Genomic DNA, 115,343 nt, shown 5'->3' on the forward strand with positions numbered 1-115,343 from the left:
GAATGCGCGCAGATCCGGGTCCATTGATTCGACGTTCTGCCAGGCTGGCGGCACCAACAAACGCATGGCGCGGAAAATATCCATCCCGCCCGCGAGCAGCGCTTCCAGCATGTTGTCGAGACTGTTCGAATCAGAACCCGTCATCGACACCAGCGGCCGCACATCGGCCATCGGCAACAACGGCGTTTCAAACTTGTGGCCGCGCGCCACCGACCAATAGCGATTGCCCTGCACGGTGTTGATCTCGCCGTTGTGCGCCAGATAACGGAACGGCTGTGCCAGACGCCACTGCGGCCAGGTGTTGGTGGAAAAACGTTGATGAAACACGCACAGAGAAGATTCCAGCGTTGCCTGCTGCAAGTCTTTATAGAACACCGGCAGATTGGCCGGCATCACCAAGCCTTTGTAAGAAATGACGCGACTCGACAGCGATGGCAGATAAAACACGTCGTCCTGCAATTGAATCGCTTTCTCAGCGCGACGACGCGCTATGTATAAGTGACGTTCAAATGCCGTTTCATCCATGCCAGCGGCGGCATTGACGTAAATCTGCTCAATATGGGGCAGGGTCTTGAGCGACTCTTCACCACAAGCGCTATTATCGGTCGGCACTACGCGCCAACCGGCAACCTGCAAACCTTCTTGCTGCAACTCACTTTCGAGGCGGCTACGCGCCTGATCGGCCATCACCGGATGGGTATTCAGGAACACCATGCCGACGGCGTAAGTATTTTGCAACGCAAAACCAAGCCGCTGGGCTTCAGTGCGCATAAAGCCATCAGGCTTGCGCAGCAGCAAACCGCAACCATCGCCCGTTTTGCCATCGGCAGCGACGGCGCCACGGTGGGTTAAACAGGCCAACGCACCAATGGCAGTGCTCACTACCCAATGGCTGGCGACGCCATCCATATGCGCAATCAGGCCGAAGCCACAGCTGTCTTTCTCAAACGCCGACCGGTATAAACCTTGTTCCATAGCGGATCACACTAACTGGTTGATTGATATGAGCTCATCGTTGCGCCAAACCCCGCCTGCCGACGCCTGCATAGTTGCGGCACAAAAGGGGTCAGGAGTATACCTCCCCTCAGCCCCGGGACGCAAACCACCGACCTCAAACCTGTCTAGCGCATGGGTTTACATTTATATAGACAACGATGAAGGTTACTTTGCTGCTTGCCTAACACTATCGAAATTACGGATCCAGGGTTTGTTTAACCCCCAGTCCTGCATGACTGTCGTCGCGGCTTTTTGGGCCTGTTCCTGGCTCGGGTAACTGCCATACACCAATACCGTCAGCAGCTTACCGTTACGCTTCACTTGGAACGTAGCGCTGTCTTTCTCGATCCTGCGCTCCTTGATGAAATTCTGAACCTTGGCGGCATCTTCCATTGCCATTAACTGCAAGGTGTAATGATTGCCGCCTTGAGCCTGGAGCCAGGCTTGATCCGGTTTACCATTGGCGGCGACCTCGAGCTTAGGCTTGGTCGGCGCTTCTGCCGCTGGGGCGGGTGCTACTGGAGCTGCCTTGGTCGCTGCAACGGCAGCAGCAGGCGCAAACTCTGTTTTTGGCTTGGTTTCAACCATTGGCGCGGGCTTGGTCGTTGCCGTCGAAGCCACAGGGGCATCAATCACTGGTTTTGCTGCTGGCGCAGTTACTTCGGCCACAGGCTCGGCCGGCGTCGACTCGGCCTCCTCCCGCCGGATATCACCCTTCAATTGCGGCACAGGCAAGGGCTGCACGGCGGCCACTTCTTGGCTCACTGTCGCTGTAGGCTGCGCCGATGGCGTAAACAGCTGGTTAATCTTGTTCTGCCAAATCAGAACTGCTCCAGCACCCGTAATCAACACACTGATCCCCAGCCACCGCCATGGCAGATTCGTGGCAAATCGGCGGCTACCGCCGCGCGACTTGGCCAACACCTCGCGCGCTTGCTGATTGATTTGTGCCGGAATCCCTTGCGAACGTTTGTAAATCCGCCGCAGCACTGAGTCACTGAACGCACCCAGCTCATAATCGGCATCGGCGATCGTCAGCCGATGCCGCACATAATCGGCGGTGGCCCGTTCATCCAGAGGATCAATGCGCACGGTGTATTCAGCCGGTTGCGGCAAAACAGCCAGGAGTTTGGCCAATGACTCGGTCACCCCGGAGAGAATCAGATCCAAGCCTATCTGGCTGCGTTCATCCCGCAACAACGCTTGTAACAGCGCGATCACTTCCTCGCCTAGCAAATCCGCATTTTCCAGTACAATAATGGCACGCCGGCCGCTACGACCCAGCTGCTGCATGTAAAAGCCCAGCTCTTCCAGCGTCTCCTGACGCGACCATTTGGAATTGACCCGCACGCCGATTTGTGTGGCCAGATCGCGTAAAAATTCATCGGCGCCGGTCAAAGAATGGCAACGAATCACACCCACGCGCCAATTCTCGCTGGTACGTGCCACAAGTTGTGCCAACAGACATGACTTACCAACACCAGCCGGACCTTCAACGGCGATCAGGCGATAATGCGGCGCTAAGTGGATGAGCTTATTGAGGCTGAGCTTACGGTTTTCATCGAGAAAATAACGGTCTTCCACGACCTGATCGGAAAACGGATCGCGCGCTTCTACCAAAAAGGAATCAGCGGCGGTTAGCGGCACACTGTCAAAATCGATATCCATGGCATTGGCACCCGCAAACTAAGAACGGCAGTGCCACAAATCTAGCATGAAAAACCCTGTAGAGGGGAAGTAGGGGCGATTCACGAATCGCCCAATGCGACTAATTTTCGCGCAGCCCTTCGACAAATACCACCCGGTAACCCTTCTTGACCTGGGCATCACGGGTCGCGAGCAGGGCCGATTCAGCCTGCTCGCGACTGGGATAATGCTCGCGTTTGAGCCGCCCACCCGAACCCTGATAGCCCCATTCTTTCACCAACGACCAGCCTTCCAGCAAATCCGGCTGTAAAAACAAGTGGTAAAAGCGCGGCGCCTCTTCGGCAGCGGGCGGGGTTTGTAAATAAATTCTCATGCCATTCTTTCTTAGGTGAGCGCCGCCGGACTAAACATCCGATCATGTTCAAGAATGGCATAGCGATCCGTCATCCCGGCGATGTAATCGGCCACCGCCCTCGCTCGCCCGGGCTCTCCCTGCTCGACTTCAAAATAACGAGCATGTTCGGCCTGTTCTGGCGGCAACAATTTCGGTTCGGCCATGAACGCGGCAAACAAATCGCGGATGACACGACTGGCCTTGCTGGTCATGCGCTGTACGCGGTAATGCTGATAGAGATTGTGGCGCAGGAAGCGTTTCAATTCGGAATTCAGCTGCCGCATCGGTTCACTGAAGCTGACTAATGGCTGCTGCTGTTGACGCACATCATCAATGCTTGCCGGTTGAATCTGAGCCAGCGTGGCGCGCGTGTTGTTGACCAAATCACTGACCTGGGCATTGATCATGCGGCGAATGATTTCATGTGTCTGACGCCGGCCACCCAGTTCGGGATATCGCTGCGCCACTTCATCGTGCTGACGGCGAAATAACTCGATTTCACACAACTGCTCGACGCTAATCAACCCGGCGCGCAGGCCATCGTCAACATCATGATTGTTATAGGCAATTTCATCGGCCAGATTGGCGAGTTGCGCCTCCAGACCGGGCTGGCGCTTTTCCAGAAACCGTTGCCCCAGATCGCCAAGCGTTGCCACCTTACCAAGACTGCAATGTTTAAGTATTCCCTCGCGCGTTTCAAAGGTGAGATTCAAGCCGGGAAAATCGGCATATTTTTCTTCCAGCTCATCCACCACACGCAACGATTGCAGATTGTGTTCGAAACCACCGTAATCACGCATGCATTCATTCAACACATCCTGCCCCGCATGGCCAAACGGCGTATGACCAAGATCGTGCGCCAGCGCAATCGCTTCCGTCAGATCTTCATTCAAGCCCAGCACGCGCGCAATCGAGCGCCCGATCTGCGCCACTTCAATCGAATGCGTGAGCCGGGTGCGGAACATGTCGCCTTCATGATTGACGAAGACCTGGGTTTTATACTCCAGACGCCGGAAGGCAGATGAATGGACGATGCGATCGCGATCGCGCTGATATTCACTGCGATACGTGGGCGCGGGCTCGGCATGACAACGTCCCCGCGAACGCTCTGGATGCGCCGCATAGACAGCAAGTGGCAATGTTCGCTCTTCCATTGACTACTCCCGACATTGCTCCAACGTTTGGCGCAAGGCATCTGCTTTAAAATCCGCCGTCACTACTGCTTCACCGATAGCGCGCAACAACACCAGACGCAACTGGCCTTCTTCAACCTTCTTGTCCACCGCCATCAAATCCAGCATCCGCTCCACACTCAGCGCCTTTGGCGCGCGCAAGGGTAACTTTGACCGCTGCAACAAGGCTTCGATTCGCTGCACAGCGGCGCGATCAATCCAGCCCAGGCGCGCCGACAAATCAGCAGCCATCGCCATCCCCGCCGCCACCGCCTCACCATGCAACCAGGCGCCATAACCCATGCCGGTCTCAATGGCGTGGCCAAAGGTATGCCCCAGATTGAGCAACGCACGCTGGCCTTGCTCGGTTTCATCTGCCGCCACCACTTCCGCCTTGTTACGACAAGAACGCTCGACGGCGCAAGCCAATGCCGCCGGATCACGCGCCAGCAACTGATCGATATTATGTTCCAGCCAGACAAAAAATTCCGGATCACGGATCACGCCATATTTAATCACTTCGGCCATGCCTGCCGCCAACTCACGATCAGCGAGCGTATTCAAGGTCTCGGTATCGGCAATCACACACCGCGGCTGATAAAAGGCGCCGATCATGTTTTTACCCAGCGGATGATTCACCGCCGTTTTGCCACCCACGGAAGAATCCACCTGCGACAGCAAGGTGGTGGGGATTTGCACAAACGGCACGCCGCGCTGATAACAGGCGGCGGCAAACCCCGCCATGTCGCCGATCACGCCACCGCCGAGTGCGACGATGGTCGCCTTGCGTGAAAAGCGATGCTGCAACAAAGCCGTGAAAATGTCGTTGAGCACGGTCAGCGATTTGTATTCCTCGCCATCGGGCAGGATCACTGCTTCCACGCGGCGCCCCGCAAGCGCTGTTTTCACCACATCCAGATACAGGGGGGCAACCGTAGTATTAGTCACAATCAACACCTCTTTGCCGCCAAGATAGGGCGCGATCAATTCTGCGCGGCGCAATAAATCACGGCCGATAAAAATCGGATAACTGCGCTCACCAAGCTCCACCGTGAGTGTTTTCATACTGCCTTCATTCCCATGCTTCATTCGTAATCATGATCGGGGCTGATTCGCCGCACCAGATCACGCACCACCTCGCGCGCGCCGTGTTTATCGGTATCGATAATGACATCCGCCATTTCGCGATACAACGGATCGCGCTGTTCCAATATTGCCGCCAACCGACTCCGCGGATCATCGGTCTGCAACAACGGCCGGTTCTTGTCGCGCGCTGTGCGCTCAAAGAGGGTATCCAACGAGGCGCGCAGATAAACTACCATCCCCCGCGCCGCCAGGTGGCGGCGGTTGTCCGGATCCAACACCGCCCCACCCCCGGTCGCCAAGACGATACCGCGCCGCTGAGTCAGCTCATCAATCACCGCCTGTTCCCGCTTGCGAAAACCCGCCTCACCCTCAATTTCAAAAATCAGGGGGATAGAGACGCCGGTACGGTGCTCAATTTCATGATCGCTATCGACAAATTCCCACGCCAGCCGCTTGGCCAGCTGCCGGCCAATCGTGGTCTTGCCGGCGCCCATCGGCCCGACGAGAAAGACATTCTCGTGTTTGGCGGCGGGGAATGGGTAGGTATCGAAATTCATAGAGGAGAAAATGTATCAGAAACACGGCCCTAACGCTAAATTCTGCAACCCCACAAAAGAACAGGGCCGCTGTTGCGGCCCTGGGTATCCTGCGAATGCCCACATGCTACTGAATCGATGAGCCCTCTTTAACGATCTTGGGCGTGATGAAGATCAGCAATTCTTCCTTGTTATCCGACTTGGTCGTCGAACGGAACATCCAGCCAATCAGCGGCAGATCACCGAAGAATGGCACCTTGGTCACGCCGTCGTTCTTCGATTGCTCATAAACCCCACCCAGGACCACGGTCTCGCCGTTCTGCACCAGCACCTGGGTATTGATCTCGCGGGTGTTGATACTGGGCACACCGTTATAAACAGTGCCCACACTGTCCTTATTGACCTTAAGATCCATGATCACCCGGTCATCTGGCGTGATCTGGGGCGTAACCCGCAGGCTCAGCACTGCCTTCTTGAACGATACGGATGTTGAACCTGATGAAGAAGCTTCCAGATAAGGGATTTCCACACCTTGCTCAATCAGCGCTTCTTTCTGGTTAGCCGTGATCACACGCGGCGTCGAGATCACCTCGCCCTTGCCCTCACTCTGCATCGCCGACAGCTCGAGATCGACCATGGTGCCAAATGGCAGCTTGGCCAAACCCATGGCGATCGAACCCGCCGGGCTCGTCACCGGCAGATTGACATTGAGCCGGCCCGGCGCAACCAAAGTTTCATTGTTAATGAGCTGATCGACAGCCGTGATGCTGCCGGACGTGACACTCTCGTGACCGCTGGACGTCATACCGGTATCCCGTGAAATACCAAAACGGGCACCCAGATCTCTACCAAAATCGCTATTGGCGATTACGATACGTGACTCGATCAACACCTGCTTCACCGGAATGTCCAGAGATGCGATCAGTTTGCGCGCCTGCGCCAGTTTGTCCGCAGTATCCTGCACTAATAAGGTATTGGTACGGGTATCGATGGACACACTGCCGCGCGACGACAAGACGCTGTTCTTCTCCGCCTTGAGCAGGGTGGCAATATCGGCCGCACGGGCATAATTAATTTGAATCATCTCGGAATACAGTGGCTCCAGCTCCTGGATCTGGCGCCGCGACTCAAGATCCTGTTTCTCGCGGGCAGCGATTTCATCCGCCGGACCGATGTAAACCACATTATCCGTCTTGCGCATGTCCAGACCCTTCGTCTTGAGGATGATGTCCAGCGCCTGATCCCACGGTACATTTTGCAAACGCAGCGTTAAGCTGCCTTTGACCGTATCGCTGGTTACCAGATTCATGTTGGTAAAATCAGCGATCAACTGCAATACTGCACGCACCTCAATATTCTGGAAATTCAGCGACAACCGGTCGCCGGTATAGCTCTTCTTTGGGCCGGCCGCCAGCATCTCCTTGTCTTTTTCATCGGTCTTTTTGACTTCGATAGTCAGCAGGTTGTCCGATTGAAAAGCCAAATGCTCATAGGCGCCCTTGGCGCTGATCAGCATCCGCACACCACTGCCCTGACGCACCGTTTCAATATCCGTCACCGGCGTTGCAAAATCCGTGACATCCAAACGTTGCGACAGCTGTTCCGGCAAGGTGGCATCCATGAAATCGACAGCGACCTTACCCGCTTCCTGATGAATATTGACGTTGGTGCCTGGATCGGAGAGCGTAACAATAATTCGGCCTTCGCCTTTCTCGCCACGACGGAAATCAACGTTCTTGATCGAGCGGCCAACAGCAGGGGCATGCCCACTGACGACGGCAGACGGCCTGGTTTCGGCCATTGGCAGCATCGAGGTTGCCACTTGCTCACTGGAATTGAGCACCACATAAATGTCATTACCCTCAACGCGCGTCTCATAAGGCACCAGACGCACGAGATTGAGCACCACACGAGTCCGGCCATTAGCCTCCACTGCGCTTAGACTGCGGGCCACGCCGACGCCAATATTGGTATTGCGTTGTGGCAAGGCATTTTTGGTGCGCGCAAAATCAAAGGCGATGCGTGCTGGATTATCGATGGTAAAACTCAGCGGTTCGGACGCACCCTGCTTCATGGTAAATTTAATCTGCACCCGATTGCCGGCCAGATTCACAACATCTACCGCCTGCAGCGCATTCTGATCCTGATTCGCAGTGGCCGTCTCGACAGGCGCCACAGCCTCCACCACCGGCGCTGTTTCAGCCGTTGCTTCTTCCTGCGCCAGCGCTACGCTCGGCAACAGCGATGCCAACAGCATCCACGCCAGTCGCGACTGATGCCGCCGCTCTTTAAAATTTGTCAGATCCGCTCGTATCATTGCCTTGCCCTCTATGGGATCACTCAACTATCGACATGGTTGCCGGGCGCTCCAACCAGCCGCCAAGTCCGTCCGGCACAATTTCAACCAACTCAATCTTTTCTTCATTCACGTTTAGAATGCGCCCATGGTTCTGGCCGAGATAATTGCCAGGCACCACTCGACTGACCAGTCCATCCGGGGTTTGCACCAGCGCAAACAATTGCTTGCCGCGCCGCATGGTGCCCACCATATGCAAGGTGTCCAGCGGGAAGCTTTCCATAGGCTCGCGGCGGCGCTCAAAATCAGGGTGCGGTCCAGTACCGGTATACTTTTTATTAGCACCGTTATTTTCCTGCGATAATTTTGTATCCCAAGTGACAAACGGATCATCCAAATTCATCGCTGCGTAGGCAAAATTCGCTGGCGGACTAAATTCCGGCATGGGTTCGATGCGACCCTTGTTCTTCGCCTTGACGTCGGCGATATAGCCCTGCAAATCGGCAAACTCACCGCTCGAACATGCTGCCAACAGCAACGTAGCCAATGACAACACCAATGACGTCCGCCACGACCGGGATCGATTATGATGATGAGCGCTCACTTGGCCTTCTCCTCACCCTTGGCGGATTTATCTTCTTCCATATAACGGAAAGTCTTGGCGGTGGCCGTCATCACCAAACGATTACTCTTCTTTTCCTTACCTTCTTTTGGAGTTATTGCAATATCATTCAACGTCACAATCCGCGGCAAGGCTGCCACGTCACTGACGAATTTGCCAAAGTCATGATAGGTGCCTGTGACCTTGATATTGATCGGCAGCTCGGCATAAAACTCGGCAGGCACCTCGGGCACCGGCTTGAACAATTCAAAATTAAGCCCATTGGCAACGCCGGCCTGGGACACATCTACCAACAAGGCAGCCACCTCCGTTTTACTCGGCAGCTGGCGCAGCATCGTGCCAAATGACTGTTCCATTTCCGTCATTTGCTGCTTGTATTCTTCAACATTCACCGCGCGGTAATGTTTTTGCTCGAATGTTTGTTTCAGCTCTGCTTCTTTATTCCTGAGCGCCTCCAAGTTCGCCAATTGATTCTGGGTATCAAACCAATAGCCGGCAAACAAGACGGCGGCGCAGACAACAGCGATTGCCACCACCTTGACCGGCAACGGCCAGGCACCCGCATCGTTGAAATCGAGATTCTTGAATTGTTCGAGGTCAATCGACTTGAGGTCTTTTAGATTGAGGTTCATTATTTTTTACCCCCCGCCTTACCTTTGCCACCTTTCTTCCCCTCAGTCTTATTAGGATCTCTATCGCCGTTAGGATCGGCCGGGTTGCGCTGGCTCACCTTAAGCAAAAAGCGATTGCCGCGCGCCGCCTCTTTTCCTTCCTGCGCCTGAATCACATCCAGCCTTGGGTCTTTGAACCATTCGGATTTTTCCAGATTATTCATTAGTGATGAGACGCGCGCATTGGATTGTGCTACACCTTCAAGCTCGATCTCGGCTTCTTTTTGAGTGATTTTGGTCAGGTACAAGCCTTCGGGCATCACGCGCACCAGCTCATCTATCATATGGACTGCCAGAGGACGACGGCTTTGCAAATCCTGTATCACTGTCATGCGCTGTAGCAATTTCTTCTTCTTGACATCCAGCTCGGCAATTTCCTTGATCGAGGCATCGACCTTGTCGATTTCACCTTGAAGAAAAGTGTTGCGCGCCTCTTGAGTCCCAATCATGCCGCTGATATGGATATGCAAATATAAAATGATCGCCGCCATCAAAATAGCGGCGCCAGCGCCGATCGACACGAATTGACGTTGCCTTTCCTTACGTAATGCTTCGCGCCATGGGAGAAGGTTAATGCGCGTCATCGATCAAAACTCCGCATCGCCAAACCGCACGCAATCATCAATGCCGGGGCATCTGCACTCAGCTGCTGTGGTTTAATCTTTGAAGACAAGGACATATTGGCAAAGGGATTGGCCACCACCGTGGTTACGCCCAATCTTTCTTCGATCAACTCATCTATCCCGGGAATGGAGGCACAACCGCCGGCCAGGACGACATGATCAATACTGTTGTATTGACTGGAAGAGAAGAAAAACTGGAGTGAACGACTCACCTGCTGCACCATGGCGTCTTTAAAGGGCTTGAGCACTTCCGGTACATAGTTATCCGGCAACCCTCCCTGCTTCTTCGCCAAACCCGCTTCTTCGTACGAAAGCCCGTAACGGCGCTGAATTTCTTCGGTCAGCTGCTTTCCGCCAAACACCTGTTCACGGGTATAGATAATCCTGGAGTCATGCAACACATTCAGGGTGGTCATCGTCGCGCCGACATCGAGCACGGCAACGGTCGCGCCCTCACCGTTATTCGGCAATTGTGCGGCGATCAAGGCAAATGCCGTCTCCATGGCATAGGCCTCGACATCCACCACCCTGGCGATCAGTCCGCCTAATTCACAAGAAGCGACACGCACATCGACATTCTCGCTACGCGATGCCGCCAATAACACGTCCACGCTATCGGCGGTTTTTTCCGAAGGCCCGATGATCTGAAAATCCATGTTCACTTCATCCAGCGGATAGGGAATGTATTGATCGGCTTCCAGGCCGATCTGCGATTCCAAATCTTCTTCGCTGAGATTGCCGGGCATGGTGATGACTTTGGTAATCACCGCCGAACCGGCGACGGCAACAGCTGCAAATTTGGTGCGGGGACCGGCGCGTTTGACCGCCTTGTTAATGGCTGCGCCTACGGACTCGACATCGGCGATGTTTTTTTCCACCACGGCATGCGGCGGCAAGGGCACCACGGAATAGCTTTCGACCCGGTAACGGCTCCCCGCTTCGCTTAGTTCAAGCAATTTGACAGCGGTGGCGCTGATGTCCAATCCCAGCAGGGTAGGTGCTTTGCGTTTGAAGAGTTCCAAAACCTCATTCCTTTGCAGAAATCCGTACGGTATCCAAGCTACCTACGGGTTATCGGGCATTCATGCCCATACTTAAGTCTCTTCACAAGAGCAATCATGCGATAATTCCAATAGTTAGTGCTATCCGTCAATCATTATGTGAACTAGTTATCGGTAACTGCCTGTCAAACATTAGCTGTACTACGGTAAGATACACGGCCATGTTCACTTTACCTTCGACCTGATCCGAGTCTATACATGAAACTGTTTAACAATTTTCTGCGTCGCATCCTCTTCGGGATCCTGGCCTTAGGCCTCCTCGGCCTGGTCGGACTGGGTGCCTCATTCGCCATTCTGATCCCGCAGCTGCCATCGGTGGAAATGCTGCGCGACATCCAATTCCAGGTCCCGCTTCAGGTTTTTGCCGAGGACGGCCAGCTGATCGCTGAATATGGCACCAAAAAACGCATCCCGCTCAGCTACGATCAAGTCCCGGAGCCGATGATCAAGGCCGTACTCGCTGCCGAAGATGATCGCTTTTTTCATCATCCTGGGGTTGACTACCAAGGCCTGGTTCGTGCCGCCGTGGTATTGGCCACCACCGGTGAAAAGGCTCAGGGCGGCAGCACCATTACCATGCAGGTTGCGCGTAACTTCTTTCTCAGCAACGAAAAGACCTATTTGCGCAAACTCAACGAAATCCTGCTGTCCTTCAAGATCGAACATGAGCTGACCAAGGAACAAATCCTGGAGCTTTATCTGAACAAGATCTATCTCGGCAATCGTGCCTATGGTGTAGGCGCGGCTGCGCAAATTTATTATGGCAAGCCATTGGCCGAACTAAGCATCGATCAATTTGCCATGATCGCAGGCCTGCCCAAGGCCCCTTCGCGCTACAACCCCATCGCCGACCCACAGCGCGCCCTGTTAAGACGCGACTACGTCCTCAAACGGATGCGGCAACTGCGATTTATTTCCGACAAGGAATACGAAACGGCAAAGGCGCAACCCTCGGGGGCTACCTTGCACGCCTCCGCCATCGGCGCCGATGCACCCTACATCGGCGAAATGGTCCGTGCCGATCTTTACGCTCAATACGGTGAAGATGCCTATACCAAAGGCCTCAACGTTTACACCACCCTCAACTCATCGCTGCAATCCGCATCCGATACCGCACTGCGCAAGGGATTACTCGATTTCGAACGTCGCCACGGCTACCGTGGCCCGGTGCGCAAAGTACAAATTGACTCCCGCGCCGATGCCGCCCAGCTGCCCGATCTGCTCGCCTCGGATCCGGACATCGGTGGACTCAAGCCCGCATTGATTTTGTCGACTCAAGCCAGCACCGCCACTGCGCTGCTGGCCGATGGCAGCAAGATCAAACTCGAAGCAGATGGCTTATCCTGGGCCCTTCGTTCTGGCAAAACCAATCCCGTCGCCAGCGGCGATGTGGTCTATGTTGAAAACGTTACCCCCGGCAAGTGGTCTTTGGCACAAATCCCCGCAGTTTCGGGCGCGACCGTGTCTATCGATCCCGATAACGGCGCAATTCGCGCCTTAAGCGGCGGCTTCGATTTTTACCAGAGCAAATTCAATCGCGTGATCCAGGCCAAACGCCAGCCGGGCTCCAGCTTCAAGCCGTTTATCTATTCAGCGGCGCTGGAACATGGCTTCACTGCGGCCTCGATTATCAATGACGCGCCTGTCGTTTTCGACGACCCCAGCCTCGAATCCGCATGGCGGCCGGAAAACTTCAGCGGTAAATTCTATGGCCCGACCCGCATGCGCGAAGCCCTCACTCACTCGCGTAACCTGGTATCCATCCGTTTATTACAAGCCGTGGGCCCTGATGTCGCCCTCGACCACGCCACCCGCTTCGGGTTCGACCGCAGCCATCTGCCGCGCAACTTGTCGTTAGCCCTGGGCAGCGGTGAAGTCACCCCGCTCGAATTGGCGCGTGGCTATACCGTGTTCGCTAATGGCGGATTTCTGGTGCAGCCTTATTACATCTCACGCATCGAAGACATGAATGGCAAACTCCTGTTCCAGGCCAAACCCGTCGTCGCTTGTCGTGAATGCGAACCCGTGATCACCCCCAGCGCTGACGGCACAACGCCCACCGAGACGGCGCCCGCACCCACCACCACTGCCAGCGGCCAACCGCTGGCGAAGCGTACCGTCTCCCCGCAAAATATCTACATCATGACCAGCATGATGCGTGACGTCATCCGCGCAGGCACCGCCACCCGCGCGATGCAGCTTGGCCGCAACGACCTCGCCGGTAAAACAGGCACCACCAATGATCAGCGTGACGCCTGGTTCGCTGGCTTTAATAAAGACTTGGTTACCGTCAGCTGGGTTGGTTTCGATGATTCGCACCCGCTGGGCAACGATGAAACCGGTGGCCGTTCGGCCCTGCCGATCTGGATGGACGTCATGCGCGTCGCTTTAGAGGGCAAACCGCAAATCGATCCCCCGCAACCGCCGGGTATCATTAGCGTTCGCATCGATCCGGAGACAGGCATGTTAGCGCGCGGCAATCAGGCCAATGCCATTTTTGAAATTTTCAAGGTTGAAGATGCACCGCAACGACAAAGCGACCTGCCTGACGATTCCGTCTCCTCAGGCAGCCGCGGGCGCGATGGCGGCACGGCATCGCAGCCGCTGTTCTGAAAAAACGAGCGAAACCCTAACGCGAAGGCGCAAAGATAACGCTCAATGAGTGCGTTCGTATTTTTAGCTTTTCTCCGCACCTTTGCGCCTTCGCGTTGGATTTTCTAACTTCGCTTGTTAATATCCACATAATCCCGCTCGGCCGCACCAACATACAACTGTCGTGGCCGTGCGATCCGCTGGTTGGGATCGGAGATCATTTCCATCCACTGTGCCACCCAGCCTACGGTGCGCGCAATCGCAAACATCACCGTAAACATATTCACCGGGATACCCAACGCCTTATAAATGATGCCGGAGTAAAAATCGACATTCGGATACAAGGAACGCTCGCGGAAATAATCGTCCTTGAGCGCAACCTCTTCCAGCCGCATCGCCAGCTCGAATAACGGGTCATTGGCATCGCCCAATTTCTCCAGCACCTCATGGCACATCTGGCGAATGATCTTGGCGCGCGGATCATAGTTCTTGTAGACGCGATGGCCAAAGCCCATCAATCGAAAACTGTCATTCTTGTCTTTGGCGCGATCAAGAAATTTCTGAATGTGTTTCACATCGCCGATTTCTTCCAGCATCCCCAACACTGCCTCATTGGCACCGCCATGGGCGGGCCCCCACAATGCAGCGATACCGGATGCCACGCAGGCAAATGGATTGGCCGCCGAACTACCGGCCAGACGAATCGTGGAAGTACTGGCATTTTGTTCATGATCCGCATGCAGAATAAAAATCAAATCCAGTGCCCGCTCGGCGATGGGATTGACATAATATTCCTCGCACGGCACTGAAAACATCATATGCAGCAAATTGCCGGTGTAGCTCAGGCTGTTGCGCGGATAGACAAACGGCTCACCGATGGAATGTTTATAACTCGCCGCCGCAATTGTCGGCATCTTGGCCATTAACCGATGCGCGGCGATTTCACGGTGCCTGGCATTTCGAATATCGGTGGAATCATGATAGAACGCCGACAGCGAACCGACGACACCGACCATAATCGCCATTGGATGTGCGTTGTATTGAAAACCTTGATAAAAACTCCTCAGGCTTTCACGAATCATCGTATGATGAATAATTCCGGTACTGAATGTTGTTAACTGCTCACGGCTCGGCAACTCGCCATACACCAGCAAATAGGCCACTTCGAGAAAGGTACTCTTTTCCGCCAGCTGCTCGATGGGATAGCCGCGATACAGCAACTCCCCCTTGTCGCCATCGATATACGTGATCGCGCTGCGGCAACTGGCGGTCGACATGAATCCGGGGTCGTATGTGACATAACCGAGTTCTTTGTAGAAAGACATGATATCCACCGCGCCTGGACCATGTGTGCCGCGATGCACAGGCAACTCGATCTGCTTACCTGTGGCGTTATCAATAACAGTTACTGTGTCTTTTTTCGATTCGCTATCTTTGGCCTTTGCCATACACGCGTCCTCAACCAGTAAGTTGTTTCTTCACACTCTAGCGGCCAAACGCCATGCCCGCTTTAATCCAACTGCTTGTTTCCATGTCGCTTTACCTGAAAACAAACCCCGAAATAGTCTTGTTTTTCCTGGCACTGAGTTATACTGCAAAAAATATTAGCCAATCGCCACCTTAACGTGAAGAAGCTTAATAAGAAACATCAAGCCAGAATTAATACCCTGTTTCAGCAAGCACAGGGTTATTTTAATTCTGGTTACCTTCAACAAGCACGCTCCGGTTGCACGGACATCTTACAGCTCAACCCGCAACACGCAGAAGCACTACATCTGCTGGGGCTTATCTGCCATCGTGCCGGCGACACTCAATCCGCCGTCCAGTTCATCGAGCAGGCCGTAGCCGCCAATCCAAAATCAGAAGCTTATTTGGGCAATCTCGGCACTATGTACAGCATGCTGGGCAATATCCAGGCCGCCGCCCGGGCCTATGAACGGGCACTGGCCATCGCCCCCCACTCTGCCGCCATTCACATGAATCTGGGCGTCGTCTATACCCGCGAAGGGCGCTATGACGATGCGATTGAAGCCTACCGTAAAGCTATCGCACTCAAACCCGGTTTCGCCGAGGCTCATAACAATCTGGGCATGGATCTGGAACGCAAAGCCTTGTTGAATGAAGCGGCAGCACAATTCCAACTCGCGCTCAAACACAATCCACAACTGCAGAATGCGCGTCAAAATCTACTCTTCTTGTTGAGTTATTACTGCCTCTCCACCCCCGAGCAAGTGCTTGAAGAACATCGCCAATGGGATCGCATCTACGGCGCACATGGCAGGCAACATCAATTCGCACACTCGCGCCACGGCGACCCCCATAAACGGTTACGCATTGGTTACGTGTCGCCGGATTTTCGCCGCCACCCGGTCAGCACCTTCATCGAACCCTTACTGGCGAAACATCATCGCGATCAGGTTGAAATCTTTTGTTACGCCGAGGTGTTTGAGCCGGATGCAGTCACCAAACACCTGCAATCGCTCGCCGATCACTGGCGCTCAACCATCAATACGCCGGATGAACAAGTCGCGCACATGATTCATGACGACCAAATCGACATCCTGATCGATCTTGCCGGCCACACTGCATTCAGTCGGCTCCCGATTTTTACCTACAAACCCGCGCCGATCCAGGCGACGTATTTAGGCTATTGCGCGACCACTGGTTTGCAGGCGATGGACTATTGGATCACAGATAACGTTCTGCATCCTGACAATACTCATGACTGCGCCAGCGAAACCATCTATCGTCTGCCGCGCTGCTGGGTGGTTTATCAACCGCCCGCCGGCGCACCTGACATACAACCACGCGCCGCCCACGCACCCCTCACCTTCGGCAGTTTTAACAACACACGCAAACTGGGTGACGCTGTTATTAGCGCCTGGTGCACGATTCTGAATCGTGTTCCGGGTTCACGCCTATTATTGAAGTCCCGTTATCTCGACCAGCCACATGAACGACAATTGATTGCCGAAAAATTCCGGCAGCATGGCATCGCGCCAGATCGACTGCAATTGCAAGGTGCCTCACCGTTTCCCGATTACTTAAATGTCTACAACGAGATTGATATTGCGTTGGACACTTTCCCCCGCTCCGGCGGCACCACCGCCGCCGACGCGTTGTGGATGGGATTACCGGTAATTACTTTGGCCGGACAGCGTTATGTCGAACGGCTGGCGGCGAGCAAGCTCAGCGCCATAAACCGCAGCGAATGGATCGCCAATACCACGGAAGAATATATCGAGATTGCCGTTTCACTGGCGAACAATCCGCAACTGCGTGCTGAACTGCGGCAAACACAACGCGCCGCGATGGCGGCCTCGCCGCTGTGCGATGGTGAAGGTTTGGCGACTGCGATGGAAGAGGCTTATCGCACGATGTGGCGGGATTATCTTGAACAACCTTAAAACATACTAAACCGCGAAGGCCGCAAAGTATACAAAGGAAAAAGCGTCAATTGACTGAAGGATGCTACGTAAGTTGTCGTGTAAATGTTTTCTCTTTACTGGCTTTCTTTGCGCTCCTTTGCGCCCTTCGCGGTTAAAGTTTTTATATTTTCTAACTCAAACTCTCACGCACCTGCGCTGCCGAACGCACCAAGGCGTTTTGTTCCTCTGTCGTTAACGGCAACTCAATCACCCGTTCCACCCCACCCGCACCCAACACCACCGGCACCCCCATCGCCAGATCGCGACAACCATATTCACCCTCAAGCACGGCAACACAAGGCAGAATACGGCGCCGGTCATGGGCAATGGCATCGACCATTTCGGCAATCGCCGCAGCGGGGGCATCATAGGCGCTGGCATTTTGTTTGAGCGCGAGGATTTCGGCGCCGCCCTTGCGTGTGCGCTCGCAAACGCGCTCCACCGTTGCGGCATCAAGAAAGTGAGTGATGGGAATACCGCTGATCGTACTGTAACGCGGCAACGGTACCATGCCATCGCCGTGACCGCCGATCACCAGCGCGCGCACGTCTTCGATCGAAAGCTTTGCTTCGGCGGCGATGAAACTCGCCATGCGGGCACTGTCCAGCACACCGGACAAACCCAACACCCGCTGCCGCGGCCAGCCCGTGCGCTGCCAGGCAAAGTAGGTCAATGCATCCACCGGATTGGTCACCAGCAGCAGCATGGCCTCCGGTGCATGGTGCAACACGTTGTCCATGATCGAGCCGATGACGGTCTTGTTGACCTGCATCAACTCAGCACGCGACATGCCCGGTTTACGCGGCAAACCGGCAGTAACAATCACCAGATCGGAACCCGCCATCAGCGCCGGATCGGCACCACCAGTTACACGCGTATCAAATTCGAATTGCGGCGCGCTCTCCTGGATATCGAGTGCGATGCCTTGCGCCACCTGCGCGTCCGTGCCCAACAATACCAGCTCGCGACACAGCTCTTCTTTGGCAAGATTCTGCGCCGTGGACTCACCGACGCGACCGGGACCCACCACTGTGATTTTGCGCATAGCACACCTCCTTGTATGGCTTTTTAGTAAACCCTCCGAACCACAGAGGCGCAGAGTACACAGAGAATAAACATTCTGTATAGCGCTGATGTGCGCAGGCAGCGGGTGAGCGCAGCGCTAAAATGACATTATGACTTCCTCTGTGCTCTCTGCGCCTCTGTGGTAAGGTTTTTAGGATTTCAGATTTTTGTCTTATAGTGCGCCGGATACGGCAGACTCGCCACCCCCGTCTCCACCGCTGCACGCGCCACTGCCGCCGGTACGTGATCGATCAGGCGCGCGTCAAAGGGCTTGGGAATGATGTAATCGGGCCCGAACGCCAGATGATCGAGCTTGTAAGCGGCCAGCACTTCGCGCGGCACGGGTTCTTTGGCCAACGCGCTCAACGCATGCACGGCACCGATTTGCATCTCGATGTTGATGCGCGTGGCGCGCACGTCCAGCGCACCGCGGAAAATATAAGGAAAACCCAGCACGTTATTCACCTGATTGGGATAATCGCTGCGGCCCGTGGCCATGATCATATCCTTACGCACCTGGCACGCCAGCTCCGGACTAATCTCGGGATCGGGATTGGAGAGCGCGAACACCACCGGCTTCGGCGCCATCACCTGCAACATCTCCGGCGCCACCAGATTCGGGCCTGAAACGCCGACAAATACATCCGCGTCCTGCATCGCATCCGCCAGCGTGCGCTTGGTCGTATCCAGCGCGAACTGACTCTTCCAGATATTAAGATCGTCGCGGCCGCTGTGTATCACGCCACGCCGGTCGACCAGATAGATGTGTTCTTTTTTCGCGCCCAGCGCCACCAATAACCGCATCGAGGCGATGCCCGCGGCACCTGCGCCCAGACAAACGATGCGCGCCGAGGCCAGCGTCTTGCCCTGCAACTCCAGCGCGTTGAGCAAGCCAGCGGCGACGATAATCGCCGTGCCGTGCTGATCGTCGTGAAAGACGGGAATATCGAGACGCTCGATCAATGCATCTTCAATCGTGAAACAATGCGGCGCGGCGATGTCTTCGAGATTAATGCCGCCGAAGGTCGGCGCAATGTTGGCGACGGTTTCGATAAAAGTGGCGGGATCCTGCGTGCCGACTTCGATATCGAACACATCGATATCAGCAAACTTCTTGAACAGCACGCCCTTGCCTTCCATCACCGGCTTGCCGGCCAGCGCGCCGACATTGCCCAGACCCAGCACCGCACTGCCATCAGTAATCACCGCCACCAGGTTGCCCTTGCCGGTATAGCGATAGGCGGCCTCCGGATCGGCATCAATCTCACGCACCGGCGCAGCGACGCCCGGGGTGTATGCGAGCGAGAGATCGACTTGCGTGGCACAGGGCTTGGTAATCGCCGTCCCGATTTTCCCGGGCTTGGGATGCTCGTGATACTTGAGGGCGCGTTGCTTGAGGTCATCGCTCATATCATTAATCCAGTTATGTAGTTGCAGGGATCGATAACATACATTTTACCCGACGATCGTAGTCTTGGCGCTACTACTTGATTTGCAGGCAGATAATGCCTGTCACCTGTAGGGGCGATTCATGAATCGCCCCTACGTTTAATGCGATACCGCCTCCGCCGCCGGAATCCGCCACCACAAGACCAGTGACGTCACCAACAACGCCAGCTGCCCCAACGCCATATGGCTCGGCGCGAGGCTCAACAATGGCACCGCCAAGCTCGCAATCAGCGCATTGACCATCATTTGCACAAAACCCTGCAACGCCGACGCTGTACCACGATGATGGGGAAAACAGTCCAGCGACAACACCGTCATCGCCGGCATCGCCAATCCGATGCCACAGGCAAACAACACCAGCGGCGCCACCGAGGTGACGACCATCGGCAACAGCCACAGCGATTGCGCCACATTCAATACCGTACCCACCGTCATCAACGTCAACGCCAGTTTCACCGTCCGCTCCGGCGGCCAGCGATGAGCCAGCCGCGCGCTCAACCCAGAACCGGAGATCATGCCCATCACCATCGGCACGAACATCAGACCAAAATCGCCGCTTTGCAGATGCAAAAAATCAAAGATCAGCGTCGGCGCCCCAGCAATATAAAGAAACATACCGCCGAAATAGCCGCTCACAATAAACACCAGTGACAAAAAACGGCGATGCACCAACGCGCGGCCGTAAACACGGGCCACATTCACTGGATGAAAGGATTGGCGCAAGGCTGGGGCCAGCGTCTCCGGAATTCGCAACAACACTAGCAAAAACACCAGGCCGCTATAAATCGCTAGGAAATAAAACACACTGTGCCAGCCAAAGGCATCGTGCAACCAACCGCCAATCACCGGCGCTATCGCTGGCGCCAGCGCAAACAGCATCATCACCTGCGACATCGCCCGCTGCGCATCCTGCGGATTGTAAACATCGCGGATCATCGCCCGCCCCGCCACCAAGCCACCCCCGGCCGCCACCCCCTGCAACAGGCGATAGAACAAAAAGCTGCCATAGTCCGCCGCCATGGCGCAGCCGACCGACGCTGCAATATAAAACAACAACGACCCCAGAATCACTCGCCGCCGTCCCAATCGGTCCGCCAACGGCCCCAACACCAGCGTCGAAATCGCAAACGCCGCCAGATAAAACGCCAGACTCTGCGACAACAACGCCCGGCTCACCCCAAACTCCGCCTCAATCTCGGGGAAGGAAGGCAAATAGGTATCGATGGTAAACGGTCCGATCATCGACGTCACCGCGACGATCAGCGTCAGTCCTTTGGGTGGGGGGATTTTATGGGGCACTTAGTTTCGCTTATTAAAAAACGCCCTCCCTCTGAGGGAGAAAGGACTCATTTTTTCAACAAGTGGCTAATGATGAGGCGCATGGGCCGCATCGGGTTTCACTTCGATTTTCAACCCAAGACCGTGCATCAGCTTAACGAAACTGGAGAGCTTGGGATTGCCTTTGCTTGAGAGCATTTTATACATGCTCTCACGGCCAAGAGAGGTTCGCTCTGCCAAGCCGCTAATCCCATCTTCTTGCGCCTCCGCAATATTACGCAGCGCCATCAGAACGACGGCGGGATCGTCACTTTCCAGCGCCTCGTTTAGATATTCACAGGCAACATCCAGGTCTTTCAACATCTCATTATGTGTTTGCCGAACGTTTCGGGTCGCCATCGTTTTCACCTCACTTGTTACTTTTGTGCGCTGACCAATACGTAAGCGCACGTTTAATATCCTTCTTTTGGCTGGACTTATCGCCACCACACAACAGCAAATAGATATTCACACCATCTTTCGCATAGTAGACGCGATAACCGGGGCCGTAATGAATGCGCAATTCGCTCACACCTTCCCCCACTGGCTTGGAGTCGCCAAACAGTCCCAGCTCCATCCGGTCCACTTGCATGATGACCTTCGCCTTGGCGCGTGGATCATTCAGCGCTGCCAACCAACCGCCGTAGGGCGAATGGCCCTCATCGTCCAAATATTCGTGGATGATATTTATTATCGGCATATCACATTGTATCCTTTAGGATACATGAAGTGCAAACCCGCGCTTGACTGCAATAATGCTTACAAAGCATATACATGTAACGATTACCCGCCTCGGCGAAGGGATAGGGATGATATGTAGAGTAATGAAGTTTGTGTGGAATGTCAGTCGCCATATTTTTCAGAGACTTACCCTGCCACGCAATATTAGCGCGGGCTAATTTGTCAAAAAGAAGAAATGCAAACATAATCGATTTGCAAAACAAAACAGTGGAGATGGTGCGTGAAATACGCCGTCGGGTGTTCGTTATCGTTGCTACAAGATAAGGTGCGAGCAGAACCGCCTAGGTTACGAAATTTAAAGGGTTTTGACCCTGAGGTCTGGTGAGCGACCGACCATAACGGCGGAAGACGCTGCGCTTTCCGCCCTACGCGCTTCGACATCCAGACGCCAAACGAACCCGGCATCTATCCCTTCCAGTGGCGCATGCAGCAAAAACAGATGGGATTATTCGGTGCAACGAGTCCGTTGTTGAAGATTGAGGTGAAGAGGGGCGGGAAGTAACTGTACGGGTGATGATGGAGTAGGGTGCAATAAGGCGGTAGCCGCGTTGCATCGGAGGGTGGTTCATGCGGCGCAAACGCGTAAGGCGTAACGGTAGGGCGGAAAAGCGTAGCGCCTTCCGCCGCATGAAGTTGCATAAATGAATCCCATCATGCCAAATGATTATTGGAACTGTCGAGCCCAAGAAAAACCTCGCACCTTCGCCTCAAATGGGCCTGAAGAGAACATACGGCGGAAGGCGCTACGCTTTTCCGCCCTACCTAAAGAGACTACATCTGCCTTACAAGCAGGGATCCGTCGCCGGTTCTGACGCTGAGCCAAATGTTTGTGTGATCGAATTACCTTGAATGATTTGAACAATCTGTGACAAACCAAAGGTAATACTGAAAAACTGGCAAAACGAGTTGGGATCGGTCGTCGGCGCACCCTACATAGTAAGCGTAGCCTGGGTTGAGCGTTTTTTGCGAAACCCGGGTTATTGATGGCTACAACTGTACACCCTGAGTTTCACTTCGTGAAGCCCAGGGTGCACAAGCCAAACATCCTGCATCTTGATGTCCTAAGTAGGTATTTACTCAGCTTATGAGTGGTGTCGAAATCGTGATGCTGCGTGTTTGGCGCGGCGTTGGCCATTATGAAAACATGGGCATCGTTGGTGGCAGTATTTGCTAGTTGAGAGCGATGACTTGAATGTAACCCTAAGTTGTCCATTTTCATTGCCAGTGAAATATTGCTGATAGCAATTTTGGTGATCGCGTCTAATATGATGTCATGTTCCTTGGTATGTAGAAGCGAAAGGTCAGCGTTTGCATTTGTTTGTCTTGTTGATAATTGCCAAGGTAATGGGGGGTCATGCCGTGGCATCAGCGGGCTATTAACGGGGAGTAGTCACTTTATTTGGTTTGTCCGGCATGAGTAAGAAACGAAGGGAATTTGGACGGACGGTTAGAATAATCAAGGAGAAATAACATGTTCGGTTTTCAAGAAAATTATCGCATGTTCTTTAGATTAATCGGAGTTTTGCTGGCGCTTTCTGCCTATGCGGGGGTTGGTGAGGCGAGCCCGGTGTGGGAACTGGTGCCGGCGAAAGGCAAAGTTGTGTTCTGGTGGACTGAGGAAAGTGCTGCAATTACGCTTCCAGAAGAAAGGCAAAATAATACTAATGAGGCGAAGTGGGAAAAATTTGAAAATCCTCCAGCCAACGCAACGGATTGGCGACAGTGGACGGAAGATAAAGACGGCAAGCGCTCCGACGTGATCGGAGGGAATATCAAGAAAACCAATCCATGGAATTGGGAGCCACTTGACACTCTGCCTGCTGTGGACTGGCGGATTCCAGACCTCTTTGCGGTAGAACCGAACTTGCAGACGCTCTATACGGCAGTAAATCTTGATTTGTATTTGGCTAACAATCCATGGCCATTATTGTCGATTGGCGACCTATTATCGATCGCTGACGGCAAAATATCCGGTCTGCAAGGTATTTATTTGAGTTCGACTGAATTTACGTTTGATCCAAACTCTGAAAACGGGTTTGTGGGAACCGCGTTTAATGGCTTGGCGCGAGCTGGTGCTTTTCACAGCAGCGTGCCGGAACCGACGGCAATCTCGTTGCTTGGATTAGGGCTGGCATGCTTGCCTGTGTTCAAGAGAGTTCGCAGCGCCAAGACGGGCTGACATACTGCTCTGACAATTAACCCTAATTTGAAGAACACAAGTTTTTCAACGCGCCTAAGACGTAATGGCAGAGCGCCAATAGGCGAAGCCGTATTGCGCCGGATGGAAGCGCAACGCGTTTGTGAAAACTTAAACTACCGTAGCTAAGACGCTACTGGCCCAAAAGTTATTTTGATTCATTCTTGTTTTTCTTCGCCGCTTTTTTCTCTTTTGGAGTCATGGCGGGCTTCTTTTTACTCTCTTTATTACTTTTTTGTTCCTTGCCCATGGCGCTCACTCCTAATAATGAATGGGAAATCTTCGGGTTAGTTATTACAACTCAGTTTAACGGAACCGACAATGATTTTCTGACAACACTGCACAAGATACTGAGATAGAAAGGGAAGTGATCCCTCCGTCGGTAACTACGGAGTATTTCGCCGTCTGGCATGAGATGAGCCAGCGCTGGCGAAAATAGCAGACGCCAATCCACAATACCATGAATATAGACACTGGGTTCCACTCTTTTCGGCAACCCAGACAAGTAGGGTGCGCATAGCGCACCCTACATCTTGGACTTTATGACATATGCTTTCCGGTGGTGAGTTAAAAATAAATGGGGGCGCAACACCACAACGGGATCAGTTCCAACATTCCAACATTAATCTCCCATTGCACTAACGCGTAAGACGTAATGGCAGGGCTCAAAAGCTCAATCCATTTTGATCGCTCGGCAATCACTCAGTTGCGTTTAATCTTCACTATCACTCGTGGCCGTCACATCAGTCGCGTGGGCGTGGCGGGCGAGCACCTTGTCGATGCGCTTGCCATCGAGGTCGACCACCTCCAGCCGCCAATCCTCCCAGGTGACGATGTCGCCGGTGCGCGGCAGGTGGCCGAGCAGCCACATCACCATGCCGCTGAGGGTGTGATAGCGGCCGCGCTCCTCTTCGGGGACGCTCTTCAGCGCCAGCCGATCCTTCAGTTCGGGGATCGGGATCAGTCCGTCGAGCAGCCAGGAGCCATCCTCGCGCTGTACGGCCCAAGCGTCTTCGAGATGGTGCGATTTGAATTCGCCGGTGACTGCTTCCAGCACATCGTGGAGCGTGACCATGCCCTGCACTTCGCCGTACTCGTCGATGACAAAGACCAGATGGGTGCTGGAGGCGCGGAACTGTTCGAGCAGTTCCATGCCGGTGAGTGACTCGGGCACATAGACGACCGACTGCAACTGGTAAGTGAGATCGGCCCTGGCCCCCTTGAGGGTCTGGTTGAAAAGCTGCTTGGCGGTGATGATACCGACGATGTCACCCAGGCCGCCGCGGCAGACAGGGAAACGGGAGTGATCCGATTCCGCCATGCGGGCAAGGTTCTCCTCCAGCGGACGGTTGAGGTCGAGCCAGACGATGTCGGCACGCGGCACCATCAGGGTGCCGAGCTGGCGGTCATCGAGGCGGAACACATTACGCACCATCTCATGCTCACTCTTATCGATGATGCCCGACTCCGACCCCTCTTCCAGCATGGCGTGGATTTCCTCCTCGGTCACCCCCTGCGCCCCCAGGTCGCGGGTGCCGAGCAGCCGCAGTAGCAGAGCGGTCGAGCGCATCAGCAGCCACACAAACGGGCGCGAAGCAACGGCCAGGGCATTCATGGGGCGCGCCACCAAGCAGGCGATGCGTTCGGGATCCATCTGGCCGATGCGCTTGGGCACCAGCTCGCCGACAACAATCGAGATATAGGTGATGACCACCACTACCAGCACTGTGGCGCCGATCTCGCTGGGCCGCTGTTCGAAGCCAAGCTCCTGAAGCCAGAGCGCAAACGGCTCCGCCAGGGCGGCCTCGCCGACGATGCCGTTGAGGATGCCGATGGAGGTGATGCCGATCTGGATGGTGGAGAGGAAGCGGGTCGGCTCCTCGCCCAGTTTGATGGCCATCGCGGCGGAGCAGTCACCCGCCTCCGCCAGACGGGCCAAGCGCAGGCGGCGGGCGGCGATGAGCGCGATCTCGGACATGGCAAATGCGCCATTCAACAGGATCAGGGCAGCGAGGATCAGAATTTCCATGGGGCAGTTTCCGGAATAGACAATGAAAAGAAGCGGCTCACGAACGGTAGTCCGAGGCACGGGGCTATATATTACACGAGGCGCTACAGCGACTGTTTTAAGTGCCATTCGGGTCGGAGCCCTTAATCCTCTCAATAAACCATCAGCACGCGGCCCGGGGCACTTCTAACATTCCAACATTGATCTCTCATTGCACCAGCGTGAAAGAACATTCCTAAACCTGTTCGTCACGTGCCTATTGCTTGGCCTCTTGACTTACCTTCATCTATCGAGCGACATATATATTTAACTGACTATAATTATTCTTGCATTGGCGGATATCAGACTGGCTCAATAAAACCGTGCTAACCGCTTAATTCGAGCGGTTATCTGAATTTAATCGCAACACGCCAGTCAAATCAGAGTGTCATTTTCTTGCGGGTATCAATAATCATCAGAAACCCGCATAGGAGGTAGGTATGTTTAAAAATGTAACAACTATCATCCACCATATTTCAATATTAGCCTTGAGCGCTGCTATTGCCCTATCGCTGCCTTACACAGGTAAATTTGTTGCAGACAATTACCTAACCTATTGGTCACTTATCGAAAGCGAAAAGGTGTTCCCTATTTCCGTGGAAATTGTGTTTGCAATACTGCTGATCATTTTTCTAAACTTTTTAGGGATGAGCTGGAAAGATAGGAAATTCTCTAGAATGGCTACTGTTGATATGGGCCTTGTGCTTGTAGCACATGCAGAAAGTCTTCGCTCGAAAAAGCGAGCGAAAAAACTTAAAGAAGAACATGGCATTGCAAAAGATGTGTTGTTAATTGGCTCAACGGGCTTCGATACATTCGTAACCCAGGAAGGGGATCTACATCAGATAATACAGAATTGCCGTGAAGCGAAGATAATGCTCCTGAATCCCTCTAGCGAAGGGGCAAACTTCCGCGCAAAGAGCATCCCCAATCCTGACGTAACACCTGAACGTTTCAGGAATCAGATCGCCAAGAGCATTGATTTTTTGAAAAACCTCAAATCTCTCCAGAAAAATATAAGACTGAAGTTGTACGAGGAGACGCCATTTCTTAAGCTTGTTATCCTCGGAGATTATATGTTTATGAAGTATTATCACGCTGGCCTGAGTGGACAGGACATGCCGGAATATATATTTAAACATTCTCCAAACCAAAGCAGTCTGTTCCATCCTTTCTATCAGTTTTTTCTTTCAAAATGGCGTGATCCGAATATCCCAGAATATGATTTTGATTCTGATGAGTTGATATATAGGGATACTTCCGGAAATGAGACTAAAAGAGAGAAATTTCTGCAATACATTACAGATTAAAGAGATTATCCGGCCGAAAGTTTGCGCCCCATATCCATATCCCGCAAACGCTGGGTATCACCGAATCTTTGCCATCGACGTAACTCCATAACGGGAACACCTGCTTCCACATTGGCACAGAGATGGAGCATAGCAAGCGCGGCTTGATGTGATGGGTTGAGAAGAATTAAAGGTGGCAAGGCCCTTAACACTTTATCGAGAAATATTCCTTACTGTGGTAAGTTGAAGATAAGCGGGGACGTAACCGCCCCCGCTTTTTTTATGCCGCTTTAACTGACTCCGCCTGCCCCTCAATAGGCGTGGCGCCCCCCGCGTTGATCTCGATGCGTTTTGGTTTCATTGCTTCGGGGATCACGCGTTTCAGATCCACGGTCAGCAATCCGTTTTGCAGTTTGGCGCCGGTGACTTCAACATGATCCGCGAGATTGAATTTGCGCTCAAAGGCACGGGTGGCGATGCCATGATGCAGATAATTGCGTTTTTGATTGTCGTCGGCCTTTCTGCCTTTAATGCTTAACATGCCGCGCTCGACCTGAATATCAATCTCGGTGTCGGCAAACCCGGCGACGGCGAGGGTGATGGCGTAACGGTTTTCATCAAGCACTTCGATGTTGTATGGCGGGTAACCGGGGGCAGTTTGTTCGGCGTGGAAGGCGCCTTCCAATAATGAGGCCAGGCGATCAAAGCCAACGCTGTTGCGATACAGGGGTGTTAAATCGATTGTGGTCATGGCATATCCTCCTTTGAAGCGATATGAAAATAATCAACTAGTTAGGTGAGCATGCGCCGATTAGCCCCATGCCCACATCAATAAAAATGTGGGCGGGGAAAAGAATTTCAAGCGTTGATCTTGCAGGAGAGAGGGAGCAGAACCCTTAATGCGTTACGTTACGCCCGATCAATGGGGCGCAACACCAGCAGCAAGACTATGCTACCGACAAGAAACCACACCGGACCCAGCAACCATAGCGTCAGCGGAATGGCCAGATAAAAACCTCGCATCCCCAACGTATAGTGACGGGCACCACGCTCCAGCAAGCGTCTGGCGCTCTCCGCACCGACATCCGGCACATCTTCTCGTGGCGGTACTGTGAGTGCAAAACAGGCGTGGTTGTAGTAACGAATTGCCAATGTGAAATTAAAAAAGGCAAAGAAAAAATCGATCGCGAGAAGCATCAGCTTTTCCAGCCACAACGCAGGAGCCACTGCCTCCACCCGATGCAACAGACCGGCCAATTCTCCTTGCCTGTCGGCAGTGAGGGCAAGATTGAAAACACCGAGCGCAATCAGAATGGCAGCTGAAGCAAGAAAGGTCGAGGCCATCGTCCAATTGCGCAAGGTTTGCACTGCCAGGATGTCGCGCTTGCGCGCGATGACGTCCTCAACCCAACGAGCACGGACCTCGTCGGCAGCACCGATGGCAGTCGCCAGTGGTGTTAAACGCACTTTGCGGTAGAGATGAACATGATAAAAAACCAAGAGCAACAAGGCCAATGGACTTAATCCGAATTCAATCGCGCGCATAAAATCCATTATGTGTTGTTCCTTACGATAAAGGGATGGGATCCTTTAATACTTTACTTTAATTCGTTAATCATGCCCACGATAGAGCGTCTTTACAGCCTACCATTAACGATTACTGAATCTTTTGCGCCTTGAAATACCGCCCCTTGATTTTTCCCGTTGTGAGTTGCTGCAGCGCCTGATTCGCCACGGAACGCTCGATAGCAACATAGGCTTGGTGATCAAAGATGTCGATCTTACCCACCTGACTTCCGGCGATGCCGGATTCGCCGGTCAACGCGCCGAGGATATCGCCCGCACGCACTTTGCCTTTGCGTCCGCCTTCGATGCACAGCGTGACCATCGGTGGCTTGAGATCATGCTTGTTATTGACTTGCAAGGTGTCGATGGCAGCGATGGTGACCGGGCTTTTTTGATAATCTTCGATGGCATTGACACGATACGATTCGGCGGCGGTATACAGACTTAAAGCCAGCCCTGCTTTTCCGGCGCGACCGGTGCGCCCGATGCGATGGATGTGTACTTCCGGATCTTGACTCAATTCAAAATTGATCACGGCTTCCAGGTCTTTGATATCAAGTCCACGCGCGGCGACGTCGGTTGCAACCAGAATTGAACAGCTCTTGTTGGAAAAACGTACCAACACTTGATCGCGATCTTTTTGTTCCAGGTCACCATGCAGCGCCAGCGCGCTAAAGCCTTTGGCTTGCAGCGTATCGGCGATCTCCTGGCATTGCAGTTTGGTGTTGCAAAAGATGGCGCATGACGCCGGATGATAATGGCCTAATAGCGTGACCAGCGCCGCGAGGCGATGGCTGTTGCTGCTCACTTCATAAAACACTTGCTCGATCTTGGTCGAGGTGTGCGTGGCCTCAACACTGACCCGGCTCGGGTTATTCTGCATCGATGCGCTGACTTGTTTAATTGCATCCGGATAAGTGGCAGAAAACAGCAAGGTTTGGCGCTGGCCGGGCGTGGCAGCGACAACTTCGGCGATGTCATCGTAAAAGCCCATGTCGAGCATGCGATCCGCCTCATCCAACACCAACACTTTCAATCGATCCAACTTGAGCGCACCCTTGCGCAAATGTTTAAGCACCCGCCCCGGTGTGCCGACGATGATATGCGCGCCGTGCTCCAACGAGCCCAACTGCGGGCCGGAGGGCACGCCACCGCACAGCGTGAGCAGTTTTACGTTCGGGATGTACGTCGCCAGACGCCGGATCTCCTTGCTCACCTGGTCGGCAAGTTCACGCGTCGGGCATAACACCAAGGCTTGAACGTTGAAGTCGCGCGCATTCAACCGCGTGAGCAGGCCAATACCAAACGCCGCCGTCTTGCCGCTGCCGGTCTCTGCCTGGGCAATGAGGTCTGTGCCCTGCAACATAATCGGTACGCTTTGCGCTTGAATCGGCGTCATTGCCTGATAACCCATGGATTCAATATTGGCCAGCAAGGCGGAGTCTAAGCCCAGTGTAGAGAAAGATGTTGTAGTCATAGCGGTTACCTGAGGAGCCTCGAATGAATGCACAGGGCGTACGCCCTCAAGCACGTGTTATTTAATAATCTCGACCGTCGCCGGATGCTGCAATCGCATCTGCAACTTTCCTTCCTTGCGTGACATCCAGCCACGCACGCGCAAGGTTTTGCCCCGCAACTGCTCCGGCTGCCATTTGTCTTTAAAGAAGCGCAGGTCCCTTGACTCGATGCGTGCCACCACGGAACCCGGGAACTCTAAATACATGTCCCGCTTCCGATTGCTGACACGCTCTACCTTGCCTTCTATCACTTGAAAGCCAGGGCCGAGCTTGGGGTCGGTGGTGGCCAGACCCCGATACCGCGGCAGCGACCAAATACCTTTTTTCTCGGCGCGCGCCGTCTGTTCTGCCGCATGGTAACAATCAAGATTCAAGTCATTGGGTGGCACTACGATCGCCGCGCCCAACCCATCCGCCAACAACCGTTCTTCGACCGTGCGCCGGTCTGGCAAATAGACATGGGCGAGGGTGCGGCCGTAACGATCACGCCGTTCCTGGTCATAGCGCAACCCAACCTGCGGATTTTCAGCCAGCATTTTGGTCAGGCTGACCCTGGCCTCGTCGCCAAAACGTTCGGCGGGCTTGCCCTGCCGCTCCAGCTCCGGCGTATTGACCCCGATCAGCCGCACGCTGCGGCCATCGACCAATTTGAAAGTATCGCCATCATGCACATGGTCGACCTCGACCCACTCGTCGACTAGATACGGGGCACATACTGTCGCGGCGGCGGCCGCGATCCCGCTGGCACCGCACCATAAAACAAAAAGGGCGCCCCACTGGGACGCCCTTTTCGGACTGATTACTGACAGCATTACGGGATTTACTTCTTCCCGTACTTCTGACGGAATTTGTCGACGCGGCCAGCGGTATCCACCATCTTTTGCTTGCCGGTGAAGAACGGATGGCAGCTGGAGCATACATCCAGGTGCAAATCTTTACGACCCAAGGTGGAACGGGTTTCAAAGGCGGCGCCGCAGCTGCAATTCACCTTAACCGTTTCATAATTGGGATGAATACCTTCTTTCATAACTCGACCTCTCGTACCTAGGATGTTGGTTCCCGCACCGGGAATCCGCGAAATAGCCGCGCATCATACAAAAATCCACCCCTTACAGCAAGCCCTGCGCCGGGGCCGGGACTGGCATTCCCGCCATTTACAAAATAACCGATTGATTATTATGTGAAAAATATCCACCCATCAGCCTTGAAGTGATGACAATCTTTTACATTCGTCGACAAGACTGTGATTCGCAACCCGCCACAACTCCACTAAAGTCTAGTTCGTCGGGGATTTCCCGATTTGTATCGAATCAACATCATCACCTGGAGAATAGTTTATGAAGAAGATTGTTGCATTTGCCTCTGCCGCCGCCCTGCTGTCTATGTTCGCTATGCCTGGCATGGCCGCCGACAAGGCCGCTGAGAAGAAGACCCCTGAAGAAATGTGTAAAGCCATGGCTGAGAAAGACAAGGTTTCTGCTGACAAGATGGACGCTTACATCAAAACCTGCGTCGAGAAGCATACCAAGGCTAGCGCTCCTGCGAAGCCGGCTGGCAAGTAAATTAAGCGTTTTACGCATAGTTGTTGTTCCTCGTGTGTCTTGACCCCGCTATCACTGGCGGGGTTTTTTCCTGGCCAGATCGGCGGATCGATTGCCACGGGGCATCCACGCAACTTAGCGTTTTGTCGCAGCAATGACTTTCACTTAGTCTTCGCAATCGATGCCGTGATGCCCGTTCTCATACACGGTTTCTGCCGCGAACTAATATCGTACCCAACCCAGTAAAGGAGTAATTCATGAAAAAAATCATCGCCCTGGTATCTGCCGCTGCTCTATTATCCGCGTTCGCTATGCCGACCATGGCTGCCCCGAAAAAATCAGCGGAAGAAGTCTGCAAGACTCGCGCAGAGAAAAAGCAAATCGCTGCCGACAAAATGGACGAATTTGTTAAGTCCTGTGTCGAAAAACACAATAAGAGTCATCACAAAGCCAAGCATAACGCTCCGGCCAACTGATCTGCTGATCTAACGTAAGAATAAGCTCAAATCCCCGCCTCTGGCTGGGATTTTTTTATGCGCTACACTACACACAACGCCTCACCCCTAGGATGCTTTCGTTTGCGTCACTCAGATTCCGCCATGCATGCCATTACTGCGCCTTCCACCAGCCGCAGCCGGTTGCGCATGCGCACCTCCATCACCTTGCTCAGTGCAATGCTGCTGGCGATGTTGGCGCTGGCGGGATTCACCTTCCAGCTGCTGAAAAATCAGCGTCATCTACTCGAACAGACCTTGCGCGAATCACAATCGCAAACAGTCGCCTTGCTTGCCAGCCGCATCGAACAGGCGCTGATCGGCGCCATGCGCCCTCCTTTTTTAGGGCTGAAAAACATTCCGATCGACCGCGTTGAGGCTAATCGTTTACAGCAAATCGCCAAGACTTATCCCGAAGTCAGGGAAATCATTCTGCTGGGCAATGATATGCGGATTCGTCATAGCTTTCCTCTGGCCACAACACCTGAACAAATCGCTTTGACGCACTGGATGGCCGACAGGGCTGCGCTTGAACACACCAAAACCAAGGATTCAAACGCGCTGTGGCGTGTTTTCGCTGAGCAAATCGATGGACAACTGGCGATTTTCGCCATTCAGCGGGTTAACGAACTGGATCATGACGAAGGCTGGATTCTGATGCATTTTGACGCCAGCGTGATGTTCGCTCGCTATATCGATCCGATGTTGCAGGAGTTCAATCATAAACAACCGGGCACGATTACACTGGCGGGGCCGGACTCGCCGTGGGACGACGATGCCCTCAACTGGCCGGTGAATCGCGCCTTGCCAGGCTGGACACTGGTTTTTAAGGCCAATCCCGCACTACAAGCTGAAAATCTGCGTCGCGATCAAACCCTGGTGCTGATGATTACCACCGCGGTAATCATCACCTTGATGATTACTACGTTTGCCGTTTGGCGTGAGTTAATGCGCGAACATGCCTTGGTCAATTTGCGGAATCGTTTTATTGCCAATGTTTCGCACGAACTCAAAACGCCATTGGCATTGATCCGCATGTTTGCCGAGACGCTTTATCTGCGCCGTCTGGCCGACCCTGACAAGCAACACGAATATCATCGCACCATTCTGCGCGAATCCGAACGGCTCAGCGATATGATCGACAACGTACTCAATTTCTCCCGCCAAACTCGCCAGACGCCCTTGTATCAACTCAATGATATTGACCTTGCAACGACTGTCGGGGGCGTGATTGCCGACTATCGTTACCGGCTCGATGACATGGGACTGGCGTTACACATCAACTGCGACAACTCGCTACCCGCTGTCGCGCATGATCGTGGCGGCATCCGACAGATTCTGCTCAATCTGCTTGATAACGCCATCAAGTTTGGCCAACAAGGCGGGCGTATCGAAATCGGCCTCCATACCAAGGATGATACTGTAGAGTTGAGCGTGTCTGATTACGGCCCAGGCATCCCGGTTTCCGAACGCGATCGTCTGCGGCAACCCTTCGAGCGCGGCCATAGCCTCCCCCCTGACAGCGGCAGCGGCCTTGGGTTGGCGGTGGTCGATCAGATTGCACAGGCTCATAATGCGAATTTCCTGCTTGAGCATGCCGCCGGGAACCAGGGACTACGGGCTACGGTCATATTTCCAGTGAAACAACCTACTTCGCCATGAAAACACCTGCCATCCTGATTGTTGAAGATGACCGTGGCCTGCTCACTGGATTGAAGGACAATCTCGAAATCGAAGGCTATCGGGTACTCACCGCAGGCACAGCCAAAGAGGGACGTGACCAGGCGCTGGCCCACCGGCCGGATTTGATCCTGCTGGATGTGATGCTGCCCGATGGCGACGGCATCAGCCTCTGCCGCCAATTGCGGCGTCATGGCCTTCGCCAACCCATCATCATGCTCACTGCTCGCGGTGAGGAGCACGACAAGCTGCTGGGCTTCGAGGTTGGCGCTGACGATTACGTCGTTAAACCCTTTAGTTTGCGCGAGTTGTTGGCCCGCATCCACGCCCGTCTGCGCGTGCTCGAATCACCGCCGACGGGGGGCATCATGGTCGGCGTGGCGATGGTCGACTTCGAGCGCCACACCTTGATGCGCAACCACCAGCCCCTTGAGATCAGCGCCAAGGAATTGGAATTATTGCGCTACCTGACCGAGCATCGCGGCCAGGTGGTTTCACGCGACGATCTGCTAAACCATGTCTGGGGCCACCAGGGAGAAATCACTACCCGCACCATTGATAATTTCATCGTCCGCCTGCGCAAGAAGATCGAACCGGACCCCGCCAATCCCCTTTATTTAATTACTGTTTATGGCAGCGGTTATAAACTTGTTGAGCAATCCGCCGCCACAATCTCTCACACCCTTTAAGCAACAATCGTTTACATTAAAGCCTGCTATTAATCAGCCGCTTATCTAAACATCATCTCTGTCCTATAGTGAGTAGTGAAAGGACGAACAAAGATCCGCATTGGGGACCCTATGAACGACTATCAACATCGGCAACAGCTCAAGTACGATTACCTGGGCCTGGACCAGGAATCGCTCAAACATTCACTGGCCAACCGCCTCGAATATTCCGCGGGCAAGGATCTCTACACCGCCACGCCGCGCGACTGGTTTCATGTCGCCGCCTGGACGGTGCGCGACCGGCTGATGGAACGGTGGATGGAAACCATGCGCAGCTATTATCGCGCTGACGCCAAACGTGTTTATTACCTGTCGCTTGAATTCTTGATCGGCCGCACCCTGACCAATGGCCTGATCAATCTTGGTATCCACGATCCTTTTGTGAATGCCTTGCACGAGGTCGGCGTGCGTCTGGAAGAGATTCAGGAAATGGAAAACGACGCCGCGCTGGGTAATGGTGGCCTCGGACGATTGGCGGCGTGTTTTCTGGATTCAATGGCCTCGCTCGGCATTCCCGGCTATGGCTACGGCATCCGTTATGAATACGGGATCTTCACTCAGACCATCGATCAAGGTCATCAGATCGAACATCCGGAAAATTGGTTGCGTTACGGCAACCCCTGGGAGTTTCCGCGCGCTGAAGTGCTGTACCCCGTCAAATTTAACGGCCGGGTCATTTCGTACAATGACGAAAAAGGCCAGCAGCGCTTCAGCTGGGTCGATACCGATGAAGTCATGGCCATGGCCTATGACACGCCGGTACCCGGATATGGCAACAGCACCGTCAACAACATGCGGCTCTGGTCGGCAAAATCGACGCGCGACTTCAATCTGAAATATTTCAATGAAGGCAATTACATCAAGGCCGTCGAAGACAAAAACGAATCCGAGAATTTATCCAAGGTGTTATATCCGGACGACACCACTGTCGTCGGGCGCGAACTGCGATTGAAACAACAATATTTCTTTGTCAGCGCCTCGCTGCAAGACATTCTCTACCGGCATCGCAAATATCACGACACCTTCGATAATCTGGCGGACAAAGTCGCTATCCAGCTCAATGATACGCATCCCGTATTGTCGATCCCAGAATTGATGCGGCTGCTGATCGATGTGCACCACATGACCTGGGAGCATGCCTGGGGCATCACCACGCGCACTTTTGGCTACACCAATCACACCCTCCTGCCCGAGGCGCTGGAGACATGGCCGGTAGCGACTCTGGAAAAACTGCTGCCCCGTCACTTGCAAATCATTTATGAAATCAACCATCGCTTCCTCCATGCCGTGATGCATCGCCATCCCGGTGATGTCGATCTACTGCGTCGGATGTCCATCGTCAGCGAGAACGGCAGCAAGCGGATACGCATGGGCCATCTGGCCGTCGTCGGCAGCCACAAAGTCAACGGCGTTGCGGCGTTGCATACCAAATTAATGAAGGAATCCATTTTTGCCGACTTCGACCATTACTTCCCCGGCAAACTGATTAACAAGACCAATGGCATCACGCCGCGGCGCTGGTTGTGTCTGGCCAACCCCGAACTGGCCAAACTGATTACGCGTCATATCGGATCGCAATGGGTCACCGATCTCGATCAATTAAAAAAACTGGCTCCCTTGGCCCATAATCCCGAGTTTCACAGAGTATTTGCTGGCATAAAGCGCGCCAACAAAGAACGTCTTGCCGCGTTAATCAAGGAACGCACCGGCATCGAGGTCAATACCGGCTCGATGTTCGATATCCAGGTCAAACGTATCCACGAGTACAAACGGCAACTGCTCAATGTGTTGCATGTCATCACCATTTACAATCGCATTCGTCACAATCGGCAGGCCGACATTGTGCCGCGCACGGTTATTTTCGCCGGCAAAGCAGCACCTGGTTACTTCTTGGCCAAACGCATTATCAAACTGATCAATGATGTCGCGGACGTGGTTAACAATGACCCGGCAGTTGGCAACAAACTAAAAGTAGTATTTTTGCCGAATTACAACGTCTCGCTGGCGGAAAAAATCGTCCCCGCCTGCGACCTCTCAGAGCAGATCTCAACCGCAGGCACAGAAGCTTCCGGCACCGGCAATATGAAATTCGCGCTCAACGGCGCGCTCACCATCGGCACGCTCGATGGCGCCAATGTCGAAATCAGAGAAGAAGTCGGCGAGGACAATATCTTTATCTTCGGCATGACGACCACTGAAGTCGCCGCCCTGCACAACAGCGGTTACAACCCGTGGGATTATTACCACGGCAATAGCGAACTCAAAGAAGCGCTGGACATGATCGGCAATGGTTTCTTTTCACAATTCGATAACGGATTGCATAAGCCTATCGTCGAGGCATTGACGACCGAAGGGGATCGTTTCCTGGTGCTTGCTGACTATGCTAGCTATGTCGCCTGCCAGCAACAGGCGGCACAACTCTACCGCGATGCCGACGCCTGGACCACCAAGGCGATACTCAACACCGCCAATATGGGTAAGTTCTCCAGCGACCGCACGATACGCGAGTATGCCTCTGAAGTCTGGCAAACCCATCCGGTTGAAGTCACCCTCACGCAGGGCAGCCAACCAGTTATCGCCGCCAAATAAAAAAGCGGCGCTGTCTCCAGCGCCGCTTTTTTTGATTTTCCGAATTATCCGCGTTTCATCGCATCAAAGAATTCAGCATTGGTCTTGGTATCCTTCAGCTTGTCGAGCAGGAACTCCATCGCCGCCAGCTCATCCATCGAGTGCAGCAGCTTGCGCAGGATCCACATCTTTTGCAAATCTTCCGTACTGGTGAGCAATTCCTCGCGGCGAGTGCCGGAGCGATTGATATTGATGGCTGGATAAATGCGTTTCTCGGCGATCCGGCGCTCCAGGTGCAACTCCATGTTACCGGTACCTTTGAACTCTTCGTAAATCACATCGTCCATACGCGAACCGGTTTCGATCAGCGCCGTGGCGATGATCGTCAGCGAACCACCTTCTTCGATGTTACGTGCAGCGCCGAAAAAGCGCTTCGGCCGATGCAATGCATTGGCATCGACACCGCCGGTCAGTACCTTGCCCGATGATGGAATCACGGTGTTATACGCACGCGCCAGACGGGTAATCGAATCCAGCAGAATCACCACGTCGCGCTTGTGCTCGACCAGACGTTTGGCCTTTTCAATGACCATTTCCGCCACTTGAACGTGACGGCTGGCCGGTTCGTCGAACGTCGACGACACCACTTCGCCACGCACCGAGCGCTGCATTTCGGTCACTTCTTCCGGACGCTCGTCGATCAGCAACACGATGAGATAACACTCCGGATGCTTGGCCGCGATGGACTGGGCAATGTTCTGCAACATCATCGTCTTACCCGCCTTGGGCGGCGACACAATCATGCCGCGCTGACCTTTACCGATCGGCGACACCAATTCGATGACGCGAGCAGTCAAGTCTTCGGTTGAACCATTCCCCTGCTCCATGGAAAAACGCTTGGTCGCAAACAAGGGCGTCAGATTTTCAAACAACACCTTGTTCTTGGCATTTTCTGGCGGCTCAAAATTGATTTCATCGACCTTCAGCAGCGCGAAATAACGCTCGCCTTCTTTCGGCGGGCGAATCTTGCCGGCAACGGTGTCACCCGTCCGCAGGTTAAAGCGGCGGATCTGACTGGGCGAGACATAGATGTCGTCAGGGCCGGCCAGGTACGAACTATCGGCGGAACGCAGGAACCCAAATCCATCCTGGAGGATTTCCAGGACACCATCACCAAAAATGGATTCACCCTTCTTGGCATGGCCCTTGAGGATGGCAAAAATGACATCCTGTTTGCGCATGCGGGCCATGCCTTCAAGGCCCATGGATTCTGCGAGTTCGATTAGTTCAACGACGGGTTTTTGTTTCAGTTCAGTCAGATTCATATTTTTTGAGTTGGCTACCAGAAAAAGAATATTGAGGAGGTTTACAGATGCGGGCCGCCAGGCCCGACAGGAATTTGTTGGATTGAGTGGTCCGATGCCCGAGGGACAAGAAATTCTTTGTAACTAATTTCCTGCACCCTACCACATCTAATTCGACCGCGTCCAGCGTAACTTTAGGGGAAGCTCCAAAAATCTACTGATTTTTCAGAAGCCCCCTCGCCGGACACAGCCCCCTTCGAGTTTTATCTCAGATATTGCTATCGAGAAAAGCAGTCAATTGCGATTTGGACACCGCGCCCACCTTGGTCGCTTCGACATTGCCATCCTTGAACAGCATTAACGTTGGGATACCGCGAATTCCGAATTTAGGTGGCGTGCCTGGATTTTCATCGATATTGAGTTTGGCAATTTTTACCTTGCCCTCATATTCGGTCGCAATTTCATCCAGAATCGGCGCAATCATTTTGCACGGGCCACACCAGTCGGCCCAGAAATCCACCAACACTGGCCCGCCCGCCTTAAGTACATCGCCATCGAAACTGGCATCGGTCACATATACAATATTACCACTCACTTACATTACCTCCACGTCAGGCGTGGGCGTAAAACGCCCCTAAACCCGGGTTAAATTACAGAATTCTACAGACAGCCTGAGAAAGCCAGTGTTTTTATTACCGATAGTCTGTAGAATTCAAGCTCAAACCGAGACATATTGCAAGCCCCCCTGGTCAACGCCAGGCATTAAAGACACCGATGGCCGTAGAACATTTATCCACAACCCGATTCCAGGAACTCGCCTTACCTGAAGCCCTGCAAGCGGATTTACGCAATGCCGGCTTTGAGTTTTGCACCCCGATCCAGGCCAAATCCTTGCCGCTTTTATTGCAGGGTCACGACGTTGCGGGCCAGGCCCAGACTGGGACGGGCAAGACCATTGCCTTTCTGGTCGCCACCATTACCCGCTTGGTCACACAGCCTGCCACGCCTCGGCGCCGCACCAACCAGCCGCGCGCCCTGATTCTGGCCCCGACCCGCGAGCTGGCGGTGCAGATCCACAAGGATGCTGAACCCCTGGTCCGACAGGCCGGGCTGAGCGTCGGCGTCGTGTATGGTGGCGCCAATTATGACAAACAGCGCCAAATGCTGGAACAGGGCGTGGATATCGTAATCGGCACCCCGGGGCGCCTGATCGACTACTTTAACCAAAAAATATTCGATCTCCAGGCCATCCAGGTGATGGTGCTCGACGAAGCCGATCGCATGTTTGATCTGGGTTTTATCAAGGACGTGCGCTTTATGTTCCGCCGCATGCCTAAACCAGAACATCGATTGAGCATGTTGTTCTCGGCCACGCTCTCGCACCGCGTGATCGAACTTGCCTACGAGCACATGAACAATCCGGAACTCGTCAAAATCGAAAGTGATTCCATTACCTCTGCCAACGTCACCGAATGCGTTTATTACGTCGCCAATGACGAAAAGATTCCGCTATTGCTCGGCCTGATGAAACAGCTGCAACCACCACGGACCATGATTTTCGCCAACACCAAACGTTCTGTCGAATTAGTTTGGGGATTTCTGGAAGGCAACGGTTTTCGCGCCGGATTGTTATCAGGCGATATTCCGCAAAATAAACGCCTGCGGCTGCTGGAACAATTTACCCAGGGCGAGCTTCCCACTCTGGTCGCCACCGATGTTGCTGCGCGTGGCCTGCACGTGGCCGACGTCACGCATGTGTTTAATTTTGATCTGCCGCAAAATGCCGAGGACTACGTGCATCGCATCGGCCGTACAGCACGCGCGGGCTGCAGCGGTGAAGCCATCAGCTTCGCCTGTGAGGAATATGCCTTCCATTTACCCGAGATCGAAGAATTCATCGGTCACAAAATCGCCTCGCAGCAGGTAAAAGCCGAATTACTAGTGACGCCCGCACCGCGGGTGCGGATTGATAAATCCGAGCGCGTACAAAAGCGTCCTGACAGCGGCCGACGCGGACCGCCGCGCAGCGATAGCCAAAAACGTGGCTCAGGTGGTAGCAGTGGCCGCGCTCGGCGCAGTCCAAAACCAAAATAGGTAAATTGACGTGGCACTTGGCTTCAATGATCTGCCGCAACGAGAAGCCCTCGCCGCCATTGCGCGCGATTTTCACGGGCGCGGCTGGATGGCGGGTACTGCGGGTAACCTCAGCACTCGGTGCGGCGACGATGAAAACAATTTCTGGATCACTGCCAGCGGTCTGCCCAAGGGAAATCTCGACGAACGCGACTTGATCCTGATTCAGGTTAAAAGCGGCGAGGTGATAGAGCGTCTGCGCCCCGAAGCCAAACCTTCGGCCGAAACCAGCATTCATCAAGTCATTTACCGTCTGTTTCCCGAGGCTCGCGCCTGTCTCCATGTCCACACCGTCGATGCCTGCCTGGCCACTGCACGTGCACCGCGCAATGCGCTCGACATGCGCCTGCCGCCATTGGAAATGATCAAAGGCCTGAATATCTGGGAAGAAGATCCCGTCGTCGAGTTGCCGCTCTTCGATAACTGGCTGGACGTGCCGAGCATCGCTCGCGAAATCGAACGCCGCTTCCGCAGTCAGTCACCACAAGTGCCGGCACTGATGGTCCGCAACCATGGCATCACCGTTTGGGGCAACAGCCCGCAGCAGGCCTACAACCGGGTCGAGATCGTCGAATTCATCATGAGTTATCTGGCACGCCCAACTTGGCCAGGATCTTGTCCATCAAACACCAATTGGTAATCCCGCTCTGAAACAGATTAGCGCCCACAAAGACAGTGAGCCATAACCAGTTGCTGGACTGGAACAACGGACTCGCTTCCACCCCCAAGACCAGAGACAGCAGAATAAAAGTACCCGCAATAGTGCGCACAACACGATTAATCGTCATGACCAGACTCCTTCCTGTAATTTAGGTCAAAATATTAGAGAATTCTAATATACCATACAAGCCCCCCACCACCGTACCAAATTCGCTCGAAATATCCCTCATTCTTGACACTCTCATTGGGGCATGGCATAAACTCCTTTCGGTACCGTTGCGTGAGGGGGTAGGGGTTTCAACTCAGCAACCAACGGTTTCGATAGCTCGGCAATCGCATACCGCTTTGGGGGATTCTCAGCGGACGAAATGCCGACGGAACAGCGTCTGCTGTTTTACCCTAATAACGAATCAAGGAGACTTACATGAAAGCACGTTGGTTGAGCGTTTCTGCTGCAGCTCTGCTGCTGATGGCTGCTGGCCAAGCCAGCGCTGAAGAAGGTCTGGAACTGGCTAAAAAAAGCGGTTGCCTGGCTTGCCATAGCGTTGAAAAGAAAGTTGTCGGTCCAGCTTGGAAAGACGTTTCTGCCAAGTACAAGGGTAATGCCGGTGCCAAAGCTGCCCTGGTAGCCAAGGTTAAGGCTGGCGGTAAAGGCAACTGGACTGAAGTCACTGGTGGCGTTCCAATGCCTCCCTACTCGCCGCGCGTTGCTGACGCCGACATCGAGAAGCTGGTTGACTTCGTTCTGGCTCTGTAATTTTGAGACTACGATCGCCACACAAAAGCCAGCCTCCGGGCTGGCTTTTGTTTTTATACGAGCCTCTTTCACCACAGAGGCACGGAGGGCGCAGGCATTCTGAACGAGGGCAGTCAATCCATGTGCCCGGTGGTGAATAATTATTTCTCGCAATTATAAGTTTTTTTCCAAAATCTCCACCTTAAGACCCGCGATCTTTTGCCTGCCCATCACAGCGGGCAATATGAATTCTTGCGCGATTCCTACGCGCTGATAACCACGACGTTCATAAAATGCGATCAACTCGTGGCGCACATTGATCACTTTCATCTGCATTTTGCTTACCTTCCATGCGCTCCGAACCTGACGCTCGGCTGCCATCAACATTTGTTTGCCAATGCCGGTAGATTGTGAACGCGGATTTACGGCAAACATTCCTAGAAAGGCAGAATCTGCATTTTTTTGTAAATGTACGGAAGCAACAATCTCTGCATCCCTGATGCCCACCAAAATCGTTGAATCCTGATCGTCAAGGATCGCCATGATTTCGGCGCTATCGGTCCTGATCCCCTCGAGCAAATCGGCCTCTGTCGTCCACCCCAAGCGGCTGCTGTCGCCGCGATAGGCCGCATTGACCAGCGCCACTATCTGCGGCGTGTCGTCGTTAACGGCTTTGCGGATCATTAATTCTGTCACGTCGGATCTGCGCTTAAATTTCGATCATCTCGAATTCATCTTTCATGGCGCCGCAGTCGGGGCAGCTCCAGGTGATGGGCAGATCTTCCCAGCGCGTCCCCGGCGCAATGCCCTCTTCGGGGCGGCCTTGGGCCTCATCATAGATGAAGCCACAGATGACACACATGTATTTACGCATCGGTCGTGTCACTTACCATTCTCCTTTCGCTTGATTCCAACGGATGCAATCCGCCCTAAGAATGCTAAAATCCAAATGCATCCCTGCACATGAATTATATAGGCGGCGCGGCCGATTTCGGGCGCAAATTCAAAAATGACTAAACCCTACAGTGTTCCTGTTGTGATGACGTTTTCGGGCAGCGATCCCACGGGCGGCGCCGGCATTCAGGCCGATATCGAAACCCTGGCCAGCATGGGCTGCCACTGTGCGCCGGTGATTACCGCGATTACCGTACAGGACACACGTGGTGTGATACGTTTTCAGGCCACTGAGCCCAGCCTGCTGATCGAACAGGCGCGGGCGGTACTGGAAGACATGCCGGTCAAGGCCTTCAAAATTGGAATGATCGGTTCGGTGCAAAATGTCGAGTGCATCCATACGCTGTTACTGGATTACCCCGATCTGCCGGTGGTGCTGGATCCGGTACTCGCCGGCGGCGGGGGCGGCCATCTGACCACCGAGGAAATCATCGCCGCCATTTCAACCCTGCTGTTGCCGCAAACTACGGTGTTAACTCCTAACAGCCAGGAGGCACGGATTCTGGCGCCGGAGGCCGACACCCTCGACGCCTGTGGCCACGAATTACTGGAGCTGGGCTGCGAATTTGTGCTGATCACCGGCACCCACGAGAACACGCCCCAGGTGGAAAACCGCCTCTATGCGGAACATCGCCGCCTTGAAACCTTCACCTGGCAACGATTACCACACAACTATCACGGCTCCGGCTGCACGCTTGCCTCTGCGATCGCGGGCCTGTTGGCGCAAGGAATCGAACCCTTCGCCGCCATCCATGAGGCCCAGGAGTATGCCTGGCAGACGCTGAATCATGGTTATCGAAGCGGCATGGGGCAGCTCTTACCCAACCGTTTGTTTTGGGCACGGAGCGACGAGACCACGGAAGATTAGTGATGCGTGGTCTGTATGCCATCACCGACGACCGGCTAACGGCTGGCGAACAATTGCTGCCCAAAGTCGAACAAGCGCTGCTCGGTGGCGCGCGGCTGATCCAGTATCGCAACAAGACGTTGTCGCCGGTTGTAGGGGCACGGCGCGCCGTGCCCCTACTAGCACTATGTCGCCGTTATGGCGTGCCGCTAATCATCAATGACGACCTGGAACTGGCACTGACCATCGGCGCCGATGGCGTGCATCTGGGCCGCGACGATGGTGATTTGCACGCTGCGCGCGCCCGGCTCCAGCCCGGCGGCATCCTCGGCGTATCCTGCTACAATGACTGGGCGAATGCTGTCGCCGCCGTCCGCGCCGGTGCCGATTACGTCGCCTTTGGTGCCTTTTTTCCGTCAGCGACCAAACCGCAGGCCGCGCGCGCCACGCCGGATCTGATTCGACGCGCAAAACAAGAACTGACGATCCCGGTGGTGGCGATTGGTGGTATCACACCCGACAATGGCGCGGCGCTGATTGATGCAGGCGCCGACATGCTGGCGGTGATCACAGCGGTTTTCGATCAAGACGATGTCACTGGTGCGGCGCGACAGTTTGGGAAATTATTTGAAGATTTAAAATCCAACGCGGAGGCGCAGAGGCGCAAAGAAAGACAAAAGCGGTAAACTTGCGAGCGCTATGTAGCCCGGATGGAATCCGAAGCGGCCTGTGTGTGAAATCATTCTCGCAATTCTCCGCGTCTCTGCGCCTCCGCGTTGGATTTTTTAAAACACATTTAGCCAAGACAGCATGAGAAGGACAACAGCTTATGACGCGCTCACACGAACTTTTTAAAGCCGCTCAACATCATATTCCCGGCGGGGTAAACTCGCCGGTACGCGCCTTTCGCGGCGTGGGCGGCGAACCCATTTTTTTCAAGCGTGGCCAGGGCGCCTATCTCTGGGATGAAGACAACAATAAGTACATCGATTATGTCGCCTCCTGGGGTCCGATGATCCTGGGGCATGCGCATCCAAAAGTCATCGCTGCCGTTGAAGAAGCCATCAAGAATGGATTAAGTTTCGGCGCGCCGACCGCGCTGGAAACGATGATGGCCGACAAGGTCTGCGAGATCATGCCCTCGATTGAAATGATCCGCATGGTCAATTCCGGCACCGAAGCGACGATGAGCGCCATTCGCTTGGCACGCGGTTTCACGGGTCGCGACAAGATTGTTAAGTTTGAAGGCTGTTATCACGGCCACGCCGATTCGTTGCTGGTCAAGGCAGGTTCCGGTGCATTGACGCTGGGCGTACCCACTTCACCGGGCGTGCCCGTAGCGCTGGCGGAACATACGATTACGCTCGCCTACAACGATCTGGAACAGGTGCGGCAGACGTTTGCCCATGTTGGCGGCCAAATCGCGTGCATCATTGTCGAGCCTGTTGCCGGAAACATGAATTGTATTCCACCGGCTCCGGGTTTTCTCGAAGGTCTGCGCAAGATTTGCGATGAATATGAATCGGTATTGATTTTCGATGAAGTGATGACCGGTTTTCGTGTTGCCCTGGGCGGCGCGCAGGCTTATTACAAGGTTAACCCCGATCTGACAACACTGGGCAAGGTCATCGGCGGCGGCATGCCGGTCGGCGCCTTCGGCGGCAGCCGCGAGATCATGGAACAAATCGCACCGTTGGGCCCGATTTATCAAGCGGGCACCCTCTCCGGTAATCCGGTGGCGATGGCGGCGGGCCTCGCCAATCTCGAAGAAATCTCCAAGCCCGGTTTCTACGAAGCACTCAGCGAAAAGACCGCGCGGCTGGTGCAAGGTTTAGTGACCCGCGCCCGCGCCTTCGACATACCATTCACCGAGAATCACGTCGGCGGCATGTTCGGTATTTTCTTTTCCGATGAGGCCAAGGTTGAAAACTTCAATCAAGTGACCCAGTGCAACATCGACCGCTTTAAACTCTTCTTCCATGGCATGCTGGCGGAAGGTATATATCTTGCACCTTCGGCCTATGAAGCAGGCTTTGTCTCGGCAGCACACAGTGATGGCGATATCAAAAATACATTGATCGCCGCTGAAAAGGTGTTCTCAACTCTATAAGGAGATTGCGCGTGGAATATCGTCGCCTCGGCTGGACGGAACTCAAGGTCAGTTGCCTGTGTTTGGGTACCATGACCTTTGGCGAACAAAATAGCGAGGCCGATGCCCACGCCCAACTCGATCGCGCCATGGCGGCGGGCATTAATTTCATCGACACGGCGGAACTATATCCCGTGCCGCCGCACGCCGAGACGTATGGCCGCACCGAAGAATACATCGGCACCTGGCTCAAGGCGCGCGGCAATCGCGATCAAGTCATTCTTGCGAGTAAAATCGCCGGCCCCGACGAACATCTGGCTTATATCCGGGGCGGGAAAACACGCTTTGACCGCAAACATATTGAAGCGGCATTGAATGCCAGCTTGAAGCGTTTGCAAACCGACACCATCGATCTTTATCAGCTGCACTGGCCGGAACGCAGCACCAATTATTTTGGCCAATTGGGTTATGTGCACAATCCCAACGAACAATGTATGCCGATTGAAGAAACGTTGCGCGTACTCGGCGATCAAATCAAAGCGGGCAAGATCCGCTACATCGGCCTGTCAAATGAAACGCCGTGGGGCGTGATGCATGCCCTTAGCGTCGCTGCTAATTTGAAATTGCCGCGCGTGGTGAGCATCCAAAATCCCTACAGCCTGCTTAACCGCAGCTTTGAGGTGGGACTGGCCGAGATTGCACATCGCGAACTGACCGGGTTACTGGCCTATTCGCCGCTGGGCTTTGGTGTGTTGAGCGGTAAATATCTCAACGGTGCCCACCCTGAAGGTGCGCGTTTGACGCTATTCGAACGCTTCAGCCGCTATAACAATTCGCAAGCCCAAGCTGCCACTCAAGCCTATGTCGAACTGGCGCGCCACCATGGTATATCGCCCACGCAAATGGCACTGGCCTTTGTCACTAGCCGTCCGTTTCTGACCAGCAACATCATCGGCGCTACTACGCTAGCACAACTGGATGAGAACATCGCCAGCGCGGATATCACACTGTCACGTGAAGTACTGGATGGTATTGAAGACATCCATCGGCGATTTACCATTCCTTGCCCCTAAATGTTAAAAATGTCATTTCCAAGTTACCGGATTCTGTCGTTAGGCTGCTGCAGCCTGGGATTATTGTTGTCCTTCACAACACAGGCTGCCATCCCGCTTGAGCCTGGTGTTGTCGGTTATGGCAAAGATACCTCCATCACACTGCATCTGAACCCGGGGCAAACGCTGCGCGAGGTAACGTTAAGCCCTGGCGGCCCGCAGTCTTTGCAAAGAATCCCGCTTCCTTCTGCTGCTCAGTCTATTACTCAAAGCGGACAATTCCTGTTGATTGGCACCGAGGATGGACTCCATGTTTTGGACACCGCCAGCAATACTCTGATTAGCCAGATCGCTCACGCAGGCGGATTCAAACAAATTTTAGCTCGCGACACCGCGGCGCTGGCGCTCGACAGCAACAACACATTACTACTGATCGATCTTTCAACACCGGCGCAGCCCCGCATTGGGGAGGAAATTAAAGCTGATCGAATCATCACCAGCTTGGGTATAAGCAATGGTGTTTTTTTTGCGACACTCAAGGATTCAAAAATTGCCCGGGTAGTGGTGGGCAACCGCGATTCATTGACACTTGAGATTTTGCCTGTGCCATCGGCCACTATTCACGCCATCACTGGCGATGGCGACAACCTGTATTTTGCCGATGACCAAGGTTTTCTGGTCGGCACGATTGAAAACAATGCGCTCCGCATTCTAGGACGCTATTATTGCAATTCACCTGCCACCTCGGTCGCCATCAATAATGGCTTGGCGCTAATCAATTGCAATGGCATCACTGTCGTCGATGTCTCAGACCCCAGCCTGCCACTTTGGCTCGGCAGCCACCAGCAACTTGGCAATGTGATTCAGATTGTCAGCGATGGCGCGCAACCTCTGGCACTGACCGACAACGGTTTATTATTTCGCCTGACCATCGACAATCCCGCCGAACCCTCCATCACGAATAGCTGGCGTAGCGCTGAACCTCTGCGCGGCGCTATTGACCATGGCGACAAGATTTATGCATTAACTGCCAATGCCATTGAATTGATCGACGCCGCTCCCGCCGTTCCGCAACTGAGTAACGAGGCGCTCAATTTCGGTCAGGGAGTGAATCTTGGCGGAGAGCGCCGCGTTTTTGTTAGCGATCATCTGGCCTATGTTGCCGATTGGTTTTCGGGCATTCATATCTATGACATTCAACACCCAGAGCGCCCCAGCCTGCTTTCCAGCATGCATACACCTGGTTCTCCCAAAGGCATAATTGTCCGCAATAACATCGCCTATGTCGCAGATGATGATCACGGACTACAAGTGATTGATGTTCGCGATCCAGGCAAGCCGAAGCAAATCACATCATTGGCCACTTCCGGGCTGGCATACACTCCCAAGCTTTCCGGCAACCATCTGTATCTCGCCAGTCATCGCGGTGGTTTTCAGATCATCGACATCAGCGATCCACAAACACCGCGTTTGATTACCGATTACGATACGCCGGGCAAGGCTTGGTCACTCGAGGTGCGAGGGCATCTGCTTTATGTCGCCGATGATGACAGTGGATTGCTGATTTTCGATGTCGAGGATTCAACCCATCCGCGGCTGATCGGCCAATTTACCCCCGGTGGCGCTGCCGAAGAAGTGGTGGTTCGCGACAATATCGCCTTCGTGGCTTTTTTTAATGACGGCCTTTACATACTCGACGTCAGCGATCCCGCTCAGCCCAATGTCATTTCACATCTTGCCCTCCCCGGCAATGCGCGCGGTCTGGATATCATTGGCGATCGCGCCTACGTTGCGGATTGGCTGGCGGGAATTCAGATTGTCGACATCTCTAAACTCGAACAGCCGCAACTGATCGGCACCCTTGACACACCTGGCGCCAGCTGGGGCGTAAAGGTTAACGGCGATAACGCCCTCGTCATGGATTGGTGGGGCGGCTTTACCGTGGTTGATATTCGTGATCCCCGGCAACTGCGCACACTCGGCAGCTATCACCGTCGTGGCCAGGTACATAACAGCAAAGTTCGCGGCAATTATTTATTTGTCGCCGACGGCACCCACGGCTTGCAGGTATTCGACATCAAAAATCCGTTGAATCCCACCTGGATCACGGGTGCCGATTTCGCGGGCCATGCCTACGATCTCGCACTTAGTCACAACGAAGTGCTGGTCGCCGCAGGTAGTGAAGGCATTATCCGGATTGAAGCCTCCGATCCCTTTAATGTCCGCGTTCAAGAATCATTGCGTGGACTGGTCGATGTCCGCCAACTTACCTCCTTTAACAACATTGTCTTTGCTCTGGACCAGGGACATGCCTTGTTGGCGTTGGATCGATCCCAACCCGGCACACTTCAAATTCTTGATCGCCTTGAAATCGCTGCCCAACAATTTTTGCTCCTTGGCCACCAGTTGTTGCTTGCCACCGATAATGGATTGGCGCTGATTGCATTTGAGCAAGCGCGTGGTTTTGGCACTGTCACCATGCTGAGTGGTAACTATGTGCCCGAGCATTTACTGAGCCTCGACCAAGGCAAGATGTTTATTTCCGCCGTCGGCCAACAGCTGAGACTGCATTCAATCGAGGGCACGCAATTAACTACACTGAGCCAACTTGATGTTGGCGCCAGAATTCGTGCCTTGAGTGTTGACGAAAACACGCTTTACGTTGCCACAGATACCGAATTTACCTTCTATCGCCTTGAGAATACTCAATTTGAAAAAACCGCCAGCTATCCACTACTGATGAGTCCGCAGAGCATCACTTTACACAACGGGACGGCTTATCTCGGCGGCGGTGAAACCCCAGTGGCGATTCGTTTGCTGCCCGCGCTCGCCGCCACTCCTTCCAACGATTCAACGGCGGCGATCACCGTCCCCGGCTCACTGCCGGTAGGCAACTACCATCTGCAACTGCGCTTTGACGACAACACCAGTATCACGCTGCGCAATGCCCTGCGTGTTGACATGCCCGCCTTTGGCAAACCCAAAATGAGCCTTGATCAATTCAAGCAGCTCTTGGAGCAGAAAAAAGGCACCGATCTCTTTGTTCAACCCCCTAATCCTTAGGAAGTTTCGCTAATGAAGTACAGCGCCATCGTTTTTATTTTTGCCATCACCACCGCCATCGCCTATCCCTCTTTTGCCGCACCGCGCGATGTTTCGGCCTCAACCTCGATCGAGGTGCGTCTCGACTATGTAGAAAAACTCATGCAATCGCGTAGCGGCCAACGCCTGCAAACGCACAAGGGTGGCAAGGCTTATAAAGACGCGCAAAAACTCATTGCCGCCGCCCGCGCGGCCTTGCAACAGAATCAGCGTGACAAGGCCGATAAACTCACCCGACAGGGTCTGACCACCTTCATGGCCGGTGTCCGCGACATGCCCGACGACCCGGAAGAAATCGAGCGCATGAAAAATCGTTTTAATAACTTGCGCACCGGCCTGGAGAAATTCGTCTATGCCCAAACCGACAATCGGCAACGCATCGCCAGCGAGAAGGGTGTGTCCAGCCCTGACTACAATAAATCCAAGGTTGCCGAGCTGATGTCCTACGCCGACATCGATGCCGCCGAGGGTGATTACGAAAAGGCCATTGCCCGCCTGACCGAGGCCCAGACCATTGTCACTGCCTCCATCCAGGGCATGCTCAACCACTCAACGTTGGTCAGCGAACTCGACGTCAGCACCCCCGAGAAAGAATATTTCTACGAACTGCGGCGTTATCTGGGCTACGAGGAATTGATTCCGGTCGCGATCGAGGTTAAACGCCCTGCCGCACCGCTGGCGGAGCAAATGAAAAGTATGGGCGAAAAGGCCAAATGGATGGCCGAACAGGCGCGCCTGAAGGCCATCGAAAAAAACTACCCGGTCGCGATTCGAATGATGCTGGATGCCACCAGCGTAGTGCGTGAAGCGCTAAAAATGGCCGACGTCGACATGTGATCTTGCGCCAAAATAAATGTGGAGCATTCTCTTTCCAATTTTCCATATTAATCAGACGACTATTTAATGATAGATGGGTGCGATTAGCGATTACCCTATTGTATTTTCCTTTTTCTCCCTCCATAGTGAGCAATGGGGGAGTTGTATGATTCGCTTATATTCCAGATTACGCTACTTGCTCATTTTCGTCCTCTGCATGATGGCGGCACCGGCCTTTTCCGCCCCCAAAATCCTGGTATTGCATCCCGACTTGACCGCTGTTTATGGCCGGGTATTTGAAGAAATTCTTTCCGGTATAGAATCCACCCCCGGCGTTGAAATCTCCACCCGCGTCGTGACTGAACAAACCTCGCTCGCAGAAATCACCACCCTAATCCAACAGCGCCGTTTCGATGGCGTGATTGCGCTGGGGCAATCCTCCCACGAATTAGGCTACCTCCTCAAAGATCAACTATCTGTGGTCCATGGCGGGCTATTCCTCAACCCCAATGGCCACAGCGGCATCAGCCTGGCGGGGTCACCGCATCAATTTTATGCCGCATTGAATGTCGTGGCACCACAGGTTAAACGGGTATTAACGGTCTATAACGAGAAGAATAGCGGCTGGCTGATCGATGTCGCCCGCAAGGAGGCTGCCGCCAGTGGCATTATCCTGGAAGCGCTGGCCGCCTCGGATGTTCGCGAAGCTGCACAGCAATTTCAGGTCATCCTGGATCGCGCCAGAGGCCCGCAGGACGCCATCTGGCTCCTGCTTGACAATGTGATCCCGGACAAAACCGTACTGCCAGTAATACTCGATGTCGCCTGGCGCAAAAAAGTGGTCCTGTTTTCAAACAATCCTTTACATTCCAAGCGCGGCGCCCTGTTTGCGTTGTTTCCTGACCATCCCCGCCTGGGCGCCAACCTCATGGAGATGGTGTTGAAGCAGATTCGCAGCGATCACCAACCGACCGTTATCCCACTTAGCAGACTCAAGGTTTCGGTTAACGAGCGCACCGCCACCCATCTGGGCCTGAATTATTCCATTGAGCGACTAAATCAATTTGACCTCGTCTACTCACAACAATAGCGCCACCGCGCTTATAGACAGTGGTATTGGTGTTGGAAATACCAACAACGCCCACTCCACCAGTTTTCGTTCCCAATTAACCAAAATCGTCGCCGCAGGCATCCTGACTCTGGCGGTCACCACCGCGCTCACCTCCGCCTGGGTCACGACCAATAATATTCGCTCGCAATTCATTGCCGATGGTGTTCAGGTGACCGAATCGCTTGCCGAACAATCGGTGCTCGCCCTGCTTTATGCCAGCCCGGAGAACGCTGAAGAGGCGTCTTCGGCGGCGCTTGGCTTCCCTTCCATTACCGGTGTTAGTATTTTAACGCCCGACCGCCGCCCCCTGCTCGCGCGTGGCGAAGTCATTGCCGTCGTCGCAGGCATTAAACCCGCGACCCGCACCGCACTTCTGGTCGAAAACAGTTTCAAGCGCTGGACATTCATGGCACCGGTCTATAGTTCCACGCATGACGGCACAGCGGAGGGTGACATGCTTTCGCTACCCGCGCGGGCGCCGGAATTGCTGGGCTATGTCCTGGTCAACAAGAGCAAGGAAAAACTCAACGAAGTACTGATCGATACCATTGTTAACAACCTGGTGATCGGACTGATTATTGCGATGGGCTTTATTTTTGTCATCCGCCGCGCCTTTTCGCGGCTGATGACACCCGTTGACCGCCTGACCCAGGTCATGAGCCTTGCCGAACAGGGTAATGCTCAGGTTCGTGCCGAGGTTGATGGCCCCAAGGAAGTGGCCAAGATTGCCCGCGCCTTTAATAAAATGATCGAAGCCCTGGCCGAGCGTGACGCCCAACTGCGCAGTCACAATGAATTATTGGAGTATGAAGTGGCGGAACGCACCCAGGATCTGGTTTACGCCCGCGACATGGCCGTACAAGCCAACCGCAACAAATCCAGCTTCCTCTCCAGCGTCAGTCACGAGCTGCGCACCCCGCTGCAAGGCATCATCGGCTACAGCGATTTATTGCTCGACTCGCTGCCCCATGATATGCCCGGCGAACGCCACGACATTGAAACCATACTCAAAAATGCCCAACATCTGCTGACAATGATCAACTCCATCCTTGATATCGCCAAGATTGAGTCCGGTCGCATCACCATCGAATCGCACCCCACCCAGCTGCTCGATCTCATCGAAAACATCACCCAAACCGTGCGCCCGATGATGGACAAAAATCAAAACCAGTTCGACACCGAGCTTTATCTTCAAGACAGCGAAGTGATTATCGACGACGCCAAATTGCGGCAGTCCATCCTCAATTTGCTCAGCAATGCCGCTAAATTCACCCATCAAGGACACGTATTATTGAAAATCACGCAACAACACCGGCAACTGATCATCAACGTAGAAGACACCGGCATCGGCCTGCAGGCAGAAGATCTGATCCACATCTTTGAACCGTTCTACCAAGCGGACAGCGGCATTACCCGCCACTATCAAGGCACGGGCCTGGGACTGGCCATCACCAAGCAGTTTTGTCTGGCCATGGGTGGAGATGTTACCGTCACCAGCCAACCCGGCAAGGGTTCCTGCTTTACCATTACCCTGCCTTTAAAAGATCAAGATTCAGCGAGAACATCCGACATATAAACAAATACCCATGGCACTGGCAGCTGATTTTTAGTACAGTATTTTTCGGGATACCGAGCGGGGGCAAGGCGTTGGGCTCAGCGAAGCAAATACTTGTTTATTTTAAAGATTCTGAGGCCCGCAAGTCGATTCTAAGCGCTTTGGGCCAAGATCAGCGCCTTGATCTGAATGCGGTGGGTGATAGCGTTTCTGCGCTTAAAGCCCTAAGCTCACCCTCGATCAGCGCCGTCATCTGCGATGTCGAACTCGGCGAACTCGATGGCTGGCGCTTTGCCCGCCTGATACGCTCCGGCGCCCTGGCGGTCAACGCTAACCTCCCGATCATCATGGTCTCCCGCAGTCATAGCGCCCGCATCGCCAACGCCACAGCCAAGACGTTCCAGATCAACCATTATGTCGCCTTCGATCAGCTGCACACCCTGCCCGATATCGTTCAGGGCGCACTCGACCCTCATCAAAAAGGTCTTTCCAAACCCAGGCTGCTGGTCATTGAAGACTACAGCGATACTGTCGTCTTGATTACCCGGGTACTCAGTGACCGCTTCGAAATCGATATCGCCGCTAATGGCCTGGCCGGGCTTGAAACCTGGAAAAAGCGCCGCCATGAACTGGTATTGCTGGATGTGATGCTCCCAGGCATGTCGGGCATTGATGTCCTGAAGGAGATTCTCAAACTCTCACCGGCACAATCGGTGGTGATGATGACCGCCCACTCTTCTGCCGAACGCGCCAGTGAACTTATTCTGGCAGGCGCCGTCGATTTTATTCCCAAACCCTTTCGCGCCGAACAATTGCGCCGAGTATGTGACATTGCCGAGCAGCGGCAAGACTTTATTGTCAGCAATCAGGAATTCGCGCAGCGGCAAGATGCGCTGTTTCGGGAAAAGGAATTGGCGCAAACAACGTTGCAATCCATTGCTGACGGTGTCATCACCACCAATCTCGATGGCATTATTGAATACCTAAACCCCGTCGCCGTGTTACTCTCCGGCTGGTCGTTGGCTGAGGCACGTGGCAAAACATTGAATCAGATTTTAAAAATTGGCGATGAAATGCTGCAATTGCAAAACTCCGATGCCATCGCCGCCTGCCTGGCCTCAGGCCATGTCATCCAAGGCGTGCATGCCGCCACATTTCTCAATCGCGACGGACGAGAACTGAAACTCGATTATATTGTCTCCCCGATTCGCGATCGGCGCGAGCGAGTTGTTGGCGCCGTCATCGTGTTACGCGACGTCAGCGAAGCCTTCGTGCTGGAAACAAAACTGGAATACCAGGCCAAGCACGACGCCCTTACCGGCTTGACCAATCGCTCCGCCTTTGAAGACCGCCTGCAACTGGCGCTCGATGAGCGCAACCGTGAGAGCGGCGCCTTTTCACTTTGTTATATCGACCTCGATCAATTCAAGATCGTCAACGATACCTGCGGCCACGCCGCTGGCGACCAACTCCTGCGCCAGATCAAGACCATCATGCTGAGCAAAATCCGGCGTCACCGCGATACCCTCTCTCGTTTTGGTGGTGATGAATTTGTTCTGCTGCTCGAAGACTGCCCTCAGGAACAGGCCACGAAGGTGGCACAACACATCATCGATGCCTTACAGGAGCATCGTTTTTCCTATGCGGGCAAGACATTCAGCATCGGCGCCAGCATTGGCGTGGTACCGATCTCCGAAGAATTTAATGATGTGAATGAAATCCTGCGCGCTGCCGACAACGCCTGCTATATCGCCAAAGAGAAAGGGCGTGGCCGGGTACATGTTTATCATGCCCAAGACCAGGAACTGATCAAACGCCACAGCGAAATGAACGTCGTAGCGCGCATCAACAAAGCGCTGGAAGAGGATGGCCTGGGCCTGTTTTATCAAACCATCGCCCCACTTGCTGCCTCGTCCAAGGGGCTGCATATCGAAATCCTCATCCGCATGCGCGATGAAAATGGCGCCTGGGTCACGCCCGGTTTCTTTCTGCCCGCCGCAGAGCGCTATAACATCGCACCCAAGATCGATCGCTGGGTCATCGCAAACACCCTGAGCACCTTCGCCAGCAGACCAGAGTTATTTTCTCAAATTGAATTATGCTCAATCAATCTGTCAGGCGTCAGCTTCCGCGACGAACATTTTATTAAATTCATCGGCCAGCAATTTAAGGTCTCCGGCCTGCCCGCGAACAAATTCTGCTTTGAAGTGACAGAAACCGCCGCCATCAGCAATCTCGATCAAGCGACCGATTTCATCAGCCAGATTAAATCACTGGGCTGCCAGTTCGCACTCGATGACTTTGGTAGCGGCATGTCCTCTTATGCCTACCTAAAAGCACTGCCCGTCGATTACTTAAAGATTGACGGCATGTTCATCCGCGGCATCCTCGACGACCCCGTCGATCATGCCATGGTGCGCTCAATCAATGAAATCGGTCATGTGCTCGGCCTGCAAACCATCGCCGAGTTTGTGGAAACGCAAGCCATCATTGACGCCTTAAAACTCATCGAAGTGGATTTTGTGCAAGGCTATGGCATTCATAAGCCGGCACATATTGATACGCTTGCTGATGCCAATCCAAAAAAGCGATTGAAATTAGGAACCTAATCTACAAACATCGACGTTACCCGCTTTTACTCATCATTTAAATTCAATAGGAGAAATCCATGGAACCATTTGCCCACGTATCACCCTCTTTACAAGTTAATGACAAGGTCGTGTGGGACATCATTTGTGGCATGATTGGATTTCCTGCCATCTTCGTTGCTCATGAACTCAAGCTATTTTCTCTGTTGGATTGTGAACCACAAACCACGTCACACATCTGCGCCACATTGCATACTGATCGCCGCGCCACTGAGGCGATGCTCACCGTATGCGCCGCGCTGGGATTAATTGAACAGGTAGATCAGCGCTATCGGCTAACCGCCACCGCCAATGCTTATCTACTGGAATCCAGCCCGACTTATATGGGGGGCTTTCTTGATTTAATTATCGGCAACCACGCATCCATCTCCATTGATAGCCTGCGAAATGCCATGAAAAGTGGCGCAACCCAGGCGTATGGAGGTGGCGATATTTTTGAATCTCATGCCGAAATGGATGAACGCGCGCGCGTGTTCACACGCGCCATGCATAGCGCGAGCGTTGCGCCAGCCCAACATTGGCCACAACATTTGGATTTATCCACCTATCACACCATGCTTGATATTGGCGGCGGTTCAGGCGCACATACCATTGGCGCACTCAAACAATGGCCACAACTGCAAGGCATCGTCTTTGATATTCCACCGGTTTGTGACGTAGCGGGGGAAATTGCCGCCGCAAACGACCTTGGCAACCGCATCTCGACGCATAATGGCGATCTCTGGAACAGCGATTTCCCGACGGCTGATATTCACTTTTATTCTCAGATCTACCATGACTGGCCGGAAGATAAATGCCGCTTTCTAACAGAAAAGAGTTTCAAGGCTCTCAACAGTGGCGGGCGCATCATCATTCATGAAATGCTTTATGACAATAACAAGTCCGGCCCCTTCGTCGCCGCTGCATCCAGCATTGGCATGTTGTTATGGACACAGGGCCGTCAATATTCAGGGATGGAGCTTTCGCAAATCCTATCTGACGCCGGCTTCAAGGATATCAAGATCATTCCAACACACAGTTACTGGAGCATCGTAACCGCTGTAAAATCTTAATCTTCTCTACACAACATACCCCGGCGTATGCCGGAGACGGTATACACCCTAATGACAAAGGCGCTCGATGCGCCTCATGGTATTTATTACACGACTATGCGCCCGCTCCGCCATCGACATGCCAAATAGATGCAGTGACATAGGTCGCTTCAATTTGCGCCAGGATCACATGTGCCACCTCTTCCGGCCTGCCATAACGATGCATAGGAATCAACGTTTGTTCCTGGTGAGCTTTAACAGCAGCAATCTGCTCAGGTGGTATTCCAAGTTTTTGGATAATAGGTGTATCAATTGCGCCTGGTGAAACCACGTTCACACGCACGTTGTCGGCCGCTAATTCAATTGCCAAGCTTCTCGTAAACGCATCAATTGCCCCTTTGGTAGCAGCATATAAACTCGCGTTAGGCAAACCATTATTACAACAGCCGATGAAACATTGGTGATCGCCCCCTGCCTCATCTTGAGCGCTGGTAACAATAACTGAGTCAGGACCATCGGCCCCCTGACATTGATACTAAAAAATTCTTCAAAATCCTTCAGCGTATGTGCTTCTAAAGGCATAAAATTTGGCAATAGCGGCATTGTTTACTAGCGCATCCAAGCCACTATCAAATTGACCGGCAATTGCCTGGATATCTTCTATACGTCCTAAGTCTGCCACCAAACCACATACCTTCAAAGCATCTGCGGCACGATCAACCTTTTCAGGATCACGGCCTACAATGGTTACATCGTAACCCTTTGCTTTGCACAATTCTGCCGTCGCATAGCCTATGCCAGAGTTACCGCCTGTTATAAGTATTTTTTTCATTCGCCTCACCTTAGAAATTTTTGACCACCTTTATCACACCGGAACCGGCCTGTGAGCCTTCCCCTGATAATCAATATCATTACAACACAGGGGCAAAAATGACTCCGGCGGCTGATCACGATATTCAGCATAGCAAGCATGGACACCACTGCTTACCCATGTGCTGTATATTCTCGTTATCTCGTCAACGCTGAATCCTTGATCAACAAGGAACGCCACGCTATATCCCAGCATGTTTATGCTTTCATTTTGCAAATTGCGAATTTCGGCTTCTATTTCATACGCCAACTCAAGATGGCCGCCTATTTCGAACCCAAGTTCTTTACTAACACGTTCCATTGCCGGAACACGTTCGTCACCTGTTGCAATCGGCCTCGCATAACCCATGATTACAGCGCTGTCTTTACCACCACGCTTCTTTTTTGCCAGCGCTGAAGAAATTATGTCTCTAATGGAAACTCCTCGTTGTCGTGCCTTGCGGGCCTGAATGATAAATTCTGCTCCTTCCCTCAAAGCGCCCGCACCATACATACGCGAGTCAGCTGCCAGAATCCCCATACTTGCGGCAGCTACCGGCGAGCATTGCATGGTGCCCGCATAAGCGCCCATTTTATTGCACCAGATTCTTGGATCAGGCCAGCTTAGACAAATAAAGCTCGCTTCGATCCAATCAGCAAGCCGTTTCTCAGGGAGCCGGCCTGTTATATTTAAAAGGAGAACCTGGAAATAGGAGTTATATCCTACCAAGTCGTCCATCATCGAATAACCGTGATTATAAACAGCTTCACCAATTATCCAACCGCCTCTGCGATTGCGGATTACTCCCCTTCTTTCATCCCAGAAGCGCGTTTTATCTTGGCGTGAGTTCATCGATGACATAATGTTCTTGATCTATGAATGGAATCGCTGTCAGTGGCCGCCCAGCCATCTCGACGCCATGTGCCAACAATCCTGGCGCACTTATGAGTTGAAATAAGCCAACGCCTGCACTCGGTTTAAAGCCTAAATCAGTCAGTACCGCCGCCGCAATACCTGGACTCAGCCAACCTTGGCCGACACAGCCCAATTCCTCTACGAATTCCTGAGCCCATTTCATTGTGACGCCTGCCGCTGGCAGTTTTAAGAGCTCTAACGCAATTTTTTGGCATAATATATCAATATCGCCATACCGGCTGCCAAAGCCGGGCGCGATATGATTATCGCCTTGGGGACGAGGCCGATACGTCCTCATTAGCGCCGCAGCTACTTCTCGGGCTGAGCTTTGTACATGCTCGACAAGAAAACGCATTGCCAGTTCGACCTCTTTGCCACCGAGATAGCTACCGCCCTGAATTGATAGGGCGATAGGCAATATATGCGCGTAATCAACCTTGCTTACTCCAGCATTCATCGCTGCTTGCGTCGCTGGGTGACGTGGCCCTGGATTGATTAACCCAATGAACAATGACTCCAGCAGTTTAGATTGGCCTGAGTTAGGCAGCTCGCTACGGAACAAGAGGTACAACACGTCTATAAAACTGCGATGTCTTACCAAATCCAGCAAGTCATACCCGTGACATCGCGCATCAGTAGCAACATATGGATTATCTGATGCGGGGATCTCCTGCCAAATCTCGGTCGAAATACGATCGGCAAAGGCCTCTTTACGGAGGCTAACTTTGGATGATGACTTAGTCTCGCTCACATCAAAACGTTATTCAAAATGATATCGGGCTTCTAGATATCCACCACGGCCTTCAAGGGGATAATCATCCGGGATTGAACCATTGCTGGGTTCACGTGCATCTTGGTCAAACAGGTTGCGTATCCCTGCTGCCAATTCCCAGGAATTGTTGACCGGCGCATATCGTAGCGCGGCATCTACGGTCGTATAATCGCCGATTTCTGCACGAGCAGGTGTTTCGGTAGCACGCGCCCGATCTGCCACCCAATTGACCTGCCCAGACATTATCCAGGCGGGTATAAATTTCCAAACGGCCGCCACATTCGCGTGTCGCCGTGGCGCATCAATCACTATTGCGCCCGTCTTTTTGTCTTCCGAATGTTGAAACGCCATATTACCTTTAACTGTTAAGGCCTGTGTCGCTTGCCAGGTCAACTCAATCTCTATCCCTCGACCTTTTTGGCTTCTGGCATTTTGTGCCACATTATTACTGTCAAATTCAATCAAACGATCCACGTCATAACCGTATAAACTCCACACCGTTTGCAATTCAAAAGAAGGCCGGTAATCGAAAGCCAGCTCTATCATATCAATGATTTCTGGTTCAAGATTTCGATTGCCACTTATCGCCGGATTATTCTGAAAATAGAGATCTGTCACGCTCGGTGCGCGGAAGGCACGGCCATAAAGCAATTTGGTCGTGAGGTTGTAGTCCGTCGCCCACACTAATGCTAAGCGTGGATTAGTCGTGTTGCCAAAATCGCTGTAATTGTCATGGCGTACGCCTGCCGTCAACTCCCAATCCGGTGCCACCCGCCATTCGTCTTGTAGCGATAGATAATGCACACTTCTTGTCACATCCGGGGAGAAAATAACGGCGGACCTTCCTGTAACATCCGTTAATGCGCCACTAATTGGACTAACAGTGCCGTCGATGATACCCGGACCGAAGTTCTGGGTTGCTCGCGCCTCGAACTCACTCCTATTGTATCCAAGCGCCATTCTCAGCAGATGATTATCGATGCCATCATAATTAACCACCGCTTCTAAATAGGTATTTTTCTCTGTACCCCCGGGGTTGCCAAACATGCCTTCGGGAAAGCTCACCATACACACCGGCCCAAACACTGGGTGATTCGTCGGTACGACGCACGCGACCGGCGTTGTCAACAGATTGCCGTCAGCACCAATGGGAAGACTGGCGCCTGGCGGGAACAATCGAAAATTTTCATCCTGATCCATGATGCGATAGGACATATGCGCATCGAGCTTCCAATGTGGCGCAAGCTCAGCGCCCGAGTAATCTACTTTTCCGCTATATTGGCCTACATCCTGCCAGCCATAAGTATCCAATGCCTGCGCTGCGCCCGGGCCAACGCCGGCGTCGCCCAAATTCCAGCTGTTAAACCAGATATTCCAGTGGTCATTGCTGACAGTGATGGACGTGTTCAGCAATTCGTAGCGAGTTTCCAATGGACCCGGAGTCAGGCTGGCATGGGTGCCAAATAGAGTATCAAACGTTTTTTGCAAATCCGACTTTACGATGCGCCCACGGTCGCCATCACTGTGGCTATATTCCATACTGAGCGCGACATCCCATAGACCTAACTTGATACCATCCTGCACCCAGACATCTTTGGTATCAAATGAACCCGCCCGCGCCCCTACCTGAATTCCTCCAATATCAGAGGCCTCTTTGGTAATCACATTGATGACACCGGCAAAGGCATCCGCCCCAAACACGGCGGAACCGGGGCCACGAATCACTTCGATACGAGCGATATTCTCTACTGGCAATTTAAATAATGGTGGGCGACCGCCGGTAAGAATGTCATTAAATTGCAACCCATTTACCAACAAAAGAACCTGTGGGTTCTGGCCAGTATGAATCCCACGTATCGAATAAAGACTGTTGTTTCGATTAAATGATCGCGACACATGCAGCCCTGGCACAGATTCTAACGCTTCATCCAGCGTGCGCCAGCCCATGGCTTTAATTTCTTTGGCGGTGATGACGCTGGCAACGGAGGGAGCGAGGTGTATCGGTTTGGCGGTGCCTGTTGCGATTTCTACGACTTCTTCGTTTTCGTAGAGCAGCATCAAGTCGGGTTCGGCGGCGGCGAGCATCTCCGCCGCTGCAGCCTGCACCCCGAGCCCCATGATTACCACCGGCAATAATCGCGCGTACCTTGGCATCAACTCCCCCGCTGAGTTAGTCCATCGCCACAAACCTGTGATCAATCCAGTTGTTAATATAGCCTAAAAATATTTATCACGTTTGTTATATATAATCCACTGCCTCTTTATAAGAATCACGCTAAGCTATTATTACGGCGAAGCGTCTTAACTCGCACCCCCATCGGCGGCACCTCTTCGGGATCGATATAGATATCGAGTACGCATGGCACTGTGGTCTGATACCGCGCATTCAAATCGAGTTGGGCAAAGTCTTCTGGCGTTTTAACGGTATACCCAACCGCTCCCATTGCACGCGCCATGGCTGCAAAATCCACCGGCGGCAATTCATAACCAATGGGTTCCGCACCACCCAGGCGCTGACCATGCTTGACCATGCCTAACGCTTGATCATTGAGCACGATAAAAATTACTGGCAGACGTTCCTGAATTGCTGTCGTCAACTCTTGCCCGCTCATCAGCCAACTGCCATCGCCGGTAATGCACACTACTGGCTCGCCGGGACAACCCAATGCTGTTCCCACTGCTGCGCCAATCGCCCAGCCCATGGCGCCAAAGCCAAAGCCAATCCGCTGCATACCGGTGCTGCGCAGCAGCAAATAATGGGTTGCCCACGCCCAGGCATTGCCGGCATCGATGATATAACGCGTATTTTTGGGCAGTCGCTGCGCCAATTCGCGCATGACGCGTTGTGGCTTTAAAGGAACAGCATCGGAATCACATTGCGCGGGATCTCGCAGCTCAACCGTTTCTGGCATATAATTTTTTTGATTATTACTGTTATCGCCAACCTCAATGTGACGCATTCGCTTTGGGCTGGTAATCAATAAGTCTTTTTGCAGATTGGCAAATAGCGCACGCACGTCACTCAATACGTGCAGACATGCCATTGGTGAGCGTGAAAAGTCTTCCAGCGTTCCCGTAATATGGACCAGCTTGTGATTGAGCAGCCGCCGATCCCAGCTTGCCGTTGATAATTCACTCAGCGACGTGCCCACCGCAATCACCAGATCGACATCATTATCCATCAAGGTATCAAAAGCACTGGCATGGCCTGCAAACCCAAAAACACCGCGATAGAGCGGATGATAAGCATTGACCCAGGACTTACCCGCTGGCGTTGTAATCATGGGAATATGATTGTGTTCAGCAAGTGAAACAATGATATCTATCGCGTGGCGGCTACCCGCGCCCAGAAAGAAAACAGGGTTACGCGCGGCCTTGATTGCTGACAACAGCGCATCGTATGAACTCTCGTCAATCGCCTTAGGCTGGCGGAAGAGGTGCGCCAGTTGGTAGGCAGTGATATCCGTTTCCAGCGGCGTATTCATGATATCCATTGGAATACTCAAATGCACCGGGCCGCGCGGCCGTCGAAACGCATGCAGCAGCGCCATATTGAGCTTGCCTTCAACCTGCTCTGGGTGTGACACCAGACTGTTATAGCGCGTGCAGTGCTCGAACATGCCAACGATATCGACGGCATCACTGGAAGACTCCTGCAAACCCAGCTTGCCGAAGTTCGGCAACGCCGTTTGTGGCGTGATCACCAGCATTGGTATGCGGTCAGCATAAGCTGATGCCACGCCGGTGATGAGATTGGTCGCGCCTGGCCCGGTGGTGGCGCAACACACACCGATCTTGCCGGTTTCACGGGCATAACCATCGGCCATGAAGGCAGCCCCGCTTTCATGGCGGGCGATGACTGCCTGAATGGAACGTGAGGTTCGCCGCTGGCGTAACGGAATCATCGAATTCTTTTTCTTTTGGTGTGCACTATCCTCCAGCGGCGAGCGCATTTGCCTGGCGATGGCGTTATACAGCGGCTCAATCGCGCCGCCCGGCACGCCAAAGATATAGCCTGCGTCTATTTCGATGAGATAGCTTAAAATCAGATCCGCATAGGTGTACTGGCCAATGCTGCCCGACGATTCGACACTGATCGCGCTTTTGGTCATAACATCCCTATCAATTATCATGCAATCGAGGTGGTTAAGTTATCGGTTAATTGTTAATTAGGTTTAACACTTTACTCAGGCATACTCCAAATTATCTATCATTATACTCGGGAATAAAAAATCCCAGCCATGTTGCCCTGGCTGGGATTTATCATGCATCAAAAAATGCGGTGTTGTTTACTTGTGGTAAGAAACCACACGCTCAACTTCAGTCTTGGAGCCCAAGATCACCGGCACGCGCTGGTGAATACCCTTCGGCTTCATACTCATGATGCGCTCATGGCCGGTGCTGGAGACACCGCCCGCTTGCTCAACGATGAACGACATGGGGTTGGCTTCGTACATCAGACGCAGCTTGCCGCCCTTGTCTTTCATCTTGCTGTCCAGCGGATACATGAAGATGCCGCCGCGCGTCAGGATGCGATGAACTTCAGCGACCATTGAGGCGACCCAACGCATGTTGAAGTCCTTGCCGCGAGGGCCGTCTTTACCTTGCAGGCATTCTTCGACATAGCGTTGCACGGGTTTTTCCCAGAACCGCTGATTCGAGGCATTGATGGCGAATTCTTTAGTCTCTTCTGGAATGCGCATATTCGGATGCGTCAGAATAAATTCACCGACGTTGCGATCGAGCGTGAAGCCATTCGCGCCGTTACCGGTGGTCAACACCAGCATGGTGGACGGCCCATACAGCGCGTAACCGGCGCAGATTTGTTGCGTGCCGGGCTGCAGAAAATCTTCAACCTTCGGATCGGTCACGCCTTCGGGGCAACGCAGGATCGAGAAGATGGTGCCAACGGAAATGTTAACGTCGATGTTGGAAGAACCATCGAGCGGATCGAACAGCATCAGATATTTGCCACGCGGATATTGCGGCGGAATCGGATAGATGTCGTCCATTTCTTCGGAGGCCATCGCCGCCAGGTGACCGGCCCATTCGTTGGACTTGAGCACCACTTCATTGGTAATCACGTCCAGTTTCTTCTGCGTTTCGCCTTGAACGTTTTCGCTCTCGGCCGAACCCAGCACGCCAATCAGTGCGCCTTTGTTGACCGCATTCGAAATCACCTTGCAGGCGGTGACGATGTCGTTAAGCAGCGAGGTGAAGTCGCCAGTGGCGTTGGGCAGGCGGCGCTGCTCCTCGATGATGAACTGTGTCAGTGATACCCCGTTGTGCATACTGTGTTCCTTATATTTAGAGACTAGAAATCGGGTCAGAATCTGTGTGAGCCCGCTATTATAAGGAGAACCGGGGGACGGGGAAAGTAAAGCCGGCTGCCAAAGCACTGAAAAAATCTCTACCCCCTCCTCCTTGAAGGAGGAGGGGTGCCCCGAAAGGGTGCGAATGCATGGATGCACGAGGTAGGGCAACGCAGGGAGCGGTGCCGAGGGTGGTGGTTTTAAAAGTTCAAACCACCCCGGCGCTACGCGCCACATCCCGCCCAGGGTGCGCACGCGCACCCGTTCGTCGGGAAAAAAGTCCACCGGACCTTTTTCTTTCCCTCCTCACCCTTATCCAAGGAGGGGATAAACACCGGTTTTTCTAACCCCGCTTTCCCCTTTCATCTTTTCCCTTTTCCCTTTACCCTAGCCACCCATGAGCCTACCCCCACTCCAACTCAAGCGTAACGAAGGTCGCCGCCTGCGCGCCGGCCACCTCTGGGTATTCAGCAATGAGATCGATACCACCCGCACGCCGTTATCTGCCTTCGAGCCTGGCCAGGACGTGGAACTCATTGATGATTCTGGCAAATTCCTGGGCCATGCCTATGTCAACCCAAACTCTTTGATCTGCGCCCGCATCGTTTCGCGCGAGCGGGATTACCCGGCTTCCGCCAGCTTGATCACGCACCGGCTCAACATCGCCCTGTCGCTGCGCGAGCGCCTGTTCGCCCATCCTTATTACCGGCTGGTGTATGGGGAAGGCGATGGCCTACCCGGCTTGGTCGTCGATCGTTTTGGCGATGTACTTAGCGTCCAGATCACCACCTTTGGCATGGAAAAGCGGCGCGATGAAATCATTGCTTGCCTCGACAAGCTGCTGCGACCCAAGGCGATCATTTTGCGCAATGACAGCTCGATCCGCGAAATGGAAGGCTTGCCACGTTACGTGGAGGTCGCCCACGGCACAGCGCCGGAGTTGCTGGATGTCATCGAAAACGACTGCCGTTTTCAGGCTCCTGCACAAACCGGCCAGAAAACCGGCTGGTTTTATGATCATCGCCTGAACCGCGGCCGATTAACACATTATGTGAAAGATTTGCGGGTGCTGGATGTGTTCAGCTATATGGGCGGCTGGGGCATCCCGGCGGCAGTGGCCGGTGCGCGCGAAGTGCTGTGCATCGACGAATCCAATCTCGCCATCGATCAAATCCATAACAATGCGGCCTTGAATAATGTCGGTGACCGCGTCGCCACTTTGCATGGCGATGCCTTTGATGCGCTCAAGCAGTTGCGCGCCGAGCGCGAGCATTTCGATGTCATCGTCCTCGACCCGCCGGCCTTTATCAAACGCAAAAAAGATATTGCCAAGGGCACTGAGGCCTATCGCCGCCTGAATCAAATGGCGATGCAGGTGCTGAGCAAGGACGGCATTCTGGTCTCCGCCTCCTGTTCCTATCACATGGATCGTGATGAGCTGCGGCAGCAGGTGTTGCAGGCGGCGCGCCATATCGACCGCAACGTGGTGATACTCGAACAGGGCCATCAGGGGCCGGACCATCCGGTGCATCCGGCCATCCCGGAGACGGATTATTTGAAGGCGTTTATTTGCCGAGTCACGCCGATTTAAGTCAGGGCCGAAAGGGAAAGATACAAGGGAAAAGGGAATGAGCGCGCATTGCGCGCTAAATATTTTTAACCGTCGGCCTTCGGCCGACTCATCCCCTTTACCCTTTCATCTTTTCCCTTTTCCCGAGTATCCTACGCCCATGCTGACCTATCCCCAAATCGACCCCGTCGCCCTTCATCTCGGCCCGCTCAAAGTTCACTGGTACGGCTTGATGTACCTAATCGGCTTTGCCGCCGCCTGGTGGTTGGGACAATACCGCGCCCGCAAGCCTGGCGCCATTTTGCAGCCGGAACAAATCAGTGACCTGATATTCTATTGCGCCCTGGGCGCGGTGCTTGGCGGCCGTATCGGCTATGTGCTGTTTTATGATCTCGGCGTTTACCTGGAACACCCCGCCAATATCTTTAAAGTCTGGGAAGGTGGCATGTCGTTCCACGGCGGGATGATCGGCGTGATTACGGCGATGCTGATCTATGGCCGCAAGGTGCAGCGCGGATTTTTTGAACTGATGGATTTCGTCGCACCATTGGTGCCGATTGGCTTAGGTGCCGGCCGCATCGGTAATTTCATCAACGGCGAACTCTGGGGCAAGGTCACTGATGTGCCGTGGGCGATGATCTTTCCCCACGGCGGGCCACTGCCACGCCACCCGTCGCAGTTATATCAGGCCTTTCTCGAAGGCGCGGTTCTGTTCCTGATTCTCTGGTTTTATTCGCGTAAACCAAGACCCACCATGGCCGTGTCTGGACTCTTTCTGCTGTGCTATGGTGTGTTTCGATTTGCGGTGGAATTTGCCCGCCAACCCGACGCCCAGCTCGGTTATCTCGCCTTCGGCTGGCTAACCATGGGCCAGGTGTTATCGACGCCGATGATCCTCGGCGGTGTCGGTTTGATGGTGTGGGCGTATCGGCGATAAGGGAAATGAACCCGTAGGGGCACGGCGCGCCGTGCCCCTACCAAATGCCGTCTGGCACCATAATTTTAGAGTCGATACAAATATTTGCAGTTATCATCAAATTTATAGCCGGATATAAAACATGCAGCAATACCTTGATTTAATGAGACATGTGCATCAGCACGGCACCCGCAAGGAAGATCGCACCGGTACCGGCACCGTCAGCGTCTTTGGTTATCAAATGCGCTTCGACCTGGCCCAGGGCTTCCCGCTGGTCACCACCAAGAAGCTGCACCTGCGCTCCATCATCCATGAACTGCTCTGGTTCCTGAAGGGCGAAACCAACACCCGTTACCTGAAAGATAACGGCGTCAGCATCTGGGATGAGTGGGCTGATGCCGACGGCGAACTGGGGCCAGTGTATGGTTATCAGTGGCGGTCATGGCCGACAGCCGATGGCCGTCACATCGACCAGATCAACCAAGTGGTTGAGCAGATCAAGCGCACGCCCGACTCGCGGCGGCTGATCGTCAGCGCCTGGAATGTGGGCGAGATCGAGCACATGGCGCTGCCACCGTGTCATGCCTTCTTCCAGTTCTATGTTGCTGAGGGTCGATTGTCCTGCCAGCTCTATCAACGCAGCGCCGACATCTTTCTCGGCGTGCCGTTCAACATCGCTTCCTATGCCCTGCTCACCTTAATGGTGGCGCAGGTCACTGGGCTCAAGCCGGGCGAGTTTATCCATACCCTGGGTGACGCCCATTTGTATTCCAATCACCTGGAACAGGTGCAAACCCAACTGGCGCGTGAACCCTATCCGCTGCCGAAAATGAAACTCAATCCGGCGGTGAACAGTATCTTCGATTTTAAATTTGAGGACTTTGAGCTGGTGGATTATCAGTGCCATCCGCATATCAAGGCACCGGTGGCGGTGTGATTTTGTATTAAGGTTCCTTCTCCCTCTGGGAGAAGGCCAGGATGAGGGAATATTAATTTCCCCCCTCACCCCAACCCTCTCCCGGAGGGAGAGGGGGACAATCGGTAAAGGTAACAGAATGATTATCTCCCTCATCGCCGCCATGGCCGACAACCGCGTCATCGGCATCGAAAACCGCCTGCCCTGGAACTTGCCCGCGGACATGAAATGGTTCCGCCAACACACACTTGGTAAACCGGTGCTGATGGGGCGCAAGACCTTCGAGTCGATCGGCAAACCGCTGCCCAACCGCACCAACATCGTCGTCACCCGCGATGCAGGCTGGACGGCGGCAGGTTGTGTGGTGGTCAAAGACATCGACGCCGCCTTGCGCGCGGCGAGTGATGCGCCGGAAGTGATGGTCATCGGCGGCGCCTCGTTCTACGCCCAAATGCTGCCGAAAGCCCAGCGCTTATACCTGACGCTGGTCCACACCGAGATCGAAGGCGATGCCTGGTTTCCGGAAATCAATTTCGCAGAGTGGCGGGAAATTGAACGGCATGATTATCCGGCGGATGAGGTCAATGGTTACCCCTACAGTTTTGTAATCTACCAACGGTAGGGGCACGGTATGCCCCACAACACGCCATATCCAACAACCCACCGTAGGGGCACGGCACACCGTACCCCAACGGTGGAACAATTTGGTCGTCCCGTTTCCGGGTCACTTCCTACCATTGTCCGATCATTCAAATCCGCCGTTACAAAACGCGTCAACGAATTGCAACAAACACCTGGTGCCACATTATGGCAACGCAATTACTGGGAACGCATCATTCGCAATGAATCGGAATTGAATCTCATCCGGGAATACATCCGCAATAATCCGGCGCAATGGGAATTGGATCGTCTTTATGTGAACGAACACGACATACCGTTGGAATGCACCCCGCACCCGTACGGGCACGGCACGCCGTGCCCGTACCAAATCATGCCCTGCACCCCAACATCATGCCCTGCACCCCAACAACACCATGCCCCTACCGACCGGCCTGTTGATATAACGGCATCATTTGCGGCACTAGCCCGGACAAGGTTTCCATGCGCTTACCCGGCGCCGGATGGGTGCTGAGAAAATCAAAACGCTCGCTGCCGCCGGTCTTCTCCATCTTCTGCCATAACGTCACCGCGGCATGCGGATCGTAACCGGCGCGCGCGGCCAGTTCGATGCCGATGCGATCGGCTTCAGTTTCGGCCTCGCGGCTGTTGGGCAATTTAACGGCCAGCGTTGCCGCCAGTGCGGCGCCTTGCAACGCAGCGCCTGAGTTTTTGCTGGCGGCGGCGATGGAACCGAGCGCCAGATCCGAGGCCATGGCGACGGACATCTTCTCTGCGGTGTGATTAGACAAAGCGTGAGCAATCTCGTGGCCCATTACCTGCGCCAGTTCGTCATCTGTTGGTTTGATCTGCTGTATAAGGCCGGTATACACCGCCATTCGGCCACCCGCCATGCAAAAGGCATTGACGGTCTGCGGGTCGTCAATCACTTTCACCGTCCATTCCCATTGTTCGGTCTCGGGCCGGAAGCGGATCGCCTGCGCGACCAGTTTGCTGGTGATTTTATCAATGCGGGCTTTTAATGCCTTATCGCTATCGATCTTGCCGTCTTTCTCAAGTGGGCTCATCATCTGCACATAGGCTTCTTTCGAGGCGGCGATGGCTTGGCTCTCGGGGACGATCATGAATTGTTTGCGGCCAGTAACGGGATTGGTAGCACAACTGGCGACTAAAACTGCACAGGCGGCGATAGTGAGAAGACGTTTCATGGGGAGCTCCAATGTGATCCGGCATATTGCGCGATTATACCGGAATTACCCTCACGTACCCGTACGTAGGGGCACGGCGCGCCGTGCCCCTACAATAATCCAAACAACCGTTTCTTTTGCCCGGGTTGAGCATCGAGCAGATTGACGATGTCCGTCCGCTGCCGGGATTGAGCAAGGTCGCGGGCGCTTTCACGTTTTTGATTGCGCAGGCCGCTGTCGGCACCGGCGGGGAGCAATACCTTAATGACTTCAGCATTGCCAGCACGCGCAGCGATAAGTAGCGCGGTGTCGCCAACACCATTTTGCGTATTTACCGCAGCACCGGCTTGCAGCAAGGCGTTCACTGCCTCGGCATTGCCGGCGGCGCTGGCGAGCGTGAGGGCGGTGTCACGATTACGCGCCGCCAATCCCGGTTGTGCCTTTGCCCGCAGCAACAGGCTTACAACCTGAGCACTGCCGCGCCGGGCGGCGCGCATGAGCGGTGTGTAGCCCTCGCTATCGGCATAATCAACAGCCGCGCCTTGTTTAAGCAAACGTGCGGTCAGCTCGGCGTTACCGCGATCGGCAACCAGCCATAATGCGCTGCGTCCCTGGCGATCGGCGTCATTGACCGACGCACCACCGGCAAGCAACGCATCGAGCAAGGCAGGATCATCACGGCGCAAGGCGGCGAGCAGTGGTGTCATGCCTTCATTGTTGGCACGACTGGCGTCGGCGCCGCTTTTCAGCAACGCGGCGGCGATGCTTGCATGACCACTCTGTGCGGCATGCCAGAGTGCAGTGGCACCACTTTTATCGCGCGTGTTAATTTCCACGCCGGCATTAAGCAGTACCTGCACAGCTTCAAGCTTATTTGCGACAGCGGCCAGTATCAGCGGCGTGCGGCCGTCGCCATCGCGCGGATCAAGCTGGGCTTTGGCCTTCACTAACAAATCGACGGCCTCTGTATCGCCAGCCGTCGCGGCGAACGCGAGGGCTGTCATTCCCTTGGTATCGTGTTCGTTCACATCAACACCCTGCGCCAACAGTGAACGCACCATCGCCGACTGACCGCGTGCGGCGGCGATCATTAAGTTACTCCAACCAACATAAAGTTGCTTGTCGGCAAGATTGGCATCGGCTTTCACCACCGTGTTTGCCGTCGCTGTTGTGGGTTCATCGCGCACTCCAGCGGCGATTAAACTTTGTTCCACTTGTTTTTGGCCATGATCACGCGCAGCCTGCACTACACTACGCCCTTTGGCGTCATTGGCCTTGAGATCGGCACCCGCAGCAATTAATTGCTTGATGATATCGACATCGCCATGCTCAATGGCTTCATGCAACACCGGATTACCGCTACCATCTCGTGTGTTGGGATTAGCCTTACCCGCTAGTAGCGCGCTTATTAATTTACTATCGCCACGGCGCACTGCAAGCAACAAGGCATCGTCCTGATATTTATCCTTGTGCTTTGGATCGGCGCCCTGTGTCAACAAGAATTTCGCCATCTCGATTTGTCCAGCAGAAATCGCCGCCAGTAATGGTGTACTGCCTTGTTGATCGGGGACATTAACATCATTATTTTGCACCAACAATTGTCGGACTCGCGCCAGATCACCTTTGGTCACCGCACGATACAATTCTTCATTGGACTCCGTCGGCGTTTTCGCCATCGGTGCCAACAATGTTAGCCGTTGCCGGGCAAGCGCGTGCCCTTGTGCCGCGGCCTTTACATACCAGGCGCGCGCCTGATCGACATTTAGCGGCGTGGCGGTGCCTGACTCGTACATCGTTGCCAAATTATATTGTGCCTTGTCATAGCCTTGCTCCGCCGCACGCTGCAGTAATTCGAAGGCTTTTTTATCATCACTCGCCACACCCTGGCCAGAACGATACAACACAGCGAGTTGATACTGTGCTGCGCGATCACCTTGTTGTGCCAAGGGCTTGAGCAGTTGCACGGCCTGAGTAAAATCTTTTTTGCGGATTGCACCGGCAACATCGTCCATGTCAGCGGCCTGAGCCATACTGATCGACGCCGCAAGACAAATGGCAAGTCTGCTACGCCGTGCCATATTTAGTTTCAACTTCAATCCCTATGCTTTTCAAAAAGGGTGTCGGCAACACGCCGCCGGCACAGACAATGACGGCATCGTTGGCGACCTCTATCTCCTGATCGCCCTTTGCAATCCGCACTCGCTTGGCGCTGATCTCGCGCACCTGCGATTCAAGCAATACCTGTAACTTCCCGGTCTCCTGCGCTGCCTGCACTTCATTGCGATTCTTGGCCTTGGCGCGAGCGAAGGCTTCACCGCGATATGACAGAGTGACTTTTGTTCCGGGTTGCGCGGCGATGGTCCATGCCGCTTCCAGCGCACTGTCGCCACCACCAACGATCAAGACATGCTGGCCACGATACTGTTCGGCGTCGATCAGGCGATACACCACTTTGGGCAACTCTTCACCCGGCACTTCGAGCTTGCGCGGCGTACCGCGGCGACCGATGGCCAGCAATACGCTGCGAACGCGATATTGCGCTTGACTGGTGGCGACGACAAAGCCATCACCCTCGACCGTCATCGTCTCCATGCGCTCATTGAAACGCATTTGCAACTGATGCTGCTCGCGCACCTGCTGCCAGAATTCGAGCAGCGATTCCTTGCTGGTTTCACGAAATTGCACCTTGCCCACCAAAGGCAGCTCCACCGGCCGCGTCAACACCAGTTTGCCGCGCGGGAAGTGTGCCACTGTGCCGCCAAAAGACTCTTGCTCAATGACAACATAGCTGAGACCGGCTTGCTTCGCGGCCAGGGCGGCGGCGAAACCGGCCGGTCCGGCACCGACGATCAATACATCGAGACGATCATCATGGCCGCGGCCGCGTTGCGCAATCGCCATCATCGCCTGCCGCCCCTGCTCGATGGCATTGCCGATCAGGCCCATGCCACCCAGTTCGCCAGCAATGAATACGCCTGGCACACTGGTTTCGAATTCTGGACTCAACAATGGAATGTCGACACCACGCTTTTCAGTGCCAAATACCAGCGTGATGCACTGCGACGGACATGCCCGCGCACAAGCACCGTGACCAATGCAGGCGCTGGGCGTGACCAGGTGCGCCTTGCCACCGATCAAGCCAAGCACCGACTTCTCGGGGCAGGCATCGATGCATGAGCCGCAGCCAATACAGCAGGCGTGGTCGACCACCGGGTGCAATGACGCTGGCTCGGCCAATCCGGCGTCACGTGCATCGTTCAACAACGCCTGGCTGCGACGACTCACGCGGCGGCGGCGCCAGCCATAGATCGTCCAGATTAATGCCATCGCGCCGCCATACAGCGCCGTGATCGCCAGTGATTCGCTACTCATACTCATGATCTTCGGTATTTGCTGGGCGGATTTTATACCGATTCAAGCAACTTGCTGCGCAGTTCTCAAAATCCGTCTCGAATTTGCGACAGATTGCGCAAATCGATAGTTACCCCATCGTCTAATTGTAATGAATGGCCGATAATATCCACATACAAGTACAGTCTTCCATTAGCTAAAATTAAATTACGCACTATGTAATAGTGCCAGGGTTAAATATCGTGAGCAGTGTCAATACCAGCATCCGAGGCAATCTGGAGCCCTCGCCGGCCAAAACTACCCGTAACAGCAGCGATGGCAAAACGCGCGCCAGTTTCACCGGCACGTTGATCTTTTTTCTACTGGTGACCATTCTGCTCTATGACGGCTGGCTGAATCGATTCAACAAAGACATCACCGCCGAGCATGGCATCGGCTACTGGCTGGGGATTATCGGTGGCAGTCTGATGCTACTGCTGTTGCTTTATCCGCTGCGCAAACGCTGGGGTGCGATGCGCAAGCTGGGGGCGGTAAAACACTGGTTCCGTTTTCATATGGCACTGGGCGTGCTCGGGCCCACGGCAATTCTTTATCACTCGAATTTTCAGCTCGGCGCGCTTAACAGTAATATCGCGCTGTCCTGCATGTTGATCGTCGCCAGCAGCGGTCTGCTCGGCCGATATTTTTACGCCAAGATTCACCATGGTCTCTATGGCCGTCAAGCCACGCTCGAAGAACTCAATGCCGCGCTGTCGGCACAAGAAAACATTCTGCTGGGCGATTCAGCGGTAGCCACCAGGATGAGCGAGCGTCTGGCGCGTTATCACTCCCTAGCGCAACCGCCAAGCAGTCTCGCGCAATCCTTAGCCCGTGTATTGGCGCTTGCCATCCATACGCGCAGTGACTACTGGCGCATCCGGCGCGGATATAGCCGTGAACTGCGCCGCCATCTGGCCGATTATTTTTCCGCCATCCGCCACGTTGCCGAGTATTCACTCTATACCCGTCTATTCGCACTTTGGCACATACTACATCTACCATTGTTTGTAATGATGCTGATTACCGGCATCGTGCATGTCATCGCCGTTCACGTGTATTGATTTTTTATGCGTGCGGTCTGGTGGTGTTTATTCCTGACGTTATGGTCCAGTATTGCCACAGCAACGCTGGAGACACTGGTGATGCCCGGCAAGTTGGCCAGCGCCCATGCCAAATACGAAGAACAATGCGCCAAATGCCACACGCCGTTGCGCGACACACCGCAAAAAACGCTCTGCCTCGATTGCCATAAGGAGGTTGCTGCTGACATTAAGGCAAATCGCGGTCTGCATGGGCTCGATCCACAACTCATTAAAACCGACTGCAAAACGTGTCACACCGATCACAAGGGACGTGGCGCCGATATCGTGCAATTCAATCAAACGCAATTCAATCATGCCCACACCAATTTTCCGCTCAAGGGCGCGCATCAATCGACACTCTGCGGCGCCTGTCACCGGACCGGCGATCCCTACCGCAAAGCGCCAAGCCGCTGTCTGGATTGCCACAAACAGGACGACCGCCACGCCGGAAAATTAGGCCCGCAATGCGATAAATGCCACACCCAGGATCAATGGCGTGATTCCCGCTTTGATCACAGCAAGACAAACTATCCGCTCACTGGCAAACACCGCCAGGTGGATTGCGCGCTGTGTCACCCCGGCCAAAAGTACAAGGATGTACCGCAGCAATGCGTCGCCTGCCACGGCATCAACGACGTGCACCAGAATCGTTATGGTGATAACTGCAAGCGTTGCCACTCGACGCAGGGCTGGAAGGGCACCGCCTTTGATCATGATCGCGACACGCACTACAAGCTGCTGGGGCGGCATGCAACGACGCCTTGTCAAAGTTGCCACAACGCCGATTTCAAAACCAAACTGGCAACCGATTGTTACGGCTGTCATCGTGCCGATGATGAACATCAGGGCCGTTATGGCAAACAATGCCAAAGCTGCCATACGCCTGAGCGCTGGGCCAAGAAACAGTTTGATCACGATAAAGCGACCAAATTTCCGCTGCGTGGCAAGCATCGGGACGTCATCTGTGGCGCCTGCCACAAGGGTCCGGCGAGCAATGAAAAAAATAAAACCGCCTGTCGGCAGTGTCATGCCAGCGCTGATATCCACCGCGGTAGCCAGGGTGACAAGTGCGAGCGTTGTCATAGCGAAGCTGGATGGCGTGATCGCGTTGTTTTCGATCATGACACCACTCGCTTCCCATTAATCGGCTTGCATGCCGCAGCCACCTGCGCCGATTGTCATCCCACATCTGAATATAAGGGAATCAAGTCGAATTGCCTGGCATGTCATAGTGCACAGGACAAACACAAAGGCAGGCTCGGCGAAAAATGCGAAGCCTGCCACAACCCCAACGATTGGCGCTTTTGGCAATTTGATCATAGTCAGGAGACCAAATTCTCACTGCGCGAGGCGCATGCCAAATTACGCTGTGATGATTGTCACCGTTCGGCGACTAACAATCTGAAGATTTCTTCAGCCTGCGGCGATTGTCATCGCGCGGATGACGTTCATGACGGCGAATTTGGTCAGCGTTGTGAACGCTGTCACAGCGAGCGTAGCTTCAAAGATATTACGATAAAAAGATAGGGGCTTATATGAAACGCATTGCTTCACTATTCATCTTGATCGCCGGACTTATGTTCGGCCTGTCCGCAATAGCCGCGGGTACTGGCTCGCAGCAGCGCTTTGATCACTCCATGACGGCCTTTCCGCTCACCGGTGGCCATGCCACGGTAAATTGCGCGGCTTGCCACCCACGCGGGGTATTTAAGGGCGCGCCGCGTACCTGTCAGGGCTGCCATGGTGCCAGTGCCAGCATTAATGCGACACGCAAAAATTCGCGCCACATCGTCTCTAGCAGTACCTGCGATGCCTGCCATAGCGTATATACCTGGACGCCGGCAAAACGAATGGATCATGCCGAGGTCAGTAGCGATTGCTTTAAATGCCACAATGGCCGCACTGCACCTGGCAAACCAGCCAAACACATTCAAACCAATAGTCAGTGCGATAATTGCCATATCAGTGGCAGCTGGACGCCTGCCGTCTTTGATCATCGTCAGGTGAGTGGAAGTTGCGCGAGTTGTCACAACGGCACTTCTGCTATGGGTAAGTCGGCAAATCACGTGTTAACAACTCTTGATTGCAATAGTTGTCACATAACGCTGTCATGGACGCCAGCGCATTTTAATCACAGCAACGTGACCGGCAGTTGTTCGACCTGCCATAACGGCACGTCAGCAGCGGGCAAGAAGGTCTCGCACATCACCACGACCCAGGACTGCGGCATATGCCATACCACCAATGCCTGGTTACCCGCGGGGGTTGATCATTCCACCGCAGGTACTAATTGCTCAAGCTGCCACAACGGGTCTAACGCTACCGGCAAAACCGCAACACACGTTGCGACGACACAGCAATGCGGCACGTGTCATAGCACGACTGCTTGGAAACCCGCTAACTTCAATCACCTCGGTGCGACGGCGGCCTGCACCACATGCCACAATGGAACGAGCGCTACAGGCAAGACAGCGACGCATATCGTCACCACGTTGCAATGCAATAGTTGCCATACTACGACTGCCTGGAAGCCCGCGACCTTTAGCCACAGTGGCATTACTGCGGCCTGCTCCACCTGTCACAATGGCAGCAGTGCGACCGGCAAGACAACGACGCACATTGTCACCACCTTGCAGTGCGACAGCTGCCATACCACTCGCGCCTGGAAACCTGCGGCCGTCAATCATTCGCTGGTCGGCACGACTTGCTCAAGCTGTCACAATGGCACCACCGCCACCGGTAAAACAGCTGCTCATATTCCGACTACGTTACAATGCGGAACTTGTCATAATACAGGTGCATGGTTACCGGCCAATTTCAACCACACCGGAGCCACTGGGACCTGTGCCACGTGCCACAATGGTTCAACCGCCACAGGCAAATCAACCTCACACATTGTTACTACGCTGGCGTGTGATACGTGCCATGCCACCACTGCTTGGAAACCTGCAAGCGTCAATCATTCGCTCGTCGGTACAAACTGCTCAAGCTGTCACAATGGCAGCAGCGCTATCGGCAAAACGGTAACGCACATAGCGACAACCTTGCAATGCAACAGTTGTCACACCACCAACGCCTGGCTGCCGGCGACATTTAGTCATTCGGGGGTGACTGCCGCCTGTTCCACTTGCCATAACGGCACCAGCGCTACTGGCAAATCGGCCTCACACATTGTCACCACCTTGACCTGTGATAGTTGCCACACCACCGCAGCGTGGAGACCTGCGACCGTCAATCATTCACTGGTCGGCACGAATTGTTCCACCTGTCACAACGGTACCAGCGCTACCGGCAAGTCAGCAACGCACATAGCGACAACCTTGCAATGCAACAGTTGCCACACCACTGTTGCCTGGCTGCCGGCGACGTTTAGTCATTCGGGGGTGACCGCCGCTTGTTCCACTTGCCATAACGGCGTCAGTGCAACCGGTAAACCGACTGGGCATTTCTCAGGCGAATGCAGCAGCTGTCACGTCACTCTCGCCTGGCGACCGGTCAGCACCTATTCGCATACCTCGGCTAAGTACCCCGGCAATCACCGCGCGCCATTGACGTGTAACAGCAGCCGTTGTCACAGCACCTTAAGCAACGCAGTGAATTGGCCATATCCAGCTTATCAACCCGACTGCGGCGCCTGTCATGCTGGTAATTTCAAACAGGGCCCGCACGATGAAACGGTCAGTCAATTGCGCAACTGTAGCGGTAGCTGCCACGTACAGGGAGTGGCGCGCAGCGGCCAACATCATATAACGGATGCGGAATTCTAAATGAATAGCACACATACTTTTCGCTGGTCCTTATTATTGTGCGCATTCTTATTGCCGCCGCGCGTCTTTTCTGCGGCTGATATACCCGTCACGCCTGAGACGCCACCGCCACCGGGTGAATCGCTCGCTGAGTTGCCGGAAGACCCGTTGGCAGCGACCATGGAACAAGCGCGTCGCGCATTTAGCTCGGGCGATTACTCACGCGCGGCTCAACTCTATACTAAGGCGCTCGATAGCAAGGATAAACGTTTTGCTCAGGTAGCACTCGAAATGCTTGGTGTCGTCCGTGAACGCAATGGCCAGTACGCACAGGCAAAGGCGGTATACGAGCAGTATTTGTCACGCTTTCCCAAAGGCGAAGGTGCAGTTCGTGTGCGGCAGCGACTTGCAGGCCTAGTAACTGCGGAATGGAAACCAAAAGAGACCGTGCCTGAAACGAAGCCCGTTGCGAAACAAGAGAAGGGATCCGAGTTCTATGGATCGTTCGGTCAGACCTATCGCCATTTCTCAACTTCAACGGCCACGTCTTCATCTGATCAAAGTTCGCTCTTGTCATCCATTGATCTGAATGCCCGCGGTCATAGCAGCAATCTTGACATCAAAGGTCGTATTAACGCCGGCCATCTTGCAGATATCACTTCGAATAAGGATAAAGACTATTTGTATTTTGCTTATCTCGATCTGAGCGGCCAAAGCCCATTCGGTGCGCGTATCGGCCGCCAAACTCAATATGACAGCGGTATTTTTGGCCGCTTCGACGGGCTAAATCTCCGCATGCGCTTGCCGGGTGGAAATTCGGTAAAGCTTGCTGGCGGATCACCGGTCGAATCGTCGTCACACACTCGTGTCGATCCGCTTCGTCATTTCGTTAGTTTGAGTCTCGATACTCAAACCAGTGATCGTCTCTGGAATTTTAATGGCTATCTAATCAATCAAACTGCCGAGAGTCTTAACGACCGACGTGCTATCGGCCTAGAGTCACGCTACTACAGCGAAACGCAGACGTTTGCCGGGTTGGTGGATTATGATGTCGGCTATCATGCCCTCAACATTTTAATGGCCCAGGGCACCTTGACGCTTGCGGATCAAAACATCGTTAATTACGCGATCGATTATCGCAGTAGTCCGCTGCTCGCCACGCGTAACGCGATCATCGGGCAGCCCGTCACCAAACTGGACGAGCTGCGGCAACTGTTTACCGAATCCGAGATCCGCGATTTGGCGGCAGATCGCACTGCGACTAGCCGCATTGTGATGCTCGGAATTTCACATCCCTTCAGCAGCCGCTGGCGGGGCGATCTCGATTATAGCGCCAGCGATCTTTCGGCAACGCCCGCCTCTGGCGGCGTTGCCGCGACCGACAGTACGGGTATCGAACATTCGATCAGCGGACGGCTGGTTGGCAATGGCATCGGTTGGCCTCAGGATTACACAACATTCGCGCTCCGACTTGCCACTGCTCAAAATATCGATCAAACCACTTTTAATGCGAATCACCGACACGTCACTACGGATGGTTGGCGCATCAATCCAGGGATGCGCCTGAACTATCGCCGTTACAACGATCGCGCCGATACACAATGGGATGCCGCGCCAAATTTAAAAGTCGACTATCTCTGGGGCAAGCGCTTCTACTTCGAACTGGAGGCCGGTTACGAACGCTCACATCTCAATACCTGGCCACAAGCGATTGATACTGACACCACTTACCTCTACGCCGGTTATCGCGTGAATTTTTGAAGCGTCGTGATGCTGTTATCGCCTGAAACATCCCCATTCGATTAAGGGCAGAACGGGCTCGCCATACAGATGTTTTGCGCGGGGTCTGCCAAGCTCCATGGGGCTTGTCCCAATTGATCGAAACCGCCTTCGACATAGGCATAGGTGCCCGGTTGGTAGATCGGAATGTAATTACCGCCGCCATCTTTGTACCAAGTGTTATTGGAATACGTGCCGCCATTGGTGTTCTTGACGGTACCGATGGCGCCGCCAGTATAAAATTGGCGGTTATAAAATGCGCTGTAGTAAGTATCCAAACCTGCGGCGGGCGCCACCCAGCCAGCGCCCGGGGTATAACTATATTGGCTTGCCGTCATGTGGACATGATTACCGGGTACCGAGGCACGCTCGAAGGCATCATAGTGGGCATCCGGCGCCCTTAACGGATCAGTGAACCATTGTTTCATCACGATCTCGGAGTTGGGATCATAGCTGTAATTAAACGCTTTGCCGTCCAGTGTTGAGTTACCGGAGGTGCGGGCGTTGGTACTCTTGTTCAGCGCCAATTCCCGATCATGCGGCACGACTGGGTTCTGGCCAATGGTCAGCGCCGTGGTGTCGCTATAGGTGCGATTACGCATATCGACCTGGAAGATTGCCGAATACCCCTCGACTGGATCATTCACACTCTGATAAATGAGTGGCTTGTGATCGATGCGATCCTTGAGAAATTCCTGATAGGCGCCAGTGGCGCTCTTGTCCACCTGGCGCATGATGACACGGGTGGGGTTACCGGAGCCGTTACCATTCCAGCGTGGGTCGCGGTGGTTGGTAATACCCACCGCGTTGCCATTGCCGTCGGAGTTGTACAGGCCGATCGGATCACAGCCGTTTCCGGCATATAGGGCACAGGCATCCGTGTTGAAGGCGTCCATGATGCCGGTGAAATTGTTGTTGCTGCCCACCGTGGCGCCCGTGAACCCGCCGCTGTCCGACAACGAACCTGCCGGGGTGCCGCTGGGACTCGACTTGGTTGCCAAGTCACCCCCTTGAGTGTAGGTCTGCGACCCCCCCATCTTGACGTAGGTGTCCTGCTTCCATTCGGAGTCGCGGCCGCCCAGCACCAGGTGAAACCATGTGCCATTCAGCGCTGCGTCGGCACCGGTATAGCCGCTGACGGTGACGGCTTCGTATCGATATTCCATCTGATCGGCGATGCCGAATTTCTTGGTCTTGACGCCAGCGGTCAAAATGGATTTGTCCCAGATACACCCATTATCCTGATAACCATAACCGGTAAAAAAGCAGGAAGACAGATGGCGGCCGCCTTGATAACCATTGGCATCGCCGGTGGTGTCGGTGACCGTGGTATTGGGCAGGAAATTTAATCCGAAATATGCGAGGGCATTTAAAGGCCAGATCACGGCCATCAGCGCCAGCAAGGCTGCGCGGCCCAGCGTGGCCTGCCCCTTGAATTTCTCACTCATCCTTGAGCCGATGTCATCTCTTTTACTCATCTCGGCTCTCACTTAGATTTTCCGGTCAACCCCACAGCGATTGGCAACACTTAATGGATGATCCGTAATTCAAAATACAACACCAAGCTGAATTGGGGCTGAAACCCACAACCAAAAAGCAACTATTGCCTGAATCAAGGTCTAACTAGGTAAATATTGTATAATTTATATGGTTATTATCCGCCTTTGAATGCGCGCAGGTAGGCAGCCACCTGTCCGAATCCATCGAAGAAAGCCGTCATCCCATCGCACCTGGCCTCGTTACGCTTTATGCCGATATCGTCTTCGATTATGTCGATATTAAGACTGAAAAATCCTGAATTAGCGTCGATCAATGGCGGTCATCGCATAGCCTGCGCGAAGACATCGAAAATTCGAGCGCTCCGGCACCGAGTACTTCCCTATCGAACCGCCCAGGGTTGAACTGCCGGATCTCGTTAACTCCCCCCTGTTTTTTTGCCCACTGCTGCCGATCTATATACCACGGGGCGGAAGTCTTACATTGACACCTGAGTTATTAAAATCAATGGGTTAAAGCCCACCAACCTTACTGGAATTGGCGGCAGGGATGAGCAAACAGGAAACCATGAAACAAATTACCGCCAAGATCGAGCGTCTTGGCGATTTGCCGGTCTTTAGCGCCTCGGTGAACCATATTCACCGCATCAGCTCCGACCCGGATTCCGATGCCATGCATCTGGCGAACGAAGTACTCAAGGACGCCAATCTCAGCACCAAGCTGCTGCGCCTGTCCAATTCACCTTATTTCAATCGCTTCGGCGGCAAGATTAACGTGATTTCACGGGCAATTATTCTGCTCGGCTTCGATACGGTCAAAAATCTCACCCTGACCCTGAAACTCATCGAAAATTTCCAGCACGAAAACCCCGGCATCGACATGAGCAAGCTGTTGGTACGTGCCTATATTGCCGCCGGCTTTGTGCGTGACATGGCGATTAAATGCGGCATAGAGGATGCCGAAGAAACATACACCTGTGCCTTATTACACAATTTGGGCGAAATACTCACCGCCTACTTTTTATCCGATCGCTATCTGGAAATACAAAAACTCAATCGCGAAGGTAACTTGGGTGCTGTCGATAATGAACGAACAATTTTGGGCATGACTGTGTCCGATGTTGGCAAGGAGGTTGCCACCAGCTGGGACTTCGCGCCGCGCATTGTTTCAACCATGGAAAGTGAATTGCCCAAAATTCAAGGCCAAATCACCAAGCCTCTGGAACTTAACCAGGCGCTGGCCGCGATCGCGTCCAAGGTCGTTGCCGGACTCTATTCTGACTATGCAGGCAAAGGTCCTTCGCAACAGGAACTCATTATGGATATGGCCAAGGCTGCGGGTCTGAGCGTGAAGCAGGTTGAAGGTTCTTTAACAAATTCATTCAAGATGTCTTGCGAACTGGCCCAGGAATATGGGCTGGACAAACGCAAGATGATGCCGGTGGTGGTGGAAACCGGCGACGATGCCCGCGACAAGCTGGCACGTCAGTTTGCCTTTTTTGCCAGCGCCACCCGTGATCAGGTGGCTCAGAATCCCAACGGCGATATCGTTGAAACTGACGATGCAACTTTATCGGATGCCGCCACGTCCATAACCACACCCGACGCAAAAACTGCCTCTAAAGCGGAAATTAATGCACAACTTCAATTGCAATATATCCAGGAAATTACCACCCTGATCACCGACTCGGCAAAACTCAACAATGTTCTTGTCAAGGTTCTAGAGGGTGTCCATGAGGCTATCGGCCTCAACCGAGTATTACTGTGTCTGTTATCTTTGGATCGTAGTCACTATATAGGCCGCATCGCTGTTGGTCATGACAAGGATATGCTAAAGGAATATTTTAATTTCCCGCTTAATTCAAAATCCGATATTTTTGCCCGCATTGTTCTCGAGGGCAGCGAAATCACCGTTCAAGACGCTGCCGACTCACAGTGGAAGAATGCCCTGCCTCCAGAGTTTGAATCCAAGATCGCGGCCAAGTCCTTCGTTGCCTCTTCGCTCCGCTCCGGCTCCAAACCTATTGGATTCATTTATGCCGATCGTGGCAAGGGCGGCAAAGGCATTACAACAGACCAGCAACGCGGCTTTATCCAGTTCGTGGCCCAAGCCCGGCTCGCATTACAGACTTGCCGGTAATCTTTTTCCATTTTCATTGACAGGGTGCAACGCGGGCGCGCTAAGATAGTGCCATGAAGACGCGCATTCGCATTGAACCCGACATGGAGACCCTGTGTCGCACTACGGCCCAGGCCATCGTGTCTCTGGCCCAGCATACGGTCGATAGCGGTCGTGATTTTTATATCGCCCTGACCGGTGGCAACACCCCGCGTCGTCTCTATCAACTTTTAGCAAAAGCGCCACTGGCGCAACAAATGCCATGGGAACACACCCATATTTTTTTCAGTGATGAGCGCGCCGTCAGCGCTGATCATGCCGACAGCAATTACCGGATGGCCAAAGAAGCGCTGCTGGTACATGTACCATTACCCAAGGCCCATATCCACCGCATCGTCGGCGAACATCCCATTCCTAAAATTGCCGCCGCTGAATATGATCAAACAATTTTCCGTTTTGTGCCACGCGACGCTAGCGGCCAGACCCAGTTTGATTTGATATTGCTGGGACTGGGCCCCGATGGCCATATTGCTTCCCTGTTTCCGGATACTGATGCCCTCCAGGTGACTGACAAGCGAGTAACCGCCGTGTGGGTTCAAAAGCTTGATTGCTGGCGCATTAGTGTTACGTTTCCTGTCATCAATCATGCGCGTCAGATTTGGATGTTTGTTTCGGGCGAACCCAAGGCCGATATCATTGCTGAAGTTTTAAACCGCGCGCCCAGTGTGCCGGGCTATCCGGTGGAGATGATACAACCTGAAGGCGAATTGATCTGGTGTCTGGATCAGGCCGCTGCCAGCAAACTCAAGAGTAAATCCTAATGCGCGTACTGGCGGTTGATCTTGGCGGCACCAAGACCCTGCTTGAACTTTCCGAGTTTGACGGCACTCATTCAACGTTAATTGCCGATCAGCGTTACGCCAGCGCGGATCACGCCAGTTTCGATGGCATCATTAGCAATTTTCTGGCGCATCATCCTGGCCCTGTAGGTGCCGCATGTATCGCCGTTGCCGGGCCTGTTACGGCCTCTTCCCATGGTGAATCTGCCGAGATTACAAATTTGCCTTGGCATCTTGATAGCCAGCAACTCGCATCTCAATTCAAAATTCAGCACGTCAAACTGATCAATGACTTTGCCGCAGTGGCTTATGGTCTGGACGGATTGTGCGGCGATGAACTCGTTACACTACAAAATGTCAGCTGCGATGCACGTGGTGTGCGGCTTGTGCTGGGTGCGGGCACAGGCTTAGGTGTCGCCTTGATGGTGCATGATGGCCAGCGCTATAACGTGCTCGCCACAGAAGGTGGCCATGCCGGTTTTGCGCCAGCAAGCAATGATGAGCTCGTTGTTTTTAACTACTTGCGACAGACACTCGGTCATGTCTCGATCGAACATGTGCTGTCAGGACCAGGGCTGGTTAATATCTATTATGCGCTACACCAACTTGATCACGGTAGCGAAGAATCCCTCCTGCTCAATATCACTCATAGCGCCGATCCTGGCGCCGCCATCAGTAGCGCCGCAACTCATGGCGATAACATCGCCCATCGCACGCTGGATGTATTCACGCAAATCTATGGCAATGTGGCTGGCAATCTTGCGCTGACTTGTTTGCCGACGGGTGGGATTTTCCTCGCCGGTGGCATTGCGCCCAAAATCATTCAGCAGCTACAGAGCGATTTATTTCTGCCGGCCTTTCACCACAAAGGCAAGATGAGCGCTTTAATGCAGCGCTTTCCGATTAAGGTCGTAATGAATTCCAATATTGGCCTGATTGGCGCACGACTGATGGCGCAGCGGCTGCTTGCCCGGTAATTGTCATTACGCCGGGTGCCGGCTTGATTCCGGCCCGCGACACGTATTCAGCTCTTCGAAAACCGCATTAAGCGATCGATGATGGCACGCAATTGCGCATCGATTTTCAATCCCTGTTCGAAATTGTCCAACGATTTATCTACACCGGTTTGCACGACCTTCAATAACCGCTGCTCCTGGTCTTCTGTTAAACCGTAGCGCAGAAATGATGCTTCCAGTTCCTTCATGACATCGTCCATGATCTGCATCGCCGCTTCTTTCTGTTGTTTCTGCTGAACCCCGATTTCTTGCAGCGCCTGATTGGAGTCCGCCACTAGCACGGCCAATTGCTGCGCCATTTCCAATGCCTGCAACCGGATATCAGCCCCCTCCAGCAGAATGGCGAGATGATCGCGCAAGCGGCCGCATTTATCTTCGTCAGCCGGCATATTCTTGATCAACATCGAAACGTTGCCAAAATTGGCGATCAATCGTGCGCCGCTCGTTTTGAGCCGTCCCGCATCCTTCAACCGGGACAAGAGTTCTATCTCCAGGGGCGACATCGGGTCGGCGGTGCCGGCGTTGACGGCACCGCTGGAAGAACGGAGCTGCACGCTATTTTCCAGACCGTAGTTTGCAGTCGCTTCGACGGCAAGCCGGGCCAAGTCCTCGATACTTTGGACAGTAAAGCTCCGGCGCATGAAGTCCACCACCACTCCCTGTTCACCCGCGTTGGAGATGGCCGTCATGGCGGTTTGCATCATCATCGACTTTTCCGCTTCCGTTTCGGTGCGGGCATCCCGGTTCTTGATCGCCAGTTTCACTTTTTGCAGAAGCTCGATGGGCTGAACCGGTTTGATGAGATAGTCGCTGCCACCGGCCTCGTAGCCGGCCAATTTTTCCTCGGTGGTATCGTGAGCGGACACGAAAACGACATCGATGCCCTGGGTCTCCGGAGTTTCCTTCAAACGGCGGCAGGTTTGATAGCCATCCATGTCCGGCATCATTACATCCATCAGGATCACATCGGGGTGAGGGCTTTTACTTGCCATTTCGAGCGCCTTTCTGCCACTGGTAGCGGCCAACACGGCGTAATCCTGCTTCAGGTTTTCCATCAAGACATGAATGTCATCCGTCGAATCATCCACGATCAAAATCCGTTTCTTGTCGTTGCTCATGGGTTATTTCTCCTTGTGCTATCCCTAACAGCCTGTAAGTCCAAACACCTGCTCATACGCTTTGCAAACGCTGAACGATTTCTTTGACTGTATCGACATCGAAACTATTCAACGCGCTTGCGAGTTCTTCTATCGCGGCTGCATTCTCCGTTCCGCACGCCTGTTGTCGCAGGCTCTCAAGGCACGCTTGCGCCTCACCAAGATCAGAATCCAAATAGTTCGCCAACTGTTCCAAGCCACTGCGCCAAGCCGCCGGATCAAATGTGACACTAGCTTTTATTGCGACCTCCGGCACTAGCATTGCAAGTCCGTTGATGACTTCTTCAAGGCGGGAACGTAAGATTGGGAACTGGGCCGTTACTCGATCTTGATTTTCTGCCCGGCAGGCCTGTTCCATCGCTGCAGCCGCCTCATATATTTTTTTGGCCCCCAGGTTGCCACCGCTACCTTTGAGGGTGTGTGCCAGCCGTGTCGCTTCCTCCCACTCATTCCGGCGAATTAAGTTTTCCAGTCTGTCTGCCGCACCAGCGTGTTTATCGCGAAAATTTTTCAATAGCCGACGGTACGTCTCCCAATTGCGCAGACGCTCCATACCGTCAGTGACATCGATACCCGGTAGCTCAGGTATGGTAATCGGCGCGGATGCTGCTGTCGTGGCCATGGCTTCACTCGGCTTTTCACTGGGCTTGATCCAGCGTGCGAGCTCCTTGAATACGGCTTCTGGATCAATCGGTTTGGTCACATGGCCGTTCATGCCCGCGGCCAGACTCTTGTCGGCGTCCCCGCTCAAGGCGTGGGCAGTCATGGCAACAATCGGCAGCGCGGTGTAGCGGCCGCCGAGCGCGCGAATAGTTCGCGCTGCCTCGAGGCCATCCATGACCGGCATCTGGATATCCATCAACACAGCGTCATAGGTGTTGTCCTGCACGGCCTGCACGGCCTCGGCACCATTTTCCCGGATATCAATGGCAAAACCCGCCGCACCAAGAATTTCCTGCGCGACTTCCTGATTAATGCTGTTGTCTTCCACCAGCAGCAATCTGCGGTTACCGAACCAGCAAGTATCCCCTTCTGGGCTGGCCACGGTTCCGGATTCAGCCGACACCTGTTCGCCTACCAGCCTCATTAAACAATTATAGAACTCAGATTGCCGCAGCGGCTTGGTCAGCCAGGCATCGAGGTCTGGTGCCGGTTTATCTTGGTTAACTGCGCTGAGCATCACCAGTTTCATGCCGTTCAGTGTAGTATCGGCACGGATGCTGCGCGCCAACTCCAGTCCATGCATGCCAGGCATATTTAGATCCAGAAAAGCAATATCAAAGGGCTCACCCACAGCTACGGCAGCCCGTAATTGTGCCAAAGCATCAGCACCGTTTTCAGCTAAACTAAGCTTGGCAACTTTCCAGCTTTCAAAAATTCTTCTTAGCAACTCTCTCAACATGGGATTGTCATCCACTGCCAGAAAACGTAGTTTGGAAAGAGCCGGTGAAATTTGACATCGCACTTCGCTATCGTCGATGACCTCGAGCAACAGATCGAAACTAAAATCCGAACCCACGCCGGGCGCGCTGATAACTTTTATTTTGCCACCCATGGCCTCGATCAGCTTCTGACTAATGGCCAGTCCCAGGCCGGTGCCGCCGTATTTTCGGGTATGAGAGTTATCAACCTGACTGAATGCTTTGAACAATAGTTGCTGTTGCGTTTCGGACATACCGATCCCGGTGTCTCGCACGCCGAAGTGAATCAGGTTTCCTTCAAGTTTGGTGACGGACAACACAACTTCGCCTTTTGCGGTGAACTTGATGGCGTTATTAATCAAATTGGTTAATACCTGACGCAGGCGAGTCGGATCGCCCATGAGCCGGCGCGGTATGTCTGGATCCGTCAAATAAAGTAGCTCCACCCGTTTTTCATGCGCTCCTTCCGCCAGTAGCGCCACTGTTTGTTCCATCAATGCGCCCAGATCAAACGGTATGGATTCGAGTTCCAACTTGTCGGCTTCCAATTTGGAGAAGTCGAGGACATCATTGATTACCTTGAGCAGCATCTCCCCGGAACCGATAGCGGTATCGATAAAACGCCGTTGCTGCGCGTTCAATTCCGTTTTGCCCAGGAGGTGCAACATGCCCAGCACGCCATTCATGGGGGTGCGAATCTCGTGGCTCATGGTGGCGAGGAATTGGCTCTTCGCTCTCGCCCCCACTTCGGCGGCAGCTGCCGCCTGACGCAGCTCCGACACATCGTCATGAGCAATAACCACGCGAATGCCATTATCGGTAGCGAAGCGCGTGGCGTGGAGCATCATCCAGCGCTGGCTATAGGGGCTATGACAAGCATATTCGGCGACAAATTTTTCACGTTCGCCGCGCAACAACTCACGCAAAGACTGGCTGATCAATCTGGCATCGGCATCGTCTCCCGCCTGATTGCAAATCTCCAGATAATTGGCGTTCAGACAGCTGTCGGAATCGCGCAGGCCGTTGCCCCGGCCAAAGTTTTTCCAGGCTTCGTTGATATAGAGTATATTGCCAATCTCATCGAGCACACAAATACTGGAACTCAATGCATCGAGCGTCCGCTCGACAAAATGCTGCATCTGCTCAAGTTGTTCGCTTTGTTGTGCGACCCGGGCCAGTATCTGTTTGTGCTCGCTGATGTCGCGGTAAGTCCACAGATGATTGCGGTGCGTCTGACCGAGTTCATCTTCAAAAATGAGCGGCACGTAGTCCTGTTCGAAAATGCGGCCATCGCGCAGGACGAGTTCGTGTCCGGCCACTACACCCTGGCCGTTCAGACAGTCCTGACGCTGTTGCAGGTAAGCCTTGGGATCAATGAATAGCGCCTGATTGTGTTGGAACTCTTGTGCGCCGCCAGTACCCTCGATCATCAGCGGCAGATCACCTTTGCCGAACATGTCACAATAGGTCTGGTTTACGGTATGGATCTCGCCCATCTCGTCCTCCACCAGCAGACCTGCCTGTAGATTTTCGACCAGCCCGGCCATAAAACTGTTGGCCCGTTTCAAATCCAGCCCCGCACGCTTACGCTCCCGTCCCTTGTCAATGGCGTCGAAGAGTTGGGCGTAGGTGTTCATAATCGGCTGCAACAAATCGACCATCGCCTGGTCATAACCTTGTGGACGATTGGCCAAGCCTACCATACCGATCAGCCGCTCACCAAAGTAGATGGGTACGCCAAAAAAACTTTTAAGCGGCGGATGTCCCTGCGGCGTACCACCGCTACGCGGGTCATGGGCGGGATCGTTACTGATCACTATTTCGCCGCTGAGAATGACATGACCAAACAAATTATTGAGATTGCGAAACTCCAGCCCCTGGGGCGCGTTTTGCTCATAGAACGTGCGGGTAGCCTCGTCCCAGGCGATATTGGTCTGCGCATAAAACTTGAGATAAGGCTTGCCTTCCGCGTCCTGTATCGCCTCAGCGATGAATCCAAATTCGCTCCCGGTCAGCGCCAGGATTTCCGGCAACAACTGCTCAAAAAGCTCGCGTGGATCGCCACCCCTGATAAAACGCGATTGGGCATTGTTAATCGCTTTAATCTGGTGGTGTTGCGCCGCCAATGTCGCCTCGGTCTGCTTGCGCCCGCGAACATCCCGTATAATCGCGGTGAAGAGTCGGCGGTCGCCGATGACAGCCTCACTCAACGCCAGCTCCATTGGAAATATACTGCCATCTTTGTGCTGGCCCGGCAGCTCCCGGCGAGCGACCATAGGGTTTGAGCTATTGGTTTGGATATGACGCCTCATGTAACTTTCGTGATGGCTGCGCTCTGGCTCCGGCATTAGCATGCCTACGTTTTTGCCGATGACTTCTGCGCGCGGATAGCCGAATATGCGCTCGGCAGCGACATTAAATTCTTCTATCGTACCGCCCTCATTAATCACCACAATTCCATCGACGACATTATTGAACACTGTCGCCAGGCGGCTTTGACTGATCGCGAGTTCTTGTTCTGCGAACTTGACAGCAATCTTCTTTTTTTTGACATATAACGCTATATACAACATTAAAAGAATAGTCAATGCAGCAGTCATGCCATACATTACGCTGTCTACCCATTGGCGGTGACGGTCAAAAAAATTTGGTGGCGAGTTTATTATCGTTGCCTTCCGCAGCAAGGTGTCAGGCAGGGTAACACTAGCCTTGGCAAGTTCAGTTCCATCGAATATATATTCGTTTGGACTATCCGCTATCGGCGGAATGGCAGAGATGGGAACGCCATTTAGATGCCTGATGAGTAACGTGGCGGCATTTCTTCCCTGATTTCCGCCGCTCACGACATAACCGCCAATCACGCCAGACAACATGTAAGCGTCTTCCGTGCTGATAAATAGATGTGTTCCCGCCTGCGTAATGGCACGCAGGATTTGTGGAAGCGTGATTGAGCGCTCATTTGAATCAACCAAGGCGCCGACGGTTGTCAGGACCACGAATCGCTCTTTTCGTTGTTGTAACTCCGATACAACCTCATCGAGTCTTCGCCTTGAAATAAAGCTGGCTCGGAGCATCGGATAATTTGCAAGATCTTCCTTGATTTCACGCTCGACGGCCTTATAGGTTTCACTGGTATCACCCACGAACAGGATATCCCGGTTTTTTGGATCAATTTGTTTTATTAGATCGACGTTTGGAGAAAGATCTTTTCTTTCGAGAACGCCGGTGATGCGGTTGTGGTCAATATCAGCCAGGATGTACTCATCATTTACGCCCGAAAAAAAAACGGGCGCATTAGGAAAGATTGCGGTCAGGTGGGAACGGGCGAAGGATAAAGCATTGTCGTCGGTAACATAAATTGCCGCCGGCTCGACGCCGCGGTATTTTTCCTGAAGGTATTTCGCCGTGAGTTCGGCAACCTCGCGGTTATAGGGCACGCGTTTGCTATCAAGCGACTCGATAATATATGTGTATTCACGAGAAGAATCTGACTTAAGAGCCTCTACAAACGCCTGCTGCTGCCTTTTGGTCCAGGGATATTCATAGCTATAGGAATGTAGAATGAAAATCGGGATGGACGGTTCATACGCCCATACTTTGGTGAAGAAAAGGTATAGTATCAATAATGTGAGTGACCAGATTATGTTTACCGAGTTGAGGCGCGAGTTAATTTTTGCCCTTCCCCGACAAGGAGCAGTGGTTGCAGCGCTCAAGTTGCTCTGCCAAGACATCATGTCCCTCCTTGGCAGATACCGTGGAGACCAGTCAACGATACCAATTTAAAAACCACTCTATGAGATGGTAAAAACGAGACTTCGATTGTTATCAATAAATATCGACAGAAAAGGAAAATTCAATAGTATTCAGGGCCACTTTTTCTACAGGAAAAATCCGGTAGTGATGCAAGCTCCCTATTTTAGGTACCTTGACCGACTGTTTGACGCAAAGTACTGGAGACTGAATGTCCCTGCTAATACTGGCAGATATCCTGTTACCCATGGAAGACGCATGACATGGCACACATGGACGCAACTTAGACGCATCAACAGCAAACCAACGCCGAGTACCAGAACAAAAACACAATAGGTGTTTGCCTGGTTATTTTTCAGAAATGGGCAGTCCTATCAAGCCTTTTGCGGTTTATGTGTTGCGCCACGGACTGACCTCTGCCTCTTTAATGGGCATCCGACAGTCGCAATTATTAATCGGGCATCTGAATACATTTAAATGCCCGATTAATAATTAACAGTGTGGCGCGAAACGCCTTGTTAATTAGGTGAAATCGATATATAAAAAGAAAGAAAAGTATCGGAGTAATTCGCACAATATATTAGGATAAAAGTATGGCAACCATTTTGGTGGTAGACGATTCGACATCCATGCGCCAAATGGTACACGCGATACTTAAGGACTCCGGATATGATGTGATTGAGGCGCTTGACGGACAAGACGCATTGAATAAAGCCATGGGCAGAAAATTCGACCTCGTCATCACCGATCTCAACATGCCGCGGCTGGATGGCATCGCCTTGGTCAGGGAACTACGATCCCTGCCTGACTATAATTTTACCCCCATTCTGATGCTGACCACGGAGAGTACGACAGAGATCAAAAAACAGGGCAAGGCCACAGGCGTCACTGGCTGGCTCGTCAAGCCATTCAATCCACAGCAGTTGTTAAACGCCGTCAAAAAAGCGCTCGGCTCCTTAAGTTAAACCGATATTTCCATTATTGCTTTGATTGGAGTACGGCTCACTGCGCAAGAATTATCAGGGCACTGAAGAACGTGATCATGGGCTGCGGCGCAAGGCGGTCTTTTTTGATATCGAACAACCGTAGGGGCGATTCATGAATCGCCCCTACTGATTACATCGCCCCCTGCAACGGCTCCGCTACCTGCAACCCGATCGCGTTCGCCAGGGTTCCGGGATCAATCGGCTTTGACAGGCATTCTTCCGCCCCTGCAGCGATAATCCGTTCCACATTCTTTTTCGATTTAAACCCGGTCATGGCGATAATACGGATGTGATTGGTCACCGGGCTCGACTTCATCCAGCGGCACACTTCATACCCATCCAACCCAGGCATCATCAAATCCAGGAGGATCACCCCAGGCTTGAATACCTGGGCCTTCCAGCCGGCCTCAAACCCATCATGAGCCGTTTCAATCTCAATGTCCGTCGCTACCTCGGTCAGCAGATCCTTGATGACCTGACAATGAGCTGCGTCGTCATCCACAATCAGAATCCGCAGGGTAGTATTATTTTCCAGCGGCAGCATGCTCATTCCACGTTTTCTTGCAAACAATTCAATCTGTTGCATGGTAAAACGCAGATGCCCACCCGCGGTATTCATGCCCTTGAGCAAGCCCTTCTGCACCCATTGGCGGACCGTCACCGGTGTGACCATGAACATCTTGGCCACTTGATGCGACGTCATATAAGGACGATTTTGTGAATGTGCCACTGCAACCTCGTTATCCATCAGACACCCCCGTTACTCTAATATCAATACGTTTATGATTCAACTGCCCAGCATATCTGGCAAGAGATGGCAGGAAATCGCCGTTCTGAATAGCTCATACTCCGCCCGCAACCGGTGCAGGCTGGTGGCCACATCAATGGCCTTGCCTTGCTTGATATCCTTTTCCAGGGTATTGGCCACTGTCGCCAGGCGCGCGCCCCCCACCTGAGCCACGGAGGACTTGAATCGATGCAGCTCTTTGCACATCGCCTCGGTATTCGATTCCCGAAAATAGCGGTCGACCAATGCCAATGATTCGATCGATGAAGCCAACAAGGTCTCCAACAATCGTGGCAGCTTATTTTCACCGACCATTGTTCTTAATTCATCCAGTGTTTCCAGGCCCAACACTTCACCATTTTCGAGCTCAACGTTCGCGGCTAACGGTTGTGAGGCCTCGCCATTCACGGATTTCCAGTATCCAATTTTATCGATCAATATTTCTTTCCTGAATGGCTTGGATACAAAATCATCCATCCCGGCCTCCCGGCATTTCTCGATATCTGTTTCGAATACGGTTGCTGACAAAGCAATAATAGGCACTCGCTTATTGCTGGCTTTTTCATGGCGCCTAATTTTTATCGTCGCCTCGTAGCCGTCCATCACTGGCATTTGGCAATCCATCAGGATTAAATCATATTCATTTTCCCGATGTTTGATGATTGCCTCCTCGCCATTGGCAGCGACATCCACCTTAAACCCCTCTTTCTCCAAAAACGATTTGGCAATGAACTGATTCACTTCGTTGTCTTCCACCAGCAACACCCTGCCCTGTCTACCCTTGGCAACCCGGGGCGATTCATTCGGTAAATTATCCGCTTGTTTATCCGGCGCCAATTCAATCAATGGCAACAAGAACTCCACTCGCGTCCCTTTGCCACAATCACTTTCAATATTGATAGTTCCACCCATCATCTCTATCAGGCGCTTACAAATCGCCAACCCCAAGCCGGTGCCACCATATTTTCGCGTCGTCGAGTTATCGGCCTGCACAAAGGGTGAAAACAAGGCAGCTATTTTTTCTTTAGGTATTCCGATCCCGGTATCAGACACCACAACACGCAGGCGGCACCCGGTGTCATTGTTTTCTACGACCTCAATCTTGATTGAGATGCGGCCCGCGGCAGTGAATTTTACTGCATTGCCGACCAGGTTTGAAATGATCTGTCTAAAGCGCGTGGGATCAGAAGCAATGGCCGCCGGCACATCCGGCATAATCTCGCCGCTTATTTCCACCCCGTTTTTAACGGCTTGATTATCGAAAAGCACACACACCTCTTGCACAATGTCCCGCAGATGCGTTGGCTTTGTTTCCAGCGCCAATTTGCCAGCTTCAATTTTAGAAATGTCCAAAATATCATTGATGATTGCCAATAGCAGGTCACTACTGCTGATAATGATATTTATATATTTTCGCTGTTCTTCCGTAACCTCTGTATCATCAAGCAACTGTGCGCAACCGATGAGCGCATTCATTGGGGTACGAATCTCATGACTCATCGCCGCAATGAACTCGGATTTTGCGCGCGACGAACGCTCTGCCTCTACCTTGGCCAGGCTTAGCTCCCTGGTTCTAATGGCTATCAGGTCCTCCAGCGAATCATTGTCCTGCTTCAATTGATTCTGCAGCTGAACACTTTCTATTGCATAGGCAACGTTCGCCAGCACCATGGAAAGTATCGCCAGCGATAACTCATTATAATTTTTATTATCCTTATCCAGATTGCATATCAATAACCCCACGACACCACGGCGCGTCGCCAATACCTGGATCAAGGTTAGCGAGTCATTATCGCCTTTTTCGAATACTGCACGATTGTACTTTAAGGCCCAGGCAATGGTACCGTTTCTGATATATTCAGAAGTCTTCTCTTCAAGAGATCTGCGTTTTTCCGGCTCGCTGCAAAACGCCAGCTTCAAGTCCTGATCATCCTCGTCTTTGAGTAAAAATCCTATCGATATTGTTGGGATAACCCTGCTGACACTGAGCGCCGCCGACCTCAACACGGAATCTATTTCGTCTTGCGTATCGGTCTTTAAGCCATGATCGTAACTGGTGACCAAGTCATGCAGCAGATCGATCAGCGATGCTGGAGAATATGAACCTGTTTCTGAATCTGGATCTGGCATGGATTATTCCGATCAACCAACGCCTGCCACAAACTCCATTGCGGCCTGATATTGTTTTTCCACCTCTTCCATCGCCATTCTCAAGGCAGAATCGGAAATCCCTATCTTGAGCCAAACAGAGTTTTTGACCGGCGGCACAAATTGTTCACCACTACCCCCATACAGCAAGCCATGTGCCATCACATCCGACACATGATTTATTGCCGCCTCGATACTGTAATTACGCGCCGCCTCCGGATTGTGATGATATTTCACCGACTCTATCAGACGCAGCGGCAACCTCCATTGCTCCAGCAACATCCCGCCCAATGTAGCATGGTTAATACCCATTAATTTGTACTCGCTTACATAAAGCAATTCACTCTCCTTCTCGGATTCATGAAACACCTCATTCATGATCTCCGGGACTTCTTTGAGCATGATCAGCCGGCCAATATCATGTAGCAAACCCGCTACAAATGCAGTTTCGACATTGGGATCGCGCCGGTGTGAAGCCAGGATTCTACCGCATACGCCACAGGCGACACTGTGGCGCCAGAATAATTCCATGTTGACGTATTTGGCATCGATATCTTTGAATAGCGATACCACCGAGCATGCCAACACCAGCTCGCATAGCTGCCGGGTACCTATTACCGTAACAGCATGATTTACCGTGCTCACCTTGCTTGGAAAATTGTAGAGCGCGCTATTAGCCAACCGCAGCAACTTGGCCGTCAGCGCGGTATCTTCCGAAATGATCTCTGCCAGATGCTTGGTCGATGATTTTGGATCTGACACTGCCTCCGTAATGCGGGTATACATCATGGGCAATGACGCCACCTTGGTAACGCCGCTGATCAGACGTTGGGCATCAATGTGCTTTTTCATTTCTGATTTCCGCTAATATCCGTAGTCTTGAATACTCCGTCAATTGCGCAATCAGCGTCTGTGATCTGTCACAATGGGCATACAATTGCGCGATTCTTTCATCGACGGTCTTGGTTTCGGCTTCCGTCATTTCTATTGATTTGGCATGACTTTCTTCCGGCTCGGCATCGATATCAATGTCGACCTCTGTCACCCCCCATATCTGCATCACCCTGATGGCTTTATCGGTCAATGCCATGCCCGTACGCAATAAAATGCGTCCATTCATATCGATCACATCCTTGCTCAGCACCCATCCGGTGGCGAGCTCAGCGACTGATTTACGTGCCATTTGGCCTCCTTGTCTTTCGTCATAACTCACGACTATCGATTGCCTGGGTTTTGGTTAACGACGGAAACAATATTTTGAATATCGAGCCCTCTTTCGTTGACTCGACAAGAATATGGCCACCCTTCCCGTGGACCAAACCATGCACCATGGATAAACCCAGCCCGCTTCCTTTGCCCACTTCCTTTGTCGTAAAGAATGGATTAAATATGTTCGCCAGGTCCGCCTCCTGTATTCCCGGCCCGCTATCCTTGACTGTCAACATAACAAATCGTCCTTCTGGAACAACCTCAAGGCAGGAAGCACACCTGCCGCCTTCTTCGATCTCTGATTCATTGAGATTGATTTCAATCACGCCATTACCGTGCATCGCATCACGCGCATTAATGCAGATATTGGTAATGATTTGATGAAAATGAGTCGGGTCGATCTGAATCGCCGGAAGGCCCTCTTCGACATTGACCGTCATGGTCACCGATGATGGAATCACTGGACGCAGCATTTTAATCGACTCGCCCAGAATCTCGACTGGCTTGCTCTCTTTTTCCTCTGATATCACACCTCTGCTATAGGCCAGCATTTTTCTGATCAAATCCGTCGCTCGTTGACCTGCGGTATGTATCTCCATCAAACATTGGCCAATTTTGTCGCTGTCATTCCTGGTTAAGCTCCGTTCAGCCAAAGTGGCATAGCCCATCATTCCGCCCAGAATATTATTAAAATCATGCGCCACTCCGCCCGTTAATTGACCAAGCGCCTGCATTTTTTGGGCATGCTGCAACTGTTTCTCAAGTGCAAGTCGCTGTTCAATATCTTTCAGACTGAACACGACTATAGACTTTGAATTAAGCTCTGTCTTTTTGGCGGCTATTTCGATTGCGAATTCGGTTCCATCCAAACGCTTGCCGCGGCTTTTTCTGTTGCATTTTGGATCGCATCCTCCATGTTCAACAAGCTTCTCAAGCATGCGGTTTCCGTCACACAGTATATCGCTGATATTTTTTCCGCTTAATTGGTCTTTCGTCGCGCCGAAGATGTGTTCTGCAGCTGGATTGGCTGTTTGAATTATTCCATTGATATCCGTATATACCACACCATCAATGAAGTGATTAAATATCGCCCTGAGTTCTTGCTCGCTCTCCCGCAACATGGCATTGGCACGCTCAATCTCACACCTGGATTGTTGCTGTTCCAGAACCACCCTTATTCTGTTTTTTAATACCGACCATTGGATTGGTTTGGTAATGTATTCGATTGCCCCCGCTTCAAACGCCTCATCAATTGATTTTGTATCGTTTAGTGCCGTGATCATAATAATCGGCGGGCATTTACTCCCCAAACCGGCAGATAAATTGCGTGTCACCTCGATACCATCCATCTCCGGCATTATTTTATCCAGCAGCACCAAATCAACTGAATTTTTGTAGCACACCTCAACCACATCCCTGCCATTACGACCCTCCAGAATCTTGTAACCATCGCTTTCCAGAACCGTCTTTATGATCAGGCGCAAGGCATCATCATCGTCGGCGATAGCGATTGTCACTTTTTTTGCCAAGGCATTGTTCTCAGCCATTGATTGAGTCCAATAACGAATTATTGATCTTGTCCACCAGATCGTTGATTTTTACTGGTTTGTATAGGTAATTCTTGATCCCGATAGCTTGAGCACTTTTTTCATCCAGATACTCACTAAATCCTGTACACAGGATGATCGGGATATTGGGCCGCATCTTGATGAATGCCTTGGCCAGGTCGCCGCCAGTAATCTCCGGCATGGTGTAATCGGTGATCACCACATCATATCCGTTGGGTTTTTTTTGGAAGATGTTCAGCGCCTCTTTGCTGCTGGTGGTGACCGTTACATCGAACCCGCTGTCCTCCAGCAATTCGCCTTGTACATTTGCCAACGCAACATCATCGTCCACCAGCAGTACCCTGGCACGCCTGTTGTTTTGCTGAACTATCTGTACCGGTTCTTTGGCATGGTTCTCTATCATCGACGTCTTGGCGGACCCATCGATTGGAATCAACAACTCAATGCTCATACCGGTCAAATTAAATTTGACATCGATATGCCCCTTATTACCGTGAATCATGCTGTGGACTTTTGAAAAGGCCATGCCCGCACCAGTCTTCAATTCGTGTTTAAAGTGTTTAAAATAGAACGGCTCGAACATGCGCCGCCTCGCATTACTGGCAACGGAATTTATTTCACTTGCGATCGTTATTTTTGCCCACTCGCCGGCATACGGTTGCCAACATGATTTACAAAGTCCCTTATGGTGATTTTTCTCGATACTGCAGATGACATCGCCCTGAATTTCCATGCACTCGACCAACCCTGTTGCCAGGCCGGAAAACGCTTTTTTTAGTGTTTTCATACAAGCGCTTGTTATTTCCCTGTCACAGCCAATATCTTTATTTACTTTTACTTTTATCCCCCTCTGCCCCTTTAATTCATCGACCAGCAGGTTGAATACCTCTTTTATTTTTACCGCTTCCAGCTCTGCTTCATACACACCGACAAACGCCAGTAACTCATCTGTCAGCGCCTCCATTCTCATTGTCGCATCGGATATTGCCTCAATGGCGCGCGCCAGCTTGGGATCACTTTCATTATTGATTTTGCCTTGAGCCAATGTTGCATATCCGCTCACAACACCGATCAGGTTATTGAAATCGTGCGCCACTATCTTTGCAAACTGCTGCATAGCCTCCATCTTCTCGGCGCGCATCAAATTTTGAGGGGTCTGCACCTGATCGCTGATGTCCTGAATGTAATAATTCGTGGTATGTTCGGCTGCATTCTCAGTCAGCATGATGCTATATTCGGATTCTTCGATTTCGCATACCAGATACTGGGTCTTGCTTGTATCCGGATTTAGCAAAATCAAGTCTCCAAGTTTCGAAACAGAAAGCGGCGTCCCCAATGCCAAGCCCAGCTTTGATGCCATGCCTTCATCATCTGTTTCCAATTTTTCAATGATTCCTGACGCGTCAACGCTCGTCACAACTCCGCGTCGTTGCAGGTCATACACTGGAATCCCTTGAATTGCCGGCTCGGTCATAAAGTAGTTCATGGTTGCCACCTTGTTAATCAACTTCGTTAATTATTGCCTGTTACAGGTTTCCCACTTTCCTTACCAGCTCATTGATATCGATTGGTTTTTTCATGATTGAATCCGCACCAATCAAATTGGCGATTTCCAAATAATCAAATTTCCCTTTGATTCCACCACCACCCGATATGGCAATGATCTTTGCCTGCGGGTATTCCTGCCTCAACGACATAATGAGATCGATACCGTTTTTCCCAGGCATCACCAGATCGGTAATCATCACCGACTCCGGCTTACACCGGAATTGTTTTACCGCCTCTTCCACCGACTCAGTCGCCATCACCTCATGTCCGGCCTCTGTTAACGCCTCTTCCAGCAGGCTGCGCATTGCTGGTTCATCATCGACAATGATCGCTTGCGTCATAAATCGCTTCCTCTATTGCCGTTAGTCTTTAAAACACATCCACCGACCCTCCACGCCCCACCGGCATCGCAGTTTTCCTGGTCGGTAACACTTGCTCCCACTTCGGTCGAAACTGGCCGATACGCAAGGTTCTGAGACTAATGTGTGCCAATAATTGCGAGGCAGTGAATTCGGCATGCGAGTCTTTACCGTTGGTTGTTGCGTTGGTGTGGAGTTGATTGGAAATGAGATGTTGTTGCTCGCGGGTTTGGGCTTCCATGCCCATAAAACAATCCATTATCTCCGCGATGGAACTCTTGATAATCGTTTCTAAGCGCTGAACGTCGTCTTTTAGAGTATCGGTTTGCTGATTGACGCTATTAATGGCATCTATAATGATCGGGGCTATTACCAGGGTTGGGGGGAGCACGTTTACATTTTTTTCGTCTCCATCCCGCTGCCGCCGCCAAAATCTGCATGCCCAAGCCCACATGAGCAAAACGGCAACTCCCTGTGCCATCAGCCCCCAGTTGCTAACTATTGTTACATTCCCGATCCAGCTCAGAGCAATGATTATAGTTGTGATGAGCGTGGCGCCAAGCATCACCAGATTCGGAAGCCTGTTGCTCCCGTTGGACTCCAGCCTCAATGCCCACTGCTCGTTCATTTATCCCCCAGGGAACCCCGTATAAGATTTTGTAACTTCGAAATAATTTAAAGCGCGTAAAGTTACTGTATCTTTCTTTACGGCACTGGTCACAACTTCTTTAGTCCCCCTGTGGTGTGTTCTTACTTCTGCTCTTTGTCCGCTTTGATCTATGACTGGATTTGCTGCTGAATCACGCAGTATTATTGCGTAAACTGACCGGATAAATCACTATTAAAACAAACTGTTATATTTAATTAGGTATTTTGAATAAACTTTAGATTATTTATATGGTTTTTATCATGTTTCAATCCATTATTACTAACATGCCTTTAATTGACAAAAGTTTACAATTAAGAACCATTATTATTTGTTTTCAAGGCCACATAGATCGTCGCGCCTTGATCCGGGTGACCTACCGCCCAGACTCGCCCGCCGTGTCTTTCCACAATACGTGCCACGGTGGCCAATCCGATTCCCGCGCCCTCAAAATCCGGATCTTCACAAAAACGCTTGAACGGTCCAAACAATAATCCGGCCCAGATAGGATCGAAGCCAATACCATTGTCACGCACATAAAAAATGACCTCGTCATTGGTTTGATGACTGGCGATTTCGATTTTGGCGCGCTCCTTCTTAGCCGTATACTTCCAGGCATTACCCATCAGCTCCATCATCAGCACACGTATCAGCATGTTGTCGCCAACAATTTTTATCCCAGGCTGCACAATCACCTCTACCGTGCGATCCGGCTCCATTTCTCTATGGCCCGCAGCTATATTCATGGCAATGGCGGACAAATCTATAGCTTGCAGACGCAAGTCCACGCTGGTGGCGCGCACCAAGCCAATCAGCTCCTTGAGCATCTCTTTTGATTGTCGTGCGATAATGAACATCCGCATCACGGATTCATAAACTTCACCATCTTTCTTATCGAATTTTGATTTCAATTCAGTGCTATATGCCGCAATCGCCCCGATGGGTGATGACAGGTTATGAATCATCGCCTCTGTTAATTCACGAAGCTCCTTTTTCTCCCGCTCAAGCCCCGAAATACGCGATAACAAATTTTTCATTTCCTCGCGTCGTTCAAGCTTATTTTTTACTATCTCATTTTCAACCATAATATTTACCTTTTAATTATGCTTGTTGACTTTTTTATTACATGGCATGTGATATTCTAGTACGTATATTTCATTACTACTGCCACCGTCCCTGTCACTATTGCGCGTCACCTGCCGGATCGTCAGACCACAGACCTCGCATTGAGCCGTTGCCGGCAGATTTCCTTCCTGCCGGGCACGACATAATGCGCAATGTTCCATCTGTGCTTGTTTTTGTTTTTTATTAAGCACTTTTTTCATCCTTAATTTGATTTGGCTTCAGATAACCGCATCATCGACCACTGACGTTTACCGCTCTTTAGACGTTATCAACGGCCTTCCCTGGCCTTTGGTAATGTGTCTGTTCGGGGCGCCCCTGGATCTGCTTGATGTGGTATTTCTTATATACAGCGCCTTATATAAATCGGCATTGATATCGATCCAGCACGCCACCGATAACACATCGCCGACATATTGCGCCCGTCCATCGCCAAAGCGGCGCATGGGTACACCTACCGTCCTGCCCAGAAATCTTTCCATCGCCACACCCATCACTGCGACGTAATGCGTAATATCGTTTGCGATTGCAAACTCATATCCCCGGCGCAATATTTCCAATGTCACGGACCTTAATATCGTCTGACCATTTTCTGCGCCATCTGGCGGCATGACTGCAAAGCGGCTTATTTCCCATACATCCTGGCTTACTGGATACTTTTCGCCACGAAGCAGTTGCGGAAACACATCTCGCAACATGTAGTTGCTTGTCGTGGGTAATAACCGCCAACAGCCTTCTACCTGACTCTCGGGATCAGTCACTATCATATACACCGGCAATAGTTGATCAAAAATGTCCTGTTCCAGCCCATCATTACTATTTACCTGCCACTTCAATCGTTCCTTAAACACCTTATTCCTCAGCTCAAACATCCCTCTTAACTGCACATCCAATCTTGGTTGGTTGTTACCCTTTACCGTCAATACATATCCCATGGTTCCACTCCACGCTTTATGGCCCTTTCAAAGTGAAACTGAATTGCGGTGTTTGCGTAACTGTAAAAAGTGACAGGCTGTCCCGCCCTTTTTCAGGTGCTATAGATACGAGGTCAATCGATCGGGAGGTGTCTTATGTCTGAACCAGGTTTCACCGCACTGTCTGCTGATGGGTCTCCTTTTTTCCCTCAGCCCAATTCAGCCAGTGAAATTCCGGTATTTGGTTCGGCCTTCAAATTTGGCCGCGATCCGTTAAATTTTTTACTCGGCCTTGCGCTCGAATCCCCTATCACTCATTTCCATCTTGGAAAGATGCCTGTTTATCTTCTTCAGCATCCCGAGCTCATCGGTGAGGTCTTAAGGTCAAAATCCGATGTGTTTGAAAAGAGCGATTTCGCGGATGAATTACGGCAAATCATTGGTAATGGACTGGTCACCAGTCAAGGCGACGAATGGCTTAAACACCGCAAGATCGTTTCACCCGTTATACAGAAGCGGCAACTTGAGCATTACACGCCGCTGATGGCCGGTATTTCGCGCCAGCATGCAAAAAATATTAACGCTGGCTTAAGGAATGTTCACGATGACATTATGTCTTTGGCCATGCAGATCATCACCGATACCTTGTTCAAGACCGATGCTCATGTCTGTCCGCACACCGTAAGTCATTCGCTGGAACAGGCCTTGACGCATTTCCATACCCTGGCACTGGGCTGGCAACGGATTCTTCCCAAATCCTTGCCCACACATGCGCGCCGCGAATATAAAAAGGTTAGTCTTGTTCTTGATAAGATCGTTTCTTCGATGCTTGACGCCTATGAAGCTAATCCTGAGGGCCAATCGCCATTATTCAATGTATTGCTGAAGGCTCATCGTGAGGGGAATATCAGTCGCCGCCAAATTATTGATGAGGCGCTGACCATGTTTCTGGCGGGGCATGAAACCACCGCTCTTGCCGTGAGTTATGCGCTATATCTGATCGCCAGTGATGACAATATTCAGCAACGCCTGTTTGCTGAAGTTAATGCGCTTGGCGATAGACTGCTCACTTCTGAGGATATGGATAATTTAAAACTCACGACGGCGGTCATTAATGAGTCATTGCGACTATATCCACCTATATGGAGCATTATTCGCCGCACTACCCAACCCTATAGACTCGGCAGCATTGATCTAAAACCTGGCGATCACTTAATGATTTCACAATGGACACTCAGTCGCGAGCCGTCCTGGTTTCCTGAGCCGGACCGCTTTAACCCGGATCGTTGGTTACAGGACAAACAACCGCCACGGTTTGCATTTATCCCCTTCGGTGCCGGCGGCAGAAAATGTATTGGTGACCAATTTGCCATGATTGAGGCGACGTTGATGTTGGCTGAATTCGTCAGACATGCGCACTTTAGCCGCAGCAGCAATCACCCGCTTGAGCTCGTTCCATCCGTTACCCTCCGCCCCAAGCGTGGTGTCTGGCTAAACGTCAACCGACGAATTCCTTGCCATGTACAAGAGGACAAGGATTCGGCACCAGCGCCTAGAGGTATTGCGGTTTAATTAATCCATAAACAATGGCGCGGGCCACTGCCTGCTGGCGATTGCTGACCTTTAGTTTCTCGGTGATGTTTTGTACATGAAAGATCACGGTGCGCTCCGATATCTTCAATATCTGCGCTGTTTCCCACGTTGTTTTACCATCCGCTGCCCACATCAAGCACTCACGCTCACGATCCGTTAACCGGATATTGGCATCTGCGTAACAGCCATCTCCCAAGATACTGCGCACCGCTTCATGTAAGTAGGCGGTAAAGAAATTGCCTTCCGGCATTATTTCCCAGCCGCGTGTTCTCGCGTATTGCTCTCCTTTCTCGGAAGCAAAGCTAAGCATGGCGGCTTCACCTTGGGCTGTATGCAGAGGAAATGTCACGCCTCCCTTCACACCATGGTCAAATGCTTCACCCATGATCTTCCAGCCTAAACTATCCGTTGTTTTTTTGATTTTGAGCTTATCCCACGACAGCGGCAAATTATTATGGATACAATAATTAACAACGGGGTCATGGCGGACATGTTCCGCTTCCTTATAACGTTCCCACCATGAGGTAGGATAACCACTGACATCAATGAAAATCGGTTTGGTAAAGGAAGAGGGCAACTGCGCCCCGTAATGAAAGCTATCAAATCCAAAATAATCACACACGGTTTCACAGATTCGATGGATATCTTTAATCGTATTCACCGTGGTCAACTCAGAAACCAGTTCTTGTATACGTTGGGAACTCATTCGCCGCCCCTTGATCCACTGCGTCACTCGCCAACCTTAACGAGCATTAACCACTACATTACCTTCCCTGGTATTTGCCTCCTGTAGCCCTGACTTCCCTCTTTCCCCATTCGTATAAATCTGGTGTTTCAGACTTTTTTAGTAAGCCTTTCCTGATTAGTTTTACCTGATTTAATGTTCGTTTGCCAATTATTAACAATATTTAACACCCCCCCTTTCAGGGGGGATACCCCACCCTGAATCTTTATTCCTTATTTTTTACTTTCGCATCACCTGACCCACGCCAAGTCAGCGCAATAAACATCCCCTGGTCCACGCCATTGTGCGTCAAACGTTCTATCAGTGGAAAGGTGGCCATTGAGCCGAGGTCGATTTCCATACCGCTGCGTTGATCACGTACCCCCATTCCCAGCATTAAATAAACATCACCAATCTTGCCATGGCCTGATCCCGTCGATTCCGGGGTTAAATCAAACCCTGGTCCGGTCAGGCGCGGGTCGAACTTGCCGGCGGGTACCGGTGCGCCGATGGCGGCCCGTGGCACGACAGTCCAACGTGAATTCAGGGCACGCTCGCCTTGAAGGCCGATAAAAGGTGAAATGAAATTGTGCGTGCCACTGTAATCGAGAACACCCGCTGTCCCCGCATTTGCCCCCGCCAGCAACCGATAACGCACCTGATAATCGGCCAGTTCCAAGCGTTCTAATAGCAGACCACCCGTTCCCGCCCAACGCCAGGCACTGTTTGCTGACTGAAGTTCGCGTCTGAATACTGCACCGACGCCACTATGGCGCACCGTTCCTCCTTGGGACGAAAATTCGGCCTGTTCCGGGATATCAAGCGGCACATTTTGCAACTGACCCGCCGTCAGCACTTGTTCTGTGGCATTGCCGCCGACATTAAATTGATCATAAAAACCGATCAGTTCATAACTCCAGCGCTCATTGAGTTGCCGCGCCGCACCTGCGGTGAGTAATAATCCCTGCATCTTGGCGACATTGGTATCAAATTCAGTAGCCGCCACCGCGATAACCGGTTGCCACTCTTGGCCTGAAGCCGCTGGCCAAGGCAATGCGAAATAACGCGCATCCTGTGCCGCCTCGGCCAGATGTTCGAGCAGAAAATGGATGTCTTCTTTGGGGGGTGCCACGGCGGCTTGCGTCAGCGCGGGCACTGCCAATAACAGTGCCAGCAACCGCCTGTGGATGGATCTTACTGGCATGGGCTTACCCTCAGCGCGAGTGGTAAGCTATCTTAGCGGAAGAAAATGAAACGTGGCAATGCGTCTTGTGATGAGAATTAAATATCCAGATTCGCTACCGACAATGCGTTTCTTTCGATGAAATCGCGGCGCGGTTCGACCTGATCGCCCATCAACGTAGTGAAAATCTCATCAGCGGCGACAACATCTTCGATTTTCACCTGCAACAAGCGGCGGCTCTCGGGATTAAGCGTGGTGTCCCAGAGTTGTTCCGGATTCATCTCGCCCAAACCTTTATAACGCTGAATTTGCTGGCCGCGCTTGGCTTCTTCGAGCAACCAGTTATAGGCCTGCTTGAAGCTGGTGATCGCAATGCTGCGCTCGCCACGTTTGATATACGCGCCGTCACCGAGCAGGCCATCGAGCTGCAAGCCGAGTTTGACGATACTTTGGTATTCGCCACTGCGGAAAAACTCGAGCGACAAATCGCGTTGATTGGAAAGTCCATGACGGACTTCACTGGTCAGCAGCCGGGCCGGACGATTGTCCTGATCGGTTTCAACGCGAACGCTATAACTTGTTGTCAGCGTTTCATCTGCGTTTAACCGTGCCTCCAGTTCCTGACACCACGCCGTCATGCGCGCAGCATCCGTCAACACATCATCCGTCAACAGCGGCAAATAAATCAGCCGCTCTAAAACCACCGCGTGATAACGCAGTGACAGGCGTTTGATGGTGGCGATAACGATGGAATAACTCCTCGCCAAATTTTCCAGTGCTTCGCCGCTGACAGCAGGCGCATTGGCATTCACAAACAACTGCGTGCCATCGAGTGCGGCCTCAAGCAAATTGCGGTTCAGTTCATTATCGTCTTTGACGTAACGTTCCTGTTTGCCCTTTTTCACCTTATATAACGGCGGTTGCGCGATATAAATATAACCGCGCTCGATCAATTCCGGCATTTGGCGATAAAAAAAGGTCAACAGCAAAGTCCGAATGTGAGAACCATCGACATCGGCGTCGGTCATGATAATGATACGGTGATAACGCAGCTTGTCCGGATTGTATTCCTCGCGACCGATACCGCAACCGAGCGCCGTGATCAGCGTACCGACTTCCACCGACGACAGCATCTTGTCGAAACGCGCCTTTTCGACATTGAGGATCTTGCCCTTGAGCGGCAGAATTGCCTGGAAGCGGCGATCGCGACCCTGCTTGGCCGAGCCACCGGCGGAATCGCCCTCGACCAGAAACAGTTCGGACATGGCCGGATCTTTTTCCTGACAATCGGCCAGTTTCCCGGGCAAACCGGCGATATCGAGCACACCCTTGCGCCGGGTCATTTCCCGCGCTTTACGGGCCGCCTCACGGGCGCGGGCCGCATCGATGATCTTCCCGGTAATAACATTAGCTTCTTTAGGGCTTTCTAACAAAAACTCACCCAGTTTCTCGTTCATCGTCGATTCGACCACCGACTTGACCTCGGACGACACTAGCTTGTCCTTGGTCTGAGAGGAGAATTTCGGGTCCGGCACCTTCACCGACAACACCGCCATCAGACCCTCGCGGGCATCGTCACCCGTAGTCGTCACCTTCGCCCGCTTGGCCAGACCTTCGGCCTCGATGTAATGGTTCAGGGTTCGGGTCAGGGCGGCACGAAAACCGGCCAGGTGGGTGCCTCCATCGCGTTGCGGTATGTTATTGGTAAAACAGAAGATATTTTCCTGGTAGGAATCATTCCATTGCATCGCCACCTCGACCGTGATGCCGTCTTTTTCGGTCTGGAAGTAAAACACTGTCGGGTGCAATGGCGTCTTGTTACGATTTAAATGCTCAACAAAGGCGCGGATCCCACCCTCGTAATGGAATTCGTCTGTTTTCCCGCTGCGTTCGTCGCTCAGAGTAATAAGTACTCCTGAATTGAGGAACGACAGCTCGCGCAGACGCTTGGCCAGAATATCGTAATGAAACTCGAGATCGCCGCTGAAGGTGTTGGTGCTGGGTTTGAAGCGGATCATGGTGCCGCGTTTGTCTGAAGTTCCGGTTTCCGCCAACGGGGCCACCGGATCACCATGGCGGTATTCCTGCTGGTAGATCTTGCCGTTGCGGTAAATAGTCAGCAACAACTGCTCGGACAAGGCATTAACCACCGATACACCGACACCGTGCAAGCCGCCGGAGACCTTATATGAATTATCATCGAACTTGCCGCCGGCATGGAGCACCGTGAGGATAACCTCCGCCGCCGAACGCCCCTCCTCGGGATGGATATCGACGGGGATACCGCGCCCATCGTCCGCGACTGAAACAGTGCCATCGCTATGGATGATGACTTCGACCCGCTTGCAATATCCAGCCAGTGCCTCGTCGATGGAGTTATCCACCACCTCAAACACCATGTGGTGCAGGCCGGTGCCATCGTCGGTGTCGCCGATGTACATCCCGGGACGCTTGCGCACCGCATCCAACCCTTTGAGAACCTTGATGTTTGACGAATCGTAGATATTCAGATCGGTAGTCGTCATAGATTCCTGCTATCCGCTGCTGGCGAGCTCGAAAAATTCCAAAAAATGCTGTTGGGGCAATGGCTTGATTATACCCCAAGGGATAAAAAAAGGCTCTATTTGAGGGTCTGTAGCACCCCGTGTTCCACGTGGAACATCTGCATTAGATCCAGACCCTCCAGCGGCAGCTGAGTGCTATCGGTGGCAGTAATAAATACCTGCCCTCCCAACTGGTACAGCAGCTCGAGCAATGTCCGGCGGTGTCGAGGGTCCAGTTCTGCGGGCAGATCGTCCACTAATAATAAGCAGGCATCGCCGCTGTGGGCGCGATAAATCGCGGCCTGGGCCAGCAACAAGGCGCAAGCCACCAGTTTCTGCTGGCCGCCGGATAAAAATTGTTCTGCCGGTCGGCCATTCACCCGAAGCGCCAGCTCCGCCCGGTGCGGCCCGTTCTGGGTAAACCCCATTCGCCGGTCCCGCTCCCGGCCTTTATCCAGGGCCTCCGCCAACGTCATTTCGGCGGGCCACCCGGCCTGATACTGGCAATCCACACCGCTAATTGGGCTCAATAAGGTCAAATACTGATCAAATTGCGCTTGAATGGCTAGTGCATACTGCTGGCGTAACTGATGCAGCTGGATCCCGGCTTCGGCCAATTGCGCAGCCCATGGGCTACCCCGACCACTGCTTGACTGTTGTATTTCGGCGTTGTGTTGTAACAGCGCCCGGTTATAACGTTGCCAGACACCCAAAAAACTTGGTTCCACGTGGAACAATCCCCAATCCAGAAACCGGCGCCGCTGGCGGGGGCTGCCCTTGATCAATTTATCTGCATCGGGAGATATAAATAATAAAGGCAGGACTGAGGCCAGTTCTGAGACCTTTTTTAGCCACTCACCTCCAATTTTGGCCCGCAAGGCGCCATTTTTGATTTGAATCCCGACCGTTGTCACTGCGGGGGCACTGGTCCGACCAAATACGGTGAGCGCGGTTTGACCTTCACGTACCGCCCGCCGACCATAAGCAGTGCGAAACGATCGGCCACGCCCCAATAAATAGATAGCCTCCAGCAGGCTGGTTTTACCGCTACCGTTGGCACCTATAATGATATTGAATCGGGGACTGGGTTCCATCACCACCTTCGGCAGATTGCGCAGGTCAGTGATTTCCAGGTAGGTGAGGGACACGGGGTTTACGATGTAGGGGCACGGCGTGCCGTGCCCCTACAACCGCATCGGCATAACGACGTATTTGCACGTCTCTGACTCAGGGCTGCGAATCAGGCAACAGCTATTTTGATCGGTCAGCTCCAGACGCACTTCGCTGCTGGGGATCGCCGCCAGCGCATCCATCACATACCCGGCGTTAAAGCCAATCTCAATACTGGCACCATCATACTCGACTGCAATTTCTTCTTCTGCGGATTCCTGCTCCGGATTATTGGCCATGACCTGCAAACGATCAGGCGCTAACGAGAAGCGAACGCTACGGTATTTTTCGTTGGAAAGAATCGACGCCCGGCTCAAGGCCTGACGCAACAGATCCCGATCCGCCATCACGATTTTATCGCCACCTTGCGGTACCACGCGTTGATAGTCCGGGAATCGGCCATCGATCAGTTTGGTGATAAAGCTCAGCTGTGGTGTGCTCAGGCGTAAATGGTTGCCCCCGAGCTGCACAGTGATGCTGTCATTGCTGTTCTCCAACAACCGCGCCAGTTCCAGTACTGCCTTGCGGGGGACAATCACTTGCTGCACATCGCTGGTCGCAATCTCGATTTCGGCATCGCACAACGCCAAGCGATGGCCATCGGTCGCGACGGCTCGCAACTTGTTTGGGGATATCTCAAACAACAGTCCGTTAAGGTAGTAACGTACATCCTGTTGTGCCATGGCAAACTGGGTTTGATCGATCAGGCGCTTGAGCTGGCCCTGTGGAATTTCAAACTCGAGTTGGACATCAAAGCGATCGACATTGGGAAATTCGCGTGCCGGCAGGGTTGAAAGAACAAACCGGCTCTTGCCGGAACGGATGGTGGCGCGCTCACCTTCGATCTTGAGACTGATCTGGGAACCATCAGGCAAGGCACGGCAAATATCGATAAATTTGCGTGCCGGCAAGGTGGTTTCACCTAAGTCTTTGGATTGTAAAGGGATATTAACAACCATCTCAATCTCGAGATCGGTAGCAGTCACCGATAAGGCGTTATCTTCAGCCTTTAACAGGACATTTCCCAGAATAGGTAAGGTTTGGCGTCGTTCCACAACACCACCTACTAACTGTAATGGTTTCAGTAATGATTCCCGATCAATTGTCAGTTCCATGGTTTGTGCTGTCCTGCGAGTTAATTAATATATAAATTAATATATTTTCTTCTTGTTATAGTAATTAAGGGCCCATTATTTATTGAATAACTAAAAATCATTTATATATTTCAATCAGTTATCTAATAAAACCAGTTCATTTAGCCTGAGGAAAAGTGGCCGCTAACGAGTGTTTAATTTGTGGATAACTCAGCTCCTTGTTGCCGATGGCGACTTATCCACAACTTCCTGACATTAAGTGGTCAGGATACGCACAAGGTTTTGATAGTCCTCTTCCATCCGCCGGTCTTCCCCACGCAGCTCCACAATTTTCTTGCAAGCGTGCAATACGGTAGTGTGATCGCGCCCGCCAAAGGCATCGCCGATCTCGGGCAGACTATGATGGGTCAGCTCCTTGGACATCGCCATCGCCAACTGCCGTGGCCGCGCGACTGAACGAGTGCGTTTCTTGGACAATAAATCGGCGCCACGGATTTTGAAATACTCTGCCACCGTTTTTTGGATGTTTTCGATGGTGACCTGCTTATCTTGCAGGGCCAGCAGATCGCGCAGGGCCTCCTTGGCGAACTCAACGGTAATCGGTTTGGCCATGAAGCGGGCATTAGCGACTACGCGCCGTAGCGCACCTTCCAGTTCGCGGACATTGGAACGAATCCGCTTGGCGACAAAGAACGCAACCTCATGTGGCAACGTGATCTGCATTTGTTGCGCCTTACTCATCAAAATCGCGACCCGGGTTTCCAGTTCCGGTGGTTCGATGGCGACCGTCAATCCCCAGCCGAAGCGCGATTTGAGGCGTTCTTCCAGACCATCAATTTCCTTTGGATAACGATCGCAACTGATAATGATCTGCTGCCGCCCTTCAATCAGGGCGTTGAAGGTATGGAACAGTTCTTCCTGCGAGCGTTCTTTACCGGCAAAAAACTGAATATCGTCGATCAGCAGCGCATCGACCGAGCGGTAATAACGTTTGAAATCATTGATGGCATTGTGTTGCAGCGCCTTGACCATATCACCGACGAAGCGCTCGGAGTGGACATACACGATGCGTGACTTGGCATTGCGTTGCAGCATCATGTTGCCGACGGCCTGCATCAAGTGGGTCTTGCCCAGGCCGACGCCGCCGTAGACGAACAAGGGGTTATAAGCCACGCCTGGATTTTCCGCGATCTGGGTCGAGGCGGCTTTGGCAATCTGGTTGGACTTCCCTTCAACAAAGGTCTCGAAGGTGAATTCATCGCGCAGATTGCTGATGTGATTGATGGGATTGCTGTCCTCGCGGCGGCGGAACAGGGCGCTGGCGGTCGAAGCATCATTACTGGCGGCGGGGACAGGCAGTTTGGAGGCGATGGGATCGGCGGCCTTCTGCCGGGTGCCGATCTCGATCGTCACCGTTTGCGGCTGACCGCCAAGCTGGCCGAGTATCTGTTCGATATTGCCCTTGAAGCGTTCGCTGACCCAGTCGAGGACGAAACGGTTGGGCGCCAACAGGCGCACGCCATCCGTGTCCTCCACTGCCTGTAAGGGACGAATCCAGGTATTAAATTGTTGTGCGTTAAGCTGGTTTTCCAGCTGTTCGAGACACTGCTGCCAAAGCGACATCGCCGTCCATTACCTCGTCCGGTTGCAAACATAGTCAGCGGGAGCAAAGAGTCTATACCGGTTGCAGCGACTTATCCACACCCTTTTTTTGCGCCGATAGCTTGCCAAAATGCCCTGGAACAGGCTATGGCTTGATTGACAGCCCGGTGCTTTGCCGCTATGCTTGCGCGCTTTCGTCCAAGGTCCGTGCCTCGGGCGAACCTGGGTATCACCCCTTAATCAAATACCGGATTAGAAACATGAAAAGAACCTATCAACCGAGTAACGTGAAGCGCAAGCGCACTCATGGTTTCCGCGCACGTATGGCCACCGCCAACGGCCGCAAGGTCCTGGCACGCCGTCGCGCCAAGGGCCGCAAGCGTTTAGCTGTTTAGTCGAAGCGCCGGTGGGCGTCCTTGCGTGCCTGCAGCAAGCGGCTTTCCACCCCAGCTTCGGCTGAAGAATGCGGGCGAATTCGATTTTGTATTCGAGCAGCCGTTTCGATCCTCTTCCCGCTATTTCACGGTCCTCGCCCGGCCTAACCAGCGGGACTGTCCCCGGTTGGGACTGGTGATTTCCAAGCGCTGTGCCCGTGCGGCAGTCGAGCGCAACCGTCTGAAACGACTGGTTCGAGAGAGTTTCCGTGGCGACCAGGGCCGGCTTGCGGGTCTGGATATAGTGGTGATCGGCAAAACAGCCGCTGTCACCGCCGATAATCGCGCCTTGTTCGTAGCGCTAAACCGGCATTGGACGGATTTGGAACGATGCAAAAGCTCTTGATCCTATTAGTGCGAGCCTACCGTGGTTTGTTAAGTCCCTTTTTGGGGCATCACTGCCGTTTTCACCCCTCCTGTTCCGCCTATGCTGAAACCGCCCTGCGTCAGCACGGTGCCTGGCGTGGCGGCTGGCTGGCGCTGAAACGGTTGGGGCGATGCCATCCCTGGCACCCCGGCGGTGTCGATTTTGTCCCCGACGAATTATCAAAGAAAGCCTGACTGTTATGGATAACCTGCGACTCATCCTCTTTTTTGCCCTGACCTTTGTCTTGTTCCTGACCTGGGAAGCCTGGCAGGCCGATTACGGTCCGAAACCGGTGACCGCCAGCAGCAGCGCTGCCCCGGCCGCCGTGCCGATGCCTAAAGATCTTCCAACCACCACCACTGCGACCACCGCTACCGCTATTGCACCTGGCGCAGAGGTGCCCGTTGCCGCCGCGCCGCCATCATCCGGCCAGCGTGTGCACGTGGTGACCGATACCCTGGATATTGAAATCGACAGTCAGGGGGGCGACATCCGCCAGGCCGATTTGCTGGGTTATCCGGTGAGCCTGGACAAACCCGAGCAACCGGTGCGTCTGTTGCGCGATGCCGCGCCGAATCTGTTCGTGATGCAAAGCGGCTTGTTGTCCAACGGCAGCGCGCCGGATCATTACGCTACTTATAGTGTTGCGCAAACGGAATATCAGCTGGCCGCAGGTCAGGATGAATTGCGTGTGCCGATGACCTGGACCTCGGCCGAGGGGTTAACGGTTACCAAGACTTATATCTTGCATCGCGGCAATCACGTCATCGATGTTGAATTCAAAGTAACGAACAACACCGCAGCCGAATGGCAAGGTCGTCAGTATCGCCAGTTGCAACGCACGCCGCCTGAAAGCGGCAGTGAATCACGTTTTGTCTACACCTATACCGGTGGCGTGCTTTACAGTGACGAAAAGAAATACGAAAAAATTAAATTTGATGACATGAAAGAACAAGCTGTCAGCCGTGATATCAAAGGCGGTTGGGCAGCGATGATTCAGCATTATTTCCTGGCCGCGATTGTGCCCGCTGCAAACGAAGAGAATCACTATTACAGCAAGGCGCCCGGTGATGATCGCTATGTGCTGGGTCTGGTTTCCTCTCCCAAGACGATAGCCGCCGGCGCCAGCGATAC

Annotated in this window: 98 protein-coding genes (2 of these 98 running past the window's edge); 40 read left to right on the plus strand and 58 right to left on the minus strand. The window is 53.0% G+C overall.

Translation table 11 applies throughout. The features are described from left to right. The 11 genes from gltB to HY272_10935 all read right to left on the minus strand — a co-directional run. A protein-coding gene (gene gltB / locus HY272_10885; protein MBI3773188.1) for a glutamate synthase large subunit crosses the window boundary here: on the minus strand, positions 1-975 show its start. It extends 3,474 nt beyond the left edge of the window; 975 of the gene's 4,449 nt are visible here — the first part of the coding sequence; its start codon is at positions 973-975; the stop codon falls past the left edge of the window. Positions 976-1,161: 186 nt separating this feature from the next. Continuing rightward, a complete protein-coding gene (locus HY272_10890) occupies positions 1,162-2,664 on the minus strand; it encodes an AAA family ATPase (protein MBI3773189.1) in 1,503 nt (500 codons plus the stop codon). 100 nt (positions 2,665-2,764) lie between these two features. Then, positions 2,765-3,016, minus strand: a complete 252-nt coding sequence (locus HY272_10895; protein ID MBI3773190.1) for a WGR domain-containing protein — start codon at positions 3,014-3,016, stop codon at positions 2,765-2,767. A gap of 11 nt (positions 3,017-3,027) precedes the next feature. Then, the gene (locus HY272_10900; protein MBI3773191.1) at positions 3,028-4,191 is read right to left on the minus strand and encodes a deoxyguanosinetriphosphate triphosphohydrolase; all 1,164 of its coding nucleotides are present in this window, start codon (positions 4,189-4,191) and stop codon (positions 3,028-3,030) included. A gap of 3 nt (positions 4,192-4,194) precedes the next feature. Further along, on the minus strand, positions 4,195-5,274 hold the full coding sequence (gene aroB / locus HY272_10905; GenBank protein MBI3773192.1) for a 3-dehydroquinate synthase: 1,080 nt from the start codon (positions 5,272-5,274) through the stop codon (positions 4,195-4,197). Between the two features lie 20 nt (positions 5,275-5,294). Next, positions 5,295-5,852 carry a shikimate kinase AroK gene (gene aroK, locus HY272_10910; GenBank protein MBI3773193.1) on the minus strand — a complete coding sequence of 186 codons (558 nt, stop codon included), beginning with the start codon at positions 5,850-5,852 and terminating at the stop codon, positions 5,295-5,297. A 106-nt stretch (positions 5,853-5,958) separates the two neighbouring features. Next, complete coding sequence (locus HY272_10915; protein ID MBI3773194.1) at positions 5,959-8,088, minus strand: type IV pilus secretin PilQ family protein; 2,130 nt, start codon at positions 8,086-8,088, stop codon at positions 5,959-5,961. A gap of 79 nt (positions 8,089-8,167) precedes the next feature. Continuing rightward, a complete protein-coding gene (locus HY272_10920; protein MBI3773195.1) occupies positions 8,168-8,731 on the minus strand; it encodes a pilus assembly protein PilP in 564 nt (187 codons plus the stop codon). After that, entirely contained in the window at positions 8,728-9,351 is a 624-nt protein-coding gene (locus HY272_10925) for a type 4a pilus biogenesis protein PilO (protein ID MBI3773196.1), read from the minus strand. Before HY272_10925 ends, HY272_10920 begins: the two co-directional genes overlap by 4 nt. 29 nt (positions 9,352-9,380) lie before the next feature. After that, entirely contained in the window at positions 9,381-10,004 is a 624-nt protein-coding gene (locus HY272_10930) for a PilN domain-containing protein (protein ID MBI3773197.1), read from the minus strand. After that, positions 10,001-11,065: a pilus assembly protein PilM gene (locus HY272_10935; GenBank protein MBI3773198.1), complete on the minus strand. Its 1,065-nt coding sequence runs from the start codon at positions 11,063-11,065 to the stop codon at positions 10,001-10,003. The genes HY272_10930 and HY272_10935 overlap by 4 nt, the downstream gene beginning before the upstream one ends. Before the next feature lie 237 nt (positions 11,066-11,302). Between HY272_10935 and HY272_10940 the strand changes: the two genes are divergently transcribed. Then, entirely contained in the window at positions 11,303-13,717 is a 2,415-nt protein-coding gene (locus HY272_10940) for a penicillin-binding protein 1A (protein ID MBI3773199.1), read from the plus strand. Positions 13,718-13,821: 104 nt separating this feature from the next. Here HY272_10940 and HY272_10945 read toward each other — a convergent pair whose 3' ends face one another. After that, complete coding sequence (locus HY272_10945; protein MBI3773200.1) at positions 13,822-15,144, minus strand: citrate synthase; 1,323 nt, start codon at positions 15,142-15,144, stop codon at positions 13,822-13,824. A 177-nt stretch (positions 15,145-15,321) separates the two neighbouring features. Here HY272_10945 and HY272_10950 point away from each other — a divergent pair, with 177 nt between their 5' ends. Beyond that, entirely contained in the window at positions 15,322-17,103 is a 1,782-nt protein-coding gene (locus HY272_10950; protein MBI3773201.1) for a tetratricopeptide repeat protein, read from the plus strand. 151 nt (positions 17,104-17,254) lie between these two features. Here HY272_10950 and mdh read toward each other — a convergent pair whose 3' ends face one another. From mdh to HY272_10975, 5 genes are all read right to left on the minus strand, one after another. Then, positions 17,255-18,169, minus strand: coding sequence for a malate dehydrogenase (gene mdh / locus HY272_10955; GenBank protein MBI3773202.1), 915 nt, complete (start codon positions 18,167-18,169; stop codon positions 17,255-17,257). A gap of 179 nt (positions 18,170-18,348) precedes the next feature. Continuing rightward, positions 18,349-19,599: a malate dehydrogenase gene (locus HY272_10960; protein MBI3773203.1), complete on the minus strand. Its 1,251-nt coding sequence runs from the start codon at positions 19,597-19,599 to the stop codon at positions 18,349-18,351. 138 nt (positions 19,600-19,737) lie between these two features. Continuing rightward, the gene (locus HY272_10965) at positions 19,738-20,937 is read right to left on the minus strand and encodes a multidrug effflux MFS transporter (GenBank protein ID MBI3773204.1); all 1,200 of its coding nucleotides are present in this window, start codon (positions 20,935-20,937) and stop codon (positions 19,738-19,740) included. A gap of 66 nt (positions 20,938-21,003) precedes the next feature. After that, entirely contained in the window at positions 21,004-21,315 is a 312-nt protein-coding gene (locus HY272_10970) for a putative addiction module antidote protein (GenBank protein ID MBI3773205.1), read from the minus strand. A gap of 10 nt (positions 21,316-21,325) precedes the next feature. Then, positions 21,326-21,655 carry a type II toxin-antitoxin system RelE/ParE family toxin gene (locus HY272_10975; protein MBI3773206.1) on the minus strand — a complete coding sequence of 110 codons (330 nt, stop codon included), beginning with the start codon at positions 21,653-21,655 and terminating at the stop codon, positions 21,326-21,328. Between the two features lie 1,512 nt (positions 21,656-23,167). Here HY272_10975 and HY272_10980 point away from each other — a divergent pair. Further along, positions 23,168-23,875: a PEP-CTERM sorting domain-containing protein gene (locus tag HY272_10980; GenBank protein ID MBI3773207.1), complete on the plus strand. Its 708-nt coding sequence runs from the start codon at positions 23,168-23,170 to the stop codon at positions 23,873-23,875. A gap of 730 nt (positions 23,876-24,605) precedes the next feature. Here the strand turns inward: HY272_10980 and HY272_10985 are convergent. Next, positions 24,606-25,922, minus strand: coding sequence for an HlyC/CorC family transporter (locus HY272_10985; GenBank protein ID MBI3773208.1), 1,317 nt, complete (start codon positions 25,920-25,922; stop codon positions 24,606-24,608). A gap of 458 nt (positions 25,923-26,380) precedes the next feature. Here HY272_10985 and HY272_10990 point away from each other — a divergent pair, with 458 nt between their 5' ends. Next, the gene (locus tag HY272_10990; GenBank protein ID MBI3773209.1) at positions 26,381-27,250 is read left to right on the plus strand and encodes a hypothetical protein; all 870 of its coding nucleotides are present in this window, start codon (positions 26,381-26,383) and stop codon (positions 27,248-27,250) included. A gap of 259 nt (positions 27,251-27,509) precedes the next feature. Here the strand turns inward: HY272_10990 and HY272_10995 are convergent, their stop codons facing one another. From HY272_10995 to rpmE, 5 genes are all read right to left on the minus strand, one after another. Then, complete coding sequence (locus HY272_10995; GenBank protein MBI3773210.1) at positions 27,510-27,980, minus strand: Hsp20 family protein; 471 nt, start codon at positions 27,978-27,980, stop codon at positions 27,510-27,512. Positions 27,981-28,138: 158 nt separating this feature from the next. After that, positions 28,139-28,774, minus strand: a complete 636-nt coding sequence (locus HY272_11000) for a DUF599 domain-containing protein (GenBank protein ID MBI3773211.1) — start codon at positions 28,772-28,774, stop codon at positions 28,139-28,141. Between the two features lie 112 nt (positions 28,775-28,886). After that, positions 28,887-30,272, minus strand: coding sequence for an ATP-dependent RNA helicase DbpA (gene dbpA, locus HY272_11005; protein ID MBI3773212.1), 1,386 nt, complete (start codon positions 30,270-30,272; stop codon positions 28,887-28,889). 57 nt (positions 30,273-30,329) lie between these two features. Continuing rightward, entirely contained in the window at positions 30,330-31,124 is a 795-nt protein-coding gene (locus HY272_11010) for a thermonuclease family protein (GenBank protein ID MBI3773213.1), read from the minus strand. Between the two features lie 8 nt (positions 31,125-31,132). Then, positions 31,133-31,339 carry a 50S ribosomal protein L31 gene (rpmE, locus tag HY272_11015; GenBank protein ID MBI3773214.1) on the minus strand — a complete coding sequence of 69 codons (207 nt, stop codon included), beginning with the start codon at positions 31,337-31,339 and terminating at the stop codon, positions 31,133-31,135. Positions 31,340-31,649: 310 nt separating this feature from the next. On the opposite strand from rpmE, the gene HY272_11020 reads away from it, so the two are divergent. From HY272_11020 to HY272_11040, 5 genes are all read left to right on the plus strand, one after another. Then, positions 31,650-31,874: a hypothetical protein gene (locus HY272_11020; protein ID MBI3773215.1), complete on the plus strand. Its 225-nt coding sequence runs from the start codon at positions 31,650-31,652 to the stop codon at positions 31,872-31,874. Positions 31,875-32,110: 236 nt separating this feature from the next. Further along, positions 32,111-32,329: a hypothetical protein gene (locus HY272_11025; protein ID MBI3773216.1), complete on the plus strand. Its 219-nt coding sequence runs from the start codon at positions 32,111-32,113 to the stop codon at positions 32,327-32,329. A 102-nt stretch (positions 32,330-32,431) separates the two neighbouring features. After that, on the plus strand, positions 32,432-34,009 hold the full coding sequence (locus tag HY272_11030; GenBank protein ID MBI3773217.1) for a HAMP domain-containing histidine kinase: 1,578 nt from the start codon (positions 32,432-32,434) through the stop codon (positions 34,007-34,009). Further along, a complete protein-coding gene (locus HY272_11035; protein MBI3773218.1) occupies positions 34,006-34,716 on the plus strand; it encodes a response regulator transcription factor in 711 nt (236 codons plus the stop codon). Before HY272_11030 ends, HY272_11035 begins: the two co-directional genes overlap by 4 nt. A 111-nt stretch (positions 34,717-34,827) precedes the next feature. Further along, complete coding sequence (locus HY272_11040) at positions 34,828-37,344, plus strand: glycogen/starch/alpha-glucan phosphorylase (GenBank protein MBI3773219.1); 2,517 nt, start codon at positions 34,828-34,830, stop codon at positions 37,342-37,344. 44 nt (positions 37,345-37,388) lie between these two features. Here HY272_11040 and rho read toward each other — a convergent pair whose 3' ends face one another. Then, positions 37,389-38,648 carry a transcription termination factor Rho gene (gene rho, locus HY272_11045; protein ID MBI3773220.1) on the minus strand — a complete coding sequence of 420 codons (1,260 nt, stop codon included), beginning with the start codon at positions 38,646-38,648 and terminating at the stop codon, positions 37,389-37,391. A 247-nt stretch (positions 38,649-38,895) separates the two neighbouring features. Next, the gene (gene trxA / locus HY272_11050) at positions 38,896-39,222 is read right to left on the minus strand and encodes a thioredoxin TrxA (protein ID MBI3773221.1); all 327 of its coding nucleotides are present in this window, start codon (positions 39,220-39,222) and stop codon (positions 38,896-38,898) included. 179 nt (positions 39,223-39,401) lie between these two features. Between trxA and rhlB the strand changes: the two genes are divergently transcribed. Both rhlB and mtnB read left to right on the plus strand, forming a co-directional pair. Next, positions 39,402-40,721 (plus strand): ATP-dependent RNA helicase RhlB, encoded by a 1,320-nt coding sequence (gene rhlB / locus HY272_11055; protein MBI3773222.1) that lies wholly within the window; start codon positions 39,402-39,404, stop codon positions 40,719-40,721. Positions 40,722-40,809: 88 nt separating this feature from the next. Then, entirely contained in the window at positions 40,810-41,400 is a 591-nt protein-coding gene (mtnB, locus tag HY272_11060) for a methylthioribulose 1-phosphate dehydratase (protein MBI3773223.1), read from the plus strand. On the opposite strand, the gene HY272_11065 is transcribed toward mtnB, so the two are convergent. After that, positions 41,339-41,548 carry a DUF2892 domain-containing protein gene (locus tag HY272_11065; GenBank protein ID MBI3773224.1) on the minus strand — a complete coding sequence of 70 codons (210 nt, stop codon included), beginning with the start codon at positions 41,546-41,548 and terminating at the stop codon, positions 41,339-41,341. The genes mtnB and HY272_11065 overlap by 62 nt on opposite strands. A gap of 296 nt (positions 41,549-41,844) precedes the next feature. Here HY272_11065 and HY272_11070 point away from each other — a divergent pair, with 296 nt between their 5' ends. Next, the gene (locus HY272_11070) at positions 41,845-42,177 is read left to right on the plus strand and encodes a c-type cytochrome (protein MBI3773225.1); all 333 of its coding nucleotides are present in this window, start codon (positions 41,845-41,847) and stop codon (positions 42,175-42,177) included. Positions 42,178-42,330: 153 nt separating this feature from the next. On the opposite strand, the gene HY272_11075 is transcribed toward HY272_11070, so the two are convergent. Both HY272_11075 and HY272_11080 read right to left on the minus strand, forming a co-directional pair. Further along, positions 42,331-42,852: a GNAT family N-acetyltransferase gene (locus HY272_11075; protein MBI3773226.1), complete on the minus strand. Its 522-nt coding sequence runs from the start codon at positions 42,850-42,852 to the stop codon at positions 42,331-42,333. Positions 42,853-42,865: 13 nt separating this feature from the next. After that, positions 42,866-43,030, minus strand: coding sequence for a rubredoxin (locus tag HY272_11080; protein ID MBI3773227.1), 165 nt, complete (start codon positions 43,028-43,030; stop codon positions 42,866-42,868). Between the two features lie 135 nt (positions 43,031-43,165). On the opposite strand from HY272_11080, the gene HY272_11085 reads away from it, so the two are divergent. From HY272_11085 to HY272_11130, 10 genes are all read left to right on the plus strand, one after another. Beyond that, the gene (locus HY272_11085) at positions 43,166-43,978 is read left to right on the plus strand and encodes a hydroxymethylpyrimidine/phosphomethylpyrimidine kinase (GenBank protein MBI3773228.1); all 813 of its coding nucleotides are present in this window, start codon (positions 43,166-43,168) and stop codon (positions 43,976-43,978) included. Positions 43,979-43,980: 2 nt separating this feature from the next. After that, positions 43,981-44,643 (plus strand): thiamine phosphate synthase, encoded by a 663-nt coding sequence (locus HY272_11090; GenBank protein ID MBI3773229.1) that lies wholly within the window; start codon positions 43,981-43,983, stop codon positions 44,641-44,643. 143 nt (positions 44,644-44,786) lie between these two features. Then, positions 44,787-46,067 (plus strand): glutamate-1-semialdehyde 2,1-aminomutase, encoded by a 1,281-nt coding sequence (gene hemL, locus HY272_11095; protein ID MBI3773230.1) that lies wholly within the window; start codon positions 44,787-44,789, stop codon positions 46,065-46,067. 11 nt (positions 46,068-46,078) lie between these two features. Beyond that, complete coding sequence (locus tag HY272_11100; GenBank protein MBI3773231.1) at positions 46,079-47,119, plus strand: NADP(H)-dependent aldo-keto reductase; 1,041 nt, start codon at positions 46,079-46,081, stop codon at positions 47,117-47,119. A gap of 9 nt (positions 47,120-47,128) precedes the next feature. Beyond that, positions 47,129-50,161: a hypothetical protein gene (locus tag HY272_11105; protein MBI3773232.1), complete on the plus strand. Its 3,033-nt coding sequence runs from the start codon at positions 47,129-47,131 to the stop codon at positions 50,159-50,161. 12 nt (positions 50,162-50,173) lie between these two features. Beyond that, on the plus strand, positions 50,174-51,037 hold the full coding sequence (locus tag HY272_11110; GenBank protein ID MBI3773233.1) for a hypothetical protein: 864 nt from the start codon (positions 50,174-50,176) through the stop codon (positions 51,035-51,037). A gap of 145 nt (positions 51,038-51,182) precedes the next feature. Next, complete coding sequence (locus HY272_11115) at positions 51,183-52,106, plus strand: hypothetical protein (protein ID MBI3773234.1); 924 nt, start codon at positions 51,183-51,185, stop codon at positions 52,104-52,106. After that, complete coding sequence (locus HY272_11120) at positions 52,081-53,703, plus strand: HAMP domain-containing protein (GenBank protein MBI3773235.1); 1,623 nt, start codon at positions 52,081-52,083, stop codon at positions 53,701-53,703. The genes HY272_11115 and HY272_11120 overlap by 26 nt, the downstream gene beginning before the upstream one ends. A 71-nt stretch (positions 53,704-53,774) precedes the next feature. Further along, on the plus strand, positions 53,775-56,291 hold the full coding sequence (locus tag HY272_11125; protein ID MBI3773236.1) for an EAL domain-containing protein: 2,517 nt from the start codon (positions 53,775-53,777) through the stop codon (positions 56,289-56,291). Between the two features lie 59 nt (positions 56,292-56,350). After that, entirely contained in the window at positions 56,351-57,382 is a 1,032-nt protein-coding gene (locus HY272_11130; protein MBI3773237.1) for a methyltransferase, read from the plus strand. A 94-nt stretch (positions 57,383-57,476) separates the two neighbouring features. Here the strand turns inward: HY272_11130 and HY272_11135 are convergent, their stop codons facing one another. From HY272_11135 to HY272_11170, 8 genes are all read right to left on the minus strand, one after another. Next, positions 57,477-57,791 carry an SDR family oxidoreductase gene (locus HY272_11135; protein MBI3773238.1) on the minus strand — a complete coding sequence of 105 codons (315 nt, stop codon included), beginning with the start codon at positions 57,789-57,791 and terminating at the stop codon, positions 57,477-57,479. Beyond that, positions 57,716-57,943: an SDR family NAD(P)-dependent oxidoreductase gene (locus tag HY272_11140; GenBank protein ID MBI3773239.1), complete on the minus strand. Its 228-nt coding sequence runs from the start codon at positions 57,941-57,943 to the stop codon at positions 57,716-57,718. The genes HY272_11135 and HY272_11140 overlap by 76 nt, the downstream gene beginning before the upstream one ends. Continuing rightward, on the minus strand, positions 57,909-58,193 hold the full coding sequence (locus HY272_11145) for an SDR family NAD(P)-dependent oxidoreductase (protein ID MBI3773240.1): 285 nt from the start codon (positions 58,191-58,193) through the stop codon (positions 57,909-57,911). The genes HY272_11140 and HY272_11145 overlap by 35 nt, the downstream gene beginning before the upstream one ends. Before the next feature lie 33 nt (positions 58,194-58,226). Further along, positions 58,227-59,072 (minus strand): hypothetical protein, encoded by an 846-nt coding sequence (locus HY272_11150; GenBank protein ID MBI3773241.1) that lies wholly within the window; start codon positions 59,070-59,072, stop codon positions 58,227-58,229. After that, positions 59,044-59,877 (minus strand): citrate synthase, encoded by an 834-nt coding sequence (locus HY272_11155; protein MBI3773242.1) that lies wholly within the window; start codon positions 59,875-59,877, stop codon positions 59,044-59,046. The genes HY272_11150 and HY272_11155 overlap by 29 nt, the downstream gene beginning before the upstream one ends. Before the next feature lie 9 nt (positions 59,878-59,886). Further along, positions 59,887-62,052, minus strand: coding sequence for a TonB-dependent receptor (locus HY272_11160; GenBank protein ID MBI3773243.1), 2,166 nt, complete (start codon positions 62,050-62,052; stop codon positions 59,887-59,889). A gap of 116 nt (positions 62,053-62,168) precedes the next feature. Beyond that, the gene (locus HY272_11165) at positions 62,169-64,010 is read right to left on the minus strand and encodes a thiamine pyrophosphate-binding protein (protein MBI3773244.1); all 1,842 of its coding nucleotides are present in this window, start codon (positions 64,008-64,010) and stop codon (positions 62,169-62,171) included. A gap of 177 nt (positions 64,011-64,187) precedes the next feature. Then, complete coding sequence (locus tag HY272_11170) at positions 64,188-65,189, minus strand: class 1 fructose-bisphosphatase (protein ID MBI3773245.1); 1,002 nt, start codon at positions 65,187-65,189, stop codon at positions 64,188-64,190. Between the two features lie 418 nt (positions 65,190-65,607). Here HY272_11170 and HY272_11175 point away from each other — a divergent pair, with 418 nt between their 5' ends. From HY272_11175 to HY272_11195, 5 genes are all read left to right on the plus strand, one after another. Beyond that, positions 65,608-66,801: a class I SAM-dependent rRNA methyltransferase gene (locus tag HY272_11175; GenBank protein MBI3773246.1), complete on the plus strand. Its 1,194-nt coding sequence runs from the start codon at positions 65,608-65,610 to the stop codon at positions 66,799-66,801. A gap of 139 nt (positions 66,802-66,940) precedes the next feature. Then, positions 66,941-67,717, plus strand: a complete 777-nt coding sequence (locus HY272_11180) for a prolipoprotein diacylglyceryl transferase (protein ID MBI3773247.1) — start codon at positions 66,941-66,943, stop codon at positions 67,715-67,717. A 121-nt stretch (positions 67,718-67,838) separates the two neighbouring features. Continuing rightward, entirely contained in the window at positions 67,839-68,633 is a 795-nt protein-coding gene (locus HY272_11185; protein MBI3773248.1) for a thymidylate synthase, read from the plus strand. 118 nt (positions 68,634-68,751) lie between these two features. Then, positions 68,752-69,234: a type 3 dihydrofolate reductase gene (gene folA / locus HY272_11190; GenBank protein ID MBI3773249.1), complete on the plus strand. Its 483-nt coding sequence runs from the start codon at positions 68,752-68,754 to the stop codon at positions 69,232-69,234. Positions 69,235-69,243: 9 nt separating this feature from the next. Beyond that, positions 69,244-69,744: a transposase gene (locus HY272_11195; protein ID MBI3773250.1), complete on the plus strand. Its 501-nt coding sequence runs from the start codon at positions 69,244-69,246 to the stop codon at positions 69,742-69,744. Here HY272_11195 and HY272_11200 read toward each other — a convergent pair. From HY272_11200 to HY272_11210, 3 genes are all read right to left on the minus strand, one after another. Then, complete coding sequence (locus tag HY272_11200) at positions 69,653-70,438, minus strand: M48 family metallopeptidase (protein ID MBI3773251.1); 786 nt, start codon at positions 70,436-70,438, stop codon at positions 69,653-69,655. The two genes, HY272_11195 and HY272_11200, sit on opposite strands and share 92 nt — an antisense overlap. Before the next feature lie 89 nt (positions 70,439-70,527). Continuing rightward, positions 70,528-72,495 (minus strand): ankyrin repeat domain-containing protein, encoded by a 1,968-nt coding sequence (locus tag HY272_11205; protein MBI3773252.1) that lies wholly within the window; start codon positions 72,493-72,495, stop codon positions 70,528-70,530. Further along, a complete protein-coding gene (locus tag HY272_11210; protein MBI3773253.1) occupies positions 72,482-73,789 on the minus strand; it encodes an NAD(P)-binding domain-containing protein in 1,308 nt (435 codons plus the stop codon). Before HY272_11210 ends, HY272_11205 begins: the two co-directional genes overlap by 14 nt. 221 nt (positions 73,790-74,010) lie before the next feature. On the opposite strand from HY272_11210, the gene HY272_11215 reads away from it, so the two are divergent. The 4 genes from HY272_11215 to HY272_11230 are packed head-to-tail and all read left to right on the plus strand — an operon-like array spanning position 74,011 to position 80,396. After that, positions 74,011-74,868 (plus strand): hypothetical protein, encoded by an 858-nt coding sequence (locus HY272_11215; GenBank protein ID MBI3773254.1) that lies wholly within the window; start codon positions 74,011-74,013, stop codon positions 74,866-74,868. A 6-nt stretch (positions 74,869-74,874) separates the two neighbouring features. After that, positions 74,875-76,416: a cytochrome C gene (locus tag HY272_11220; protein MBI3773255.1), complete on the plus strand. Its 1,542-nt coding sequence runs from the start codon at positions 74,875-74,877 to the stop codon at positions 76,414-76,416. Between the two features lie 8 nt (positions 76,417-76,424). Next, positions 76,425-78,656 carry a cytochrome C gene (locus HY272_11225; protein MBI3773256.1) on the plus strand — a complete coding sequence of 744 codons (2,232 nt, stop codon included), beginning with the start codon at positions 76,425-76,427 and terminating at the stop codon, positions 78,654-78,656. Continuing rightward, a complete protein-coding gene (locus HY272_11230; GenBank protein ID MBI3773257.1) occupies positions 78,657-80,396 on the plus strand; it encodes a hypothetical protein in 1,740 nt (579 codons plus the stop codon). A 41-nt stretch (positions 80,397-80,437) separates the two neighbouring features. On the opposite strand, the gene HY272_11235 is transcribed toward HY272_11230, so the two are convergent. Further along, the gene (locus tag HY272_11235) at positions 80,438-81,892 is read right to left on the minus strand and encodes a hypothetical protein (GenBank protein ID MBI3773258.1); all 1,455 of its coding nucleotides are present in this window, start codon (positions 81,890-81,892) and stop codon (positions 80,438-80,440) included. 568 nt (positions 81,893-82,460) lie between these two features. Between HY272_11235 and HY272_11240 the strand changes: the two genes are divergently transcribed. The 3 genes from HY272_11240 to glk are packed head-to-tail and all read left to right on the plus strand — an operon-like array spanning position 82,461 to position 85,845. Next, positions 82,461-84,050, plus strand: a complete 1,590-nt coding sequence (locus HY272_11240; GenBank protein MBI3773259.1) for an HDOD domain-containing protein — start codon at positions 82,461-82,463, stop codon at positions 84,048-84,050. Positions 84,051-84,103: 53 nt separating this feature from the next. After that, a complete protein-coding gene (gene pgl, locus HY272_11245) occupies positions 84,104-84,850 on the plus strand; it encodes a 6-phosphogluconolactonase (protein MBI3773260.1) in 747 nt (248 codons plus the stop codon). After that, positions 84,850-85,845 carry a glucokinase gene (glk, locus tag HY272_11250; protein MBI3773261.1) on the plus strand — a complete coding sequence of 332 codons (996 nt, stop codon included), beginning with the start codon at positions 84,850-84,852 and terminating at the stop codon, positions 85,843-85,845. Before pgl ends, glk begins: the two co-directional genes overlap by 1 nt. A gap of 47 nt (positions 85,846-85,892) precedes the next feature. Here glk and HY272_11255 read toward each other — a convergent pair whose 3' ends face one another. Then, positions 85,893-87,002 carry a response regulator gene (locus HY272_11255; protein ID MBI3773262.1) on the minus strand — a complete coding sequence of 370 codons (1,110 nt, stop codon included), beginning with the start codon at positions 87,000-87,002 and terminating at the stop codon, positions 85,893-85,895. Positions 87,003-87,054: 52 nt separating this feature from the next. Continuing rightward, positions 87,055-91,899, minus strand: coding sequence for a response regulator (locus HY272_11260; protein MBI3773263.1), 4,845 nt, complete (start codon positions 91,897-91,899; stop codon positions 87,055-87,057). Between the two features lie 906 nt (positions 91,900-92,805). Between HY272_11260 and HY272_11265 the strand changes: the two genes are divergently transcribed. Beyond that, complete coding sequence (locus tag HY272_11265; GenBank protein MBI3773264.1) at positions 92,806-93,177, plus strand: response regulator; 372 nt, start codon at positions 92,806-92,808, stop codon at positions 93,175-93,177. A 151-nt stretch (positions 93,178-93,328) separates the two neighbouring features. Here the strand turns inward: HY272_11265 and HY272_11270 are convergent, their stop codons facing one another. From HY272_11270 to HY272_11315, 10 genes are all read right to left on the minus strand, one after another. After that, complete coding sequence (locus HY272_11270; protein ID MBI3773265.1) at positions 93,329-93,946, minus strand: response regulator; 618 nt, start codon at positions 93,944-93,946, stop codon at positions 93,329-93,331. Between the two features lie 39 nt (positions 93,947-93,985). Further along, a complete protein-coding gene (locus HY272_11275; GenBank protein ID MBI3773266.1) occupies positions 93,986-96,115 on the minus strand; it encodes a response regulator in 2,130 nt (709 codons plus the stop codon). A gap of 12 nt (positions 96,116-96,127) precedes the next feature. Next, positions 96,128-96,985 (minus strand): HDOD domain-containing protein, encoded by an 858-nt coding sequence (locus HY272_11280; GenBank protein MBI3773267.1) that lies wholly within the window; start codon positions 96,983-96,985, stop codon positions 96,128-96,130. Continuing rightward, positions 96,969-97,316, minus strand: a complete 348-nt coding sequence (locus HY272_11285; GenBank protein ID MBI3773268.1) for a hypothetical protein — start codon at positions 97,314-97,316, stop codon at positions 96,969-96,971. The genes HY272_11280 and HY272_11285 overlap by 17 nt, the downstream gene beginning before the upstream one ends. 19 nt (positions 97,317-97,335) lie before the next feature. Next, positions 97,336-98,889, minus strand: coding sequence for a response regulator (locus HY272_11290; GenBank protein MBI3773269.1), 1,554 nt, complete (start codon positions 98,887-98,889; stop codon positions 97,336-97,338). Beyond that, positions 98,882-100,396 (minus strand): response regulator, encoded by a 1,515-nt coding sequence (locus HY272_11295; protein ID MBI3773270.1) that lies wholly within the window; start codon positions 100,394-100,396, stop codon positions 98,882-98,884. Before HY272_11295 ends, HY272_11290 begins: the two co-directional genes overlap by 8 nt. A gap of 40 nt (positions 100,397-100,436) precedes the next feature. Then, complete coding sequence (locus HY272_11300; protein ID MBI3773271.1) at positions 100,437-100,799, minus strand: response regulator; 363 nt, start codon at positions 100,797-100,799, stop codon at positions 100,437-100,439. 28 nt (positions 100,800-100,827) lie between these two features. After that, on the minus strand, positions 100,828-101,445 hold the full coding sequence (locus HY272_11305; GenBank protein ID MBI3773272.1) for a hypothetical protein: 618 nt from the start codon (positions 101,443-101,445) through the stop codon (positions 100,828-100,830). A gap of 332 nt (positions 101,446-101,777) precedes the next feature. Further along, a complete protein-coding gene (locus tag HY272_11310) occupies positions 101,778-102,500 on the minus strand; it encodes a hypothetical protein (protein ID MBI3773273.1) in 723 nt (240 codons plus the stop codon). A gap of 336 nt (positions 102,501-102,836) precedes the next feature. Next, positions 102,837-103,520, minus strand: coding sequence for a GNAT family N-acetyltransferase (locus HY272_11315; GenBank protein ID MBI3773274.1), 684 nt, complete (start codon positions 103,518-103,520; stop codon positions 102,837-102,839). A 135-nt stretch (positions 103,521-103,655) separates the two neighbouring features. Between HY272_11315 and HY272_11320 the strand changes: the two genes are divergently transcribed. Continuing rightward, positions 103,656-105,071, plus strand: a complete 1,416-nt coding sequence (locus HY272_11320; protein MBI3773275.1) for a cytochrome P450 — start codon at positions 103,656-103,658, stop codon at positions 105,069-105,071. On the opposite strand, the gene HY272_11325 is transcribed toward HY272_11320, so the two are convergent. The 6 genes from HY272_11325 to dnaA form a co-directional block, all read right to left on the minus strand. Next, the gene (locus HY272_11325) at positions 105,052-105,753 is read right to left on the minus strand and encodes a LuxR family transcriptional regulator (protein ID MBI3773276.1); all 702 of its coding nucleotides are present in this window, start codon (positions 105,751-105,753) and stop codon (positions 105,052-105,054) included. The genes HY272_11320 and HY272_11325 overlap by 20 nt on opposite strands. A 289-nt stretch (positions 105,754-106,042) precedes the next feature. Beyond that, positions 106,043-107,020 carry a hypothetical protein gene (locus HY272_11330; GenBank protein MBI3773277.1) on the minus strand — a complete coding sequence of 326 codons (978 nt, stop codon included), beginning with the start codon at positions 107,018-107,020 and terminating at the stop codon, positions 106,043-106,045. A 77-nt stretch (positions 107,021-107,097) separates the two neighbouring features. After that, positions 107,098-109,524 (minus strand): DNA topoisomerase (ATP-hydrolyzing) subunit B, encoded by a 2,427-nt coding sequence (gyrB, locus tag HY272_11335; GenBank protein ID MBI3773278.1) that lies wholly within the window; start codon positions 109,522-109,524, stop codon positions 107,098-107,100. 95 nt (positions 109,525-109,619) lie between these two features. Continuing rightward, complete coding sequence (recF, locus tag HY272_11340; protein ID MBI3773279.1) at positions 109,620-110,690, minus strand: DNA replication/repair protein RecF; 1,071 nt, start codon at positions 110,688-110,690, stop codon at positions 109,620-109,622. 36 nt (positions 110,691-110,726) lie between these two features. Beyond that, positions 110,727-111,827: a DNA polymerase III subunit beta gene (gene dnaN, locus HY272_11345; protein MBI3773280.1), complete on the minus strand. Its 1,101-nt coding sequence runs from the start codon at positions 111,825-111,827 to the stop codon at positions 110,727-110,729. A gap of 234 nt (positions 111,828-112,061) precedes the next feature. Next, positions 112,062-113,429, minus strand: a complete 1,368-nt coding sequence (gene dnaA / locus HY272_11350; protein ID MBI3773281.1) for a chromosomal replication initiator protein DnaA — start codon at positions 113,427-113,429, stop codon at positions 112,062-112,064. 239 nt (positions 113,430-113,668) lie between these two features. Here dnaA and rpmH point away from each other — a divergent pair, with 239 nt between their 5' ends. The 4 genes in view from rpmH to yidC are tightly spaced (at most 25 nt apart) and all read left to right on the plus strand, a layout consistent with a single transcriptional unit that may run on beyond the window. After that, positions 113,669-113,803 (plus strand): 50S ribosomal protein L34, encoded by a 135-nt coding sequence (rpmH, locus tag HY272_11355; GenBank protein ID MBI3773282.1) that lies wholly within the window; start codon positions 113,669-113,671, stop codon positions 113,801-113,803. 25 nt (positions 113,804-113,828) lie between these two features. Then, a complete protein-coding gene (gene rnpA, locus HY272_11360; GenBank protein MBI3773283.1) occupies positions 113,829-114,188 on the plus strand; it encodes a ribonuclease P protein component in 360 nt (119 codons plus the stop codon). Next, positions 114,173-114,403, plus strand: coding sequence for a membrane protein insertion efficiency factor YidD (gene yidD, locus HY272_11365; protein ID MBI3773284.1), 231 nt, complete (start codon positions 114,173-114,175; stop codon positions 114,401-114,403). Before rnpA ends, yidD begins: the two co-directional genes overlap by 16 nt. A gap of 5 nt (positions 114,404-114,408) precedes the next feature. Further along, positions 114,409-115,343: the 5' portion of a membrane protein insertase YidC gene (gene yidC / locus HY272_11370; GenBank protein ID MBI3773285.1), read on the plus strand. Its footprint extends 733 nt past the window's final position; the window shows 935 of its 1,668 coding nt (coding positions 1-935); its start codon is at positions 114,409-114,411; its stop codon lies beyond the right edge, outside the window.

The sequence above is a fragment of the Gammaproteobacteria bacterium genome (assembly GCA_016200485.1).
In the GTDB taxonomy this organism is placed as follows: Bacteria; Pseudomonadota; Gammaproteobacteria; order Tenderiales; family Tenderiaceae; genus JACQEP01.

Excerpts from the sequence above, each read along its gene's own strand:
- HY272_10890 (MBI3773189.1), bottom strand. The coding sequence starts at position 2,664 with ATGGATATCGATTTTGACAGTGTGCCGCTAACCGCCGCTGATTCCTTT.
- HY272_10895 (MBI3773190.1), bottom strand. The coding sequence starts at position 3,016 with ATGAGAATTTATTTACAAACCCCGCCCGCTGCCGAAGAGGCGCCGCGC.
- HY272_10900 (MBI3773191.1), bottom strand. The coding sequence starts at position 4,191 with ATGGAAGAGCGAACATTGCCACTTGCTGTCTATGCGGCGCATCCAGAG.
- aroB (MBI3773192.1), bottom strand. The coding sequence starts at position 5,274 with ATGAAAACACTCACGGTGGAGCTTGGTGAGCGCAGTTATCCGATTTTT.
- aroK (MBI3773193.1), bottom strand. The coding sequence starts at position 5,852 with ATGAATTTCGATACCTACCCATTCCCCGCCGCCAAACACGAGAATGTC.
- HY272_10915 (MBI3773194.1), bottom strand. The coding sequence starts at position 8,088 with ATGCTGTTGGCATCGCTGTTGCCGAGCGTAGCGCTGGCGCAGGAAGAA.
- HY272_10930 (MBI3773197.1), bottom strand. The coding sequence starts at position 10,004 with ATGACGCGCATTAACCTTCTCCCATGGCGCGAAGCATTACGTAAGGAA.
- HY272_10940 (MBI3773199.1), top strand. The coding sequence starts at position 11,303 with ATGAAACTGTTTAACAATTTTCTGCGTCGCATCCTCTTCGGGATCCTG.
- HY272_10945 (MBI3773200.1), bottom strand. The coding sequence starts at position 15,144 with ATGGCAAAGGCCAAAGATAGCGAATCGAAAAAAGACACAGTAACTGTT.
- mdh (MBI3773202.1), bottom strand. The coding sequence starts at position 18,169 with ATGCGCAAAATCACAGTGGTGGGTCCCGGTCGCGTCGGTGAGTCCACG.
- HY272_10960 (MBI3773203.1), bottom strand. The coding sequence starts at position 19,599 with ATGAGCGATGACCTCAAGCAACGCGCCCTCAAGTATCACGAGCATCCC.
- HY272_10970 (MBI3773205.1), bottom strand. The coding sequence starts at position 21,315 with ATGGCGACCCGAAACGTTCGGCAAACACATAATGAGATGTTGAAAGAC.
- HY272_10975 (MBI3773206.1), bottom strand. The coding sequence starts at position 21,655 with ATGCCGATAATAAATATCATCCACGAATATTTGGACGATGAGGGCCAT.
- HY272_10980 (MBI3773207.1), top strand. The coding sequence starts at position 23,168 with ATGTTCGGTTTTCAAGAAAATTATCGCATGTTCTTTAGATTAATCGGA.
- HY272_10985 (MBI3773208.1), bottom strand. The coding sequence starts at position 25,922 with ATGGAAATTCTGATCCTCGCTGCCCTGATCCTGTTGAATGGCGCATTT.
- HY272_10990 (MBI3773209.1), top strand. The coding sequence starts at position 26,381 with ATGTTTAAAAATGTAACAACTATCATCCACCATATTTCAATATTAGCC.
- HY272_10995 (MBI3773210.1), bottom strand. The coding sequence starts at position 27,980 with ATGACCACAATCGATTTAACACCCCTGTATCGCAACAGCGTTGGCTTT.
- HY272_11000 (MBI3773211.1), bottom strand. The coding sequence starts at position 28,774 with ATGCGCGCGATTGAATTCGGATTAAGTCCATTGGCCTTGTTGCTCTTG.
- dbpA (MBI3773212.1), bottom strand. The coding sequence starts at position 30,272 with ATGACTACAACATCTTTCTCTACACTGGGCTTAGACTCCGCCTTGCTG.
- HY272_11010 (MBI3773213.1), bottom strand. The coding sequence starts at position 31,124 with ATGCTGTCAGTAATCAGTCCGAAAAGGGCGTCCCAGTGGGGCGCCCTT.
- rpmE (MBI3773214.1), bottom strand. The coding sequence starts at position 31,339 with ATGAAAGAAGGTATTCATCCCAATTATGAAACGGTTAAGGTGAATTGC.
- HY272_11020 (MBI3773215.1), top strand. The coding sequence starts at position 31,650 with ATGAAGAAGATTGTTGCATTTGCCTCTGCCGCCGCCCTGCTGTCTATG.
- HY272_11025 (MBI3773216.1), top strand. The coding sequence starts at position 32,111 with ATGAAAAAAATCATCGCCCTGGTATCTGCCGCTGCTCTATTATCCGCG.
- HY272_11035 (MBI3773218.1), top strand. The coding sequence starts at position 34,006 with ATGAAAACACCTGCCATCCTGATTGTTGAAGATGACCGTGGCCTGCTC.
- HY272_11040 (MBI3773219.1), top strand. The coding sequence starts at position 34,828 with ATGAACGACTATCAACATCGGCAACAGCTCAAGTACGATTACCTGGGC.
- rho (MBI3773220.1), bottom strand. The coding sequence starts at position 38,648 with ATGAATCTGACTGAACTGAAACAAAAACCCGTCGTTGAACTAATCGAA.
- rhlB (MBI3773222.1), top strand. The coding sequence starts at position 39,402 with ATGGCCGTAGAACATTTATCCACAACCCGATTCCAGGAACTCGCCTTA.
- mtnB (MBI3773223.1), top strand. The coding sequence starts at position 40,810 with ATGGCGGGTACTGCGGGTAACCTCAGCACTCGGTGCGGCGACGATGAA.
- HY272_11065 (MBI3773224.1), bottom strand. The coding sequence starts at position 41,548 with ATGACGATTAATCGTGTTGTGCGCACTATTGCGGGTACTTTTATTCTG.
- HY272_11070 (MBI3773225.1), top strand. The coding sequence starts at position 41,845 with ATGAAAGCACGTTGGTTGAGCGTTTCTGCTGCAGCTCTGCTGCTGATG.
- HY272_11080 (MBI3773227.1), bottom strand. The coding sequence starts at position 43,030 with ATGCGTAAATACATGTGTGTCATCTGTGGCTTCATCTATGATGAGGCC.
- HY272_11085 (MBI3773228.1), top strand. The coding sequence starts at position 43,166 with ATGACTAAACCCTACAGTGTTCCTGTTGTGATGACGTTTTCGGGCAGC.
- HY272_11090 (MBI3773229.1), top strand. The coding sequence starts at position 43,981 with ATGCGTGGTCTGTATGCCATCACCGACGACCGGCTAACGGCTGGCGAA.
- hemL (MBI3773230.1), top strand. The coding sequence starts at position 44,787 with ATGACGCGCTCACACGAACTTTTTAAAGCCGCTCAACATCATATTCCC.
- HY272_11105 (MBI3773232.1), top strand. The coding sequence starts at position 47,129 with ATGTCATTTCCAAGTTACCGGATTCTGTCGTTAGGCTGCTGCAGCCTG.
- HY272_11110 (MBI3773233.1), top strand. The coding sequence starts at position 50,174 with ATGAAGTACAGCGCCATCGTTTTTATTTTTGCCATCACCACCGCCATC.
- HY272_11115 (MBI3773234.1), top strand. The coding sequence starts at position 51,183 with ATGATTCGCTTATATTCCAGATTACGCTACTTGCTCATTTTCGTCCTC.
- HY272_11130 (MBI3773237.1), top strand. The coding sequence starts at position 56,351 with ATGGAACCATTTGCCCACGTATCACCCTCTTTACAAGTTAATGACAAG.
- HY272_11140 (MBI3773239.1), bottom strand. The coding sequence starts at position 57,943 with ATGCCTTTAGAAGCACATACGCTGAAGGATTTTGAAGAATTTTTTAGT.
- HY272_11145 (MBI3773240.1), bottom strand. The coding sequence starts at position 58,193 with ATGAAAAAAATACTTATAACAGGCGGTAACTCTGGCATAGGCTATGCG.
- HY272_11150 (MBI3773241.1), bottom strand. The coding sequence starts at position 59,072 with ATGTCATCGATGAACTCACGCCAAGATAAAACGCGCTTCTGGGATGAA.
- HY272_11160 (MBI3773243.1), bottom strand. The coding sequence starts at position 62,052 with ATGCCAAGGTACGCGCGATTATTGCCGGTGGTAATCATGGGGCTCGGG.
- HY272_11165 (MBI3773244.1), bottom strand. The coding sequence starts at position 64,010 with ATGACCAAAAGCGCGATCAGTGTCGAATCGTCGGGCAGCATTGGCCAG.
- HY272_11170 (MBI3773245.1), bottom strand. The coding sequence starts at position 65,189 with ATGCACAACGGGGTATCACTGACACAGTTCATCATCGAGGAGCAGCGC.
- HY272_11175 (MBI3773246.1), top strand. The coding sequence starts at position 65,608 with ATGAGCCTACCCCCACTCCAACTCAAGCGTAACGAAGGTCGCCGCCTG.
- HY272_11180 (MBI3773247.1), top strand. The coding sequence starts at position 66,941 with ATGCTGACCTATCCCCAAATCGACCCCGTCGCCCTTCATCTCGGCCCG.
- HY272_11185 (MBI3773248.1), top strand. The coding sequence starts at position 67,839 with ATGCAGCAATACCTTGATTTAATGAGACATGTGCATCAGCACGGCACC.
- folA (MBI3773249.1), top strand. The coding sequence starts at position 68,752 with ATGATTATCTCCCTCATCGCCGCCATGGCCGACAACCGCGTCATCGGC.
- HY272_11195 (MBI3773250.1), top strand. The coding sequence starts at position 69,244 with ATGCCCCACAACACGCCATATCCAACAACCCACCGTAGGGGCACGGCA.
- HY272_11200 (MBI3773251.1), bottom strand. The coding sequence starts at position 70,438 with ATGAAACGTCTTCTCACTATCGCCGCCTGTGCAGTTTTAGTCGCCAGT.
- HY272_11205 (MBI3773252.1), bottom strand. The coding sequence starts at position 72,495 with ATGGCACGGCGTAGCAGACTTGCCATTTGTCTTGCGGCGTCGATCAGT.
- HY272_11210 (MBI3773253.1), bottom strand. The coding sequence starts at position 73,789 with ATGAGTAGCGAATCACTGGCGATCACGGCGCTGTATGGCGGCGCGATG.
- HY272_11220 (MBI3773255.1), top strand. The coding sequence starts at position 74,875 with ATGCGTGCGGTCTGGTGGTGTTTATTCCTGACGTTATGGTCCAGTATT.
- HY272_11225 (MBI3773256.1), top strand. The coding sequence starts at position 76,425 with ATGAAACGCATTGCTTCACTATTCATCTTGATCGCCGGACTTATGTTC.
- HY272_11230 (MBI3773257.1), top strand. The coding sequence starts at position 78,657 with ATGAATAGCACACATACTTTTCGCTGGTCCTTATTATTGTGCGCATTC.
- HY272_11235 (MBI3773258.1), bottom strand. The coding sequence starts at position 81,892 with ATGAGTAAAAGAGATGACATCGGCTCAAGGATGAGTGAGAAATTCAAG.
- HY272_11240 (MBI3773259.1), top strand. The coding sequence starts at position 82,461 with ATGAGCAAACAGGAAACCATGAAACAAATTACCGCCAAGATCGAGCGT.
- pgl (MBI3773260.1), top strand. The coding sequence starts at position 84,104 with ATGAAGACGCGCATTCGCATTGAACCCGACATGGAGACCCTGTGTCGC.
- glk (MBI3773261.1), top strand. The coding sequence starts at position 84,850 with ATGCGCGTACTGGCGGTTGATCTTGGCGGCACCAAGACCCTGCTTGAA.
- HY272_11255 (MBI3773262.1), bottom strand. The coding sequence starts at position 87,002 with ATGAGCAACGACAAGAAACGGATTTTGATCGTGGATGATTCGACGGAT.
- HY272_11265 (MBI3773264.1), top strand. The coding sequence starts at position 92,806 with ATGGCAACCATTTTGGTGGTAGACGATTCGACATCCATGCGCCAAATG.
- HY272_11270 (MBI3773265.1), bottom strand. The coding sequence starts at position 93,946 with ATGGATAACGAGGTTGCAGTGGCACATTCACAAAATCGTCCTTATATG.
- HY272_11275 (MBI3773266.1), bottom strand. The coding sequence starts at position 96,115 with ATGCCAGATCCAGATTCAGAAACAGGTTCATATTCTCCAGCATCGCTG.
- HY272_11280 (MBI3773267.1), bottom strand. The coding sequence starts at position 96,985 with ATGAAAAAGCACATTGATGCCCAACGTCTGATCAGCGGCGTTACCAAG.
- HY272_11285 (MBI3773268.1), bottom strand. The coding sequence starts at position 97,316 with ATGGCACGTAAATCAGTCGCTGAGCTCGCCACCGGATGGGTGCTGAGC.
- HY272_11290 (MBI3773269.1), bottom strand. The coding sequence starts at position 98,889 with ATGGCTGAGAACAATGCCTTGGCAAAAAAAGTGACAATCGCTATCGCC.
- HY272_11295 (MBI3773270.1), bottom strand. The coding sequence starts at position 100,396 with ATGAACTACTTTATGACCGAGCCGGCAATTCAAGGGATTCCAGTGTAT.
- HY272_11300 (MBI3773271.1), bottom strand. The coding sequence starts at position 100,799 with ATGACGCAAGCGATCATTGTCGATGATGAACCAGCAATGCGCAGCCTG.
- HY272_11305 (MBI3773272.1), bottom strand. The coding sequence starts at position 101,445 with ATGAACGAGCAGTGGGCATTGAGGCTGGAGTCCAACGGGAGCAACAGG.
- HY272_11310 (MBI3773273.1), bottom strand. The coding sequence starts at position 102,500 with ATGAAAAATTTGTTATCGCGTATTTCGGGGCTTGAGCGGGAGAAAAAG.
- HY272_11315 (MBI3773274.1), bottom strand. The coding sequence starts at position 103,520 with ATGGGATATGTATTGACGGTAAAGGGTAACAACCAACCAAGATTGGAT.
- HY272_11320 (MBI3773275.1), top strand. The coding sequence starts at position 103,656 with ATGTCTGAACCAGGTTTCACCGCACTGTCTGCTGATGGGTCTCCTTTT.
- HY272_11330 (MBI3773277.1), bottom strand. The coding sequence starts at position 107,020 with ATGCCAGTAAGATCCATCCACAGGCGGTTGCTGGCACTGTTATTGGCA.
- gyrB (MBI3773278.1), bottom strand. The coding sequence starts at position 109,524 with ATGACGACTACCGATCTGAATATCTACGATTCGTCAAACATCAAGGTT.
- dnaN (MBI3773280.1), bottom strand. The coding sequence starts at position 111,827 with ATGGAACTGACAATTGATCGGGAATCATTACTGAAACCATTACAGTTA.
- dnaA (MBI3773281.1), bottom strand. The coding sequence starts at position 113,429 with ATGTCGCTTTGGCAGCAGTGTCTCGAACAGCTGGAAAACCAGCTTAAC.
- rpmH (MBI3773282.1), top strand. The coding sequence starts at position 113,669 with ATGAAAAGAACCTATCAACCGAGTAACGTGAAGCGCAAGCGCACTCAT.
- yidD (MBI3773284.1), top strand. The coding sequence starts at position 114,173 with ATGCAAAAGCTCTTGATCCTATTAGTGCGAGCCTACCGTGGTTTGTTA.